General features: G+C 37.6%; 97 protein-coding genes (1 of these 97 running past the window's edge). 54 read left to right on the forward strand and 43 right to left on the reverse strand.

Features of this window, described 5'->3' with window-relative positions; translation table 11 throughout:
* The 4 genes from FJA49_RS18370 to FJA49_RS01740 form a co-directional block, all read left to right on the forward strand.
* Positions 1-867: hypothetical protein (locus FJA49_RS18370; RefSeq protein ID WP_158629430.1), on the forward strand; the 867-nt coding region annotated here is incomplete at its 5' end.
* 74 nt (positions 868-941) lie between these two features.
* Positions 942-2,036, forward strand: coding sequence for a phosphotransferase family protein (locus FJA49_RS01730; protein ID WP_139998196.1), 1,095 nt, complete (start codon positions 942-944; stop codon positions 2,034-2,036).
* The gene (locus tag FJA49_RS01735; RefSeq protein ID WP_139998198.1) at positions 2,029-2,973 is read left to right on the forward strand and encodes a T3SS effector HopA1 family protein; all 945 of its coding nucleotides are present in this window, start codon (positions 2,029-2,031) and stop codon (positions 2,971-2,973) included. Before FJA49_RS01730 ends, FJA49_RS01735 begins: the two co-directional genes overlap by 8 nt.
* Positions 2,974-2,984: 11 nt before the next feature.
* The gene (locus tag FJA49_RS01740) at positions 2,985-4,211 is read left to right on the forward strand and encodes a lanthionine synthetase LanC family protein (protein WP_139998200.1); all 1,227 of its coding nucleotides are present in this window, start codon (positions 2,985-2,987) and stop codon (positions 4,209-4,211) included.
* A gap of 64 nt (positions 4,212-4,275) precedes the next feature.
* Here the strand turns inward: FJA49_RS01740 and FJA49_RS01745 are convergent, their stop codons facing one another.
* On the reverse strand, positions 4,276-5,739 hold the full coding sequence (locus tag FJA49_RS01745) for an AAA family ATPase (protein WP_139998202.1): 1,464 nt from the start codon (positions 5,737-5,739) through the stop codon (positions 4,276-4,278).
* A gap of 44 nt (positions 5,740-5,783) precedes the next feature.
* A complete protein-coding gene (locus tag FJA49_RS01750) occupies positions 5,784-6,902 on the reverse strand; it encodes a vWA domain-containing protein (RefSeq protein ID WP_139998204.1) in 1,119 nt (372 codons plus the stop codon).
* A gap of 160 nt (positions 6,903-7,062) precedes the next feature.
* On the opposite strand from FJA49_RS01750, the gene FJA49_RS01755 reads away from it, so the two are divergent.
* On the forward strand, positions 7,063-7,635 hold the full coding sequence (locus tag FJA49_RS01755; protein WP_139998206.1) for a pentapeptide repeat-containing protein: 573 nt from the start codon (positions 7,063-7,065) through the stop codon (positions 7,633-7,635).
* Here FJA49_RS01755 and miaE read toward each other — a convergent pair whose 3' ends face one another.
* The 5 genes from miaE to glyA all read right to left on the reverse strand — a co-directional run bounded on the left by miaE (position 7,636) and on the right by glyA (position 13,902).
* Complete coding sequence (gene miaE, locus FJA49_RS01760) at positions 7,636-8,223, reverse strand: tRNA-(ms[2]io[6]A)-hydroxylase (protein ID WP_199758347.1); 588 nt, start codon at positions 8,221-8,223, stop codon at positions 7,636-7,638. It abuts the gene before it with no gap.
* Positions 8,224-8,513: 290 nt separating this feature from the next.
* A complete protein-coding gene (locus FJA49_RS01765; RefSeq protein WP_139998210.1) occupies positions 8,514-10,676 on the reverse strand; it encodes a M56 family metallopeptidase in 2,163 nt (720 codons plus the stop codon).
* Positions 10,677-10,695: 19 nt separating this feature from the next.
* Positions 10,696-11,073: a BlaI/MecI/CopY family transcriptional regulator gene (locus FJA49_RS01770; protein WP_139998212.1), complete on the reverse strand. Its 378-nt coding sequence runs from the start codon at positions 11,071-11,073 to the stop codon at positions 10,696-10,698.
* A 7-nt stretch (positions 11,074-11,080) separates the two neighbouring features.
* Positions 11,081-12,457 (reverse strand): serine hydrolase domain-containing protein, encoded by a 1,377-nt coding sequence (locus tag FJA49_RS01775; protein ID WP_139998214.1) that lies wholly within the window; start codon positions 12,455-12,457, stop codon positions 11,081-11,083.
* Between the two features lie 170 nt (positions 12,458-12,627).
* The gene (gene glyA / locus FJA49_RS01780; RefSeq protein WP_139998216.1) at positions 12,628-13,902 is read right to left on the reverse strand and encodes a serine hydroxymethyltransferase; all 1,275 of its coding nucleotides are present in this window, start codon (positions 13,900-13,902) and stop codon (positions 12,628-12,630) included.
* A 110-nt stretch (positions 13,903-14,012) separates the two neighbouring features.
* Between glyA and fahA the strand changes: the two genes are divergently transcribed.
* From fahA to argH, 12 genes are all read left to right on the forward strand, one after another.
* Complete coding sequence (fahA, locus tag FJA49_RS01785) at positions 14,013-15,296, forward strand: fumarylacetoacetase (protein ID WP_139998218.1); 1,284 nt, start codon at positions 14,013-14,015, stop codon at positions 15,294-15,296.
* A 113-nt stretch (positions 15,297-15,409) separates the two neighbouring features.
* Positions 15,410-16,591, forward strand: coding sequence for a hypothetical protein (locus FJA49_RS01790; protein WP_139998220.1), 1,182 nt, complete (start codon positions 15,410-15,412; stop codon positions 16,589-16,591).
* 130 nt (positions 16,592-16,721) lie between these two features.
* A complete protein-coding gene (locus FJA49_RS01795; RefSeq protein ID WP_139998223.1) occupies positions 16,722-17,579 on the forward strand; it encodes a TolB family protein in 858 nt (285 codons plus the stop codon).
* A 1-nt stretch (position 17,580) separates the two neighbouring features.
* On the forward strand, positions 17,581-19,050 hold the full coding sequence (locus FJA49_RS01800; RefSeq protein WP_139998225.1) for an N-acetylmuramoyl-L-alanine amidase: 1,470 nt from the start codon (positions 17,581-17,583) through the stop codon (positions 19,048-19,050).
* A gap of 456 nt (positions 19,051-19,506) precedes the next feature.
* Complete coding sequence (locus FJA49_RS01805) at positions 19,507-20,115, forward strand: GNAT family N-acetyltransferase (RefSeq protein WP_139998227.1); 609 nt, start codon at positions 19,507-19,509, stop codon at positions 20,113-20,115.
* Positions 20,116-20,119: 4 nt separating this feature from the next.
* Positions 20,120-21,313: an argininosuccinate synthase gene (locus tag FJA49_RS01810; RefSeq protein ID WP_139998229.1), complete on the forward strand. Its 1,194-nt coding sequence runs from the start codon at positions 20,120-20,122 to the stop codon at positions 21,311-21,313.
* Positions 21,306-22,283, forward strand: a complete 978-nt coding sequence (gene argC, locus FJA49_RS01815; protein WP_139998231.1) for an N-acetyl-gamma-glutamyl-phosphate reductase — start codon at positions 21,306-21,308, stop codon at positions 22,281-22,283. Before FJA49_RS01810 ends, argC begins: the two co-directional genes overlap by 8 nt.
* Before the next feature lie 21 nt (positions 22,284-22,304).
* Entirely contained in the window at positions 22,305-23,441 is a 1,137-nt protein-coding gene (locus FJA49_RS01820) for an aspartate aminotransferase family protein (protein ID WP_139998233.1), read from the forward strand.
* A 5-nt stretch (positions 23,442-23,446) separates the two neighbouring features.
* Positions 23,447-24,397 (forward strand): N-acetylornithine carbamoyltransferase, encoded by a 951-nt coding sequence (locus FJA49_RS01825; RefSeq protein ID WP_139998235.1) that lies wholly within the window; start codon positions 23,447-23,449, stop codon positions 24,395-24,397.
* A complete protein-coding gene (gene argB, locus FJA49_RS01830; protein WP_139998237.1) occupies positions 24,387-25,169 on the forward strand; it encodes an acetylglutamate kinase in 783 nt (260 codons plus the stop codon). Before FJA49_RS01825 ends, argB begins: the two co-directional genes overlap by 11 nt.
* 11 nt (positions 25,170-25,180) lie before the next feature.
* Positions 25,181-26,272 (forward strand): M20 family metallo-hydrolase, encoded by a 1,092-nt coding sequence (locus tag FJA49_RS01835; protein WP_139998239.1) that lies wholly within the window; start codon positions 25,181-25,183, stop codon positions 26,270-26,272.
* A 12-nt stretch (positions 26,273-26,284) separates the two neighbouring features.
* Positions 26,285-27,574 carry an argininosuccinate lyase gene (argH, locus tag FJA49_RS01840; protein WP_139998241.1) on the forward strand — a complete coding sequence of 430 codons (1,290 nt, stop codon included), beginning with the start codon at positions 26,285-26,287 and terminating at the stop codon, positions 27,572-27,574.
* A gap of 323 nt (positions 27,575-27,897) precedes the next feature.
* Here argH and ytxJ read toward each other — a convergent pair whose 3' ends face one another.
* The gene (gene ytxJ, locus FJA49_RS01845; protein ID WP_139998243.1) at positions 27,898-28,299 is read right to left on the reverse strand and encodes a bacillithiol system redox-active protein YtxJ; all 402 of its coding nucleotides are present in this window, start codon (positions 28,297-28,299) and stop codon (positions 27,898-27,900) included.
* Positions 28,300-28,426: 127 nt separating this feature from the next.
* Here ytxJ and clpB point away from each other — a divergent pair, with 127 nt between their 5' ends.
* Positions 28,427-31,027: an ATP-dependent chaperone ClpB gene (gene clpB, locus FJA49_RS01850; protein WP_139998245.1), complete on the forward strand. Its 2,601-nt coding sequence runs from the start codon at positions 28,427-28,429 to the stop codon at positions 31,025-31,027.
* 75 nt (positions 31,028-31,102) lie between these two features.
* Here the strand turns inward: clpB and FJA49_RS01855 are convergent, their stop codons facing one another.
* Positions 31,103-31,363 carry a hypothetical protein gene (locus FJA49_RS01855; protein ID WP_139998247.1) on the reverse strand — a complete coding sequence of 87 codons (261 nt, stop codon included), beginning with the start codon at positions 31,361-31,363 and terminating at the stop codon, positions 31,103-31,105.
* A 31-nt stretch (positions 31,364-31,394) separates the two neighbouring features.
* Positions 31,395-31,676 (reverse strand): hypothetical protein, encoded by a 282-nt coding sequence (locus tag FJA49_RS01860; RefSeq protein ID WP_056065909.1) that lies wholly within the window; start codon positions 31,674-31,676, stop codon positions 31,395-31,397.
* A 434-nt stretch (positions 31,677-32,110) separates the two neighbouring features.
* Here FJA49_RS01860 and FJA49_RS01865 point away from each other — a divergent pair, with 434 nt between their 5' ends.
* The 5 genes from FJA49_RS01865 (at position 32,111) to FJA49_RS01885 (ending at position 36,876) form a co-directional block, all read left to right on the forward strand.
* Positions 32,111-32,518 carry a hypothetical protein gene (locus FJA49_RS01865; protein WP_139998250.1) on the forward strand — a complete coding sequence of 136 codons (408 nt, stop codon included), beginning with the start codon at positions 32,111-32,113 and terminating at the stop codon, positions 32,516-32,518.
* Positions 32,519-32,611: 93 nt separating this feature from the next.
* Positions 32,612-33,460, forward strand: a complete 849-nt coding sequence (locus FJA49_RS01870) for an aldose 1-epimerase family protein (protein ID WP_139998252.1) — start codon at positions 32,612-32,614, stop codon at positions 33,458-33,460.
* Between the two features lie 82 nt (positions 33,461-33,542).
* Complete coding sequence (locus FJA49_RS01875) at positions 33,543-34,097, forward strand: DUF3575 domain-containing protein (protein WP_139998254.1); 555 nt, start codon at positions 33,543-33,545, stop codon at positions 34,095-34,097.
* A gap of 52 nt (positions 34,098-34,149) precedes the next feature.
* The gene (locus FJA49_RS01880) at positions 34,150-35,313 is read left to right on the forward strand and encodes an ABC transporter ATP-binding protein (RefSeq protein ID WP_139998256.1); all 1,164 of its coding nucleotides are present in this window, start codon (positions 34,150-34,152) and stop codon (positions 35,311-35,313) included.
* A gap of 12 nt (positions 35,314-35,325) precedes the next feature.
* On the forward strand, positions 35,326-36,876 hold the full coding sequence (locus FJA49_RS01885; RefSeq protein ID WP_139998258.1) for a GyrI-like domain-containing protein: 1,551 nt from the start codon (positions 35,326-35,328) through the stop codon (positions 36,874-36,876).
* 35 nt (positions 36,877-36,911) lie between these two features.
* On the opposite strand, the gene FJA49_RS01890 is transcribed toward FJA49_RS01885, so the two are convergent.
* Entirely contained in the window at positions 36,912-37,142 is a 231-nt protein-coding gene (locus FJA49_RS01890; RefSeq protein WP_139998260.1) for a VF530 family protein, read from the reverse strand.
* Between the two features lie 55 nt (positions 37,143-37,197).
* On the opposite strand from FJA49_RS01890, the gene FJA49_RS01895 reads away from it, so the two are divergent.
* Positions 37,198-37,683, forward strand: coding sequence for a SixA phosphatase family protein (locus tag FJA49_RS01895; protein WP_139998262.1), 486 nt, complete (start codon positions 37,198-37,200; stop codon positions 37,681-37,683).
* A gap of 57 nt (positions 37,684-37,740) precedes the next feature.
* Here the strand turns inward: FJA49_RS01895 and FJA49_RS01900 are convergent, their stop codons facing one another.
* Complete coding sequence (locus FJA49_RS01900) at positions 37,741-38,418, reverse strand: OmpW/AlkL family protein (protein WP_139998264.1); 678 nt, start codon at positions 38,416-38,418, stop codon at positions 37,741-37,743.
* 143 nt (positions 38,419-38,561) lie between these two features.
* Between FJA49_RS01900 and smpB the strand changes: the two genes are divergently transcribed.
* Both smpB and FJA49_RS01910 read left to right on the forward strand, forming a co-directional pair.
* A complete protein-coding gene (gene smpB, locus FJA49_RS01905) occupies positions 38,562-39,017 on the forward strand; it encodes an SsrA-binding protein SmpB (protein ID WP_139998266.1) in 456 nt (151 codons plus the stop codon).
* A gap of 60 nt (positions 39,018-39,077) precedes the next feature.
* Positions 39,078-40,124: a Fic family protein gene (locus FJA49_RS01910; protein ID WP_139998268.1), complete on the forward strand. Its 1,047-nt coding sequence runs from the start codon at positions 39,078-39,080 to the stop codon at positions 40,122-40,124.
* A 24-nt stretch (positions 40,125-40,148) separates the two neighbouring features.
* Here FJA49_RS01910 and FJA49_RS01915 read toward each other — a convergent pair whose 3' ends face one another.
* Entirely contained in the window at positions 40,149-40,790 is a 642-nt protein-coding gene (locus FJA49_RS01915) for a protein-L-isoaspartate(D-aspartate) O-methyltransferase (protein ID WP_139998270.1), read from the reverse strand.
* Between the two features lie 204 nt (positions 40,791-40,994).
* Between FJA49_RS01915 and FJA49_RS01920 the strand changes: the two genes are divergently transcribed.
* The 11 genes from FJA49_RS01920 (at position 40,995) to FJA49_RS01970 (ending at position 53,193) form a co-directional block, all read left to right on the forward strand.
* Entirely contained in the window at positions 40,995-43,178 is a 2,184-nt protein-coding gene (locus FJA49_RS01920) for a prolyl oligopeptidase family serine peptidase (RefSeq protein WP_139998273.1), read from the forward strand.
* Between the two features lie 119 nt (positions 43,179-43,297).
* Complete coding sequence (locus FJA49_RS01925; RefSeq protein ID WP_139998275.1) at positions 43,298-44,383, forward strand: sensor histidine kinase; 1,086 nt, start codon at positions 43,298-43,300, stop codon at positions 44,381-44,383.
* Positions 44,380-45,102, forward strand: a complete 723-nt coding sequence (locus FJA49_RS01930) for a LytR/AlgR family response regulator transcription factor (RefSeq protein WP_139998277.1) — start codon at positions 44,380-44,382, stop codon at positions 45,100-45,102. The genes FJA49_RS01925 and FJA49_RS01930 overlap by 4 nt, the downstream gene beginning before the upstream one ends.
* Positions 45,103-45,190: 88 nt before the next feature.
* Complete coding sequence (locus FJA49_RS01935) at positions 45,191-46,156, forward strand: Gfo/Idh/MocA family protein (protein WP_139998279.1); 966 nt, start codon at positions 45,191-45,193, stop codon at positions 46,154-46,156.
* Between the two features lie 34 nt (positions 46,157-46,190).
* Entirely contained in the window at positions 46,191-47,078 is an 888-nt protein-coding gene (locus FJA49_RS01940; RefSeq protein ID WP_139998281.1) for a 3-hydroxybutyryl-CoA dehydrogenase, read from the forward strand.
* A gap of 274 nt (positions 47,079-47,352) precedes the next feature.
* The gene (locus FJA49_RS01945; protein WP_139998283.1) at positions 47,353-48,570 is read left to right on the forward strand and encodes a DUF1015 domain-containing protein; all 1,218 of its coding nucleotides are present in this window, start codon (positions 47,353-47,355) and stop codon (positions 48,568-48,570) included.
* Positions 48,571-48,581: 11 nt separating this feature from the next.
* Positions 48,582-49,244, forward strand: coding sequence for a YggS family pyridoxal phosphate-dependent enzyme (locus FJA49_RS01950; protein ID WP_139998285.1), 663 nt, complete (start codon positions 48,582-48,584; stop codon positions 49,242-49,244).
* Positions 49,245-49,265: 21 nt separating this feature from the next.
* Positions 49,266-50,657 carry an exonuclease domain-containing protein gene (locus FJA49_RS01955; RefSeq protein WP_139998287.1) on the forward strand — a complete coding sequence of 464 codons (1,392 nt, stop codon included), beginning with the start codon at positions 49,266-49,268 and terminating at the stop codon, positions 50,655-50,657.
* 39 nt (positions 50,658-50,696) lie between these two features.
* Positions 50,697-51,515 (forward strand): ion transporter, encoded by an 819-nt coding sequence (locus tag FJA49_RS01960; protein WP_139998289.1) that lies wholly within the window; start codon positions 50,697-50,699, stop codon positions 51,513-51,515.
* On the forward strand, positions 51,512-52,438 hold the full coding sequence (gene miaA / locus FJA49_RS01965; RefSeq protein WP_139998291.1) for a tRNA (adenosine(37)-N6)-dimethylallyltransferase MiaA: 927 nt from the start codon (positions 51,512-51,514) through the stop codon (positions 52,436-52,438). The genes FJA49_RS01960 and miaA overlap by 4 nt, the downstream gene beginning before the upstream one ends.
* Before the next feature lie 14 nt (positions 52,439-52,452).
* Positions 52,453-53,193: an acyl-[acyl-carrier-protein] thioesterase gene (locus FJA49_RS01970; RefSeq protein WP_139998293.1), complete on the forward strand. Its 741-nt coding sequence runs from the start codon at positions 52,453-52,455 to the stop codon at positions 53,191-53,193.
* 40 nt (positions 53,194-53,233) lie between these two features.
* On the opposite strand, the gene FJA49_RS01975 is transcribed toward FJA49_RS01970, so the two are convergent.
* The 17 genes from FJA49_RS01975 to FJA49_RS02050 form a co-directional block, all read right to left on the reverse strand.
* Positions 53,234-53,950: a response regulator transcription factor gene (locus FJA49_RS01975; protein ID WP_139998295.1), complete on the reverse strand. Its 717-nt coding sequence runs from the start codon at positions 53,948-53,950 to the stop codon at positions 53,234-53,236.
* Positions 53,951-53,953: 3 nt separating this feature from the next.
* The gene (locus FJA49_RS01980) at positions 53,954-55,537 is read right to left on the reverse strand and encodes a sensor histidine kinase (RefSeq protein WP_139998297.1); all 1,584 of its coding nucleotides are present in this window, start codon (positions 55,535-55,537) and stop codon (positions 53,954-53,956) included.
* A gap of 72 nt (positions 55,538-55,609) precedes the next feature.
* A complete protein-coding gene (gene coaE, locus FJA49_RS01985) occupies positions 55,610-56,194 on the reverse strand; it encodes a dephospho-CoA kinase (protein WP_139998299.1) in 585 nt (194 codons plus the stop codon).
* 11 nt (positions 56,195-56,205) lie between these two features.
* Positions 56,206-57,204: a glycosyltransferase gene (locus FJA49_RS01990; RefSeq protein ID WP_139998301.1), complete on the reverse strand. Its 999-nt coding sequence runs from the start codon at positions 57,202-57,204 to the stop codon at positions 56,206-56,208.
* Between the two features lie 89 nt (positions 57,205-57,293).
* The gene (locus FJA49_RS01995; RefSeq protein WP_139998303.1) at positions 57,294-61,058 is read right to left on the reverse strand and encodes a T9SS type A sorting domain-containing protein; all 3,765 of its coding nucleotides are present in this window, start codon (positions 61,056-61,058) and stop codon (positions 57,294-57,296) included.
* A gap of 88 nt (positions 61,059-61,146) precedes the next feature.
* The gene (locus FJA49_RS02000) at positions 61,147-62,004 is read right to left on the reverse strand and encodes a T9SS type A sorting domain-containing protein (RefSeq protein WP_158629431.1); all 858 of its coding nucleotides are present in this window, start codon (positions 62,002-62,004) and stop codon (positions 61,147-61,149) included.
* A gap of 101 nt (positions 62,005-62,105) precedes the next feature.
* A complete protein-coding gene (locus FJA49_RS18375; protein WP_158629432.1) occupies positions 62,106-64,145 on the reverse strand; it encodes a phage tail protein in 2,040 nt (679 codons plus the stop codon).
* A gap of 267 nt (positions 64,146-64,412) precedes the next feature.
* On the reverse strand, positions 64,413-68,444 hold the full coding sequence (locus tag FJA49_RS02005; RefSeq protein ID WP_139998320.1) for a T9SS type A sorting domain-containing protein: 4,032 nt from the start codon (positions 68,442-68,444) through the stop codon (positions 64,413-64,415).
* Positions 68,445-68,653: 209 nt separating this feature from the next.
* Positions 68,654-69,847: an enoyl-ACP reductase FabV gene (gene fabV / locus FJA49_RS02010; RefSeq protein ID WP_139998322.1), complete on the reverse strand. Its 1,194-nt coding sequence runs from the start codon at positions 69,845-69,847 to the stop codon at positions 68,654-68,656.
* Positions 69,848-69,912: 65 nt separating this feature from the next.
* Positions 69,913-71,565, reverse strand: coding sequence for a DNA repair protein RecN (recN, locus tag FJA49_RS02015; RefSeq protein ID WP_139998324.1), 1,653 nt, complete (start codon positions 71,563-71,565; stop codon positions 69,913-69,915).
* A gap of 81 nt (positions 71,566-71,646) precedes the next feature.
* Complete coding sequence (gene porD, locus FJA49_RS02020; protein WP_139998326.1) at positions 71,647-72,531, reverse strand: type IX secretion system protein PorD; 885 nt, start codon at positions 72,529-72,531, stop codon at positions 71,647-71,649.
* Positions 72,524-73,732, reverse strand: coding sequence for a bifunctional phosphopantothenoylcysteine decarboxylase/phosphopantothenate--cysteine ligase CoaBC (coaBC, locus tag FJA49_RS02025; RefSeq protein ID WP_139998328.1), 1,209 nt, complete (start codon positions 73,730-73,732; stop codon positions 72,524-72,526). Before coaBC ends, porD begins: the two co-directional genes overlap by 8 nt.
* Before the next feature lie 6 nt (positions 73,733-73,738).
* Positions 73,739-74,056, reverse strand: coding sequence for a DNA-directed RNA polymerase subunit omega (locus tag FJA49_RS02030; protein WP_139998330.1), 318 nt, complete (start codon positions 74,054-74,056; stop codon positions 73,739-73,741).
* Between the two features lie 9 nt (positions 74,057-74,065).
* A complete protein-coding gene (locus tag FJA49_RS02035; RefSeq protein ID WP_139998332.1) occupies positions 74,066-74,872 on the reverse strand; it encodes an outer membrane protein assembly factor BamD in 807 nt (268 codons plus the stop codon).
* Positions 74,873-75,045: 173 nt separating this feature from the next.
* Complete coding sequence (locus tag FJA49_RS02040; RefSeq protein WP_139998334.1) at positions 75,046-75,555, reverse strand: ferritin; 510 nt, start codon at positions 75,553-75,555, stop codon at positions 75,046-75,048.
* Between the two features lie 20 nt (positions 75,556-75,575).
* Positions 75,576-76,457, reverse strand: a complete 882-nt coding sequence (gene dapA / locus FJA49_RS02045; protein WP_139998336.1) for a 4-hydroxy-tetrahydrodipicolinate synthase — start codon at positions 76,455-76,457, stop codon at positions 75,576-75,578.
* Between the two features lies 1 nt (position 76,458).
* On the reverse strand, positions 76,459-76,977 hold the full coding sequence (locus FJA49_RS02050; protein ID WP_139998338.1) for a DUF6913 domain-containing protein: 519 nt from the start codon (positions 76,975-76,977) through the stop codon (positions 76,459-76,461).
* 49 nt (positions 76,978-77,026) lie between these two features.
* On the opposite strand from FJA49_RS02050, the gene FJA49_RS02055 reads away from it, so the two are divergent.
* Positions 77,027-77,806 carry a 5'-nucleotidase C-terminal domain-containing protein gene (locus FJA49_RS02055; RefSeq protein ID WP_139998340.1) on the forward strand — a complete coding sequence of 260 codons (780 nt, stop codon included), beginning with the start codon at positions 77,027-77,029 and terminating at the stop codon, positions 77,804-77,806.
* Between the two features lie 23 nt (positions 77,807-77,829).
* Positions 77,830-78,744, forward strand: coding sequence for a bifunctional metallophosphatase/5'-nucleotidase (locus FJA49_RS02060; protein WP_139998342.1), 915 nt, complete (start codon positions 77,830-77,832; stop codon positions 78,742-78,744).
* A 136-nt stretch (positions 78,745-78,880) separates the two neighbouring features.
* Here FJA49_RS02060 and ligA read toward each other — a convergent pair whose 3' ends face one another.
* The 5 genes from ligA to rpsF form a co-directional block, all read right to left on the reverse strand.
* Entirely contained in the window at positions 78,881-80,878 is a 1,998-nt protein-coding gene (gene ligA, locus FJA49_RS02065) for an NAD-dependent DNA ligase LigA (protein WP_139998344.1), read from the reverse strand.
* A 71-nt stretch (positions 80,879-80,949) separates the two neighbouring features.
* The gene (locus tag FJA49_RS02070; RefSeq protein WP_139998346.1) at positions 80,950-81,426 is read right to left on the reverse strand and encodes a DUF6495 family protein; all 477 of its coding nucleotides are present in this window, start codon (positions 81,424-81,426) and stop codon (positions 80,950-80,952) included.
* Positions 81,427-81,523: 97 nt separating this feature from the next.
* Complete coding sequence (gene rplI / locus FJA49_RS02075) at positions 81,524-81,964, reverse strand: 50S ribosomal protein L9 (RefSeq protein ID WP_139998348.1); 441 nt, start codon at positions 81,962-81,964, stop codon at positions 81,524-81,526.
* 60 nt (positions 81,965-82,024) lie between these two features.
* The gene (gene rpsR / locus FJA49_RS02080) at positions 82,025-82,321 is read right to left on the reverse strand and encodes a 30S ribosomal protein S18 (RefSeq protein WP_128390470.1); all 297 of its coding nucleotides are present in this window, start codon (positions 82,319-82,321) and stop codon (positions 82,025-82,027) included.
* Between the two features lie 5 nt (positions 82,322-82,326).
* On the reverse strand, positions 82,327-82,668 hold the full coding sequence (rpsF, locus tag FJA49_RS02085) for a 30S ribosomal protein S6 (RefSeq protein WP_056065785.1): 342 nt from the start codon (positions 82,666-82,668) through the stop codon (positions 82,327-82,329).
* A 174-nt stretch (positions 82,669-82,842) separates the two neighbouring features.
* On the opposite strand from rpsF, the gene FJA49_RS02090 reads away from it, so the two are divergent.
* The gene (locus FJA49_RS02090) at positions 82,843-83,538 is read left to right on the forward strand and encodes a LytR/AlgR family response regulator transcription factor (protein ID WP_056065783.1); all 696 of its coding nucleotides are present in this window, start codon (positions 82,843-82,845) and stop codon (positions 83,536-83,538) included.
* Here FJA49_RS02090 and priA read toward each other — a convergent pair.
* The 3 genes from priA to nadC all read right to left on the reverse strand — a co-directional run bounded on the left by priA (position 83,535) and on the right by nadC (position 88,015).
* A complete protein-coding gene (gene priA, locus FJA49_RS02095; RefSeq protein WP_139998350.1) occupies positions 83,535-85,988 on the reverse strand; it encodes a replication restart helicase PriA in 2,454 nt (817 codons plus the stop codon). The two genes, FJA49_RS02090 and priA, sit on opposite strands and share 4 nt — an antisense overlap.
* Positions 85,989-86,223: 235 nt before the next feature.
* The gene (locus tag FJA49_RS02100) at positions 86,224-87,147 is read right to left on the reverse strand and encodes a YihY/virulence factor BrkB family protein (protein ID WP_139998353.1); all 924 of its coding nucleotides are present in this window, start codon (positions 87,145-87,147) and stop codon (positions 86,224-86,226) included.
* Positions 87,148-87,157: 10 nt separating this feature from the next.
* Positions 87,158-88,015, reverse strand: a complete 858-nt coding sequence (gene nadC / locus FJA49_RS02105) for a carboxylating nicotinate-nucleotide diphosphorylase (RefSeq protein ID WP_139998355.1) — start codon at positions 88,013-88,015, stop codon at positions 87,158-87,160.
* Between the two features lie 169 nt (positions 88,016-88,184).
* Between nadC and rlmH the strand changes: the two genes are divergently transcribed.
* Positions 88,185-88,658, forward strand: a complete 474-nt coding sequence (gene rlmH / locus FJA49_RS02110; RefSeq protein WP_139998358.1) for a 23S rRNA (pseudouridine(1915)-N(3))-methyltransferase RlmH — start codon at positions 88,185-88,187, stop codon at positions 88,656-88,658.
* Positions 88,659-88,837: 179 nt separating this feature from the next.
* Here rlmH and folP read toward each other — a convergent pair whose 3' ends face one another.
* A complete protein-coding gene (gene folP / locus FJA49_RS02115) occupies positions 88,838-89,656 on the reverse strand; it encodes a dihydropteroate synthase (protein WP_139998360.1) in 819 nt (272 codons plus the stop codon).
* Positions 89,657-89,783: 127 nt separating this feature from the next.
* On the opposite strand from folP, the gene FJA49_RS02120 reads away from it, so the two are divergent.
* From FJA49_RS02120 to FJA49_RS02150, 6 genes are all read left to right on the forward strand, one after another.
* A complete protein-coding gene (locus FJA49_RS02120) occupies positions 89,784-90,326 on the forward strand; it encodes a DUF1599 domain-containing protein (protein ID WP_139998362.1) in 543 nt (180 codons plus the stop codon).
* Between the two features lie 57 nt (positions 90,327-90,383).
* The gene (locus FJA49_RS02125; protein ID WP_139998364.1) at positions 90,384-91,478 is read left to right on the forward strand and encodes a MauE/DoxX family redox-associated membrane protein; all 1,095 of its coding nucleotides are present in this window, start codon (positions 90,384-90,386) and stop codon (positions 91,476-91,478) included.
* 6 nt (positions 91,479-91,484) lie between these two features.
* Positions 91,485-92,561: an ABC transporter permease gene (locus tag FJA49_RS02130; protein ID WP_139998366.1), complete on the forward strand. Its 1,077-nt coding sequence runs from the start codon at positions 91,485-91,487 to the stop codon at positions 92,559-92,561.
* A 201-nt stretch (positions 92,562-92,762) separates the two neighbouring features.
* A complete protein-coding gene (locus FJA49_RS02135; protein WP_139998368.1) occupies positions 92,763-93,260 on the forward strand; it encodes a TlpA family protein disulfide reductase in 498 nt (165 codons plus the stop codon).
* Positions 93,260-94,012 carry a triose-phosphate isomerase gene (gene tpiA / locus FJA49_RS02140; protein ID WP_139998370.1) on the forward strand — a complete coding sequence of 251 codons (753 nt, stop codon included), beginning with the start codon at positions 93,260-93,262 and terminating at the stop codon, positions 94,010-94,012. Before FJA49_RS02135 ends, tpiA begins: the two co-directional genes overlap by 1 nt.
* 196 nt (positions 94,013-94,208) lie before the next feature.
* Complete coding sequence (locus tag FJA49_RS02150; protein ID WP_233590052.1) at positions 94,209-98,156, forward strand: choice-of-anchor I family protein; 3,948 nt, start codon at positions 94,209-94,211, stop codon at positions 98,154-98,156.
* Positions 98,157-98,347: 191 nt separating this feature from the next.
* On the opposite strand, the gene FJA49_RS02155 is transcribed toward FJA49_RS02150, so the two are convergent.
* The 3 genes from FJA49_RS02155 to FJA49_RS02165 form a co-directional block, all read right to left on the reverse strand.
* Positions 98,348-100,696: a hypothetical protein gene (locus tag FJA49_RS02155; RefSeq protein WP_233590053.1), complete on the reverse strand. Its 2,349-nt coding sequence runs from the start codon at positions 100,694-100,696 to the stop codon at positions 98,348-98,350.
* On the reverse strand, positions 100,650-101,774 hold the full coding sequence (locus FJA49_RS02160) for a hypothetical protein (RefSeq protein WP_139998372.1): 1,125 nt from the start codon (positions 101,772-101,774) through the stop codon (positions 100,650-100,652). Before FJA49_RS02160 ends, FJA49_RS02155 begins: the two co-directional genes overlap by 47 nt.
* A gap of 140 nt (positions 101,775-101,914) precedes the next feature.
* Positions 101,915-103,132: a porin gene (locus FJA49_RS02165; RefSeq protein ID WP_139998374.1), complete on the reverse strand. Its 1,218-nt coding sequence runs from the start codon at positions 103,130-103,132 to the stop codon at positions 101,915-101,917.
* Between the two features lie 178 nt (positions 103,133-103,310).
* On the opposite strand from FJA49_RS02165, the gene prmA reads away from it, so the two are divergent.
* Together prmA and FJA49_RS02175 are read left to right on the forward strand one after the other, a co-directional pair.
* Positions 103,311-104,144, forward strand: a complete 834-nt coding sequence (gene prmA, locus FJA49_RS02170; protein WP_139998376.1) for a 50S ribosomal protein L11 methyltransferase — start codon at positions 103,311-103,313, stop codon at positions 104,142-104,144.
* Positions 104,145-104,158: 14 nt separating this feature from the next.
* The gene (locus FJA49_RS02175; protein ID WP_056065742.1) at positions 104,159-104,434 is read left to right on the forward strand and encodes an ATP-dependent Clp protease adaptor ClpS; all 276 of its coding nucleotides are present in this window, start codon (positions 104,159-104,161) and stop codon (positions 104,432-104,434) included.
* Positions 104,435-104,479: 45 nt separating this feature from the next.
* On the opposite strand, the gene FJA49_RS02180 is transcribed toward FJA49_RS02175, so the two are convergent.
* Positions 104,480-104,911, reverse strand: coding sequence for a lipocalin family protein (locus FJA49_RS02180; protein WP_139998378.1), 432 nt, complete (start codon positions 104,909-104,911; stop codon positions 104,480-104,482).
* A gap of 137 nt (positions 104,912-105,048) precedes the next feature.
* On the opposite strand from FJA49_RS02180, the gene FJA49_RS02185 reads away from it, so the two are divergent.
* The 5 genes from FJA49_RS02185 to FJA49_RS02205 form a co-directional block, all read left to right on the forward strand.
* Entirely contained in the window at positions 105,049-107,850 is a 2,802-nt protein-coding gene (locus tag FJA49_RS02185) for a triple tyrosine motif-containing protein (RefSeq protein WP_317131695.1), read from the forward strand.
* A gap of 253 nt (positions 107,851-108,103) precedes the next feature.
* Entirely contained in the window at positions 108,104-111,169 is a 3,066-nt protein-coding gene (locus FJA49_RS02190) for a SusC/RagA family TonB-linked outer membrane protein (RefSeq protein ID WP_139998380.1), read from the forward strand.
* 12 nt (positions 111,170-111,181) lie between these two features.
* On the forward strand, positions 111,182-112,657 hold the full coding sequence (locus FJA49_RS02195) for a RagB/SusD family nutrient uptake outer membrane protein (protein WP_139998382.1): 1,476 nt from the start codon (positions 111,182-111,184) through the stop codon (positions 112,655-112,657).
* Between the two features lie 12 nt (positions 112,658-112,669).
* Positions 112,670-114,226: a PKD domain-containing protein gene (locus FJA49_RS02200; RefSeq protein ID WP_139998384.1), complete on the forward strand. Its 1,557-nt coding sequence runs from the start codon at positions 112,670-112,672 to the stop codon at positions 114,224-114,226.
* A 5-nt stretch (positions 114,227-114,231) separates the two neighbouring features.
* A protein-coding gene (locus FJA49_RS02205; RefSeq protein WP_139998386.1) for a glycoside hydrolase family 16 protein crosses the window boundary here: on the forward strand, positions 114,232-115,343 show its 5' portion. Its footprint extends 538 nt past the window's final position; only the first 1,112 of its 1,650 coding nucleotides appear in the window; its start codon is at positions 114,232-114,234; the stop codon falls past the right edge of the window.

Genomic DNA, 115,343 nt, shown 5'->3' on the forward strand with positions numbered 1-115,343 from the left:
CCAATATGTGCTGCACAACAAGAGGCTAAACTTGGTGCTGGATTCCCAACGATTCCGGTAACTCAGTGTTTTCCAATCCCAACAGTAAAGTGTATTCCAACCGTAACTTCATGTGTTACAGGAATATCTCCAATCTGTGCTGCACAACAGGAAGCAAACGTTGGAGCTGGATTCCCAACGATTCCAGTAACGCAATGCTTACCAATTCCTACTGTTCAATGTATTCCTACTGTAACTTCATGTATCACTGGTATATCACCAATATGTGCTGCACAACAGGAGGCTAAACTTGGAGCTGGTTTCCCAACGATTCCAGTAACTCAGTGTCTTCCAATCCCAACAGTAAAGTGTATTCCAACCGTAACTTCATGTGTTACAGGAATATCTCCAATCTGTGCTGCACAGCAGGAAGCTAACCAAGGAGCTGGATTCCCAACGATTCCGGTAACTCAGTGTCTTCCAATCCCAACAGTACAGTGTATTCCAACTGTAACTTCATGTGTTACAGGAATATCTCCAATCTGTAGAGCTCAGGAAGGACTTGTTGGCGCACCGGCTGCTGGAGCTCCTCCTACTATCGTTGTTTCACAGTGTTTGCCTACAATACCGCAATCCTGTTTGCCAACACTGCCAATTTCATGTTTTCCACAACCTACCATACCTATTTTATGTCCTCCGACACATGTAGGTCCTTGTAACACAAGTCCAATGGTATGTCATTTTGCCAACCAAGGTGGTAATGATGGACTAAAAGCAGCGGCAGTTCCTACATTGCCAGTAGACCAGTGTGTACCTAGCGTTGGTTGTATTCCAACAATATCTTGTATCCCTACAATTTCTTGTACCGGAATACCATTTATCTGCTAAGAATATTGCTTTTCTTCATAAGCCGCAAGAATAAATCTTGCGGCTTATTCTACTAAATTCTTAAAAAAACTCCTATGCAGCTAATTCCAGAAAACGTATACCACTACCTGCACAAAAGGCAGCTTATAGACGAAAAAACCGTAGTCAACGGCCATTTTATGGTACATCCTGTAAAAACCCGAAATACGATACTAAAAATAGTCATGGAACCACATAATTCCCTTTTTGTAAAGCAAACAGCGAATGATGCCGTGTCTAAAAGCCTTTTTTTACGTGAAATAAGTGCTTATGATTTATTCAACAATAGCCAGACATTTTCTGCTATTGCCCCTATTACCTCACGCTTATTAGACTATGATGATGAAAATAATGTGATGGTTTTTGAACTGTTACACAATGCAAAAAACCTGACCGAGTATTATATGCTCACTAAAAATTTCGACTTACATCTTGCCCGGGAGCAAGCTTCTATATTGGCTTTATGCCATATCCGACCTAAAACTGAAACAGATACCTCTCTGTTTCCAAAATTACTGCCATGGGTGTTGCAACTAGACCGCCATAATGCCGATGCTTTTTTTGCAAATAACGAGGCCAGTGCTTCTGCCATTCAACTGATTAAGGATAATCCGCTATTGCTAAATGCTTTGGCACAATTGGGTGCTACTTGGCAGTATACTCATCTTATCCACGGCGATATCAAATGGATTAATTTTTTGGCAATTGAAGATAAAAATGGAATCAGCCAAAGACTTATTGATTGGGAATTGGCTGATATCGGAGACCCGATGTGGGATGTTGCCGGACTCCTGCAGTCTTATGTGGCGACATGGCTTCTGGGATTTGACAACAACGATCCTTTTAGTAACCAACTGCCGGAACATATGAGATTTTATGATCTTAAAAATATGCAACCATCGGCACAAGCCTTTATCTATCAATATCTAAAAGAAAAGGCAATTTTGGAGTCAGACCACTCTGCTTTTTTTACACGATTGATGCAATTTACCGCTGCCAGAATCATTCAAACCAGCGTTGAAGGCATTACTTTCAATACCAAAATAGAAGCCAATAATATGCGTTGCATACAGCTTGCCTTCAATATCATGAAAGATCCTCTTGCTGCTTTAGAAGAATTGTTCGACATTAAACTCTATCAGTATGTTTAAAGATTCCGCCATTATAAAAGAGCTTACCCGGCTCATCAATCAACTACAGATTACCTCATCACATATTGTGTTCAGAGGCAGGCAATATGCTGTCACACCAGATACTTTACAGGAATCGCTCACCCGTATTTTGTATTCTGAATGTTATGCACTCAAAGAATCCTACCAATCTGGCTCTTACAACAAACCGGATTATTCAGTCGAAAACGACACTAATTTCATGAGATTGCTTTCTCAAAATAACCATAGCAAAGACAGGATTGAACAGGGCTGGCAGGTCAAGACCAATTATCCTGGCGGTTATGTTGAAGTCGTTAGGCAGTTAGAAAGCCACATCGTTCCGTTGAGTGCATTAAAAGAAACCAGCGGACAAAATGTTTCCGTATTTTTCCCGAAAGAGGACCAACATCGGCAACCAACCTTTTATTATGTTTTTGGAAACCAAAACCTCGATACTTCAAAAAATCTGTTGCGGGTGTATTGGAATATTACAAGCGAGGGTGCTCCCGTACTGATTGACAGTATTACTAAAAAGCTCAACCGTTACAACATTCCATTCCTTTTCAAATGTCTTAACCATCCTCAGCTTTATTTTAGGCGTGATGCTGCTGTCTTGTATATTGAAGACTCATTGCAGCACCTACTCGACCAATTGCTTCCGGAACTGTATGAAGATTTAAAAGAATACCTGGAAGAAGATGTGCCTCTTTTTAGCTACCGTTACCAAAAAGGTATGGGCTTGGCAGAAAATCCATCTTCGCAGGAAAGTTTTGGAATGAACCGGATGGCTACCGTTGCCGCCGCTCTTACAAATTCGGCGGCTAAAAAATGGGATACTGACCTATTGCTTCAGGAAATAGCAACGGCTTTTCAGCAAAAAGGAATCCATCCTGAAACTACTTTTTTAAATAAAGGAACAAAAAAAGCATTCAATTAAAAAGAACAATCATGGAAGCTATATCTAAAAACACCTTCTTGGAAACAGCATGGGAAATTGGTTGCCAACTGATGAAAAACAGCATTTGGCATGGCAATTCCTGCAATTGGCAAGGTTATTCTGTTGAATTCGTTGATGGTGCCTACCAACCTATTATGAGGACTTTTGGAGCCGACCTGTATTCCGGAACTTCAGGAATTGCGCTTTTTCTGACGGCGTTATATGCTGAAAGAAAAGACCCGATCCTGCTCAAAACGATAGAAGGAAGCATCGCCCAAATACAAAACAATATCGATTCGATACCTGATCTTGGCTTTTATGCGGGAAAACCCGGCATTGCCACTGCCCTAATCCACATTGGGAAAGAACTGGATCGGGAAGATTGGATTGAGTATGGAATCAGCCTGCTCGACAGTATTGTTCCTTCATCGTTGCAGTCTCATGAAGTTGATGTCATAAGCGGTGCAGCTGGAACAATTCCGGTGTTAATCGACGCTTATAAGGCTTTTCAAAGACAAGATTTGCTGGACAAAGCCGTCGTACTTGGACATTTGTTATGTGATATGGCTGTAAAAAATGAAACTGTATGGTCCTGGGCAACGGTTCCCTCTTCTAAAAACTTAACGGGATTTTCTCATGGATCATCCGGTGTTGCCCTGGCCTTACTACAATTGCATGAAATTACCGGAGAAGAAATTTTTCTAAAAGGTGCCGAAGGTGGTTTTAATTATGAAAGACAATCTTTTGATATTTCACAGCAAAACTGGCCTGATTTCAGGGATGGGGTTTCCACTACCACTGCAAAAGTCTGCGGACTGGCATGGTGCCACGGAGCTCCGGGTATTGCCTTATCTCGCCTAAAAGCAAATCAGGCAAAAGCCGATACTGCTTTTGTACAGGAAATGAATGTCGCTTTAAAAACGACAACTTCAAGCATTTATCACGCTCTTACAGATAATCTAAATACCACAAATTATTCTTTATGCCATGGAATCGCAGGCAATGCGGAAATATTGCTGGATTGCGGCGGAGTTGAATATCATCAATTAGCAGAAGCTGTAGGAACTGCCGGCATCCAGAAATATCAGGAAAACCGAATTTCATGGCCTACCGGCATCAACACCGGACAGTATACGCCAGGATTGATGATGGGAATTGCCGGAACGGGTTATTTCTATCTCAGGCTGTTTAATAAAAATAAACACAAGACTTTTCTGGTTCCTGGATTGCAAGATTAACAGCGGCAGCTCTTTTTTCCCCTAAGCTTTATGCAAAAAAGCCTCTCAAATGAGAGGCTTTTTTTTATAGTTTTCGGATATAGCTTCCGTAAAGGTCATTAAACTGATAGCCTTTGACAATTCTGTCTTTACTCAGCTTATTGTATTCGACTAATCCCCAAAGTACAAATTCTTTCATAAAATACATATCTTCAGGTGCTACATCAGGCTGATATTTGGCTATCAACGCTCTAAGCGGAATAATAGAATCCAGCTGCTGTTTGTATTCGGAATCTGTTGCTTCATCTAAAAGCTCAAACCCACTTTCGTTGAAAAACCAATCGATTGTGTCTTTATAAGGACTTTTTTCTTCTTGTTTTTCGAGCTTTTCTATTTTTGGAAAATACATCGAAAAGAACGTCTTTATGGCATCGCCAATCAGATGCTGGGCTACGACTCCTGCTCCTTCCTGTTCGCCTTCATAAACCAATTCTACTTTTCCGGTAATGGCAGGAATAATTCCCATAAAATCGGAAAGTCTTAAAACCGTTTTTTCAGCTCCTGTTTTTAAAGCTCTGCGTTCTGCCGTGCTCAAAAGGTTTTCAAATGCTGTAATACTCAATCGGGCACTCACACCACTCTTGGCATCAACATATTCACTTTCACGGGCTTCAAAACTAATCTGTTCCAACAAATCTTTTGCCAGTGAAGGAACATGAACCAAATTGCTTTGGCGGCTGTCAAGATTCGATTCCTGTTCTGTAATCGTTCTTGCAATTTCGATACTTTCCGGGTAATGCGTTAATATCTGAGAACCAATCCTATCTTTTAACGGCGTCACAATGCTTCCTCTGTTGGTATAATCTTCAGGATTAGCTGTAAATATAAATTGCATATCCAAAGCCAGGCGTACTTTAAATCCACGTATCTGTATGTCTCCTTCCTGCAATATGTTGAAAAGAGCCACCTGGATTCTTGCCTGAAGATCCGGCAATTCGTTGATGACAAAAATACAACGATTGGCTCTCGGTATCATCCCAAAATGGATAACCCTGTCATCAGCATACGATAGTTTTAGGTTGGCGGCTTTAATCGGGTCTACATCTCCTATCAGATCGGCAACCGTAACATCTGGTGTCGCCAGTTTTTCAAAAAAGCGTTCGTTTCTGTGTATCCATTCTATTGGCGTATTGTCCCCTTGTTCTTCAATGAGATTTTTGGCATATCTTGAAATAGGCTGTAACGGATCGTCATTGATTTCGGACCCAGCCACAATCGGCATCCATTCATCCAGTAAGTTGACCATCAAACGTGCCAGTCGGGTTTTGGCCTGGCCGCGAAGTCCTAGTAAGTTAATATTGTGACGAGAAAGTATGGCTCTTTCCAATTCGGGAATAACAGTGTCTTCATAGCCGTGTACGCCTTGAAAAACGGTTTCTCCTTTGCTAATCTTCTCCCGAAGGTTGTTACGTAATTCGTCTTTTATACTTTGGGATTGGTATCCTGATTTTTTTAGTTCCCCTAGGGTTTTTATAGTTTCTGCTTTCATTTTTATTCTTGCTCTTTTTATTAGGGATTCTTTTACTTCGTCTATTATTTTATTCTTTTTTTCCTGTTGGTTTCATAATCTTCAAAAATCATTTCACCTAAGCCTTTTAGTCCGGTATAAAACGCTTTTCCTTGATTGGCTTCCGTAAAATAATTTACAAATTGCTGCAGATATGGGTCGTTGGCAATCATAAAAGTTGTGATGGGAATATGCAATTTTCTGGCCTGTTGTGCCATAGCATAACATTTATCAACGATATAGTCGTCCAGGCCGTTACTGTTCATATAATACGATCCGTCTCGTTCACGTATGCAGCTTGGCTTTCCGTCTGTTATCATAAAAATCTGCTTGTTGGTATTTCGTTTCCTACGCAGTAAATCCATTGCCAGCTCTAATCCTGCCACGGTATTCGTATGGTATGGCCCCACTTTGAGATAAGGCAAATCTTTTATGGCAATTGGCCAGGCATCATTACCAAATACCAATATATCGAGCGTATCTTTCGGATATCGTGTTGTAATTAATTCAGCCAAAGCCATGGCTACTTTTTTAGCCGGCGTAATGCGGTCTTCTCCATACAAAATCATACTATGGCTGATGTCAATCATCAATACGGTACTCATCTGGGCCTTGAATTGGGCATCTTCTACCACAAGGTCATCTTCGGTCAGTTTAAAACTGTCGATACCATTATTGACCTGAGCGTTTTTCAAGCTTTCCGTTAAAGAAATTCGTTCCAGACTGTCACCAAAATGGAATTCCCTGAATTCTCCCGTATGTTCGTCTCCGTTTCCTGAATGTTTTGTTTTGTGGTTTCCTGAGCCGCTGCGTTTCAGATTTCCAAAAATCTGGTCAAGCGCTTGTTGGCGAATGGCTCTTTCTGTTTTTGATGTAATGGCTAGTCCTCCAGAACCGTCATCTTTTATTTCTTCCCGTATGTATCCTTTTTTCTTAAGATCTTCGATAAAATCATCAATAGTATAGCTTGAATCTGTCAGTTTGTATTCCTTATCCAATTCCCGAAGCCAATCAATAGCTTCGTCAAAATCGCCTGAAGTGTGCGTTATTAGTTCTTTGAAAATTTCGAAGAGTTTATCAAAAGGAGACAAATTAGGAGCTTCGTATTTTTTGAATAAGAAGCCTTTTCTTTTATTGGTTTCCATAGATGATAAAATTAATATTTAATCAGATGTGATGGTTTGGGCACGGTATTAATTTTTAGTTAAAATGAAGGCCCACTTCTATCGAATTGTTGACAAGTATTAATTATAATTTTTTGTCGCATTTGAAATTGAAATAGCTTTGCAATTCATCCAACGATTTATGACCGATTATATCCACGACAAGAATTACTCTAATGAAGTTTATACAGAAGATGCTTTCAATCTGAAAGAATTTGAGGTATGCCATTTTTCTGGCTGCGATTTTACACGTTGTAATTTTATCGGGGTCACTTTTACGGATTGTACTTTTACCAACTGTGATTTCAGTGGCGCCCGAATCAACCATGTCGCTTTTAGGGGAGTGAATTTTATCGATTGCCAGGTACTCGATGTCAATTTTTCGATGTGTGACAAGCTCATTTTTGAAATCCATTTCAAAGACTGTATTTTGGATTTTTGCAAATTCTATGACCTCATAATGAAAGGCACAACATTTAGTAATTGTAGTATGATTGCGCTCGATTTTATGAACACAGACCTGACCAATGTTTTGTTTGACCATTGCAATCTGCACAAAACCGTTTTTTCAAACACAACGGTCATTAAGGCTGATTTCACAACAAGCTATAATTTCTCTATCGATCCGGAAAAGAACAAAATCAAAAAAGCCAGCTTTTCATTAGCCGGCCTTAAAGGTTTATTACAAAAACACGAGTTGATAATCAAAGAATGATTAGCCGTGTATGGTTTCTTTTTTGCCATATTTTGCGATGACAGTGGCTTCAAATTCAAGCCATTCTTTCCAACGTTTTTCCACATCAATTCCCTGTCCATATTTTCGGGCATAAGAGATAAATGTAGTATAATGTGCAGCTTCGCTTTCCATCAGGTCACGATAAAATTTTGAAAGTTCTTCGTCATTAATATTTTCTGAAAGTACTTTAAAACGTTCACAGCTTCGGGCCTCGATCATGGCTGAAAAAAGCATTCTCTCTACAAATCCAGACACACGGCTTCCGGTATTGCTACGTTTCATATATTGCGCCAGCTCACCAACATATTCGTCTTTACGCTCACGCCCAAGCTTTAATCCACGCTTCTTGATGATTTCGTGCACCATTTCAAAATGCTCGACTTCTTCCTTTGCCAATGCCAACATATCCGTTACCAAATCCGGATATTCCGAATTGATCGTGATGATAGTAATAGCATTCGACGCTGCCTTTTGTTCACACCAGGCATGGTCCGTAAGTATTTCTTCAATATTGGTTTCTACAATGTTTACCCATCTTGGGTCGGTTGGCAATTTTAAGCGCAGCATTGACATAGCGAATAATTTAGGTTGCAAATTTAGGGATTTGTTTTGAACTGAGCGGCTAAGATGGTAAGTTACTGAGATGCTAAGGTACTAAGGTGCTGAGGCACTAAGGCAATTAGCAACCTAGAAACTCTTAAAAAAACCAAAAGGAATCCGAATAATCGGATTCCTTCGGGTTACTAAACTCAATAACAAATTTAATTTTTGACTTTGCCCGGTTTGTTTTCCGGGTAAGTCGTTTTGAAGATTTTGATTGATTTGATGATGATTGAAACTCTGCTGATGAGACAGTTTTACGATTTTCTGGGTTTAGTGCTATCGATAAGATCTTGATTTGCTATGTCATAATTGTAATAAATAGCGCTAGTATTTGGGTTTAAATACTTTGTGAGTTTATAATGTACATTTCCTGTGATTGTTTTTCCATTAAGGATGATATTTTCACGAGAAAGTTTATACGATAAGTTATCCCCACAGACAATGGCTTTTTCTTTTTTTAAAACCTGTATGATTTGGTTGTTTATGTCATTTGGAATATCAATACTACCCGTTTCTTTATCCCTTTTTATTTTATAAATTTTATAAAGACTGTCTTTATTAAACTTCATTTTCTGTAGTTCTTCCTGTTTTATCTTCTTGATTTCGAACATTTCTCCTCTTTTCAACACAAACTTAGCTTTCTGATCTGCCAACCACAATTCTCTTTTCCCTTTTAAAGCATCCATTTGGGCCCTTTTTTCCTGAATCATTTTGCCTTGCTCTGCTTTTTTATACACAATTAGATCTTTATTTTCCTTTACTTGTTTAAGTAGGGCTTCTTTTTGTGCTATCATATCAGCCTTTGTCTGATCGGTTATTACACAAATTCCTGATTTTTGTGCTTCTTCAAATGTCATAGGCCTTATGATTTCGTAGGTAGCACCAGTGGATTGCCTGTTTTTATCGGCTTCAACTCTGGCCTTATAAAATTCAATCTTGGCTTTTTCATGCTCTTTTTTAGCCTTCTCATGTTCTTTCCAAGCTTTTTTGTCTTCTTTCTTTGCTATTTCATACTCCTTTCTGGCTTTATCATGTTCTTTTATAGCTATTTCGTGTTCTTTTTGGGCCTTTTCATGCTCCTTCATCGCAATCTCATGTTCTTTTTGAGCCTTTTCAAATTCAACTTGGGCCTGTGAAGCTTCCGCTTCATATTGTTTGGCTTCATCCGGAGAAATCGTACCTTCCTGCTGGGCTTTCTGAGCTACAACTTTTGCAGCTTCAGCTTTTACCTTCGCCGTTTCGGCCTCAGCTTTTTCTATAGCAGCTGTTTTGTATGCATCATGCGCAGCGATTTCTGCTTGGATTTCGTCTTCCCTTAACAACTTATCTCTCGTTAAGTCTTTCAGATATACTATTTCAGCCTTACTTTCCTTTTCAGCAGTTTTTGCTGTTGTTGCCTTCGTATTGGAACAAGCCAAAGAAAAGGTAAGCATAACAATGATACAAAGTGACAGAAAAGTCTTTTCTACAGTATTCAGTGATTTATTATTGTCTTGTATGATGCGCTTTGCTCTTGTTAAAAGCTGATTTTTATTTTTTCCAAAACCAAGTGCCAGTTCATTCTGTTTCATATTGTATTCCTGAAAAGAAACCAAAGCGTGAACAAATTTGGATTTGCTTTGCGTAATAGTAACAGCAATATCATCGCAGCAGTTTTCTCTTTCATCTTTGATTAATGAAGATATCCAAAGGAAACCGGGATTAAAGAAGAACAGGATTTCAGCAAAACTTTGCACTAAATTGATGAAATAATCCCTGCGTTTGATATGTGCCAGTTCGTGTAATAATATTGCTTCAATTTGGTCTTGTGGAAGATTAGAAAGCAATCCAACCGGAATCAGTATAATTGGTTTGAAAAAACCTGTAACGGAAGGAACTTTGACCAATTGGGATTCTAACAGTACGATGTGCTTTTTGATGTTCAGTTTTTTGCTAAGATCTACTACTCTATTATTCCAGTATTCAGAAGCATTGTGAACTTTATAGTTTCGGATTCTGTAAACATTTGTCATGTTTCTAAATACTCCAAAACATTTTATAGCAAAAATCAGGAACCAAATTGCTGCAATTGTCGTTGCGTGCTCATTAAGATAAACTCTGATTTCTTGTAAATAATCAGGAGTGATTTCTGATGGACTTGCAATTACATCTTTTAATTCTAAAACCGTTGTGCCAGCTATTGTTCTGTCTGAAACTAGTGCTGTTTCCTGTTGGTATTCATAATTAAACGTAAATCCTACTGCTACCATAAACATCAAGAACAATCCGGAAAGTATATTATAACGAACTATCGCTTTGGATTTTCTTGTAAACACTATAACCAATCCGGCAAAAATTGCCAGAATCAATCCTTGCCACACTGAATGAATCAGTGTCCAGGAGATTGCCTTCAATATGTTTTCATTGGGCATAATCATGGTCTAAATTTTTTAAGTTCTACTTTTTGTTGTCTAACTGATCCAGAAGGTTTCGAATTTCTTCGATTTCTTCTTTGGTTGTGTTTTTATTTCCTAACAGCTGCATCACCAAGCTGCTGCTGGATCCATTGTATAGTGCATCGACAAATTTTTCCAAAAGAAATCCTTTTGTTTTCTTTTCTTCTATTGCCGGGCTGTACACGTGCTTCATCTGGGTCTTATCGCTAACAAGCATTCCTTTTTCGGTCATAATCTGCATCAATTTTAAGGTTGATGTATATTGAACGGCTCTTTTTTGCTCATTAAGCTGGTCGTTTACAAATCGTACTGTCGAAGGACCAAACTGCCATAGGACTTGTAAAATTTCTAGTTCTGATTTTGTGGGTTCTGACTGCATATCCTATCTATTTAATTTTTACGGCCTCAGATCGTATTGAGAGCTCTGGTTGTGTTACAATATATTTGGAAATCGTATTATTTTCTGCTACAAATTCGTAGTAAACCTCAGGCTGGAAACCGGCAACCAGAAACTTATTTTCTGAAATCGGAATCAATTCCAATTTGTTTTCAGGATCAAGCCTAGTGTACAGTTTTCCTTTTTCAAAAACCAATTCCCGTTCATTTCCTTTCTCGCTTTTATACGTTCCTGCCATTTCTTCCATCTTCTTCTTATCTGCTTTATAAAGAGTACCGAAAAGTATGTTTTTGACCTCCATTTGAGGAATTGTTGTTTTTTCGGAAGATTCGTTCTGTAGCATTATTATAGTGTAGCCTTTATCCAGATAACGGGCTATATAAGTCACATAACCCGACCAGCCTCCGCTATGCGATACTACTTTTCCGTACACATCACTTGACGATATTCCCCATCCAAAACCATAACGAGTTGCTTTGCCGCTTTGGGTTGGATAAGAACTAAAAATCAATTCTTTGTCCTGCTTATTAACCAATTTATCAGTGTATAATGCCTGATCCCATAATAAAAGATCGGTTGTAGTCGAATTTACCATACCATCACCAACGATTCCATCAAGATAGATTGAATAATAATCCTTGCTGATTTCATCTGGCGTGACAAACCCTTTAACAAGGTCAGAATAAATATATCCTTTGGTGGCATCCTTAATTTTCTCAGGCTTGAACCATCTTCGGTAGATTCTGGTATCATTCATTTTTAAAGGCTTGAAGATATTTTCCTGTAAATAATCCCCATAGCTTTTCCCGGAAGCCTTTTCAATAATGCTGGCTAGTATGGCATAACCGGTATTGCTGTATTCATGCTTTTCGCCCGGTTTAAACAAAACTGGCGGTTTCTTTTTTACAAACAGATCAATAATCGTCTGGTTTGTTGCAAAACCTTCGTGATTTTCTTCCTGCCCCATAAGTTCCATATAATCTGGAAGTCCTCCTGTATGTACCAGAAGGTTTTTAATTGTAATGTCATTATACATCGACAATTCCGGCAAAAATTTGGTGATTGGGTCATCATACGAAAGTTTCCCTTGTTTTTGCAGCAGTACGATTCCCATTGCAGTAAATTGTTTGGAAACAGAAGCCAGTTCAAAAACCGATTTACTCGTCAGTTTTTCCTTTGCCTTGATATCGGAATAACCGAACGATTTCTGATAAATGACTTTGCCCTTCTCTGCAATTAGGACATTACCATTAAAAGTGCCATCCTTTGCAGCAGACTGGAACAGGCTATCCAACTTTTCAGTTTTGGTCTGTGCTACAGCAGCCTGCAAAAAAAAGATAGCTGAGATTGTGATTAGTTTTACCATTTGATTGATGATGATAGTTATTAAATAAACAATAATTTATTTTGATTAAACCAAAGGTAGGAAATTTTTCGTACGAAATAATTATTAGCTCATTTTTTTTCAAAAAAAATTTTGATCAATAAAAAAGCCCATACAAAATGTATGGGCTTAACTCTATTTTCAACAGATGATTAATAGACAAAAATTGGTCTTTCGCTCATCATTTCGTTTACTTCATCAGCTATTTGCTCTAGAAGCTCTTCGTTTGTATGGTCTTGGATAACTCTGTCCATCAAATCAACAATAGTTTCCATATCTGCCTCTACCAAACCTCTGGTTGTGATTGCTGCAGTTCCAACACGGATACCTGAAGTTACAAATGGAGACTTGTCATCAAACGGAACCATGTTTTTGTTTACAGTGATTTCAGCTTTTACCAATGCGTTTTCTGCTTCTTTACCTGAAATATTTTTATTTCTAAGGTCAATTAGCATCATGTGGTTGTCTGTACCTCCAGAAATTATGTTATAACCTCTTTTTACAAAAGCTGCTGCCATTGCTTTGGCATTCTTCTGTAGTTGTCTTGCATAAGCAAAAAACTCGTCAGATAAAGCTTCTCCAAAAGCTACTGCTTTAGCCGCAATGATATGCTCCAACGGTCCACCTTGGTTTCCAGGGAAAACAGCAGCATCCAATAAAGATGACATCATTCTGATTTCGCCTTTTGGTGTTTTGATACCGAATGGGTTTTCAAAATCTTTCCCCATCATGATCATACCACCACGTGGTCCTCTTAATGTTTTATGTGTAGTTGTGGTTACAATATGGCAATGCGGAATTGGGTCGTTCATCAATCCTTTGGCAATCAGACCCGCAGGGTGTGAAATATCAGCCAACAATATAGCACCAACACTATCAGCGATTTCTCTAAAACGAGCAAAATCCATATCACGGGAATAAGCCGAAGCACCTGCAATAATCAATTTTGGTTGTTCTTTAGTAGCAACTTCCTGAATTTTATCGTAGTTCAGCAATCCTGTTTCCTGGTCTACTCCGTAAAATACAGGATTGTATAATCTTCCTGAGAAATTTACGGGAGAACCGTGTGTTAAGTGTCCACCATGAGAAAGGTCAAAACCAAGAATCTTATCTCCAGGCTTTAAGCAAGCATGGTAAACTGATGCATTAGCCTGTGACCCGGAATGCGGCTGTACGTTGGCATATTCTGCACCAAACAAAGCTTTTGCTCTGTCAATAGCAATTTGCTCAATTACGTCTACTACTTCACAGCCACCATAGTATCTTTTACCAGGATAGCCTTCTGCATATTTATTAGTTAGTATTGAACCTGCTGCTTCAAGCACTTGGTCACTCACAAAGTTCTCTGAAGCAATCAGTTCCAATCCGTGGATTTGTCTGTCTTGTTCTTCTAATATTAAGTCAAAAATTTGTTCGTCGCGTAGCATTTGATAATTTTTTGTTAATTTGAGGACAAAAATACAAAAAGCGTTTGTTAAAATGCCATATAACGATATATTTGATACTTCATTTATAAACAAATAAACTAACAATAATAATGCCTATAACAGCAAACGACCCTAATAGGAAATCATGGCTAGATGTACCAAACGACAGCGATTTTCCTATACAGAATATACCTTTTGGAGTTTTCCTTACCAAAGATGATGTAGTCACAATCGGAACAAGGATTGGAGACTATGCCATTGACCTTGGTGCTTTGCAACAACTGAACTATTTTGAAGGAATTGACCTGACTGATGATATGTTCATGCAAGACACCCTGAACGACTTTATCTCAGATGGTAAAAAAACCTGGAGATTAGTCCGAAACAGGATTGCCGATATTTTTGACGCTACTAATTCTGAACTAAGAGATAACGAAAAACACAGAGAAACTGTCATTTTTAAGATTGAAGATGTTGAAATGCAACTGCCTGTATTAATTGGTGATTATACTGATTTCTACTCCAGCAAAGAGCATGCAACTAACGTTGGAACCATGTTCCGCGATCCTGCAAATGCCTTGTTCCCTAACTGGCTTCACATTCCTATAGGCTACCATGGACGAAGCTCAACTATTGTTCCCTCCGGAATTCCTGTACACAGGCCAATGGGACAGACTTTGCCTAATGGCGAAACGACTCCAGTATTTGGACCATCAAGATTGGTTGATTTTGAATTAGAAACCGCTTTCATTACGACTGATGCTAATATCATGGGAGAAAACATTCCGGTACATGAAGCAGAAGATTATATTTTTGGAATGGTTCTTTTGAATGACTGGAGCGCCAGAGACATTCAGAAATGGGAATATGTGCCACTAGGGCCATTTTTAGCAAAGAACTTTGCTTCTTCTATTTCACCTTGGATCGTAACTATGGATGCTTTAGAACCATTCAGAACAAAAGGCCCAATTCAAGAACCAATGCCATTGCCTTATCTTCAGGAAAAAGGCAAAAAAACTTTTGATATCAACCTGGAAGTTTCCATACAACCGGAAAATGCCGAAGCAACAGTTATTTCAAAATCCAACTTCAAGTACATGTATTGGAGCATGAGCCAGCAATTGGCACACCATACTTCTAACGGTTGCCGTGTTAATTCAGGTGACATGATGGGTTCAGGAACTATTTCCGGTCCTACTCCTGACAGCTACGGATCGATGTTGGAATTGACTTGGGGTGGTAAAAATCCAATAACAATGAGTGACGGCACAGAGCGTAAGTTCATTAACGACGGTGATACCGTAATCATGAAAGGCTATTGTGAAAAAGACAGCACACGAATTGGATTTGGAGAAGTTTCCAGCAAATTGCTACCTCCTTTTTTCAGAAAATAATAGATCTCCATATTTTACAAAAGCTCCGGTATTCCGGGGCTTTTTTGTTTTGATAACCAAAGCAGAAAACACTTTAAAAAAAGATATATCTTTGCCTAAAATTTTTAACATTTATGAAGAAGATTACTATCCTGTTTCTAGTTTTTGCTTTAGCATCTTGTGGCGTAAAACAAACTACCAATATGCTAACCAGCGGTGATTATGACGGAGCTATTGATAATGCCGTAAACAGCCTTCGTTCTAACAAAGACAAAAAAGGAAAACAGGATTATATCTACTTGCTTGAAGAAGCCTTTGCAAAAGCAAAAGAACGTGACTTGCGTGATGTTCAGTTTTTAGCAAAAGACGCCAATCCAAGAAACCTGGAGCGTATCTACACTACCTATGTCCAGTTAAACAATCGTCAGGAAAAAATACGCCCGCTTTTGCCTTTACGTTTGATGAAGGAAAACAGAAACGCTATCTTTCCGTTTGACGATTACACAGACCAAATCGTCAGTAGCAAAAATGCGCTTTCAAAATACCTTTACGATAACGCCAAAGCCTTACTATTGACAAAAGACAAGATGACAAGCCGTCGTGCCTATGATGATCTTCTTTATCTTGACCAAATCAATCCTGGTTTTAAAGATGTTCGAAAACTTATGGACGAAGCTCAGCTTAAGGGAACTGATTTCGTAAATGTCTACATGAGAAATGAAACCAATATGGTCATCCCGATACGCCTTCAAAATGACCTTTTAGATTTCAGCACCAACGGATTGAACGATAAATGGACAGTGTATCATAGCAACAAGCAAAAGAGTGTCAATTATGATTTTGAGATTGTCGTGAACTTCCGTCAAATCAACATCTCTCCAGAACAGGTAAAAGAAAAACAATTCATTAAAGAAAAGCAGATAAAAGACGGTGTGAAAAACCTAACGGATTCACGCGGTAATGTAGTCAAAGACAGTTTGGGTAATGTGATTAAGGTTGATAAATTCAAAACAATTAAAGTTGATATTTATGAATTTACGCAATTCAAAGCTGCTCAAGTAACTGCCAAAGTTGACTATATTGATTATAAGTCTGGGCAATTATTACAGACTTTCCCACTGACTAGTGAATTTATTTTTGAAAACATTTACTCTACTTACCGAGGTGACAGAAGAGCTGCAGATGATTCGTATTATACTTATTTCAACCAAAAAGCAGTTCCTTTTCCATCCAACGAACAGATGATTTATGACACTGGTGAAGACTTGAAAGTAAAACTGAAGAATATTATTTCCCGAAACAGCATCAGGAGATAATTCTTAAAAAACAACTGTAAACACAAGGTTTCGCACCTCACAACAAATTAAATTACAATAAATTAACATAATTAGTATTTATTTATAAGATTTTATAGGTTAAATTTATCACAACCTAAATTTATCAATTATGAATAAAACTACTATGCTATGCTCATTCCTTATGGGCTTATCGGTGTATGCGCAAAAAGTCGAAGATTTTGAACGCATTGAGGTAGACGGTTTTTACACCAATCCTCTTTTCTCTCCAACAGGAGAATTTGTCCTTTTAACCGGAGAACATCTTAAAGGTGTTTATCTTCTGGAAATGAAAACCAATACTGTAAAGCCTATTTCAGACAAACCGGGTAGCGGTTATGCTTATGTTTGGGACAAGTCGGGTGATTCTTTCTATTTTAAAGAAAAATCCGATAAGGAATATTTCTCAAATGCTAAGGTCATTAACTTTAATGTCCGTGACAACTATTCCAAAAAGGTAGAAAACATTGATCCTAATTATCTGCCATCTTACAGAGGTGTTTCAAAAAAAGGAGACAAACAAGTTGTCGTGTATACTAACCTGGCTAATTTAAAAATAGAAGCCAAAGACCTGTCTACTTCAAGACAGTGGGTTGTAACCAATGATGAAGGCCAATTCTACAATGCCATGCTTTCTAATGATGGCAAAAAAGTAGCCGTACATAACGGAGCCGATATCTATATTTATGATATTGACGGAAAAACCAAAGGCAGAAAAATCGGAACAGGAATTGCCACCGCCTGGTCTGATGACGACTCCTATCTTATCGGGTTTTTAGACGAAAGCGAAAACGGGCATACCGTTAGCAATTCAGAATTGTATCTTTTTGATGTCGAGAAAGGCAAAACCAAAAAGATTACAAATACTGAAGTGATTTTTGAAATGTTTCCGACCATTCACAAGGACAAAGTCATTTTCTCAGATGACAAGACCGGAAGACTCTTTATCGCAACTCTAAAAATGAATTAAGATGAAAAAAATAGCCTTTATATTTGGTTTATTACTATGCTCTTTAGGAATAAACGCACAGATAGTTGTACTGGATGCGGGTCATGGTTATGGAACCAGCACAAGTGACAATCCTGACGGAAGAACGGCCACAGAAATAGAAACAGCTCTTGCTGTTGCCCAAAAAACAAAAGCCCTGATCGATAACAGCTGTACATGGACCGTACATCTTACAAGAACAACTAACGTAAACGGATGGATTTCTGTCAATCAGAGAGCTACAATGTCTAATAACTGGAATGCTGACCGTCTTTTGAGTATTCACTGTAATGCAGGCGGAGGAACCGGAACAGAGACTTTCTATTGTACAGCCGATGATACCAATACGGCACCTGATATTGCTTTTGCACAGAAAATTCAGGCCGATATGGTCACACACGGTTCCTGGACTAACAGACGTTGTGTGGAAGACAACAGCTTTTTAGCTTACCATTTGGGAGTTCTAAGATATTCTTCTGCGACTGCCTGTTTGAATGAAATCGGTTTTGTCGATACTACTTCAGATGCTGCAAAACTAAACAGCAATACCTGGAGAGACAGTTTCGCTCTTGCCTATTTTAACGCTTTCAAATCCAACCTAAACCTTACTTGTACTGCTGTAGCCGCTCCGGGAACTTTCTCGCTAACACTTACGCCAGAATGTAGCGGAACTGCTACTCAAAACCGTTTAAACTGGACAGCTTCAAGCAATGCGACTGGATATGATATTTACAGAAACGGTGCATTATATGCCAGCAATATTACTGGAACACAGTACATCAACACGCTTGTAACCGGCGGAACTACTTATACCTATTATGTTATTGCTAAAAATGCTTCTGGAACAAGAACCAACTCTAACGGAACACTTTCAGCTGCTACTCTGGTATGTAATGCAACACCGGGAAGTTTCACTATGTCTGCAACAGCAACTTGCAGTGGATCACAAAGCGCTATCAACGTTACCTGGACGACTTCTAGCAACGCTACTTCTTATGATATTTACAGAAACGGAAATCTATATGCTCCAGATGTTACAGGAAATGCATTCCTAAATACGTATCTGATTACTGCCGGAACTAGCTATTCTTACTATATCAAGGCAAAAAATGCCAACGGTTCTATCAACAATTCTAACGGAACATTGAGCCGAACTGCTATAAGTTGTTCAGCCAGAGCTGCAAGTCCTATAGAAAAATCTGCTGTATTAGACGTGAAAATCTATCCAAATCCAAACAACGGACAGTTTACAATTACCGTTGATAAAGCTTCTGCGAGCGATGTTCATTATTCGATATATGATATTACAGGCAAAGTAATAGAATCGAAAAACATTGAAAGTGATGGTCGTTTGGAAACTGCTGTCGATATTTCAAGACTTCCATCCGGAACTTACATTATCAACGTAACGACAGACAATCAAGAATTTACTAAAAAGATTATCAAAAACTAATAATTCTTTTTAATCCAAAATAGAAATCTGGAGTCCAAAAGACTCCAGATTTTTTTGTTACATTTATACAACATTTTGTTAAAAACTATCAATACTAAAAATTATTATATTTTTTGTGTACATTTGCACCGATGAATAATTACAAGTTACATACAACTTCTATCCTACGGACATTTCCTGCACAAACTTTGCGGGTTGTGCGGTCATAATCTGTACCGCCAAAGTTTAACGAGTCCGAAACTTTTATTCATTTTTTCACTTTTCAGTTTTGAAATTTCCAATCTTTTTACAGGGATATTACTATCCTGACTTTACTACAATATCGTTATTTTTTTCAGCTTCGGCCAGTTTCCGGCCCTAGGTCTGCTATATTTCTATGAAATAGGTCCGTCCTGTTTCTTTCCTCCGCATTCTTTATAATCATCTTATTTTTTAACCCAATCTTACATTTAAAAAATGAATGTAACCATCTGTATTGCTCAAAAAGAGCACTATAAGTTCGCACAGGAAATTTGCGATACCATGGAAGCTTCGGCACTTTTGAGAGGCACTGGAATTGCCAAAAGATCGCCAGAATACATCCAGAAAAAGATGCAAAACAACGATGCCATAATCGCCTTGGAAAATGGAAAATTCGCAGGTTTCTGCTACATTGAAAGCTGGGAACACGGGCAGTTTGTAGCAAATTCCGGACTCATCGTGCATCCTGATTTTCGCCATCTCGGACTTGCAAAAAAAATCAAGACAAAAGTCTTCGAGTACTCTCAGGAAAAATATCCCGGAGCAAAAATTTTCGGGATTACAACAGGTTTGGCGGTAATGAAAATCAATTCCGATTTGGGATACAAACCCGTTCCTTTTTCTGAACTCACTGCCGATCCTACCTTTTGGGCCGGATGCAAAGGCTGTACCAATTATGACATCCTGGAACGAAAAGAATTCAAAATGTGCCTTTGCACAGGGATGCTTTATGACCCGGAAAACAAAAAGCCGGAAGAAGTGAAATTCAATAAAAAAGTGCTGACAAGATTGAAACAAATCAAGCAGACATTTCTAAAAAAATAATCTAATGAAAAAAGTAGTTTTAGCCTATAGCGGCGGTTTGGATACCTCATTCTGCCTAAAATATCTGAAAAATGAAAAGCAACTGGAAGTCCATACCATACTGATAAATACAGGAGGTTTTGATACCGAAGAATTAAATGCTATCGAAAAAAGAGCTTATGAATTGGGGAGCGCCCAACATATCAATCTGGATATCATTGACCATTACTATGAAAAAGCTATCAAGTTTTTAGTCTTTGGAAATGTACTAAAAAACAACACCTATCCCCTATCTGTAAGTGCAGAAAGAGTTTTTCAGGCTATAGAAACCGTAAAATATGCAAAAAAAATAGGTGCTTCGGCTATTGCTCATGGCAGTACCGGTGCCGGAAACGACCAGATTCGTTTTGACCTGATTTTCCAGACAATTGCACCCGAACTGGAAATCATTACGCCAATCAGGGATTTGAAATTGTCTCGTCAGGAAGAAGTCGACTATCTTCAGAAAAATGGGGTGGATTATTCCTGGGAAAAAGCACAATATTCAATCAATAAAGGCATCTGGGGAACAAGTGTTGGTGGTAAAGAAACACTGACATCTAACTTGTCATTGCCTGAAAGTGCTTATCCGTCACAGCTTCAAAAAACGGAATCGGAAAAAATCACACTCCATTTCAAAAAGGGCGAAATCATTGGTATTAACGATGAATTTGACAAACCAACGGCCATTATTACCCAATTGGAAAAATTAGCCAGCGCCTTTGCTATTGGAAGAGACATTCATGTTGGCGATACGATTATCGGCATCAAAGGAAGAGTCGGTTTTGAAGCAGCAGCCCCATTGATTATCCTAAAAGCACACCACCTGTTGGAAAAACACACCCTTGGAAAATGGCAGCAATATTGGAAAGAACAGCTGGGCAATTGGTATGGCATGCTTTTTCATGAAGGGCAATTTTTAGATCCTGTGATGAGAAACATCGAAACCTTTTTAGAAGACACGCAAAAAAATGTAACAGGAACTGTGACTGTAACTCTAAAGCCGTATCATTTTTCGTTAGACGGAATCGAATCAGAACACGACCTAATGAACAGCAAATTTGGCCAATATGGTGAAATAAACAATGCCTGGACGGCTGACGATGCCAAAGGTTTTATCAAAATTCTTGGCAATGCCCAGTCTATTTATTCACAAGTAAATTCCATCGATTATGATTAAAGCAGGAATTATAGGTGGTGCCGGTTATACTTCGGGCGAATTGCTTCGAATTCTGGTAAACCATCCCAAAGTAGAAATTGATTTTGTTTTCAGTACCTCACAGGCTAGAAAACCTTTGACGGCTGCACATCCAGATTTGATAGGTGAAACCGATTTGGTGTTTACAGACAAAATAAACACTGATGTAAATGTCGTATTCCTATGTCTGGGACACGGAAAATCAAAAGCTTTTTTAGAAAATAACGAATTTGCTTTGCATACCAGAATCATCGATCTGAGCAATGATTTTCGTCTTGACAATGATGCAAATTTTAATTCTAAAGTTTTTGTGTATGGCCTGCCAGAGCTGAATAAAAATAAAATAGTTGCCACAAAATACATTGCCAATCCGGGATGTTTTGCAACGGCTATCCAACTTGCGCTTTTGCCGTTAGCTTCAGGCGGTTTGTTAGAAAATGATATCCATATCAATGCCGTTACCGGAAGTACCGGAGCCGGAGTGCAGCTTTCGGAAACTACACATCATAGTTGGAGAAATTCGAATATTTCTCATTATAAAGCTTTTGAGCACCAACATCTGGCAGAAATAAAACAAAGCCTGAACAGTTTGCAGAAAGACTTTGGAAAAGAAATACTATTCATCCCGAATCGTGGCGAATTTACCCGAGGCATTTTTGCAACGCTCTATACTAAAACAAGTAAGAGCAAAGAGGAATTGGTTGATCTGTACCAGACATTTTACAAAGAACATCCTTTTGTATGGGTTACAGCTGAAGACATCAGCCTAAAAATGGCAGTGCAGACCAACAAATGCATCCTTAGTCTGGAGAAAAAAGGAGATTATCTTTTGGTCACTTCAATTATCGATAACCTGTTAAAAGGAGCATCTGGCCAAGCCGTACAGAACATGAACCTAATGTTTGGACTTGAAGAAACAACAGGATTAAAATTAAAATCCAGCGGTTTTTAAATAATAAAAAGTAAAAGAAAAATGAGCTTATTTAACGTATATCCAATATATAACATTACACCAATCAAAGCCTTTGGAGCTAAAGTATGGGACGACAAAAACCAGGAGTATCTTGATTTTTATGGCGGTCATGGCGTAATTTCGGTAGGACATTCGCATCCAAACTATGTAAAAGCCATCCAGTCACAGGTTGAAAAAATTGGGTTTTATTCCAATTCCATCCAAAATCCGTTACAGGAAGCCTTTGCAAAGAAATTAACCGAAGTATCTGCCTACCCAGATTACAGTGTGTTTTTATGCAATTCAGGTGCAGAAGCTAATGAAAACGCCTTAAAGCTGGCTTCTTTCCATAATAAAAAATCAAAAGTGATTGCTTTTCATAAAAGCTTTCACGGGAGAACTTCTGCTGCTGTTGCCGTAACCGACAATCCATCCATCATAGCACCAATTAACGCCAATCACGAGGTTTTGTTTTTACCACTAAATGATATGGAATTAGTCAAAAAAGCAGTTTCAGAAAATGAAATCTCGGCAATCATCATTGAAGGAATTCAAGGTGTTGGCGGGCTTGACGAAGGAACTACTGAGTTTTTTCAAGGATTAGAAGAAATCTGCAATACCAATGACATTATTCTGATTTTAGATGAAATCCAAAGCGGCTACGGCCGTTCCGGAAAATTCTTTGCACACCAACATCACAACATCAAGCCTGATATTATTACGATGGCAAAAGGTATGGGCAATGGATTTCCTATTGGCGGGCTGCTCATAAGTCCGAAGTTCACAGCTTCGTTTGGTTTGCTTGGAACCACTTTTGGTGGCAACCATCTTTCCTGCGCATCTGCATTAGCAGTTTTGGAAATAATGGAAGAGGAAGCTGTTTTGGAAAATGTAAAAAAACAATCCGATTATTTTATCGAAGCGGTTTCAAAAATTCCTCAAATAAAAAAGATAAAAGGAAAAGGCCTGATGCTTGGCCTAGAGTTTGATTTTGATGTGGCAGAACTGCGCAAAAAATTAGTCTATGAGCAGTTTATTTTCACAGGAAATGCTTCCCAAAAGAATCTGCTAAGGATACTTCCGCCACTTCTTATTACTGAAACTGAAATTGACCGATTTGTTATCGGGCTAAAAAATGCACTGCAATCTTTAAATTAAAACAAATGAAAAAGTTCACTACTGTAGACGATATAAATGATTTGGACGAACTGATTTTAACTGCCAAAAAAATTAAGTCAGATCCTTTTGGAAATTCCGATTTGGGTAAAAATAAAACACTTGGTCTATTGTTTTTCAACCCGAGCCTTAGAACAAGATTAAGTACACAAAAAGCTGCGTTGAATCTCGGCATGGATTGTATCGTGATGAACCTCAATACGGAAGGTTGGTCGCTCGAATTTGAAGATGGTACAATTATGGACGGCAATACCGCAGAACACATCAAAGAAGCAGCACAAGTTATATCCCAATACTGTGATATTGTTGGCGTGAGAAGCTTCCCTACCCTAACCGATAAAGAAAAAGACGAAGAAGAACAGGTTATCAGTGCTTTTACGAAATATGCTTCTGTTCCGGTAATCAGCCTTGAAGGTGCTACTGAACACCCACTCCAAGCCGTTGCAGATGCGTTGACTATACAGGAATACAAGACCAAAAGAAAGCCAAAAGTTGTGCTGACATGGGCTCCGCATCCTAAGGCTTTGCCTCATGCCGTGCCGAATTCTTTTGTCAAGATTATGAAACTTTCCGGTTATGAGCTTGTAATCGCACATCCCAAGGGATATGAACTGAATCCTGAAATCACAAAAGGAGCAACAATCACAAACAATCAGGATGAAGCTTTTAAAAATGCCGATTTTATCTATGCTAAAAATTGGAGCTCCTATAACGATTATGGAAAAATCCTTTCTAAAGACATGGATTGGACGGTTACGCAAGAAAAGATGGAATTAACAGCTAATGCCAAGTTCCTGCATTGCCTTCCGGTTAGAAGAAATATGATTGTTTCTGATACAGTTTTAGATGGCGATAGCTCTATTGTTATTCCACAGGCCAATAACAGGACCTTTGCTGCACAGGCAGTATTGACAAAAATTCTGGAAGATGGAAAATAAACCAAGCCTCAGTATTGTAAAAATCGGTGGTAACGTTATTGACAACGAACAGCTTTTGTCAGAATTCCTTACCGATTTTTCTGAATTGGAAGGATATAAAATCCTGGTGCATGGCGGTGGCAAAAAAGCCAGCGAAATAGCCGAGAAACTAGGATTAAAACCTTCCTTTTCAAACGGAAGAAGAATTACAGACAAAGCTATGCTTGATATTACTGTTATGACTTATTCCGGCTTATTAAACAAGCAGATTGTAGCCAAACTGCAACAACTAGGTACGAACAGTATTGGATTTTCCGGTGCGGATGGCAACCTTATCCAATCGGAAAAAAGAAAAAATACTGAAATCGATTTTGGGTATGTTGGTGATGTAATCAGTGTAAACAATAAGCTGATTTCTGCATTGTTATTGCAAGATTGCATCCCTGTTTTTTCTGCGATCACACATGATGGAAAAGGCCAGTTGTTAAATACAAATGCCGATACGATTGCTACAGAAATCGCAATTTCCTTATCCAAAGAATATGATGTGGAGCTAATCTATTGTTTTGAGAAAAAAGGCGTTTTGCTTGATTCGGAAAATGAAGACTCAGTTATTGAAGTCCTTGATTTTGAAAAATACCAAATCTTGAAAAGTGACCAGACCATCCATTCGGGAATGTTGCCCAAACTCGAAAATTGCTTCAAATCACTGAACAATGGCGTTGATACGATTGTGATTGGAAACCAAAAAGTACTGAAAAACAAAGCAACTGCTACCCAAATAAAATTATAAAGAGAGAAAACATGACGCATAAAAGCATCGAAATATTGACCAATGAAGCCATCAGTTTATTAAAACAGCTTATAGAGACACCGTCTTTTTCTTCCGAAGAAGCCCAAACAGCGTTTTTGCTGCAAAACTGGTTTTATGATAATTCCATTCCGTTTCAGAGAGAAAACAACAATGTCTGGGCTGTAAATTTTCATTATGACGCTTCAAAACCAACACTACTTCTAAATTCTCATCATGATACGGTAAAACCAAATGAAGGTTATACTTTAAATCCGTTTGAGGCTATTGAAAAAGATGGGAAATTATTTGGTCTTGGAAGCAATGATGCTGGTGGTTGCCTGGTATCTTTACTGGCTACATTCACTTATTTTTATGCTCATGACAATCTTCCTTATAACATTTTATTTGCCGGAACTGCCGAAGAAGAAAGCAGTGGTCCAAACGGGCTGAATGGCTTATTAAAGCATCTTCCTGAAATTGAATGTGCCATTGTGGGCGAACCAACACAAATGCAGCTGGCAATTGCCGAAAAGGGACTTCTTGTCCTGGATATCATCATCCCAGGAACAGCAAGCCATGCGGCACACCAAAATACAGACAACCCTATTTACAATGCACTTTCTGCTATTGAATGGTTCAGGACATATGAATTTGAAAAAATATCTGAAGTATTAGGTCCTGTAAAAATGACCGTTACTCAGATAAATGCCGGAAAACAGCACAATGTTGTACCTTCAGAATGCAGCCTCGTTGTGGATATTCGTGTAAACGATTGCTATAGCAATGAAGAAATCCTGAAAGTTCTGCAGCAACATATCAAAGGAAAAATAAATCCAAGGTCTATGCATTTGAATGCGTCTTCGATTGACAAAAATCATCCTTTGGTACAAGCAGGAATTTCTTTAGGAAGAAAAACATACGGCTCACCTACGCTCTCCGATCAATCGGTTTTGAGTTGTCAATCCATGAAACTAGGACCTGGCGACTCGCTACGATCGCATACTGCTAATGAATTTATTTATCTGGAAGAAATAAGGGAAGGTATTCACTTATATACCAAAATTTTATCAGATTTTTTTAATCTAAACAACACAATTACCTAAACACACAACACTATGAAACTTTGGGAAAAAGGAATACCTACCGACCAGAAAATAGATCTTTTTACGGTTGGAAACGACAGGGAACTGGATTTGGTCCTGGCAAAATATGATGCCTTGGGCTCTATTGCACATGCTAAAATGTTAGGAAAAATAAACATCCTGACTGAAAAAGAAACCACCGATTTGGTATTGGCTTTAGAGGATATTCTGGCACAGATAAGACAGGGTAACTTTACGATTGAAGATACCTTTGAAGATGTACATTCTAAAATAGAATATCTTTTAACCGAAAAACTAGGCGAAGCCGGGAAAAAAATCCACACGGCTCGTTCCAGAAACGATCAGGTTTTGGTGGATATCCATCTGTATCTGAAAGAAGAAATCACATCCGTCAAAAAGCTAACAAAGGAACTTTTCGATTTGCTGATTTTATTAAGCAAAAAACATGAAAATGTCATTCTTCCGGGTTACACACACCTGCAGATTGCTATGCCTTCTTCTTTTGGAATGTGGTTTTCTGCCTATGCTGAGTTACTTATTGACGATATGGTTCTACTAAATGCCGCACAAAAAATAGTAGACCAGAATCCGCTGGGTTCTGCTGCCGGATATGGAAGCTCTTTTCCAATCGACAGGACATTTACCACTCAGGAATTAGGTTTTTCGGTATTGAAATACAATTCAGTAGCTGCACAAATGAGCCGTGGAAAAGCGGAGAAAACCGTTTCATTTGCATTCTCCGGACTAGCAGCAACTTTATCCAAACTCGCCATGGATGTATGCCTGTATATGAGCCAAAATTTTAACTTTATAAGCCTTCCAAATCATTTAACAACGGGTTCCAGTATTATGCCCCACAAGAAAAATCCAGATGTTTTTGAACTCATCAGAGCCAAATGCAATAAAATACAGGCGTTGCCGTATGAAATCACTTTACTGACCAACAACCTTCCAAGTGGCTATCACAGAGATTTCCAATTATTAAAAGAAGGTCTTTTTCCTGCTATTCAGAATTTAAAATCATGCCTGGAGATTGCCTGTTTTTCTTTAAAAGACATTCAGGTCAATACGACTATACTTGATGACAAAAAATACGATTATCTGTTTACCGTTGATAATCTGAATGAATTAGTCCAGCAAGGAATTCCGTTCAGAGATGCCTACAAAATCATTGCTACACAAATTGAAGACGGCAACTACGAACCTTCAAAAAAAACGTTGCATACACATGAAGGTAGCATCAATAATTTATGTTTAGAGGAGATTGTTTTGAAGATGGAGAGTTTTTTTTTGAGGCACTAAGGTTCTAAGTATCTAAGGTACTGAGGTTCTAAGCTGCTAAGTATAAAGTTTATTTTTCCATTGTAAAATCAGATAACTACACCCATAAAACTCGAGAAATAAGCCGCTTAGAACCTTAGCCCCTCTTTTAGCTAGCTAACAAATAAAAAACTATTTCAATAATTTTCTCTTTTACTCATAAAATACAAAACCTTAGTCCCTTAGCACCTCAGCAACTTAGTCCCCCTTTTATCTAACTAGCAAATGAAAAACCTATTTCAATAACTTTCCCATTTACGAATAAAACACAAAACCTTAGCACCTCAGTACCTTAGCACTTCTTTTTACAGCTTATTCTCCAAAGCCTCTGCATCAATAGCGCTATGCGAAACATCATAAACCGATTTTCCATTCTTAATCAGCAATAATTGAGGCGATTGGTGGATCACATGGAAACGCTGTGCTATTTCATTTGAAATATCACGATAGTTTAAAAGGTCTAAAAAGTAAAGAGATGCATCGTTAGTGTCTGCTTTATATTCTCTTTCAAAATTCTTCAGTGCCATCCTGCTAATGCTGCAACGGGTACTGTGTTTAAAGATAACTACCGGTTTTTCTTCCGACTCTTCTATGATGGAATCCAATTGTTTTAATTCTGTTAAATCATTCCAATTGAAGCCGTTTTGATTCGTATCTTTATTATCCGATTTGTCTGTATTGCCAAAAATTTTATCAAAAAAACTCATATCGTCAGAATTTAAGACTTTTTGTCTTGTTAAATTAGTAAAAACACTCTTTTTTAAGCCATTTTGTCAGATTTACCCTATTGGAATATAAATTGAGATGACTTTATCAAATTTAAAAATTTAATCTATGAACTTTAATAATTTTACCATAAAATCACAAGAAGCCATCCAAAGGGCTCAGCAAATAGCTCAAAGTTTTGGAAACCAACAGATTGAAAACGAACATATCGTCAAGGCTATCTTTGAGGTTGATGAGAACGTTACTCCGTTCCTGCTTAAAAAACTCAATGTAAATCTAGGGCTTTTACAGCAGATTCTGGATAGTACGCTACAATCCTTCCCGAAAGTTTCAGGGGGCGATATCATGCTTTCCAGAGAAGCATCAAGCACGTTGAACAATGCGGCTACTATTGCCAAAAAGATGAACGATGAATTTGTATCCATCGAACATCTTCTATTGGCTATTTTCAATTCAAAAAGTAAAATTGCCCAAATTTTAAAAGACCAGGGAGTTACTGAAAAAGGGCTAAAAGCTGCTATTGACGAGCTTCGCAAAGGCGATAGAGTTACTTCAGCTTCAGCCGAAGAAACCTATAATTCTTTAAATAAATATGCCAAAAATCTAAACGAACTGGCAAGCAGCGGAAAACTCGATCCTGTTATTGGTCGAGATGAAGAAATCCGCAGGGTTTTGCAAATTCTAACGAGAAGAACAAAAAACAACCCAATGCTTGTAGGTGAGCCTGGTGTTGGTAAAACAGCAATTGCCGAAGGACTCGCACACAGAATCGTTGATGGTGATGTCCCTGAAAACCTAAAAGACAAGATTGTTTTCTCATTGGATATGGGAGCCTTGATTGCCGGTGCAAAATACAAAGGAGAATTTGAAGAAAGATTGAAATCGGTTGTAAAAGAAGTAACCTCTGCAGATGGCGATATTGTCCTTTTTATTGACGAGATCCATACGCTTGTAGGTGCCGGAGGTGGTGAAGGTGCAATGGATGCAGCTAACATATTAAAACCAGCTTTGGCTCGTGGTGAACTAAGAGCTATTGGTGCGACCACCTTAGACGAATATCAAAAATATTTTGAAAAAGATAAGGCTTTGGAAAGGCGTTTCCAAAAAGTCATGGTTGATGAACCAGATACAGAAAGTGCTATTTCTATCTTGCGTGGTATTAAGGAAAAGTACGAAACGCACCATCAGGTTCGTATCAAAGACGAAGCTATTATCGCAGCAGTAGAATTATCACAGCGATACATCACAAACCGTTTCCTTCCGGACAAAGCTATCGACTTAATGGACGAAGCAGCTTCTAAACTCCGAATGGAAATCAATTCAAAGCCTGAAGAACTTGACGTTCTGGATAGAAAAATAATGCAGCTTGAAATCGAAATGGAAGCGATTAAACGTGAAAATGACGAAAATAAGCTGAAAAGCCTAGGTTTGGAATTGGCAAACCTGAAAGAAGAACGCAACGAGATTTTTGCTAAATGGAAAAGCGAAAAAGACATTGTGGACAATGTTCAGGCTACCAAAACAGAAATCGAGAATTTCAAATTGGAAGCTGAAAGAGCCGAACGTGAAGGCGATTACGGAAAAGTAGCCGAATTGCGTTACGGGAAAATCAAAGAAGCCCAAGAACGATTGGATGCTTTTCAAAAGCAATTACAAGAAAACGAAGGTCATTCCTTAATCAAGGAAGAAGTGACCCGTGAAGACATTGCTGAGGTTGTTGCCAAATGGACCGGTATTCCGGTAATGAAAATGCTACAGGGAGAAAGAGAAAAACTGCTCCATCTTGAAGAAGAACTGCATAAGAGAGTTGTAGGCCAGGAAGAAGCAATCGAAGCCGTAAGTGATGCCGTAAGAAGAAGTCGTGCCGGATTACAAGATGTTAAAAAGCCTATTGGTTCCTTCCTATTCCTGGGAACAACCGGTGTTGGTAAAACAGAATTGGCAAAAGCATTGGCATCCTACTTGTTTGATGATGAAAATGCTATGACAAGAATCGACATGAGCGAATATCAGGAAAGACACAGTGTTAGCCGTTTGGTTGGTGCACCTCCAGGATATGTAGGTTATGATGAAGGCGGACAATTGACAGAAGCTGTTCGAAGAAAGCCCTATTCTGTTGTCCTACTGGATGAAATTGAGAAAGCACACCCTGATACTTTCAATATACTGTTGCAAGTATTAGATGAAGGACGTCTGACTGATAATAAAGGCCGTTTAGCCGATTTCAAGAACACAATTATTATCATGACTTCCAATATGGGAAGCTCTATTATACAAGAGAAATTCGAGAACCTGAAAGGGAATGTCGAAAGTGCTATAGAAGCGGCCAAAGTAGAAGTGCTGGCTTTATTGAAGCAAACCGTACGTCCTGAATTTATCAACAGGATTGATGATATTGTAATGTTTACACCACTGAATGAGAACAACATTAAAGAAATTGTAGGACTTCAATTGAAATCCATTACTAAGATGTTAGCATTACAAAACATTACTCTCGATGCTACTCCGGAAGCCATTGACTACCTTTCTAAAAAAGGATACGATCCGCAATTTGGCGCACGACCGGTGAAAAGAGTGGTTCAGAAAGAAGTCCTGAATGAACTTTCGAAAGAAATACTTTCCGGAAAAGTCACAACAGACAGTATCATCCTTTTGGATAGCTTTGACGGAAAACTGGTATTTAGAAATCAGACTGAACTGGCAAACTAATAATAAAGTTGCCCTAATAAAAAAAGCCTAACCAACTATTTGGTTAGGCTTTTTTGCTGAGAAGGATTTTCGTTATTAACGTGTACTTCTCTGCGGATAATATTGTCTTACAGTACGGATTCCATAATGCTTCCTTCTTCCGAAACTTCGTTTTTTTCTGAAAAAGTTTATAATGCAATACCCATTTACAATAAAAGAGCAAATAAACAGCAATATGAAACCTCCCTTAAGCAATAGGCTGGCCATTTCAGAGGAATTATCTGCAAATCTTCCAGGAAGTGCATAACCCGAAATTAACAGGCCAACTGTGGAAATGGCAAAGGTTAAACGGTTCATATTAAGTCAAGTTTAGATTGGTGGCAAATTATCAAACAGCAGCCCTCAAGTATTCGTATTCAAATTCCTCATGGTGGTCATAAGCAATTTCCAGAATATCAATCTCGTTATAAGCTACTTCACCGTCAGTGTCCTCTATGACACATATACCCAAAACCTCGAAAGGTCTTTCAATTTGCATGTTATTGCTAACAATGTATTCCATCGCCAGCTCATCAAAATTTTTAGGATGTAGTACAAGCATTACACTATCCGTTAATTCGTTTTCAATGATAAATTCTTTGATGCCTAATAATGTGATTAGATTTTTCATAATGCTCTGATTTGGTTAGGTTAGTAATCATTTTAGGTTGGTGTGTTTACAAATTTGGCTTTTTAAATTTACAAATACCATTATGAAGTATTAAATTTTACGCAAAAAACCATTAAAAAAATGTTAAAAACGTAGCAAAAACCTTAAGTTTTATACTATAAAAATTAAGTTTATATAATTCCCATTTTTAACAATTCTGAAATAGGCAATCGCCTATAAAAAAATGACCTAAAATACTTCCTTAGCGAACTGGAATCTTTAAACATCGTCTCTTTGCAAATAATTTCAAAATGATATTTTTTTTACCCTTCTAAAACCTTGATTTTTAATAGGGAAGAAAAATAATACAAAAAAAGATGTTAAAATCCAGACCCAAAAAGCAACCTTTTCATTTTAATACATCTTCAAATAAAAACAATTTAAAATTTTTAACTATGAAAAAGTTTGCATTAAAAACAATGGCGTTAGTTTTGTTCGTTTCAACGGCTCTTACTTCTTGCAGTAACGATGACGATTCTAAAAACAACTCACAAACTACACAAAAAGAATTTACAACAGCAGTGACTGGCCCTACTACAGGTGCTAAGAATCAGGAAATCACTTTGACTGTGACCCACGTTGTTGATAATAATTGTGGTGTGTTCAACAGATTTGTACAGTCTACAAGCGGAAACACTAAAACTGTTGAAGTGGAAGTAAAATACGCTGGAACAAACTGTGGGACAACGCCATCAACCAAAACTCAACCGTACAAGTTTACTGTTAGCCAAAACGGTACTTATGTGTTTAAGTTCAAAAAAAGCGCAACAGAATTTGTTACACACAGTGTTGTAATTCAATAATTCTGACAAAAAAAAAATTGTAAAACACCAGCCTGCACGCTGGTGTTTTTTTTGTTCTTATTTTTGCCTAACACGATCTAAAATCAAACCTACATGAATATTGTTCTTCAAAATAAAGAACTAACGGCTACTATCAATACAAAAGGAGCCGAATTGATTTCTTTAAAGAAAAATACCATAGAATATATTTGGGAAGGAAACCCTAAATTCTGGGATAAGCACTCTCCTATTCTGTTTCCTATAGTTGGAACACTAAAAAACGGAGAATACAATTACGCAGATAAGCAATATGGATTATCAAGACACGGATTTGCCAGAGATAATGATTTTCATGTTGATGAAACTTTTCAGAATAAGGCTGTATTTTCTTTTTCTTCTTCTGAGGCAACTGCAAAACAATATCCTTTTGATTTTGAATTAAAAGTAATCTACTTGCTTGAGGAAGATAATCTCACTATACACTATGAAGTAACCAATAACGGTGCTTCAGATATGCCTTTCTCAATTGGCGGGCATCCTGCATTTGCACTTACCGGAAATTTTGAGAACTATTCGTTGTTTTTTGAAAATGATGAGTCCCTTATCAGCTATTCACTAGAAAATAATTTGCTTTCAAATCGCACTACAGTACTGAAACTATCTGATGGAAAGCTACCTTTGAATTATTCTCTATTTGAAAATGATGCCCTGATAATTAAAAAACTGGAATCAAAAAAAATTCAAATCCTCGAAAGCAATAAGCCGTTACTGGAAGTTGTATTACATGATTTCCCAAATCTTGGAATCTGGACAAAAAATGATGCTCCTTTTATCTGCCTTGAACCTTGGTTTGGCTATTCTGATACGTTACAAAGCAATGGCAATTTATTTGAAAAAGAAGGAATTATCATTCTCTTGCCCCAAAAAACATTCCAAGCGTCTTTCAATATAAAAATCTACTAATTACTTAACCTAAAAAAAGCAATTACGGCGAACATCCGAAACATTATCTCGTTACATTTGCAAAAAATTGATTCTCATAAGAATGAAAAAATATTTATCGCTCTTGTTTCTTGCAAGCACATTCCTTTCCTACAGCCAGACCTATGTAAAATTTAATGGAGCTTCTGCTTTGGCACTTATCTCTAATATAGGAATCGAAACCAGTATCGGAAAAAAAATGACATTCCAGCTTGATGCAACGGCCTCATTTTGGGAATCTGTAAACGGTGCTCCATTCAAAGCGTTAATCGTAACACCTGAAGTACGTTATCACTTTAATGAAAAAAATAACGGGTTTTATGTTGGAGCTAACGTCAGCGGAGGCACATTTGAACTTCAGAAGTACGGCTATAAGGATACCGACTTTTACCAGAAAGGTTATAACTATATGCTAGGATTGACACTTGGCTACCAATGGAAACTAAGTGATAAATGGGCATTGGATCTTTTTGTTGGCGGCGGACATCAGGAAGCTTTTTATAAAGGGTATTTATTATCAACCGGAGAACGATATGACACCTGGATACATGATTATAATAAAAGTGGTGAATGGATCTTATATAGAGGCGGTTTGATGATTGCCTACAAAATAAAATAAGAAGTACTATTTGGAAGATTTTTCTGTTATATTTGGTATATAGATTTATATCATGACAGAATTTGAGAAACAGTTTCAGGAAATCAAAAGTTTCTTGGATTTTGAAGATTATTCGCTGCTTACCAAAAGAATAATCGATCTTACGCTCGACACGGAAGACATTTCTTTTTATCAAAAAACTAACGAGTTATTGGACTGGCTTGACCAGAATGAAAATAACATTGATTTAAAAAAGCAACGTTTCGCATTACTGCTCGAGGAACTTTACCAACAGTTAAAAAACAAACCCGTTCCTGAAAAACAAATTCTTGTCACTGCAGAAAACCTCAAAAAAACATACGGAAATGCGAGTTTTTCACTTGGATCTATAGATTTGGAACTCAACCAAGGAGAAATCCTAGGTCTTGTAGGTGAAAACGGTAACGGGAAAACTACCCTACTCCGACTTCTTTGTGGAGAGTTATTTGCGACTTCAGGAAAACTAGGCTATAATTTCGATTTTAACGATGCCTATGATTTAAGGACGCAGTTGGTTTATATACCGCAAAGAACGGCAACCTGGCATGGCTCCATGTTTGAAAACCTTCAGTTTACGGCCTCTAGTTATGGCTATAAACCGGAAGAGAATAAATTAATCGTAGAATTAATCATTGCCAGACTCAACTTAAGAAAATACCGAAATCATAGCTGGAAGAATTTATCCTCTGGATATAAGATGCGTTTTGAGCTGGCAAGGATGCTTTTAAGAAAACCAAAAATATTGCTGATTGACGAACCTCTTGCCAATCTGGATATACTTGCACAACAAACCGTACTGGAAGATTTCCGGGCAATTGCAAAATCACCTTTCCGTCCGATTGGAATCGTATTGAGTTCACAACAGTTGTATGAAGTCGAAAAAACTTCGGATCAGGTGATTTTTCTAAAAAATGGGGAACAGAAAAATCTCCACTCAAAAGCTAATCCGCAAGAAACAGAAAAAACAGAAGAAGAGTTTCTTATTATTGAATTTGAAAGCGAATGGTCACAAAACCAGCTTAACGAGGCTTTATCAGGTAACTTAATCTCTCTTAAATTTAATGGAGGTACTTACATTGCAACGTTTTCTGCAAGTATGGATACTTATGATTTCTTAAGAATCATTACAGAAAAGCAGATTCCGCTTCAATATTTCAGAAATATTTCAAAATCTACCCGAAGATTCTTCGTTTCCTAAAAACTCAACGTTATGTTTGTCAATATTCAAAAAAAACTCCTGCTTACACATCCGCTACTTTGGAACAGTAAAATTGCCTTGTTTTCAATACTAACGCTGATTTTCCATCTTATCTTTTTCCTTTTAGGATATTCAAAAGGATCTATCGATTTTACGGATTCGAATGACTTTTATGACTACGGATTTGACGATACGATTATCGTATTTGTCAGCGTGCTGATAAGTATTTTTATGTTTATTATCTGGCTGGTTTACTATTCCCGAAACAACGCTTTTAAGTCTTTTTATCCCAAAGGAAAATTTTCATTATACAAAGAATGGCTGTTGATTTTGTTATTCTGCATTTTGAACTCCACCTTTTCAGCTTCCTTTTTCTATGCACAGGATCTCAAAGCAAGAAATTATTTTTCGGAAAAGGAACTTAGTAAACGACTTGAAATCATCAGTCTTTCTTCTTTATTTGTGGAAGGCCCGTATCGTGAAAGCAATTTTATCACAGAGCAGAGGAATGGCGAATTTGTCCAGGTGGAAAGAGATTCATTCCAATACGGTTCCAGAAATTACTCGCTTAAATCATTAGTAAATAAACAGCTCAAAGGTTTTACTTATTTTAATGATAAAAAAGATTCTTTATTGGAACTTAAAGGCAAACGATGGCTAATTGAAAACAAAAAAGATTCCATACAGTTACTGTTTAAAGAGTTTTTCAAAATATCCAAAGAGCACAAACTGTCTTCAAACATCACTCCTGAAAAATGGTTCGAACTCATTTATGATTATCCTGAGTTCACAAAATATATTGATGTTGGAAAAACCAGCAAAGAAACCAGTCAAAATTATAATTATTATGAGGGTGTAAATACTGACTATATTGACGCTGATATAGTTACAGACGAAGCTGCCGCTCTTGACACACTATCAAAGACTATCAAGGTTGTTGACGGACAAAAATATGTTTATTCAAAATATTATGTCCCGTTTAATGCATTGACAAAATCGTATGGGAAAATTTCCAGAGCCTATGAAAATCCGGTAGTCAATTTGGAGTTTATCATGAGTCTATTTTATTTTTCAATAGGTCTGTCACTTTGTGTTTTTTCATTTAAGATTACATCGGGCAGAAACTGGCTGATAGCTTTCGTAACACTTGGACTTTTTGGAATTATTAGCGGAATTATTTCTGTAATAATAAGCCATAGTATGACTTTCCCTATCATTTATATACTGTTGTTTTTAGGGTTACTATTCTATTTTGCTATTATCCTTAAAGCTAAAGAAAGTAAAGGAATTACAGGAATCACTATCAATCAGACTTTATGGCTTATGCCCGCTATCATCCCGATAAGTTATGCTGTCTTGATAGATATTCTCAAACGTACCTCAGGTTACTATGATTCCTACACCTATGGAGCAAATGGGATGGAAAGAAAACAATTTCCACAAATAGAATGGTTAGACGAACATTATATGCATATGTTTGGTTTGAATATAGTATTTGTCTTTTTATTCCTGCTTCTGTTTTCAATGTATATTAAGAAATGGAAAGGTATTGCTGAAGCCTAAAAAAGTGCGAGCCGGAAAACCGGCTCGCACTTTTTTTATTTGGCAAATTTAGGAAGCGTCTTGATATAGAGCTGTTCGACCTTAGCTCTGGCCCAATCAGTCTTTCTTAAAAAAGTAAGGCTTGATTTGATGCTCGGATCAACAGTAAAGCATTTGATTTTTATCAATTCGCCTAAAGTATCGAATCCATAAAAATCGACCAGCTGTTCCAACATCTTTTGTAACGTGATTCCGTGAAGCGGATTATTGGGTTGTTTGTTTTCCATCTGGCAAAAATACGTATTTCAAAAATTAGTTTAATTTTATAGAAAGCAAAACACAATGAAAAATTTTTGTCTTATCCTATTCTTCCTAATTATGCAAACTGTTTCAGCCCAAAACCCAGCAACAACCACTATTTATCTGATTCGTCATGCGGAAAAAGCTGATCTTTCAAGCAATCCGGAACTTTCAGACGCAGGAATAAAAAGAGCCAAAAACTGGGCTGCTTATTTTGAGAAAACACCAATTGACTTATTTTATACAACTATGTATAACAGAACCCAACAAACCTGTTCCGCTATTGCAGCAACCAAACAAAAAGACATTCTTTTTTACAAACCTGATGCAATGGACTTAAAAAAGATAATTGCCGAAAACCAGGGAAAGACACTACTTATAGTTGGCCATAGCAATACGATTCCCAACTACATTAACAAACTTCTGGGTGCTTCAAAATATGAAGATATACCAGAATCTGAATTTGGTAATTTATACCGTATAACCGTTACTGACGAAAAGATTTCTGACGAATTGATCCATCCATAAAAGAAAAGACTGCTTTTTCAAGCAGTCTTATCCCTCTAAAAACTAAAAAAGAGGTCTCTAAAATTTCATTCCTACCCCAAAACCAAGCAATAACGGATTGATTTCAACATCAGCAGGAATGCTTAACCCAGCGGCAAGGTTTGATGCGTCGACCGTGACATCTGTTTTCAAAAATATTTTCTTTATATCCATATTGATAAAAAACTTATCATCTAACATCAAGTCAAAGCCTACCTGAAAAGCATAACCGAAAGAATTTTCATATTCTATGCCTCTTACAGTATTGCCCGCTTTTTCATTATAAAAAATCGTATAATTCACACCGGCACCTACATAAGGATTAAAAATATGATCCGGAAGGAAATGATATTGTACTGTCAATGTTGGAGGCAAAAGATATACGCTTCCTAAATTCACATCAGCTGATGTTGGTCCGCCTACTGCTGAAATATCAGAAGCTACCGTATTTACATCATGTTTGGATGTTCCTAAAATCAGCTCAGCCGAAATGTTTTTTGTAAAGAAATAAGTGAAGTCTAGCTCCGGAATAAATGTATTGGAAATCTTTGCATCTCCGCCAATGATTCCAATTTTAGCGCTTTCATCAGGAACAACGCCAACACCTCTGACACGTACCTGCCACTTTTTGAAATCTACCTTATTTTCTTCTTGAGCGTTTGCCAAATTTGTTCCGAATACCGTTAGCGCTATTACAGCTAAAATTATTTTTTTCATTGTTATCAGTTTTAAATTATAGTCCAAAAGTAGTCGGGAAATAAAACGTAAAGACTGACAAAAATCATAGTCTGAAAAATATTATCTAACAATTTCTTAACCCTAATTGGGATTTACTTAAATGTTCCTACATTTGCACTCCTATGTTGAAAACAATTAATATATTAAACAAAAGAGCTCGTTTCGATTATGAAATAATCGAAAAGTATACAGCTGGAATAGTATTAACCGGAACGGAAATCAAATCTATCCGATTAGGAAAAGCCAATATCACCGAAAGTTTTTGCGAATTCAACAATAATGAGCTCTTTGCTATCAATATGTATATTGAAGAATATGCATTTGGAAATCAATTCAATCATAAAGCCCGAAGCGAAAGAAAACTTCTCTTAAATAAACGGGAACTCAAAACGCTATGGAGAAATGTACAGACAAAAGGACTGACCATAGTTCCCATACGACTCTTTACTAATGAAAAAGGATTGGCTAAATTGGATATTGCATTGGCAAGAGGTAAAAAAACCTATGACAAACGAGAATCTCTCAAGGAACAGGACACCAAAAGAGATTTGGACAGAATAAAAAAGTCGTTTCGTTAGGAAACGGTTTTTTTTCTCGAAAAAAATGACTAACTTTGTCAAGACTAAATTAGACATGAAATGAAAACACTTCTTAAAACAGCTCGGGAACTAAAAAACATGAAAGTGAGAGAAGTGTCTCAACAAACAGGCATTGATCAGGCACTTATTAGCAAATTTGAAACAGGAACCCGAAAGCCAACACGAGATCAACTGCCAAAACTAGCAACTGTTCTGGAAATTGATTTGGAAACCTTAATGGTAGCCTGGCTAAAAGAAAAAATCCTGTATGAAATTGGAGATGAAGAATTTGCTTTAAAAGCAATGAAAGTTGCGGAAGAAGAAATTCGTTATCAGGCCAAATCTGTCAAAAAAATTCCAAGCTCGCTTCAAAAAATCCTTACGGAAATTGATGCTCTCAAAACAAAGTTAGACACCTTTAGAGAATTTGACAGCTATAGAATTACACAGGCACTCGAGCTAGAATATACCTTTGAAAGCAACAGAATTGAAGGAAACACACTCACATTACGAGAAACTGACCTCGTAATCAACGAAGGTCTTACTGTTTCAGGAAAAAGCATGCGTGAACATCTTGAGGCCATTAACCATCAGGAAGCCATTGGCTACATCAAACATTTGATGGAAAAAAATTCACTTTTAAATGAAAGAGAAGTCCTCAGTATACATAATTTAATTTTAAGAGGAATACATCCGGAAGATGCTGGGCGTTATAGAAAAGTACAAGTCATGATAAAAGGCAGTACGTATATGCCTCCACAACCTTTTATGGTGTCCAAGCAAATGGAAGACTATTTTATTTGGTATGAAACCAATAAAAACTCTCTTCATCCTGTTTTATTAGCGGCAGAAATGCATGAACGATTAGTAACCATACATCCCTTTATTGATGGAAATGGCAGAACATCACGTCTGGTAATGAATCTTGTCCTACTTTCGCATGGTTATATTATTGCCAATATCAAAGGAGATTATGACAATAGAATGCAGTATTATCAAACCCTCGAGAAAGCACAGACAACTTCTGACAAAGAAGACTTTCTTCTTTTTATAGCCCAAATAGAGAAAGAAAGCCTCGAAAGATATTTAGATATCATCAGCCAATAAAAAGAGCCCATAATGGGCTCTTTTTTAGTTTTTATTTTCCAATAAAGGCACAAAGCGAAATTCTCCAAATTCATGCTTTTCAAATTGAGTTTCATTTTTACGTATCAGCATTGTCATAATCTGATGTTCTTCTCCCAAAGGAATAACGAGCCTTCCCCCTACTTTTAATTGAGCCATTAGCGGTTTAGGAATAATTGGAGCTCCGGCCGTGACGATTATGCTGTCAAACGGAGCATAATTTGGCAAGCCTTTATAACCGTCTCCAAACGACAAATGTTTTGGTCGGATACCCAGTTTTGGCAATAACAAAGAAGTTGTCTTAAACAACTCATTCTGTCTTTCTATGCTATACACTTTCGCTCCCATTGTACACAGAACAGCCGTCTGATAACCAGAACCAGTTCCGATTTCTAAAATTTTGTGGTCTTTCTCAACTTCCAGTAACTGGCTCTGAAAAGCAACTGTATACGGTTGGGAAATAGTCTGCCCGGCACCTATAGGAAAGGCCTTGTCCTGATACGCATAGTCTTCAAAACTTGAATTCAAAAAAAGGTGTCTTGGAATTTTCTTAATTGCTTCCAGAACATTTTTATCTGTTATGCCTTTTTGTTGTAAGACAGTTACTAATTGATTTCGAAGTCCTTGATGTTTGGCTGTATCTTTCAAAATTTGGAGGTTTATTTGAGGGGTAAAAATAAGAAAAGAAAACTCGATTTTAAAACGTTTCAGCGAATGTTTTATCAGTAGCCTACCATTCAAATGCTTAATTGACCGTTCGTCATTTTTTTGGATTTTTTATCTGAATGTACTCCTACTTTTGACTCATCAATCAAAAAACGTTCGCATAATCACAACCAAAAAACACGAATTATGGAAATGACCACATTAAGAAAAATTGCAATGCTAACAATCGGCATTACTTTCACTGCCAATTCTTTTGGGCAGACCAAACCTTCAAAAGCTCCTTCTGTTCCTGCAACAGATGATTATTATGGAATCAAGATCGAAGACAAGTACAGAAATCTTGAAGATTTAAAAAATGAGCAAACGCTTAACTGGATGAAAGGCCAGGCAGATTACACCAATTCAATATTGGGTTCTATTCCGGGAAGACAGCATATTATTGATGAGTTGACTTCAATAAATAATCGAACTACAGAGGGGATTGGAGGTTTATCAATCCTGGATGACGGTACTTATATTTATCTTAAGACCACACCAAATGATCAAGTCTCCAAATTATACAAGAGAAATGGTCTAAAAGGAAAAGAAGCTCTCATTTTTGATCCTGAAAACTATCAAAAGAATAGTAAAGATGTTTTTAGTATCAGCTCTTTTTCAGCTAACAAAAGCGGAAAACTTATAGCTATCAACATTTCAAAAAACGGTGGTGAAATGAGTGAAATGTTTCTCATGGATTTGACTAACAATAAGATTCTTCCTGAAAAAATTGACAGGTTACGTTTTGGAGGTGCTAACTGGCTGAAAGATGGCAATTCATTTATTTACATCCAATCACCAACAGAAGATGTTCATGACATGAACGCCCAAATGGATATGGTAACAAAAATTCACATTGTAGGGAGTGATGTTTCGCAAGACAAGACTTTGTTTACAAAGGCAATGTATCCAGAATTAAGCATAACCAATGAAGAAATTCCTTTTGTTAGTTATGATATTGATAGTAACCTTTTGTTTTTTATGCCTTATACTGTAGACCAGAATCAAAAAGTATATATAGCACCAGGTTCAGATCTCAATAAGAAAAAAATAAACTGGAAATTACTTACTGACAGGAAGGATGAAGTAAAAAATTTCATTCTAAGTGAGAAAGACATTTATATGTATACCACTTTAAATGCTCCAAAATTTAAAGTAATAAAAACCAGTATTGCCAATCCTAATGTGGCTACAGCTACCTTGGTCATCCCTGAAAGTAGTGATTCCAATCTCAATTCACCTATAGTAACAAAAGACGGTATTTTTTATACCAGAACAAAAAATGGTGTGGAAAGTAAGCTTTATTTTACTGACTTCGAAGGAAAAAAACACAAGGAAATTGCGACTCCTAAAAAAGCAGCTACCATATCCGTAACTGCCAGAGCTCCTAAATTCTCTGATGTATGGATAAGTACAACAGGTTGGACAACCAAAGGAGAAAGATATCGATATGATCTAAAAAAGAATACTTTCACAAGAGAGCAACTTTCAACAATTATCGAATATCCTGAATTTAAAGACTTTGAAGTTGAAGAACTAATGGCTAAATCCTATGATGGCGTTGAAGTTCCTTTATCGATTATTTATAAAAAAGGAATGAAAAAAGACAAAAACAATCCAGTATTGTTCTATGGTTATGGCGCTTATGGAGCCTCAATAACACCTTCTTTTAATACACAATTGCTTTTGTGGGTAGAACGAGGAGGAATACTTGCGGTAGCCCATGTTAGAGGCGGGGGCGAATTAGGTGAAAAATGGCATCAGGATGGCCAAAAGACAACAAAACAGAATACATGGAAAGATGTGATTGCCTGTACGGAATACATGATTAATGAAGGTTACACTAATCCAACCAAAACAGCAATCTATAGCCGTAGTGCCGGAGGAATTTTTGTAGGAAGAGCAATTACTGAAAGACCTGATTTATATGCAGTTGCAATTCCGGGTGTTGGAATGATGAATACCGTTCGAAGTGAAAACTCACCTAACGGACCTGCAAATGTAGCTGAATTTGGTACTATGAAAGTTGAATCTGAGGCAAAAGCCTTAATTGAAATGGATTCTTATCTTCACTTAAAAGACGGAGTAAAATACCCTGCTACGTTGACAACAGCAGGATTCAACGACCCAAGAATTATTGCGTGGATGCCTGCCAAATTTGCGGCCCGTTTGCTAGAAGCCAACGCTTCCAACAAGCCTACCTTGTTAAAAGTAGATTATGAAGCCGGGCATTTTGGAGGGGCTTCCAAATCAAAATCATACGAAGAAATTGCCGATGTATTGAGCTTTGCCTTCTGGCAGGTAGGCCATCCGGATTTTCAACCTAAAAACTAATTTAATCCATTACCTTTGGCAGAGATAGTCTGCCAAAGGTATAAAAACACCTAAGAAAAGATGATATCATTACTTTTACAAATAGCAAGTGCGGCACTTGAATGCCTAATATAATAACAATGAAACTTTTAAAGAGCGGTAAATATCACTTATTAAATTTTCTGGGCTGGCAGATATATACTTTCAGTACTTTGACTTTTAGCAAGATTTCTTATGCTAAATTTTCGGAAGGTTTGACATCCAGACAACTTAACGCCTTATATTATACACTATGGGAAGGATTTCTCTGTGCCTTATTAGGGTTTGTTTTGTCGTATATAATACTGTTATTCCTTGAAACGAGGTTTAATCTTTCCAACCTAAGAAAAAAAGACTGGTGGAATCTGTTTTTTGTATTTTCATTTGCACAAGTTATTTACCACTTTGCTTTATGGCCTTTACTTGACATTCCGGTCATGTATTATTTTGGCGTCAGCAATACTGAACATTTGACACTGTTGATGAAAATAACAAATGTGCCAGGGTTTGTAGCGGAGTTTCTTGTTTGGCTTTTTATTATACTGGCAATAAAAATCTATGAATATATCAATGAAGTAAAATTCAACAGGCTTGAACTGGAATCTTCTCTAAAAGAATCGCAACTCAATTCGTTAAAAGGACAAATAAACCCACACTTCATGTTCAACAGCTTGAATAACATTCGTGGACTGATACTTGAAAATCCTTTGAAATCAAGAGAAATGATTACCCGTTTGTCTGAAATGCTTCGGTACTCGCTAACCAAAAACGACATTAATACGATTGCCCTGGAAGAAGAAATTGAAATGGTAGAAAACTTTATCGAAATTTCAAGAATACAGTTGGAAGACCGACTAAAGTATACGCCAAGAATAAACACCAGTCTTCTAAAAGTAGAAATCCCTCCAATGATTATCCAAATGCTGGTTGAAAATGCGGTAAAACATGGCATATCAAAACTCAAGGATGGCGGTGAAATTACGCTGGACATTCAAAACAATAATGAAACCCTGACAATTGTAGTATCTAATACCGGAGCATTAAGTATTGAAAAAGATTCTACCCAACTGGGCATCAAAAATATAGAAAAAAGACTGCAACTCATTTATGGAGAAAATGCTACTTTTAAACTACAGGAAATAGAAAATCAAGTCGTTGCAGAAATAACCATCCTAGTTAAATCATGAAAAAGATAAAAGCTGTAATAGTTGAAGATTCACGCTTGGCCAGAAATGAGTTAAAAGAGCTCATCAAGAATCATCCCGAAATCGAGATTATAGGGGAAGCAGAAAATGTAGATTCCGGCTTCCAGCTTATCAATTCTACCAATCCTGATTTGCTTTTTCTGGATATCAATATGCCGGAAAAAGACGGTTTTCAACTGCTTGAAATGCTTGACAAGGTTCCTATTACCATATTCACCACAGCCTTTGATGAATATGCTATTAAATCGTTTGAATATAATGCTTTGGATTACCTCTTAAAACCTATCAATCCGAAGAGATTTGCAAAAGCCATCGAAAAAGTGGGCCAAAACCTACTTGAAAAGGAAGAACGAAACAGTAAAAAACTTACCCTTAACAATCAGATTTTCTTACGAGACGGAGAAAAATGCTGGCTGGTCAAGATTTCAGACATTTATTTGTTTGAGGTTGACGGAAACTATACTAAAATATTTTTCCAGGATGAAAAAGCCACAATCAGCAAATCGTTAAACCAGATTGAAGAAAAATTGCCTGAAGATTATTTTTTCCGTGCCAATCGGAACCAGATTATAAATGTGGAATATATAGGCAAGATTGACCCGTGGTTTAGCGGCAACCTGCTTGTACACCTTCCCAAAGACACAAAAGTGGAAATCTCCAGAAGGCAAACCAACAATTTTAAAGAAAAATTGAGTCTTTAATTTTTACAAAAAAACTTCGAATATTTTTGTGTTTGCAAGCACTTAAACTTTAAACAATTAATGTTATTTTTGTGGAAAATACATTTATATGCTAAAAGTTGGAGTATTAGGTGCCGGGCATCTAGGAAAAATTCATTTGCGTTTATTACAACAATCTGAAAAATATGAATTAGTAGGCTTTTATGATCCTAATCAGGAAAATGCTGAAAAAGTAGCCAAGGAATTTGGATATAAAAGGTTCGACACTATCGCAAAACTCATCCACGCTGTAGATGTTGTCGATATTGTAACTCCTACCCTTTCTCATTATAAATGCGCCAAGGTAGCTATCAAATCTGGCAAGCACGTTTTCCTTGAAAAACCCATCTCAAACACTGTTGAAGAAGCTGAAGAAATCATTGCTTTGGCTAAAGAATACAACATCAAAGGACAGGTTGGCCATGTGGAGCGATTTAATCCTGCTTTCAAGGCTACGAAAGCAATGATTGAAAATCCGATGTTTATCGAAACACACCGTTTGGCTGAATTCAATCCTCGTGGTACTGATGTCCCAGTTGTTTTAGACCTGATGATACATGATATCGATGCTATATTGAGTGTCGTAAAATCAAAAGTGAAAACCATAAATGCCAGCGGCGTTTCTGTAATTTCTGATACACCGGATATTGCCAATGCCCGTATCGAGTTTGAAAACGGATGCGTGGCAAACCTTACCTCAAGCCGAATTTCTTTAAAAAACATGCGTAAGTCCCGTTTCTTTCAGAAAGACGCCTACATTTCTGTTGATTTCCTGGAGAAAAAATGTGAGGTTGTAAAAATGAAAGACGCTCCTGAAGTACCGGGAGATTTTGACATGATTCTGCAAAATGCCGAAGGTGTCAAAAAGCAAATCTATTTTGATAACCCAGATGTAGAAGCCAATAACGCTATCCTTGATGAGCTGGAAACGTTTGCTGATGCCATCAATAACAACACCACGCCAATCGTAACATTGGAAGATGGTACTGAAGCCTTGAGAGTAGCTTACCAAATCATTGATTGCTTCAAGAAATAATTTCAACCACTAAAAATTTCAAATCTTTAAATAAATGAAAAACATAGCCGTAATCGGAGCCGGAACCATGGGTAACGGAATCGCTCACACTTTTGCACAAAGCGGATTTACAGTAAAACTAATCGATGTTTCAGAAAAGTCATTGGACAAAGGAATGGCAACAATTGCTGCAAACCTTGACCGTATGGTAGCAAAAGGAACAATTACTGAAGATGACAAATTAAAAACCATTAGCAATATCATTACTTATACTGATATCAAAGATGGTGTTGTTGGAGTTGATTTAGTAGTTGAAGCAGCAACCGAAAACGTAGAATTAAAATTGAATATCTTCAAGCAGCTGAATGATGCTTGTTCTCATAATACCATTTTAGCAACCAATACTTCTTCTATTTCTATTACGCAAATAGGTGCTGTAGTGGCACATCCGGAAAGAGTAATTGGTATGCACTTTATGAATCCGGTGCCGATTATGAAATTGGTTGAAATCATCAGAGGTTACAATACATCTGATGAAGTCACTAAAATCATCATGGATTTATCTGTAAAATTAGGAAAAGTTCCTGTTGAGGTAAATGATTATCCTGGATTTGTTGCCAACAGAATCCTGATGCCGATGATTAACGAATCTATCGAAACGCTATACAACGGAGTATCAGGCGTTTATGAAATCGATACGGTAATGAAGCTGGGAATGGCACACCCAATGGGACCTTTACAATTAGCCGATTTTATTGGTCTTGATGTTTGCCTTGCCATTCTGAATGTAATGTATGAAGGTTTTAAAAATCCAAAATATGCACCTTGTCCGCTTTTAGTGAATATGGTTAGAGCTGGAAAACTAGGCGTGAAATCAGGAGAAGGTTTCTATGACTATTCAGAATCCAAAAAAGCTGAAAAAGTAGCAAAGCAATTTATATAATGTTTTAAAGCTGAAAGTTGAAAAGTCTAAAAGTTGGAAAGTTGAAAGTCTAAAGTGAGAGGTTTCTTATTTTAGACTTTTGGTTTTTGAATTTGGGATTTGGGATTTATGATTTTAGATTTTGGATTTATGATTTTAGATTTTTGAATATCTTTTTTCGCCAATAACTCCCAACTATCCACCATACACTATCAATTATCAACTTCCATCTATCCCCTATCAACTATCCACTACTATAAACTATCCACTTTCCACTATCAACTGATTACAATTTATGTCAAAAATTATTCCTTTTAAAGCAGTTCGTCCTACACGTGATAAAGTAAGTCTGGTGACTTCTCGTTCCTATGACGAGTATTCGCCTGCCGAACTGGCTTCGCAATTGGATTTTAATCCGTTTTCATTTTTGCATGTCTTAAATCCTGCGTATGTAAACCAGCAGAAAATAGGACTTGAAAAAAGGTTTAAGTTGGTTGCACAAAAATATCACGACTTTAAAGAGGAAGATGTACTGATCAAGGAAGAAAAACCCGTTTTCTTTCTGTATGAGATACAGACCAAAACGCAGACTTTTACCGGAATAATTGCAGGCACAAGTATTGAAGATTACCAAAACAATGTCATCAAAAAACATGAAGACACGCTACAATATCGTGTAGAGCTATTCAAAGATTATCTTCATAGCACAGGATTTAATACGGAACCCGTTCTGATTACGTATCCTGACGATGCTGAATTGACCAATTGGATACTTGAAAAAAAACAGGCCGATTCGCTTTATGAGTTCTCCACTACCAAGAGGGAAAAACATATCCTTTGGAAGATTGAAACTCCCGAAGAAATTTCCTGGCTACAACATAAATTTGAAGCAATAGGAAGCGTTTATATTGCTGATGGCCACCACAGATCGGCTTCCGCTGAATTGTTGTATGAAGAAGACAAAGCTTCAGGAAACGAAAATCTCAACTATTTTATGAGCTTTCTGATTGCTGAAAGCAATGTCAAGATATACGAATACAATAGAATTATCCGTGATTTGAACGGACATTCTAAAGAGGATTTCCTTGCCCTATTATCCAATGAATTCTGGATTAAAAATAAGGAGCAGGAATTATGGAAACCAACCAAAAAATTTGAGTTCGGAATGTATCTTGACAATGAGTTTTATTCTCTGGTTTTAAAAGATGGTCATAGTTTCTCTTCTGTTTTAGAAAGTCTAGATGCACAGATATTGTATACAAAAGTGCTACATCCTATTCTTGGGATTACCGATTTGAGAAATGATGAACGCATAGATTATATTCCTGGAAAACAATCTATCGTAACGATAAAAGAAGTGATTGATGAAGGCGAGTTTGAGTTAGGTTTTATGCTTTTCCCAACCGATATTTCAGAGATTAAAGAACTGGCAGACAACAACCTGATCATGCCTCCAAAAAGTACGTATATCGATCCGAAATTTAGAAGTGGATTGGTAGTTTATGAATTATAATCATTTCAATAATGTCAATAAAAAATAACCTTCTTGAAATAAAATCTGCATTACCAGACCATGTAACGCTTGTAGCCGTTTCCAAAACAAAGCCGGTTGCTGACCTAATGGAAGCCTATGAAGCAGGACAGCGTATTTTTGGCGAAAACAAGATTCAGGAAATGGCCGAAAAGTTTGAGCAGATGCCAAAGGATATCGAATGGCATATGATTGGCCATGTACAAACGAATAAGGTCAAATTTATGGCATCATTTGTGAGTTTGGTTCATGGTGTTGACAGTTCTCGATTATTAGAGGAAATCAACAAACAAGCTCTAAAAAACAATCGGGTTATCGACTGTCTTTTACAGGTTCATATTGCGGAAGAAGAGACAAAATTTGGGTTAAGTGAATCAGAACTTAACGAATTATTGCAATCGGATACTTTTGCCCAATTAAAAAATATAAAAATCAAAGGCCTGATGGGAATGGCAACATTTACTGACGACCAAAACCAAATCAGAAAAGAATTCAACCACTTGAAATCTATTTTTGACCGCCTGGCACAATCTCTAAAAGCCGATAATTGCGAGATAAAAATACTTTCTATGGGAATGTCTGGCGATTATCAGCTGGCAATTGATTGCGGAAGCACAATGGTTCGGATTGGAAGTAGTATCTTTGGGACTAGATAATTAAATAAACCTGCAATACAGTTGCAGACTAACAGAAACGTAAAAAAGAATTTGTACGCAATATTAGACATAGAAACAACCGGCGGCCAATATAATGAAGAAGGAATTACCGAAATTGCTATCTATAAATTTGACGGACACGAAATTGTTGACCAATTCATAAGTCTTGTCAATCCCGAAAAGACAATACAGCCTTTTGTAGTTAAATTAACCGGCATTAATAATGCCATGTTAAACAGCGCACCCAAGTTTTATGAAATTGCGAAACGCATTATTGAAATCACGGAAGATTGTATTATCGTGGCTCATAATGCGCAATTCGATTACAGGATTCTGCGTACGGAATTTTCACGCCTTGGTTATGACTTTCAGCGTAAAAACCTATGTACAGTAGAATTATCTAAAAAATTAATTCCTGACCAGCCTTCTTACAGTTTAGGAAAGTTAGTCCGTGCACTGGGCATTCCTATGGCTGACAGGCATCGAGCTACGGGTGATGCTATGGCTACCGTAAAGCTTTTCAAAATGTTATTGGCCAAAGACCTTGAAAAAGAAATCGTCAAGAGTTTTGTCAAAACCGAAATCGAAAAGGGACTTGCTCCAAAACTTCTCGATATAGTATCAAAACTGCCTTCTACAACTGGGATTTATTATATCCATAAAGAAAATGGTGACCTGATTTATATTGGGAAAAGCCGAAATATTAAAAAACGTGTCAACCAGCATTTTACCGGCACTACTTCCAAATCAAAAAAAATACAGCTGGAAGTTTTTGATGTGACTTATGAAGAAACTGGAAGCGAACTGATTGCGCTTTTAAAAGAAGCTGAGGAAATCAAAATCAACAAGCCAAAATACAACCGCTCCCTAAAAAAGAGCATTTTTCCATGGTCACTTTATTCTGAGAAAGACCGCAACGGCTATATCGCATTAAGAATCCAAAAAACAGATGCCCGAAAAAAAGAACTGGCATCGTTTTCCAGCCCTATAGAAGCCCAAAGCGCCTTGTTCAAGATAACGGACAGGTATGAGCTTTGCCAGAAAATAAACGGCCTTGAAATTGTAAAAAACCATTGTTTCCCATTTGAACTCAACCAATGCAAGGGTGCCTGTATCCAAAAAGAATCTCCAGAGGAATACAATATCCGTGTAGAAAGTTTTTTTGAGAATAACGAGTACCAGAAGCAGAATATGATTGTTATTGATCGGGGAAGAAACATTCAGGAAAGAAGCGCAATACTGATTGAAGACGGAGTTTTTAAAGGCTATGCCTTTTTTGATCTCAATTATCAGGTAAACAATATCGAGATTCTGAAAAACATCATCATTCCGATGAAGAACAACCGGGATTCAAAAAATATAATTTTGAACTATCTCAGAAAAAAGAAAGTCTTTAAAATCTTATCGTTTTAAGACTTTTAGTAAATTTGATATAATCCGATAACAACTGATTTGGAAATCACAAAAACAGAAAAGCTAAGAAAGAAGCTTCATGAAATTATTTATGAAGCTGATACGCCATTTGGTAAACTTTTTGACCTTATTCTGCTATTGCTGATCATTATAAGTATTGTTGCCGTAATGCTTGAAAGCGTTGCCTCAATACGATTGGTATATGGTAAAGAGCTTGCCATTATTGAATGGATTATCACTGTTTTCTTTACGCTTGAATACATTGGACGAGTAATTGCCGTCAAAAAGCCTTTAAAATATATTTTTAGCTTTTACGGAATTATCGACTTGCTGGCTACCTTACCTACTTATGTTGATTTACTTTTTCCAGGATTACATTTTCTTGTTTCCTTACGTGCAGTCAGGTTACTCCGTATTTTCAGGATATTAAAGCTCGTGCATTTTGTTGGAGCGTCCAATCAGCTGGTTTATGCCTTAAAAAAAAGCCGGTTGAAAATTGCCGTTTTTCTTTTTAGTGTAATTGTACTCTGTATTATTCTGGGAACAATCATGTATATGATTGAAGGACCTGAAAGTGGTTTTACAAGCATTCCTATGAGTATTTATTGGACAATTGTTACCTTAACTACTGTAGGTTTTGGCGATATTACGCCAGTTACTCCATTCGGTCAATTCGTTTCTATGATTATTATGATTTTAGGATATGGAATCATTGCAGTTCCTACCGGATTGGTTACCGCTGAGTTTATGTCAAAAGGCAGGACGGTTCATGAAAACACTCAGGTCTGTCCTAATTGCAGTGCCGATCATCACAGAGACGATGCGAAATATTGTTATCATTGCGGACATACCTTATGAAATATCTGATTATTGTTATCGGGCCGACAGCTATCGGCAAAACTGCCTTGAGCATCCAACTTGCCAAAAGCTTTGGCTGTGAGATTATTTCATGTGATTCAAGACAGTTTTTTAAAGAAATGACAATAGGGACGGCAGTTCCATCAAAAGAAGAACTTGATGCTGCTGTGCATCATTTCATCCAGAATAAATCCATTTTTGAGAATTATACTGTAGGTGATTTTGAGCGTGAAGCAATCAGCATGCTCGACAAATTATACAAAACAAATGATTGTGCCGTATTAGTAGGTGGTTCCGGATTGTATGTCGATGCAATACTAAAAGGATTTGATAGTTTTCCGAAGATTGATCCATCCATACGGGAAGAAATTATCGCCAACTACGAAAAATTAGGTATTGGCTATTTACAGCAAGAATTAGAGAAGCTGGATAAACCTTATTTTGATACGATTTCAAAAGAAAATCCGCAAACATTACTGAATCCTCAAAGACTGATGCGTTTTGTAGAAGTATGCATTGGAAGCGGAAAACCCTATTCTTCTTTCTTAAATCAGAAAAAAAATACCCGGAATTTTATTCCAATTCTAATAGGCTTAGAAGCTGAACGGGTTGACATGTATGAACGGATTAATCTTCGTGTCGACCTGATGATGCAGGCTGGGCTATTAAAAGAAGCGAAACGCCTTTATCCAAACAAAGATTTGAATGCCTTGCAAACCGTTGGCTATCGCGAATTATTTAGCTATTTTGATGGTGATGGTACTTTGGATTTTGCCGTTGAGGAAATCAAGAAAAATACACGACGTTTTGCCAAACGCCAGATGACATGGTTTAAAAGAACAGAAAACGTTAAATGGTTTGACTACAAAACCGATTTTGATGTAATTTTAGAGTATATCGAAAAAACCATTGAAACAACCTAAAAATCCATCTATTTATGCCAATAGCCTCAAATTTCACATCCATCTATAGTCGGGATTGGGAACTGAATTTTACCCACTGTACACCTAACGGTTATCTTAAATACACAGATCTCTGCAATTTGCTTCAACTTACTGCCGGCGATCATGCCGATATTGGTGGCATTAGCTTTACTGATATGCAGCAGCACAATCAGGCCTGGGTATTAAGCCGGATGAAACTTGAAATCGAGTCACTCCCAAAATGGAGAGACATTGTTACTGTAAAAACCTGGATTGTTTCTTTAGAGAACTCACGTTCTGTTAGAGCTTTAGAAATGCATGTTAACGGCAAAAAGGTGATTGGTTGTGAAACCTATTGGGCGGTTTTTAATACCAAATTACGCCGACCGGAGACTTTAGCACTTCCGCATGAGCATTTTGAAAAATACCCTGAACGGTTTGCTACTGTAGAACGAGTGAAGAAAATAGAGCTTCTGGATACGCTGAAAAAAATAGGCTCCCGAAAAGTCGTGCTTTCTGACCTTGATATTGTCAACCATGTAAATAATGTGAAATATCTGGAATGGTGTCTTGACCTTGTCAACCCTAAATCAATCCTGAAACAACAACTAAAAAGCTTTGACATGAATTTCATGAAGGAACTCGTGCTTGGTGATGAAGTAGCCATTGACGAAACAGCTGATACTAGCAAATCTATCTTTTCCATTACTAAAAACGGAAAACCTTGTTTTGCCTTAGAGCTAGACTGGAAATAAGCCAAAAAAAAAGCTCCAATTTCTTGAAGCTTTTCTCGTATTATTCTGAAACTTTGTTTTTGACTACAAGTCTAAAACCTTCACCGTGGATGTTTAGTATTTCTACATCCTCGTCTGCTTTCAAGTATTTTCTTAGTTTTGCGATGTAAACATCCATACTTCTTGAAGTGAAGTAGTTGTCATCACGCCAGATTTTTGTCAACGCTAATTCTCTAGGCATTAAGTCGTTTTCGTGAACCGCAAGCATTTTAAGTAACTCGTTTTCTTTTGGGGAAAGTTTAATTGGTTCATCTTCTTTAAATGTCAAGAAACGCAATTTTGAATTCAGGTGGAAATTTCCAATTTGGAATTCAAATTTAGTGTTGTCTGCTTTGCTATCTGAAGCCTTTCTCTGAATAATAGCTTTGATTTTCATCAATAATACTTCAGAGTCAAATGGCTTGTTCAAATAATCGTCAGCCCCTACCTTATAGCCTTTTAGCACATCTTCTTTCATAGATTTTGCCGTTAAAAAGATCAGAGGAATGTCCTTGTTTTTTTCTCTGATTTCTTTAGCTAAAGTATATCCGTCTTTGTAAGGCATCATTACGTCAAGTATGCACAAATCGAAGGTGTCTTTTTTAAATTTTTCGAAACCTTCCATTCCGTTTTTAGCCAAGGTAACCTCGAAATCGTTGAGACTCAAATAATCTTTCAAAATTGAACCAAAGTTAGGATCGTCTTCGACTAGGAGGATTTTCTTGTTTACATTTTCCATAGCTTAATTAATTAGTGGTAATTTTATAATGAAGGTACTGCCCTTCCCTTTTTCGCTTTCTACAAATATTTGACCGTTGTGGTCGTCTACTATTCTTTTTACGTAAGCCAAGCCTAAACCGTGACCTTTTACGTTATGCAAATCTCCGGTATGTTCTCTATAGAACTTTTCGAAAATTCTTTTTTGTGCCACCTTGCTCATTCCTTGTCCCTGGTCTTTTACTTTGATCAGGATAAAGTCTTTGACATTTTCAGTATAAATATCAATTATAGGAGCTTCTGGCGAATATTTAATCGCATTGTCTAAAATGTTTACCATTACGTTGGTAAAGTGAACATCATTGACAAGCGTTGTTGTTCTTGTTGCATTAAAATGCGTTCTTATTGTTCCTTGCCTGTCTTCGATAATCAGATTCACGTGCTCAACTGCATCTTCAACAATTGTCTGCACATCAATTGGATCTTTATTGATTTCAAGTTCTTTTTTCTCCAACTTGGAAATCCTAAGAACATTCTCCACCTGGGCATGCATACGTTTGTTTTCGTCTCGTATCATTTGGAGATAACGATGTACTTTTTCCTTATCTTCAATAATCTTTGGATTCTTAATCGCATCCAAAGCCAGGTTTATCGTTGCAATTGGTGTTTTGAACTCGTGTGTCATATTATTGATAAAATCCGTCTTGATTTCTGAAATCTGTCGCTGTTTTATCAATTGGTTCAAAGCACTAGCATAGGCAATAATAATAATCAGGGTAAATGTGATTGACAAAATTGTAATTCCAATCAAATCTGTAAAAAGGAATTTCTTTTTTTCTGGGAAGCTTACCAACAATTGGTATTTGCTTTTTCCGTCACTATCTGTCAGGATAGGCGTCTGAAAAGTAGAATTCTTATCAAACTTAAAATTGTCTGATCTGATTTTTGTTGCTAGGCCATCACTGTAAATACCAAATTCGAAAGGTGTCTTTACTTCATACTGCTTCAATTCCTGCTGCAACATTTTTTGCAACTTTTCTTTTGAAACCCTATCCTTCAAAGGTTTTGTATCTGCAATATCTTTATAGAACATATCGAATTGTGCCCTTTCGAGCATTTCGATGTTTCCAGATTTTTCAATTGTTATATCTGGAGTGGTATTTTTCTGGATGCCAGAATTGTCAATCGGTTTGCCTGAATATATTTCAGTCCGGCGTTTAGAAATAAAATTTTGCGCCTTAACCGAATCTTTTTTCTTATCAAAGAACGTCAGATTGATATTATAATCCTCTGCAATAATGTTGTTTGAATAAATAATAGTTTCGTTCGTAACTTTGTTCTTCTGCACAAGAACAAAGTCCAGCAATTGGCTTGGATTTGGGTCTTTTCCAATGCTGTCACGCAAAATGTTATACTGATTTACAATTGTATAAGTTTCCTGCTGCTTTAATTTTTCTGAAACATTCCCTATAACTTGCTGTACATGATATTTAAATTGCTCTTCATTATTATTAAATGATGTATTAATCAAATATAACTGAACCAAAATAATTCCTATCAAAGATAGGCTCATCAACACAACCAGTAAGCGAAACAATGTCTTATTCATCAAAAACAAAATTAACATTTTAACATTTAATCAATGAATACATTAACCAAACATTAACATCTAATTGATAAATTATTGATTTCTTAATAGGGTAATTATGTTTTCTGCAGATTGCTTTGCTTTTTCCAAATCGATGTTTTCAATGACATAATCACTAAGGGCTTTTTTCCTCTCATCATCCCATTGGTGCAGCATACGCTGCTCTACAGCTTCTCTTGTAACGGCATCTCTCTTCATGACTCTTTCTATGCGATATTCTTTTGGAGCAGTGACCAAAATAATTTTATCACAATCCTTATAGCTTCCGCTTTCGAAGAGAATTGCGGCTTCTTTAACTACTAAAGGATAATTGTCATGCTGTTTTACCCAATTTTTAAAATGTAGGTACACTTCAGGGTGGATAATACTATTGTATTTTTTGAGTTTTTCAGAGTCTTGAAAAACCAATGCAGCTATTTTCTTCCTGTCAATTCTTCCATTTTCTAATATATCATTTCCAAAAAGGGCCACTACCTGAGCAATTACCGAATCCGTATCCAGTATTTTTTTTGCTTCTGTATCAGCAATATAAACCGGGATTCCAAGCGATTCGATATGTTTGGCAATAGAACTTTTCCCACTTCCGATTCCTCCCGTAAGCCCAATGATTTTTGTCATGATGATAACATTTAATTTTTAAAAAACAGTTCCGGAAATACTTCCTGAGGTTTCTTTTTTAGCAATTTGATATTCCAGAATGACTTCAGGAAACCTGTGCCATAGCCATAGAATTGCGTCATTACAGCAACAAGGGAAAAAAATCCTATTTTCAGGCTTTTGTTTTGTATAGTTGAAACAATGAAAATGGCTAAAAAATAAAGACCATATAAAGCCAAAAAGAGGCTTATTCCTAATACCCAAAATAAGATGGATGCAATGAAACCTATAAGAAACAGTGTTGGAAAGAAAAAAGTAAGTTTGCTGTATTCCGGATACCAGCTATCTAATATGGGTCTGGCTTTTCCAAACTTATTGACTTGTTTGTAGAATTTTGACCAGTCAATCCTTCTTTTATGATAAACATATGCGTTTGGAAATAATCTAGTCTCAAAATTCATTTTCCAAAGCCTTATAGAAAGATCCGGGTCTTCACCGGGATGGATATTCCCATATCCCTGACTTGCTTCAAATGCTTTTTTAGATAATCCCATATTGAAACTTCTGGGCTGGAATTTATCTATTTTTTCAGAGCCTCCCCTAATTCCTCCTGTTGTTAGAAAAGAAGTCATTGAAAAATTTATAGCTTTCTGTATGTCTGAAAAACTATCCAATGCTTTGTCAGGACCTCCGAAACAATCCACATAATTTAATTTCAACGCTTTTTCTACTTCTGAAAGATAGTCTGGCGGAAGGATACAGTCTGAGTCCAAAATCAAAAAGTAATCGCCTTGGGCTTTTCTCATTCCAAAATTTCTGGAATCGCCAGGGCCTGAATTTTCTTTAAAATAATACGAAATAGTCAGTTTCTCCTGATATGCATCTGTAATATGCCGACATGGAACAGTCGAACCGTCCTCAACTACAACAACTTCATAAGCTTGATCGTATTTTTGTAAAACCAGGCTTTGTAAAAGCTCATCTATTTCGTCCGGCCTGTTATAAACCGGTATTATAAAAGAAAATTTCATACGGAATTTTAAACTTTAACAAAGATAACTTTTATAAATAAAAAAACCATCCTGTTCAAGGATGGCTTTTATTGCTATTTAAAAATGCATTAGTTTTTGACAATTTTTACATTTTTCATCAGACTACCTATCGTAGCTTTCAAAATATAGGTTCCTTTTGGCAGTTGTGAAAAATCAAGTTGTTCTTGCATTGTACCTACCTTTTTAGAAAAAACTCTTTGTCCTAAAAGATTATAAATTTCTACTGAATTTATGGTTTCTGAAGCAACCAGATTCAGCGTATTTGATACCGGATTCGGATAGTATTTGAAGTCAATTGTATCAAAATCATCGATACCCAAAAGAATTCCTGCTGTTACGGAAAGCCTCGTACTACTTTCACAACCATTTATGGTCTGTGAAGCATAATAGGTCACTCCACTCACTAATAATGTTGACAGTGATAAGATATTCCCTCCGGTTTCAGCATCATACCAAATGATATCGCTTCCATTGACAATAAAATTGGCTACCGTTTGTCCTGTTAAGAAATCCTGAACCGGAGTACCTGTTGGAGCTGCTACGGTTCCGGTACAGATTATTTGTCCGTGAGAGAAATAGCCTGTATAATCAGAAGCCATGATTGGATAATAAGTAGTCAGAGTGCCTGCCGAAACTATTGAAACTGGAGAAAATACGGCATACTCACCATTTGCTGTTGCTGATTTCAGCATTTTACTATTTGCTGCTATGCTTGCATCAGTAATCCTAACGTTTGCGTTGACTAAATTTGCATTTCCAGCAATAAGGACTGCTTCCCAACGGTTATTTGATAGTGATGATACATTGGATGGAAAAGTTCCTGAATTTACAGTAAACGCTTCTCCTTTTATCTGCAAAGCACCACCCGAAGTTGACGGATCAACATACAACGGCAGGTAGCTTCCGTCTTTTCCAACCGGATAGATTGTCACATTAGAATATGTACCCGCTGCTGTTCTGCCAGAACCAAATGTTCTTGCCAGAGGCCCATTGATATAAGCTGTGGCAGAACCGCCTGCAATATCACCTGCTGCTGTTGCCGTTCCTACGGTTAGCAAATTGGTATTCGATGTATTAATTTTGCCTTCAGTAAGCGTTAAGGTTCCGCTTAGTGATATAGGCGCATTCACGGTTACTCCAGCCGAACTTCCGTTATTGAACACCATGTTTGTAAAATTAGCAGTAGGTGAAACGGCTAGGTTTCTTATAATTCCATTATTGTTGAGTTGTTGTAAGTTCAAACTTGGGCCAAAAGCCACTGTTGATTCATTTACAAATCTTGCATTTGCAAAGAAAAATCCTGTTGTTGATGTGAGTATTCCTCCCGAATTGACTGTTACATTGCCATTTAAATAAACTGTGGATATACGGCATTCCGCACCATTGTTGATTGTCAGGTTTCCATTAACAGGCACCGGATAAGTGCTCGTCAAATAGCGGTTTGTTCCTTCCGGACCTTCAACGATGACATTTCCAAAAGGCAAACCGGTTATCGTTGCCCAGCAATTTACTCTAAAACCATTTGTAGCATTTCCGCCAGACTGTGTCGATACACCATCACCAAATCGGATTGTATGGTCAGAAGTTACATTTACTGAACCATCAAAAGTCCCATCTATTCTTAAAACATCATTTGCTATTGTTGAAGCATGCGGATCAACTATGGTTAACATTCCTCCTGTCCAATTCAGGCTTTCAGGTTCTTCTGGGATTATATTGATAATTCGTGTTCCATTAGGTACGCTGGTTGCTGTATTTCCGGAGTTTCCGTCCACATTGATATTTCCTCCACTTTGGGAAAATACCGAACCAAACGATGTAGCAATATTACCATTAACATTCAAAGTTCCAGCAGTGACTTCTAAAACCCCTAAAACATTTAGCGAGTTATTATTGTCTGTGCATCCTACTATCAAATCACCTCCTGAGACTGAAAGTTTTCCGCCAAGAGAAATGGTAAGGCCTTTGCATACGTTTCCAGCAGCGTTTACGCTTATTGTATGGTTAGGCGCAATACTAACTATTTCTGTGCAATTTGGCACATTTCCTTTACTCCAAATAGCAGCATTGTTCCAGTTACCGCTCGCTATTGAAGAATTAGGCGTATCGGCAAAAGCAATTCCCATATAAAGAGGTGCTTGTGTTAGCTGCACTAATGTCAGTCCGGTTCTCTGTGCCAATGGAAGATTAGTCCCGTTAAGGTGTGTGCCTTCAATTGGTGCTGTTTCTCTAACAATCCTGTTATTTCCGTTGGAAGTCAAATAAGCATTTTGTCCAATAAGTGCAACGTTATAAGTTGCTGAAGTAGGAACTGTGCCCGGTGTCGAGAATGCCCAGTTGCCATCATATCTTGAATCAAGCACATAACCGGCATCGGAAATTGTCGATACTGAGGTTGTCGAAGCATCTACATATTTACATGCTATTTGTCCTCCAACTGTAGGCGTAACACGCTGTACATAGGCAGCTCTGTTTATTCCGGCACTGTTGATAAAAGGATATCTTCCTAAAGCGGCTGTTGGCAAGTTTCCAGATGTTAATGCAGTTCCTGTAGCTGTGTTGGCCCACCATCTTGAGAAAGTTCCGGATATAAATCCTCCTGAAGTGTAAATAAGCGCCCCTATTGCATTATTTCCGGTTCCGGCAGCTACTCCTGTACCCAAAGTCAATGTATTGTTTCCTAGGGCTACTTTTCCTTTTGTAAAAGTAAGATTACCTCCTACTCTAAGGTCATTAAAATTCCATGTTATTATCCCTGAAGAAGAGTTATTAATGGTAAGGTTCCTGATAAGATTATTTGTAAACGTACCAGTTCCTCCAACGGTTTGAGGAATACTACCATCAAATGTCAAAATATTATTAACTGCCGTTCCTTTAGAAAGGTCGACATTTCCATTATTTGTAAAGTTTCTGGAAACTACCAGGCTTTTTCCTGTCGTACCGGCAAAAGCGTCCAAATTACCTCCTGTATTTACCAACAGATTGCCTTTTACAGCAAACGTAGCAGCTGCAGTAGCATAATTCAGCGTTCCGTTTACTGTCAGGTCATTGATTGCTAAATTATTTGTGTTTAGCGTTACTGTTGTTCCTGTTGAAATTATCGCATTGTCAGCGTTAGTAGGAACTGCATTTATATCCCAGGTAGCTGCTAAATTCCAATTTCCTGACGCTACAGACGTAAAGTTTCTAGGCGGGTTGGATATCATTGAAACCTGATCGATTGCCGCTGGCGGATTCACAACATCCAAGATATCGGATTTCCAACTGAAAACCAACCTATAAGACATTCCAGGGACAACAGCCATAGAAATATTGGCAGTGCTCCAATTTGTAGAGCTTAATTTATATAACGTACCGATTTGATAGTTTGGCGGTATTGGAACTCCAGAAACAGGATTGTAGGATGAAGGCACTAAAAAGGCTTTCATATTATCCCAGTCATTAGCTGCTGTTCCTTCACCTCCAACTTTCCATCTAAAGGAGATGGCAATTTTGGGCTCATTAGCAGGAACTGCTATTTCCTTATACAAATGGATAACCGAACTTGTCTGTGAATATTGCCAGGTTGTACCTCCTGTAGAAGAAACAAAAGCACAACGTGTTCCTGCTCCTACGCCTGGAACATTTCCTACATTCCAGCTATCAACAGAAGCATTTACTGCAGTCCATCCGTTAGAAGCCAATGTATTTCCATTTTCAAATCCTCCGTCAGCAGTCGGACTTATCAAAGTGGTTTGGGAAAAGGTGCTTGTGGAGATTAAAAGCAATAGAAACTTTAAAAATAGCTTTGTTTTTACTCTTTGAGTGATGGAGCCAAAGTAGTTTTTTTCCATAGGTTAATTATTTGGGGTAAAATACTTTACGAAAGTATAAAAAAAGCCACCAATAAAGGTGGCTTTTCATAATATTTTGAAGAATTGATTATTCCTTAACGATTTTCAATGTCTTCACTTGGTTACCTACATTTACTTTAACCAAATATGTTCCGCCAGCTAAAGCCGACATATCTACCTGGCTTTCTGTCGCATTGATTTTCTTTGAAAGAACCTGCTGTCCTAATAAATTAAATACGGCAACATCAGACATGTTTTCAACATACGATAAATAAAGTGTGTTTTTTACAGGGTTTGGATATACCTTGAAACTTGCATTGTCGAAAGACGTAGTCTTTAGAGAAGAATCATAGGCAGATATACCAAAAGCTCCCGTATTGTCATTTGAATATTCATAAACTCTCAAATATAATGTCGAACCTGGTGTTTGTCCAGTCAACGAAACCCTAGAATAAGCATCTGTATCTGCTCCGTCATCATCACAACCCACCTGAACTAAAGAACCACAAGCTCCAGAATATACTGTAACTACAGTATCCAATCCGCTTGCTCCCGTGCTTGAATTCCCTGTTTCAATAGTCAGATTGCCACTTGGCGGTACAACTGTTGAGAACCATACATCACCACCAGCATATCCGTTACAGTTAACCGGTACAGTTTCATTAGAGCTTGCTGTTGCTCCAGCATTGGTTCCATCAGTAACACTAAAAGTAGCAGTTGGAGTTATAGCTACTGCATTGGCACAATTATCATTCACAGGAGGACAAAATAGCTGGTTTTGAGCAGGGCTTACCACAACACAATTTGCATCCTGATTGCTTGCTACCGTAAGAACTACTGATGTATTGTTTGGATAAGGACCAAATTGAACATTACCTGTTGCTGTTACTTGTTGTGCCGGACTTGATTGGTTGTCTGTAACCGTCAACGAAGTTGCCGTACCCAAGCTTGTTATATTTGCATTAACAAAAAATCCTGCTGAAACAGCGCAGTTTGATGTTCTGTTAAATGTTACTGCTGGAGCTGTACAAGTATTCTCCGTAATATTTAATGTATACGCAAAGCTTTGTGGTGATGGCCAAGTTGAAAGAACAATATAGTATGTTGTTCCGGCAGTAACAGCAAGTTGATTAATTTCTCTGTTTCCGCTGCTGCTACCAGAAGCACATGCAATAGCTGCAGTTCCAATGTCATTACAATTTGTATAAACCAAAATCCCGACCAAGCCGGTGCTCCAGGAATTCTTATGTTAATTGATTTGTTTACGTTAGGCGTATAAGCATATACTACGTCATCACCGTTCAAATAATAGTTTGGAGTATCTTCACCACATCCTGAGCTTCCACCATTAGGAAAATCATAATCATCACCATACAGATTTGTATTGTCTGTTGTAGTATATGGCAGACCTGTAACAATAATTGGATTCCCACATACAGATCCTGGTGGTGGCACGCCAACACAAACATCAAAAGTTGATGTAGCTCCAGTAGCTGAAGAATTACTAAATACTCTTACATAATAAGTAGTACCAACCGTTAATCCTGAAGCAGTACTCATATCAGGATCACTTACATATCTGCTAACTAAAGTACCACAAACTCCTTCAAAAACTTCATGAACAAGATCTGTTGGCGATCCGCCTACGTTTATAAGTGAAATTTTATGTACCGATTGTGTGGCCACAAATTTGTACCAAACATCATCATTAGGAGTTCCAGCTCCATTATCTGGCACACCAGAATCAGTAGCCGAAGCAAGAGTTCCTGATGTTACCGAAGCACAACTTGCGTTTGTATTGACTGTAAGCGTTACAGCTCCGGGACAGTTGTCATTTGCTGGCGGAGGTGGGAATGTTGCGATACAAAGATCAAAAGTAGTATTAGGGTTATTAGCCGAACCATAACTAAATACTCTCACATAATAAGTGTTTCCAACAGTAAGACCGTTTACAGCACTTGTATCCGGATCACTTATGCTTAGGCTGATAAGACCACCTCCACAAGTTCCTTCCAAAACTTCATGTACCATATCTGTTTGATTTCCTGTTACATTTGAAAGCTGTACTCTATGTGAAGTTGCTGTTGCCACGAATTTGTACCAAACATCATCATCAGGAGTACCAACTCCACCGTTTGGCTCACCTGAATCTGTTGCCGATTTAAGTGTGCCTGATGTTTTTACAGTACAGGTCAGATTCGGGTTTACCGTCAATGTTATTGCTTCTGAGCAATTATCATTGGCCGGACTGGTTGTAAATGTGATTGTTCTCCATGGACTTTGGCTAGTAGCACAGATTGTTCTTATATGGAAATAATGTGCTGTGCTTGCCGGTAATCCTGAAGGCGAATAAGTATTTGCCGTTGTTGAAGTACCAGCACCTGTTGGATCCGTGCTTGTTGTATTCAAAACATATTCGAAACCTGTAATCCCTGCGGTAGGTTCCCAATTGATTGTTGCACCTCCTGAGCCTACTGCAGTAACAGCCAACCCTGTTGGCGCACCACAAGCAATGGAACGAATTGTTGGCGAGCTAAAACAAAAACCATAATTCCAGTCAGTTCCAGCAATATCATCATCATAAAAAATACGGTATCTGAACCCTGTTAGCTGTGCAGATGTGAATGTGGAAATGTTAAGACCTTCTGTAACATAGGTCGTTTTGGGAATAGTACAAAAGTTGTCCGTTATGGTAGTATTATTCCCCGGTATTGAGTTTGCCCCCCAAGGAATCCATGTAGCAGCTGCAGCATCCCAGTATTCAAATCTCAAGACATCATTAGCCAAATAATAGTAACCATATTGTACTGTCACTTCTAATGTAGTCTCTCCAGCTGTAAAAGCCGGCGTCAGGTTAATTACAGGCGATTCAGCTGCAATGTTATCTTCATGTGCGCTGTTTCCTGCATCATCGTCGTCATAGGCAAAAAAGGCGGTTGTTCTCGGATCGGATTCGAAAGCTAAAGGATCCGAATTGTAGGTGCCCGTTATTGTCCATGCGGGATTTGGCCAGGCCGCCGATTGATTCAGCGTCTGGGCATTGACTTGCCAGCAGAGCACGACAAGCAATAGGTAAATTTTCTTCATATTGTTTAAAAGTTTAGTTAATACACTGCAATATAACTAATTATTTTAATATAATTTTAAGATTATCTAGAATAAATCTAAGTCCTTTTAAAGGCTTATTTTTTCTAGATATTACCCACAAAACGATATAAAAAAACGGGGTTAATTCAATTTACTTCTGTTTTAAAAACACAAAAAGCGGCTATAAAACCGCTTTACAAAATATTTTAAAAACAAAAAATCCCGGCTGTTTTACAGCCGGGATTCTTATTAAAAAGTTATATCAAATTATTGTTTGATTACTTTAATTGTCTTAACCTGATTGTCTACAGTAACTTTTACTAAATAAGTTCCTCCAGCCAAGCTTGACATATCAACTGAAGCATCAGTAGCTCCGATTGTTTTTGAAATTACTTGCTGTCCAAGTAAATTAAAGACAGACACATTAGAGATTTCTTGCGTGTATGACAAGTTCAATACGTCTACAACTGGGTTTGGATATGCTCTGAAATTAGCATCATCAAATGTAGGAGTACTTAATGACGCATCATAAGCTGCAATTCTAAATTCACCAGTATTTGCAACAGCAGTACCATATCTCCAAACACCAATATACAATGTTGCACCAGGAGTTTGGTTTGTTACAGTCAACATAGAGAAGTTACCATCTCCAGTATCGTCATCACATGCAATTTCAGTTAATGAACCACAAGTTCCAGAGAACACACTTAAAACGCTATCTGTCATTGTAGATGTTGTTTGAGCTTTTGTTTCTATAGTCAAACGTCCAGAAGCCGGAACAACTACAGAATACCATACATCTTCAGCACGGTTGGTCTGACAAGCATATGTTAGCCCTGTTACAGTTGATGCACCAGCTACGGTTCCCACAATAGCTCCAGTAGCAAAAGTACCTGATGGAGTTAATGCGATAGCATTTGCACAGTTGTCATTAACTGGCGCTGGTGGAGGTGTTGAAACGCATAAAGTAAATGCTGTTGATACAGTAGGAAGTGCTGAGTTTGTAAAAACTCTTACATAATATAACGTTCCAGATGTCAAGTTTACAAAATTCAATGTATTTCCTTCAAGACAACCTCCCGTTACTTCTACAAGAGATCCTGGTGTACCTGTATATAATACTCCAACCATTGTAATACCTGTTCCTACTCCAGTAAATGTAAGTCTGGCAAGAGCAGATGTTGGCGTAAATGTATACCATACATCATCATTAAATCCAGCTGCACTACATGTCGGAGCAGGCACAGCAGATTGAGTTGCTCCAATAGTTGTACCAGCAGTTGTAGCTGTACAAGTTAAAGCCGGGTTAACGGTTAAGTTAACAGCACCGCTTGGTTCATTATTAGCTGGTACTGCAGGAGCTGCCGAACTACCGATACAAACATCAAAAGTAGTAGAAGCATCTGTAGCAGTTCCAAAACTGAAAATTCTAACATAATAAGTCGTTCCAGGAGTCAAACCTGTATAACTAGAAGTATTAGGGTCACTAACATTCAAACTAACAAGTCCACTGCAAGTTCCAACCAAAAGTTCGTGTACCATATCGGTCGGAGTTCCTGCAACATTTGAAAGAGTAATCGTATGTGATCCTGTAGTAGCTACGAAAGTATACCATACGTCATCGTTTGGAGTCCCTGCTCCATTATCTGGCACGCCAGAATCTGTAGCAGACTGCAAAGTTCCAGAAGTTTTTACACCACAAGCCGAGTCAGCATTTACTGTCAAAGCAATAGCTCCGCTACAGTTATCGTTAGCAGGTGGGCCAGGCAAAGTACCTATACAAATATCAAATGTTGTAGTATTTGTAATCGCTGCAGCAGCAAGGCTGAATACTCTAACATAATAAGTAGTTCCAGGAATCAAACCTGTTACAGTACTTGTATCAGGATCGCTTACAATCAAAGAGATAAGACCACCACCACAAGTTCCATCTAGTACTTCATGTACTACACTTGTTGGAGTTCCTGCAATATTAGAAATAGTGATTCTATGAGCAGGCGCTGTTGCTACGAATTTATACCAAACATCGTCATCTGGAATACCAGCTCCGTTATCGCCTTCACCAGAATCTGTAGCTGACTGTAAAGTACCAGAAGTTTTTACAGTGCAAACTAAATTAGGGTTTACTGTTAAAGTCACAGCTTCAGGACAATTGTCATTTGCTGGAGGTGGAGGGAAAGTACCTACACAAACATCAAATGATGTTGTAGCACCTGCTGCAGTTCCATAGCTAAAAATTCTTACATAATATGTATTTCCTGGTATCAGGTTAGACAAATTACTTATATCCGGATCGCTAATATTCAAACTGATTAGACCTCCGCCACAATTTCCTTCCAATACTTCGTGTACTAAATCTGTTGGAGTTCCAGTAACGTTTGTAAGTGAAATTCTATGAGATGTAGATGTTGCAACGAATTTAAACCAAACATCATCGTTTGGAGTACCTGCTCCGTTGTCTGGCTCACCAGAATCTGTAGCACCTAACAAAGTACCTGTTGTTTTCGCAGTACACGTTAAGTTTGGATTTACCGTCAAAGTAACGGCATTGATACAGTCATCATTAGCCGGAGGATTAGGAAGTGTTTTAAAACTTTTTGTTGTCCATGCACTGAATTCTGTACCACAATTATTTCTAACATGGAAATAATAAGTTGTATTTCCTGCTAAACCTGAAGCAGTATAAGGTGCAGCAGTAATTTGAGTTCCTGCCCCTGTCGGGTTTGTAGCTACCTGATCCAAAACATATTCATATCCTGCAGAACCAGTAACAGCATCCCAAGCAATGCTTGCACCAGCAGGTGTTATGCCTGAAACTGTAATATTCAAAGGAGCTTCACAGCTTGGAATTGCCTCAACTAGGAAATTATCAACATAAAAATTATAGTCAGGTGCATCATCAATTGGACCATCCGTTGCATAGAATGCAAATTTGGTATTTACTCCTACATAAGAAGGAATATTTACAGAATATAAAGTTCTTACATTGGTTGGAGAGTTCGTAGAATCCCAAGTATGTATTATTGTCCAAGTAACACCATTATCCTGTGATGCTAAGAAAACAACCTTATCATCAGAAACAATCTGTGCCGGGTCAGTACCCGAAAAAGTTGTTACTCCAACATCAAATCTAACTCTGTAACCACCAGCACTCATATCGATTGGAGGAGAAATCAACCAACCTTTTCTGTTAAGACTGTATAGGTTAACTCGAGCAGCACCTGTAGTTCCGTCATTCAAGAAACCATCTGCTGCCCAGATACCTGCTGCAGTACCAGTTGGTCCTGTTATTTCGTCTCCTGCTCCAGCTGTTGTCCAACATTGTGGAGGGAAACTACCATTAAAATCCTGAAGGAAAGTAGGAACGTTTGTACCACAAGCTGTTGTAAATGTAACTCGTACCCAAGTACTCTTATCACCAGGACCACAATTTGATCTTACCCAAACATACTGCTGAGTTGCTGAAGGCAATCCTGCAAAACTTTTTGTTGTTACACCTGCAGCTACAGAACCTGTTGGAGTTGCTGAAGGTAGTGGTGTAGTAGAAGAAGTACTCATGTAGTATTCATAACCTTCTGAAGGAGCAATTAACGGAGCTGTCCAGTTAATTGTTGCACTGTTTGAAGTAACAGCTGTTGAAGTTAAGCCTGTTGGCACGTTACATGAAACAAGAAAATCAAATCCTATCATTGGTCTTCTGTAATTCGTAGACGTCAAAGATGTAGGTAAATTACCAGTAGTACCGTTTAAATACTTAGTTGTATTTAAATTTGAGGTATTGATACAAGGAGTATCAAATTCATAACTCCACCCTATTGAAGTACTTGCTGTTGCATTGGAATACTCTGTGAAAACCGCTAAGTTTTGTGCTCCAGAGTAGGTAAAAGTATTTGTAAATGCAAAACTTTTCCATCCTGCTGTAGAACCAACCGCAGCTGCCGGATTAGAGTCATAAACCAATACAGCACCCGCAATAGCTGTTGCCCAATCCAAGCCTCCGGTTCCCCAATCTGTATTTGAAACTTCTTTCAAGTAGATTTTAAAATTCGGAGTTCCCGCCATTGTACCTGCAGCAGTATCTCTATCATAATAGGCTGCATTAAGAACCTGACCTGCTATTCCACTCAACTGTGAGGATGGATAGATTACGGCCATGCGACTCGCAGCATTAGCTGTCGCCACACTATGCATGGGTGCATATTCCGTAGTTCCAAGGTCTAAACATGTTGTTATTGTCCAGGCTTGCCCATAGGACAAGACACTGAAAAATAACATCAATAATAATGTAATTTTTTTCATAAAAAAGTATAAATTGATTAACAGACTGCTAAAATAGCAATTTTAAAAGACTAAAAAGTTAAAATTGAAGGTGGTGACAAAAAAATCAGAGGCTAAATACGGTAAGATTAACCTTATAATACGCAAAAAGCCTGCGTTAACGCAGGCTTTAAATTTTTATTTTATGACTATAATATTTTTTTTCTATTATAGTTAAAGTTTCGATATGATTATTCTTTTATGCTCTCAACAGCTACCATTTCATTAGCATCAGCATTATAATCTACTCCTTTGATGTCAAATCCGAAGAGATTATAGAAGTCTTTTCTGTAACCTTCTAAGTCTCCAATTTCTGAAAGATTTTCAGTAGTAGCTTTTTCCCATAATTCAGCTACTTTTTGCTGAATATCATCACGCATTTCCCAATCGTCGATTCTGATTCTTCCCTTCTCATCGGTTGGAACTTCACCTCCAGCATACAAACGCTGTTGGTATAGTCTTTGGATTTGCTCAATGGTTCCTTCGTGAACACCTTCTTCTTTCATTACTTTGTACAACAATGAAATATATAGTGGAATAACCGGAATCGCAGAACTTGCCTGAGTTACCAATGCTTTATTTACAGAAACATAAGCTTTTCCGTCAATATCTTTCAGACTATCTGTAATTGAAAATGCCGTAGCTTCCAGATGGTCTTTTGCACGACCAATGGTTCCTTTACGATATACCGGTTCTGTTAATGATGGGCCAATATACGAATAGGCAACTGTTACAGCTCCTGGAGCCAAAACACCTGCTTTTTTCATGGCTTCCATCCACATAGCCCAATCTTCACCTCCCATTACGGCAACAGTATTTTCAATATCGTCTTCTTTGCTTGGCTCAATTGAGATTTCTGAAACTTTTCCTGTATGGAAATCTACCGTTTTATTAGAGAACGTACTTCCTATTGGTTTTAAGACAGAACGATGCGTAATTCCTGTAACCGGATTAGTCCTTACCGGAGATGCCAAGCTGTAGATAATCAAATCAACCTGTCCTAAATCCTTTTTGATAAGTTCTATTGTCTGGTCTTTGACCTCATTAGAGAAAGCGTCTCCATTTATACTTTTAGCATACAGTCCTGCTTTGTGCGCTTCTGCTTCAAAAGCAGCTGAATTGTACCATCCTGGTGAAGCTGTTTTTCCTTCCATTGGCGGTTTTTCGAAAAACACTCCAATAGTAGCAGCATCAGAACCAAAAGCACTTGTGATTCTCGAAGCCAAACCAAATCCTGTAGAAGCACCGATTACCAATACTTTTTTAGCTCCGTCGATTTTACCTTTCGATTTTACATATTCAATTTGATTTTTAACGCTTTGCTCCGCTCCTTTCGGGTGTGCTGTCAAGCAAATAAATCCTCTCATTCTTGGTTCTATAATCATAAAACAGTATTTATATTGTATAAATTATGTGTTAGTGTTCAGCTTAGCAAATATACCTTGTTTTTTTAGTTCAGCAAGGCCTTGGCGTGATTTATGGCAGAGTCAGAAATATCTTTTCCGGATAACATCTGTGCAATTTCAATGACTCTTTCGTCGGCAGAAAGCAGTTTAAGTTCTGATTGTGTCTGGTCGCCCACAACCGATTTAAATACTTTAAAATGCGTATTTCCTTTGGCAGCAATCTGTGGCAAATGCGTAATCGCAAACACCTGCATTGTCTTGCTCATTTCTTTCATGATTTCTCCCATTTTATGGGCTATCTCACCAGAAACACCAGTATCAATTTCATCAAAAATAATGGTCGGCAGTTTTTGGTACTGCGCCAGGATTGATTTTACAGCAAGCATAATTCTCGACATTTCTCCTCCTGAGGCTGTTTTTTTCAACAATCCAAAGTCAGAGCCTTTATTAGCCGCAAACAGAAACTGTAAATCGTCTTTTCCGTTGGCAAGGTAGTTTTCTGATAGGCTGACTTCTATTTTGAATCGGACATTTGGCATTCCTAATAATTCCAAAATGGCAATTAATTTTTCCGTCAATACTGGAATTGCTTTTTGTCTTTTCTCACTGATTGCCTTAGCAATTACATCCAGTTTGGATGCACTTTCAGTGATTTCTTTTTCTGCTGTTTCTATTTCCTCTTGCAGGCTATCAACCGAAATAACCTTTTTATCAAGGTCATTCTGTATCAGCAATAGTTCATCAACAGTTTTTACCTGATGTTTTTGCTGCAAATTATAAATTGCCTGTAATTTTTGGTTGACCAATTCCAATTGTTCCGGATCACTCATTAAAGATTCCGCTTTTTGGTTCAGCTCTGAAACTACATCGTCAAGTTCTATGGAAACACTTGTTATCCTTTCAAATAAGGAATTATAATCAGGCGAAAAAGATGCTATTTTTTGAAGTGATGCCTTAATTTCCTTAAGATTGTGCTGCACTCCAAATTGCTCTTCTTCTGCAATTGAAACAGCACGATCTAAATTTTCCTTGATTAATTCAACATTATTCAGTTGCTCAAAAACACTTTCTAATTCTTCTTGTTCGCCTGTTTTTAGTTTGGCTGCAAGCAATTCTTCTAAAAGGAATGAATTATAATCTTGTTCTTTTGAGGCTTCCTGAAGTTTGGATTGCAATACCGTGAGATTACTCTTTAGATTGCGGTATTTTTTTAGCAGGGATTTGTATTCTGAAATTTCCTCCAAGTTTGCAGCCATCGAATCTATAATATCAAACTGGAATGTTTCTTCAGAAAGTTCCTGAGTTTGGTGCTGTGAATGGATGTCAATCAAAAACTCTCCCAATTCCTGAAGCTCCTGAAGATTGACAGGACTGTCATTGACAAAGGCTCTTGATTTTCCGGATGGAAGAATTTCCCTCCTAATGATGGTTTCTTTTTCAAAGTCTAAGTCATTAGCTTCAAAAAAGGGTTCCAGCTTGTAGCGTGCTATATTGAATTGTGCTTCTATGACACATTTTTCTTCTTTATTTTTTAGTGAACTTAAGTCGGCTCTTTTACCTAAAACCAATCCTAAGGCTCCTAGAAGTATTGATTTCCCTGCTCCTGTTTCTCCTGTTATTATTGAGAAATTCTCTGAAAAATCAATATCGAGTTTTTCAATCAGTGCGAAATTCTTTATGGATAGTGACGTCAGCAATGCCTTTACGTTTAAAGATAGTGATAAATTATGAACCGCTTGGATGCAAAAGCTGTTGGATAAACTAGTTCGATTTTAGAGTTAAAATCTGATTTTCCCCCATTTACTGGAATTCAGCGGAGAAATTCTGTTCAGGTTTTCAACTAAATCTGCAATTGCAATAGATGGGCCGCCTGTGTAAATCGAAACGATTTCATCTGACTTGGCATCAAAAAACACACGTGTCAGCAATGCATTTGGACGGATATCATATATTTGAGCCAGGGTTTTTACAGAATTTTTAATATTTTCCTTACCTCTTTTCAAATCTTCGCTCATCAAATCAATTCCTGTTGAGTGGTATTGGTACAAGGCATCTCTGTATGGAGCAAAAGTATTCGACATCAGGTCTGTAATCAAGAAATATCTCGAAACATTCCCATCTGCCTGGTTCCATCCTTTTGAGCCTCCTTGTTGGGCTAAAATAGCCACGTTTTGAGCCAGCTCATAATATTGTGTTCCTCCTTTTGGTGAAAAAGTATCTGCATCCATTCCCATAATGATATAGCTGTAGAATGCGATTACTGACACCAGATTGGAGTCGTAGCTGTTTGGGTTAAAGATCAGGTTTTCAAATTCAATATATCTGAAATTAAAGTCTTTATCATTAAAGTTGAATACCGGCGAAGAATACATTGAGTTATAACCAGGACGAGACGATTGTACCTGAATTGTTGCCGAAAACTGATCAGAACTGTATCCTGAAACGTTTATAAACATGGTCGATTCAATTCTTTCATTCTCCGCAAACGCCTGATTTGTCCAACGGGTCTTATTCACAAATTCATTTAGTGAACGTTCCAGCGTTTTAAAAATCTGCGTATTGGCATTTGTGATTCGGTCATAGTTTATTTTTACGGTACATCTCAACTCCTGAGCCTGGACAGATCCGACGGCGAACAACAAAAACAATAATATCTTACGCATAAAAATGTTGTATTACTTTATTTAAAATATCTTCGGCCACAGCTTCTTTTGTTTTCAAAGGCATAGGCTCAATTTCAAAATTCTTGTCGATAAAGGTAATTTTATTTGTCGATTTTCCAAAACCGGCTCCTTCATCCTGCAACGAATTGAGAACAATCAAATCTAGGTTTTTTTTCTGGATTTTCAATTTTGCGTTTTCAATTTCATTCTCCGTTTCTAATGCAAACCCAATCAAGAATTGTTTTTGTTTTACTTTTCCTAAAGAAGCCAGAATATCCTGTGTTTTTTCCAATTCGATGGTAAAAGCGTCTTCTGTCTTTTTTATTTTTTGTGTGGCCGGAAACTTTGGCCTGTAATCTGCAACCGCAGCTGCAGCTATTGCTGCATCAACATCTCCAAAATAACGGTGTGCTGCTTCATACATTTCTTGTGCTGAAGTCACGTTGACCAGATTAATACCTGATTTTTTAGGCTTCAGATGTGTTGGTCCTGAAATCAGAATCACATCAGCTCCTAATCCAGCGGCATGTTCTGCAATATCAAATCCCATTTTGCCAGAAGAATGATTTCCTATAAAACGCACAGGATCTATTGCTTCGTATGTTGGCCCGGCTGTAACCAGTATTTTTTTTCCTTTTAACGGCAGTTTGCTTGCTATATCAGCTTCGAGAAAGGCAATAATATTTTCAGGTTCGGCCATCCTTCCTTCTCCGGAAAGTCCGCTTGCCAATTCTCCAGATTCCGCAGGAATCATGATATTGCCAAATTGCTGTAATAATTTAAAGCTCGCTAAAGTTGATGGATGCTTGTACATGTCCAAATCCATTGCAGGAGCAAAATAAACCGGACATTTAGCAGAAAGATAGGTTGCGATTAAAAGATTATCGCAGGTGCCATTTGCCATTTTAGACAATGTGTTTGCTGTAGCCGGAGCAACTAACATCAAATCGGCCCAAAGACCTAATTCGACATGGTTATTCCAGACGGCATCTTCATCGTCGTTATAAAAAGTGGAATGTACAGGATTTTTAGAAAGTGTGGAAAGTGTGAGCGGTGTCACAAAATCCTTAGAAGCAGGTGTCATGACCACTTGGACATTGGCACCTGCTTTTATGAATAATCTTACTAGCGAGGCTGTTTTATATGCGGCAATCCCACCGGAAACTCCCAGCACTATTTTTTTACCACTTAAAACAGACATCGTAAATTATTTAGTAGTATCTCTGTGATAGATTTTACCTTCAAGCCATTCCTGTACAGCTAGTGCATGTGGTTTTGGCAATTTTTCGTAGAATTTTGAAACTTCGATTTGTTCTTTGTTTTCAAAAATTTCTTCTAAGCTGTCATTATAGGTAGCAAACTCTTCCAATTTTTCAGTCAATTCTTTTTTGATTTCAGAATTGATCTGGTTTGCTCTTTTAGCCATAATCGTAATCGCTTCGTACACATTACCTGTCGGTTCCTCAATCATCGTCTTATTGTAAGTAACTGTGTTTACAGGAGCATTAGTCTTTTTTAAATCCATGACTTTTATTTAATTAGAAAATTGTTGTAATTCTTTGTCGATTCTTGCCAATTTTTCATCGGCATCTTTTTTATACTGTGTCGATGCATTGAATTTCATAAGCAAGGCATACGATGCTTTTGCCAAATTCAATCTTTCTTTCTTTTTGTATTCCACACTATTGATTGCCAAAATATAGGCTGAATCAAATCGGTAATATAAAGCTTCTTCTTTGAACGGCGTTCCCGGATAGTCAGCAATAAAATTATCCAATGCTTTTATTGCAGCAGAATAATCTCTTGTATAACCTCCTACCGTATGATATTGTTTTGCATTTTCGAATGCTTTTTTCTCCAGCTTTTCACGTAACGATTTTACAAGCTCGTTTGCTTTTGGCAGAAGTTCTGAATTCGGATAATTATTGATAAATGCTTGCAGTTTATCGATTGCCTTGTCTGTATCTCCTTGATCTAAAGAATATCTTGGTGACAGCCTAGAGTAGCTTTCAGCACTCAAATAAGCTGCTTCTTCTGCCTTTTCACTCTTAGGATAACTGGAAGCAAAGCTTTCAAACTGATACGCTGCAAGATAATGCTGCTTTGTTTTATAATACGATTGCCCAAACATATAGAACATCTTTTCTGCAGCCGGCTTTCCTCTATAAGATGGTGCTATTTGCTCAAAAAGACGTATTGCTTTTGTATATTTTCCAGCCTCATACATTTTTGAAGCGATGTCATATTTTACAGCGATATCCTCTGATTTCAAAGCTTTTTGGTAAGGACTGCATGAAGCAAAAGCAACCGCAATTATAAGTAAGCAAAATATTCTATTCATTTTCAAGATTGTATTTACTGATTTCAAGCTGTTTGAGGTCTCTTAAAAATCAACCGCAAATTTAGTTATTAATTATAGATTAAAAAAACATTTTTTCAAGCCCTCTAAAAGACTCAAAAATAAAAAAGATGTCAAATAAATTATGACACCTTTTTAACGATTAAATTCTGTATTTATTTTGCAGTCGTGACCGGACTTGTAAAGTTCTTCATTTCATTGTCGAACAAATACAAACCTCCTTTATCATCACCAATCAGATTGATTTTATCCAGGATGTAACGTGCATTTGCTTCTTCTTCGATCTGCTCTGCTACATACCATTGCAAAAAGTTGTGCGTAGCATAATCTCTTTCATCCAAAGCAATACCTACAAGGTCGTTGATGCTTTCCGAAACTTTGATTTCGTGCTCCAACAATTGTTTGAAAAGGACTTTATAGCTTGACAAATCAAGCACAGGCTCCACTATTGAAGATATTTTAGCCTGTCCTCCTCTTTGGTTGATGTATTTTACCAATTTCAGCATGTGCATTCTTTCCTCTTCGGATTGTGCAAACATAAAAGTTGATATTCCTTCAAATCCCTGGACTTCTGCCCAAGATGCCATAGCCAGATAAACTTGCGACGAATCACCTTCTATCTTAATCTGACGGTTTAATGCTTCTTCTATTGATTTTGATAACATAATCTTAGGTTTTAAAGTAACTAAAGTACTGTTTTCTTAACAAATCGCTCAATTCTGCTTGCTAAATCTTCGTTAACATTCACTAATGGCAAACGTACTGTATTTTCTGACAATCCCAAAGTTTTAAAGATTTCTTTAACACCTGCCGGATTTCCTTGCTCAAAAATCATGTCGATTGAGTCGGCGATTTGGTAGTGTAGTTCATAAGCCTCATCTACTTTTCGTTCCAATCCTAAACGCACCATTTTAGAGAATTGTTTTGGGAATCCTTCAGCAATTACTGAGATTACTCCCGCTCCACCAGCCAAAACCATTGGAAGCGTTACCATATCATCTCCAGAAATTACTAAGAAACCTTTTGGTGCGCCTTGAATTAGCTTCATAGCCTGTACAATATCTCCAGCTGCTTCTTTTATTGCTACAACATTTTTAAAATCATTTGCCAAACGAATTACTGTCGACGGCAATACATTACTTGCTGTTCTTCCCGGAACATTATACAAAATTACAGGAAGCGGCGAAGCTTCTGCAATTGCCTTGAAATGCTGATAAATACCTTCTTGCGTTGGTTTGTTATAATATGGAGAAACCGAAAGCACAGCTGTAAAACCTGTAAAATCTCTGGTTTTTAACTCTTCAACAACTTCTGCAGTATTATTACCTCCAACACCCAAAACCAACGGCAATCTGCCATTATTAGTCTCTATTATGGTTTTGATGACTAATTCTTTTTCTTCTTTCTTTAATGTTGCCGGCTCTCCGGTTGTTCCTAAAACCACCATATAATCAATTCCATTATCGATTTGGTAGTTTACGATTCTTTTTAAAGCCTCGACATCAACAGAAAAATCTTTTTTGAAAGGTGTGACAAGCGCTACGCCTGTCCCTATAAGTGACTGCATATTATATTTTGTTTAGTATTTTTAAATATTTAAATAGTTCGAAAACAAAAACCTTATAGTTTTCAGCATTTGTATGGATCATAAAATGATTCAGCCTTTTATCGATTGTAGAAAATCCTACCTTGAAATTAGCTTTTGATTTAAAAGTCGTAATCATCAAAGGCGCTTTTTCAGTATCGTAATAGCTAATCAGCATGTCAAACTTCTTATCGGTAAACTCTTTTACATTTTTGTTTTCCAGTGTTCCTTTCCAGCTCAAATCTTTATGACTAAAACTTGGATAATTTACGGTTTCTTTTTTCTTGAAACGGTCTTTATATAACAATATCTGGATGTTCTCTCTTTTGATTCCGTTTGCTAAAAGTTCTTCTATCAGATTTACCTTGTCTTCAAAATAGGTCTTATCAATTAACAATCCGACAGTTGTTATCGTTTCGTCTGATGGGTTTCCCTTTACGTGCAGGGAACTATTTTTTAATGTTCTTTTTGCAGAAAAGTTCTTGAAAAAATTTAAAAACATAGTACTTTTACTTGTGATTACAAATTTAATTAAATAAGCCGTATTTCAGATGCTAAAACTAAAAAACTATAACGCTGCACTGGCACAATTTGTTTCAATCCTAACATTATTTCTGGCAATTTCCTGCTCGACCCAAAAGCCTTATGTTTCAAAGATTGAAGGAAAACAGATTGGCATTACGAACACCAATCCACAAACTCCTGCTATCGAGGAATTTATAAAACCTTACCGAGAAAATATCGACAAGGATATGAATCAGATTTTAGCCTATGCTCCAGAAACAATGGACAAAAGCAAAGGCGAATGGCAGACTACTATTGGCAGCCTACAGGCAGATATAACGCTTGCAACTGCCAACAAATTATTCCTGAAACGAGAAAACAAATCGGTGGATATCTGCCTATTGAATCACGGCGGTATCCGAAGCATGATTTCTAAAGGAAATGTGACAACCCGCACCGCTTTTGAATTAATGCCTTTTGAAAACGAATTGGTTGTTGTTGCTTTAAAAGGCCAACAGATTTTGGAAATGGTTAATTATCTGATTTCTGAGAAAAAGCCTCATCCGCTTGCAGGCATGGAAATCGTATTAAACAAAGATGCTGCTTCTTATAAAAGCATTACTATACAAGGAAAACCGTTGGATCTCAACAAAACCTATTATGTAGCTACCAACGATTATCTTTATAATGGCGGTGACAGCATGAATTTCTTCAAAAAAGGAACCATGACTTCCTTAGATTATAAACTCCGCAATGTTTGGATTGATTATTTCAAAGAAACAGACACGATTCCGGTACCAAGAAACAAAAGAATTATTGTTGAGTAATCAGAAAGCCTAAAAGACACAAAATGAAAAGAAGAGATTTTATACAAAAGACAGTAGCTAGTTCGGCTTTACTAACCGTTGGCGGATTATCATTAAGCAGTTTTAAGCCACTCGATAAAAAGCATATTACCATATTGCACACAAATGATGTTCATAGCCATATTGATCCGTTTCCACTAACCGATGCCAAAAACCCTAATATGGGCGGCGTTTCCAGACGAGCCAGCCTGATTGAAAGCATCCGTAAGGAAAATCCAAATGTTTTGCTTTTGGATGCCGGCGATATATTCCAGGGCACACCCTATTTTAATTACTATGGCGGCGAATTGGAATTCAAGTTGATGAGCATGATGAAATATGATCTTGCCACTATGGGAAATCATGATTTTGACAACGGAATTGACGGTTTCTATTCGCAATTGCACAATGCAAAGTTTGATTTTGTAAGCGCTAATTATGATTTCAAGAATACTATTCTGGAAGGCGTTGTTAAACCTTATAAGGTTTTTGTCAAGGACGGCATTAAGATTGGTGTTTTTGGGTTGGGCGTTGAATTGGATGGTTTGGTAGACAAAAAGAATTACAAAGAGACAGTTTATAATGACCCGGTTTCTGTATCGCAGGAAATGACGCGGATTTTAAAGACACAAGAGAGATGTGATCTTATTATCTGTCTTTCTCATATTGGATATGCTTATAAAAACGACCCGGATAAGATTTCCGATTTAAAATTAGCTGCTGCCACAAGAGATATCGATTTGATTATTGGCGGACATACACATACTTTTCTTGATAAGCCAACGATTGTAAAAAATCTCGATGGGATTGACACCTTGGTGAATCAGGTAGGTTGTTATGGTATTAATTTGGGAAGAATTGATTTTTATTTTGATACGGATAAAAACAAGATACATAGCGGAAGAACAATCGTAGTTTAATCTTTGATCTTGATATTTAGATACGTTTTTGAACGCAGATAGACGCTGATTTCACGGATTATGCGAATTAAAAAAGCCATTAAATCTTTCATTTTAATGGCTTTTTTGTTTTGTATGGATTTGTCAAACCGACACTTTATCCTAGCATTAGGATAAAATCATCTTCAGAGATAATTGGGATGTTCAGTTTGTTGGCTTTTTCCAGTTTGGCAGGCCCCATATTATCACCAGCTACCACATAATCTGTCTTGGCAGAGATAGAGCTTCCTACTTTTCCGCCATTATCTTCAATGGATTTCTTTAGGTCATCACGTGAGAATTTTTCAAATACTCCCGAAACCACAAAGGTTTTTCCTGCCAGTTTATCTGTCGCATCCGGGTTAAACACGGTTTTGGCTTCAAGTTGTACGCCATAATCACGTAATCTTTGGATAATGATTCTGTTTTCCGGATTCTCAAAAAATTCGATTACGCTTTGCGCTATACGCTCTCCAATTTCATCCACTAAAATCAGATCCATCAGGCTGGCGTTGCTCAGATTATCTATATTTTGATAGTGTTTTGCTAATTTTTTTGCAACGGTTTCGCCCACATAGCGGATTCCAAGAGCAAACAAGACTCTTTCAAAAGGAACTTCTTTCGATTTTTCAATTCCGTTGACCAGATTTTCTGCTGATTTTTGCGCCATCCTTTCCAGAGGAATTACTTGCTCAACTGTAAGATCATACAAGTCGGCGTAATTGTGCACCAGATTATTATTAAAAAGCAATGCCACAGTTTCTCCGCCAAGCCCTTCAATATCCATGGCTTTTCTGGAAATATAATGCTGAATTCTTCCTATAATTTGCGGCGGACATCCGTAAAAATTCGGGCAATAATGCTGAGCCTCTCCTTCTTTTCTGATTAATTCAGTTTCGCATTCCGGGCAATTTGTAATATAGACTGTCGGCTGTAAATCCAGAGAACGTTTTGTAAAGTCCACACCAATAATTTTTGGAATGATTTCTCCTCCTTTTTCTACAAAAACTTCATCACCAACACGGATGTCGAGTTTTTCAATCTGGTCAGCATTGTGCAATGAGGCACGTTTTACGATGGTTCCTGCCAATTGTACCGGTTCAAGATTGGCTACAGGAGTAATTGCTCCAGTACGCCCTACTTGGTACGAAATTGAGTTCAAGTGCGTAGAAACTTGCTCTGCCTTAAATTTATAAGCAATTGCCCAACGTGGTGATTTGGAAGTATAACCCAATTCATCCTGATAATGCAGGTTGTTTACCTTTACAACTACGCCATCGGTTTCATAAGGCAATTCATGGCGGTGGATGTTCCAATAATCAATAAAGTCAAAAACTTCATCAATACTTTTTACCAGCCTGGCTTCTTTAGGTACTTTAAAACCGAAGCTTCTGGCTTTTTCCAAACTTTCAAAATGGGTCGAAAATTTGACATCGTTGCCAATAAAAGTATATAAAAGGCAATCCAAAGGTCGTTTTGACACTTCGGTACTGTCTTGTAATTTTAAGCTGCCTGAGGCTGTATTTCTTGGATTTGAATAAGGTGTTTCGCCAATTTCTATCAATTCCTGATTCATTTTAGCAAAACCTTCTAGCGGCAGTATAATTTCACCTCGAATTTCAAAGCTATCAGGATAATCGCCTTTCAACTGCAACGGAACAGATCGGATTGTCTTGATGTTATTAGTCACATCATCTCCCTGGAATCCGTCACCTCGCGTTACAGCCCGTTTTAGCTTTCCGTGTTCGTAAGTTATGGAAATAGAAGCACCATCATATTTCAGTTCACAGGTGTATTCTAACGGAACATCACCTAATATTTTTTGGATTCTTTTTTCCCAATCCAAGACATCTTCTTTTGAATAGGAATTATCCAAAGAATACATCCGATTCTTATGGGCAATGGTTTCAAAGTTTTTGGTAATCATTCCTCCTACACGTTGCGTTGGGGAATTTTCATCAAAAAGCTCCGGATGTTTGCTTTCAAGCTCCTGGAGTTCTTTTAGTTTTGTATCAAAATCATAATCTGATATTGTGGGATTGTCCAAAACATAATAATTGTAATTATGCTGATTTAATTCGTCCCGCAACGATTGAATGGTACTCTGAATATCCATAAAAAAAATTGGCTAGTTTAGTTCTGTAAACAGAGCACTAAAATAACCAATTTTCAATAAATATTACGATTTTATGACGACTGAATTATACCGTTGATTTGCAAATATAACTGCCCATCACTCAGTATAGCTCCTTGTTGGATCAGATTAAAAATCGCATCGTTTCTTTCTTCTTCATACTCCTTCTGTCCTATCTTAATTTCTACCGTTTCGGTAAACATATTTTCACTCAGCCATTGCAATCCTTCTCGGGTCATAAAATCGACATCAGTAACTAACGCTTTAAGCACAATCGATTTGATTACTTTTTCCTGGCAATGAAAAAGGAAAATATAATTTTTAGAAAAGTGCTCCAAATAGTGAGCACCGGTCAAAACACCTTCCCAAATCAGGTCAGAAAACACATCTAATTCCTGTTCTGCAACTTCTGGTTTTTCAGCCTTGATTGTGTCCCATTCTTTTTTATCGATTGATTGCGTAGCCAGGAAATTAGCAAATTCCTGATGAAGCGCTTCAAACTGTTCTTTTGTTAATCTTTTGTATTTCATCTTTTATGCTTTATGCTATAAGCTAAACGCCATAGGCATTTTATAAAAAAAAAATCCCGACTTTCATCGGGACTTTTATATTTCAGTATTGAAAATACTATTTCTCAGCTACGATTTCGTAAGGCAAATCTACGATAACTTCTCTGTGTAATCTAACAGTAGCATTGTATTTACCAGTACGCTTAACAATTCCAGAAGTAATGAATTTTCTGTCGATTGTTTGACCTTGCTTCTCCAAAGCTTCAACGATATCGATGTTAGTGATAGAACCAAAAAGTTTTTCACCACCAGCTTTAGCTGAAATTTTGATTTCAAGAGCTTTTAATGTTTCAGCCAATTTCTTAGCGTCATCAACAATTTTAGCTTCTTTGTGCGCTTTTTGTTTTAGGTTTTCAGCCAATACTTTTTTCGCAGAAGGAGTTGCCATGTGAGCAAATCCTTGTGGGATTAAGTAGTTACGTCCGTATCCGTTTTTCACAGTTACGATATCATCTTTAAAACCTAAGTTTTGAACGTCTTTTTTTAAGATAAGTTCCATGTTGTTGTCCTTAATTTGTAGAAGTTAGGTTTCATTGTGAAACCAACAACTGTGTTTTTACTATTTTAATAAATCGGCCACGTATGGCATTAAAGCTAAATGTCTTGCTCTCTTAACAGCTACAGACACTTTTCTTTGGTATTTCAATGAAGTTCCAGTTAAACGACGTGGAAGGATTTTCCCTTGCTCGTTTACGAATTTCAATAAGAAATCTGGATCTTTATAATCGATATATTTGATACCTGATTTTTTGAAACGGCAATACTTTTTAGTTTTGTTTGTTTCAATATTCAAAGGCGTAAGATATCTGATATCTCCGTCTTTTTTTCCTTTTGCTGATTGTTCAATCGTAGACATAATAATTACGCTTTAGATGCTTTAAGTTTTTCTCTTCTTCTTTCTGCCCAAGAAATTGCATGTTTGTCAAGACTTACAGTCAAGAAACGCATTACTCTTTCGTCACGTCTGAATTCAGTTTCGAAAGCAATTAATACTTCAGGAGCTACTTTGAATTCAAATAGGTGGTAAAAGCCACTTTTTTTGTGTTGGATTTCGTAAGCCATCTTTTTTAGGCCCCAATCCTCTTTTGATACCATCTCTGCACCTCTGGAAGTAAGAAAATCTTCGAATTTGCTTACTGTTTCCTTTACCTGTACTTCAGATAAAACGGGATTCAAGATGAAAACAGTTTCATAGTGATTCATAATACAATGATTTTATTTGTTATAAAATTGGGTGCAAAAGTAACTATTTATTTTTAATCCGCAAGTGAAAATCCATTATATTCGATGAATTACAAAAAAATGCGGAAAATATTGTTTTTTAATAAAAAAATTGTTCTACATTTATCGTACCCAATCTATAAATTCTGATTTATTATGAAATTGAATTGTGTTGTAGTAGATGACAGTGCCATACAGAGAATGACGGTAACCAAATTGGTTGCGAATCATCCGAACCTGAATTTGGTGGGCGATTTTTCCAATGCCATTGAAACTAAAAATTGCCTTACCAATAAAGAAGTAGACCTTATTTTTTTAGATATAGAAATGCCCGTGATTAATGGATTTGATTTGCTTGACGGATTGAAAGTAAAACCGCAGATTATTTTTATTACATCGAAGGCTGAATATGCTGTCAAAGCATTTGATTATGATGCAACAGATTATCTTCAGAAACCTATTTCACCGCAACGATTCAATGCTGCTGTAAAAAGAGCAATGGATCTTTATTTGCTACGCAAAGAAAATATCGACGAGGATAGTGAGCATATTTTTATCAAGAGCAATCTAAAAAAACTAAAAATATTTACTTCTAAAATCAAATGGATCGAGGCTTATGGCGATTACGTAAAAGTAGTTACCGAAGACGAGAACCATCTGGTATTGTCGACCATGAAGTCTTTTGAAAACGATTTGTCAAAAGAACGCTTTATCCGTGTGCATAAATCGTTTATTATCAATATTGACAAGGTAGATAAATTCAACAGCAAGTTTGCTGAAATTGGCGTAACTAAAATTCCTTTGAGTAGGAATAAAAAAGAGGACCTAGTAAAAGCCTTGGCTTCCGCTTAATAAAAATCAACATTTGCAGCCACCTTAATTGGCCTGTATTGCGATATCGCTTCAAAACTATTCAGTATTTTCTGGATAGTTTTTTTTGTGCTTCCTAGCGGCTGATTTTGAGGAATCTTAATTAGTATCGTGCGGATATATTCATTCCTGATTCTGCTTATTGCCGGTTCTTCCGGGCCCAATACCGGCATATTAAGATTTTGGCTCATAACCTGATACAGCCACATCGAACCATCTTTTAGCTTTTCAAAATCACGGTGTTTTAACGTAATCTTGATAAGTCGGTAATAAGGCGGGTATTTAAAAATATGTCGGTCGTATAACTGCTCTTTATACATGCCGATATAATCGTTGTTTGTAACCTGCTGTATTGTATTATGGTTCGGGTTATAAGTTTGGATAATGACCTTACCTCTTTTCCCAGAACGCCCTGCCCTGCCCGACACCTGCGTCATCATCTGATAGCTTCTTTCAAAAGCACGAAAATCCGGGTGGTACAGCATATTATCGGCATTCATGATTCCCACCAATGAAACATTATCAAAGTCCAAACCTTTGGCAAGCATTTGGGTTCCTACCAAAATATCTATTTCCCGATTTTTAAAACTGTCCAATATCTTTTCATAGCCATATTTGCCACGAGTGGTATCCTGATCCATTCGGGCTGCTTTTTTGTTAGGAAACAAACCGGCTAATTCCATTTCAATTTGTTCAGTGCCAAATCCTTTTGTGGTAAGGTCAACACTTGAACAGTTATGGCAACGGGTTGGTTTTGCCATAGCATAGCCACAATAATGGCATCGCAATTGGTTTTTGTGCTTATGATAGGTCAGACTTACATCGCATTGCGGACATTCAGGAACGTGACCGCAAGTCATACATTCCAATACAGGCGAATAGCCGCGACGGTTTTGAAATAGTATTACCTGTTCGCCTAATGCCAATGCTTCTGCCATATTCTCCAGCAATGTATCGCTAAAATGGCCTTTCATTCTTTTTCGGAAGTATTTGTCTTTAAGGTCGACCAATTCGATTTCCGGCAGCATTACATTCCCAAAGCGTTCCGTAATTTCCACTAAACCGTATTTGCCTCTGGATGCGTTAAAATACGTTTCCAGGCTTGGCGTGGCAGAACCTAAAAGTACTTTGGCTTTGTAATAGTTGGCCAAAACGATTGCCGCATCACGAGCGTGGTATCTTGGAGCCGGATCGTATTGCTTGAACGTCTGCTCGTGCTCTTCATCAATAATGACAAGTCCCAAATCACTGAACGGCAGAAACAGTGCTGATCTTGCTCCTATTACAATCTTGGCTTTTGGCGAATTTTCTAATACCTGTTTCCATACTTCTACACGTTCGTTATTGGTGTATTTGGAATGGAATACGGCGACCTGGTTTCCAAAATGAGCCGTCAATCTGCCGACTAATTGGGTTGTAAGTGCAATTTCCGGCAATAAATACAACACCTGTCTGCCAGTGGCGATATGGCTTTCGATTAGTCGGATATAAATTTCAGTCTTGCCACTTGAAGTTACGCCATGCAATAGGCATACTTCTTTTTCTTCAAAAGCGTTTGAAATTTCATCGAAAGCTTTTTGTTGGGCAGTACTTAGCTGAAGGTTGTTTTCTTTTTGGTTTTTATCAAAAGAAACACGGTCTTCCTGTATGTAGTATTCTTCAAAAATGGCTTTGTCTACCAATGCCTTTACCACAGCAGATGTCGCTTGAGAATGTTCTAAAAGCTGTTTTACGGAAATTGGCTTTTGCTGTGACGCATTGAGTTGAAAATAACTCAGTAGGATTTCTTTTTGCTTTTGCGCCTTTTTATTCAGATTATCTATCAATGCTATCAGATTCTGTTCGTCAACGTAATCTGTATGCAGACGGATATATTTTGTAAGCTTTGGCTTGTATAATTCTACTACTTCTTCCTGAACGGCCAGTATTTTTTTATCGATGAGTTTTTGGATTGTAGGAAAAACATTTTTCTTACCCAATAAGGCCACAATATCCAATACTTTAAGCGAGCTTTGGTGTTGCAAGGCTTCATAAATAAGAAACTCATCATCCGAAAGCTGCGTCTCGTCTACTTCGGTTTCTTTTTTTTGTGATATAATAGTTTCACTTTCCAATAGCAAAGCCGAAGGCATGGCACCACGATATACATCACCTATGGCACACATATAATAAGAGGCAATCCATTGCCAATGGGCAATCTGGATTTCGGTTACTACCGGAATTTCGTCTAAAATCTGATGAATTTCTTTGGCTTCGTATAGAGCGGGTTCGTTTTGATGAAGCTCTATCGCCAATGCCGTATATACTTTGCTTTTGCCAAATGGCACTGCAATACGCATTCCTTTTTTAATGTAATTGTATTCTGCTTCTGAAACCCTATAGGTAAAAGTTTTAGATAAAGACAGAGGAAGAATGACTTCTACAAAATACATTTAAAGGCTGTTTGGTTTTTACAAAGATAAGGGTTTGCCGGAATACTTTTATATTCAAAAATTAAAAGGTTTTTTTAGACTAACAAGAACACTCACCACACTTTAGAGCCTTAAAATTAAACGTTGATTCCACGGATTTCGCTGATTTTCGTTGATTTTTAGCTGATCTTCAAATATTAGAATGAACAAAACTTAGAACCTCAGCAGCTTAGCTACTTAGAACCTTAGCAAAAAATCAATTAAACAAATTCTTCCTTTTCAATCGATTAATCGCTCCATTTAACTCAAAGCCTAACAAAAGAATCATACAATTCAACCAGATATAAATCATCAGAATCAAGAGTGTTCCGATAGAACCATATAGTTCGTTGTATTTTGCAAAACGCACTACATAAATACCAAACACAAAGGAAGTCAGGATAATCAAAATGGTTGTAAAAACAGAGCCTATGCTAAAAAAGGAATGGCGTCGTGTTTGTTTGGTTCCGAATTTAAAGAGTATAGAAGTAGCCGTCAGGATCATTAATCCTACGAATACAAAACGTCCGATGCTAACAAAATTGATGTTTTCAAACAGACCTTCGCTTTTCATTCGTTGTATGATGTATTCGAAAACGACAATAGCAGAAACGGTTACAATTAATAAGACAGACAATATAATGGCTATACCTAAAGCTACGGCATACTGTCTAAAAAAACCACGCGTAACGGTGATATGTCTTGAAATTTCAAAACCACCTAAAATGGCATTGACACCATTTGCCATCAAAAAGATAGATAGCAGGAAACCTGAGGAAAGCAATCCTTTATAACTATTGTTTAAAATATCATTGATGATTTGGTAGATAGCGTCATAGGTATTTGGCGGTACACTTTCTTCTACGAACTTCAGGAAATCGGCTTGAAATCCTTCAATAGGAATGTACGGGATTAGGTTTAGAATAAATAAGGCAAATGGAAAAAGCGCCATGAAAAAGCTAAAAGCAATGGCACTCGCTCTATAGGAAAAGGCTCCTTTGGCAATTCCGATAAAATAGAGTTCTAGCAGGTCGTAAAACGATAATCCTTCGAGCCACGGCAACTTGATACGCTGCGTGAGATGCATTAGCGAACGAATTACGGGAATTTTTTCGAGCTTGTCTTCTATTATCTTTGTCACCCTGTTTGTTTTAGATGGCTTTTAGGCTAAGATCCATATTATAGACTGAATGGGTCAACGCTCCGGATGAGATATAATCTACTCCGCATTCTGCATAATATCGGATGGTTTTCTCATTGATATTTCCTGAAGATTCCGTTTGGCATTGGTCACCGATTAATGCTACGGCAGTACGTGTCATATCGTAATCGAAATTGTCTAGCAATATTCTGTAAACGTTGTCTGATTGCAGGATTTCACGTACTTCATCCAAATTTCTTGCTTCGACTATTATTTTCAGGTCTAAATTATTTTGTTTTAGGTAGTCGTTCGTTTTCTGGATGGCTTTGGTGATTCCTCCGGCAAAATCGATGTGATTGTCTTTCAACATGACCATATCATATAATGCAAAACGGTGGTTTTCTCCTCCTCCTATTTTCACAGCCCATTTTTCAATAGCACGGATACCAGGTGTTGTTTTTCTGGTGTCAAGGACTTTGGTTTTTGTTCCTTCCAAAAGACGGGCAAAAGATTGGGTTTTGGTTGCTATAGCAGACATACGTTGCATGGCGTTTAATACCAAACGTTCTGATTTTAATATGGATTGCGAACTTCCGCTAACATGAAAGACAACGTCTCCGTATTTTACAGGCGTTCCATCTTGAATAAATGTTTCTACTTTTAGGTCTTTATCTACATATTGGAAAATCATTTTGGCAAATTCTACTCCAGCAATAATGCCTTCGTCTTTTACCAAAAGTTTGGCTTTTCCTTGTGCTGTTGCAGGAATACAGGCTAATGAACTATGGTCGCCATCGCCTACGTCTTCACGTATTCCGTTTTCTATGATTAGTCTTAATTCGTTTTGAAACTGTGCTTCTGAAATCATCTTGCAATTTTAAGTGAAGCTAAAATAATAAAATCTTTAGACTTCAATGCTGTTTGCTTTATTTAATTGCCCACAATTTACTGGGATTTCTATTTTTTGAATTCCTGATGAGATAGGCTTATCTTTGCCGTGCTTACTTAGAAACTTAGCATCTAAAATCTTAGAAAAAATGAACATCAAGCTTATCGCCATTGGCAAGACCGACAATAAATCTTTACAGACGCTGATTGATGATTATCAAAAGCGATTGTCTTTCTATATTAAGTTTGAGTTGGATATTATTCCGGATATCAAAAATGTAAAGAACCTTTCCGAAGCGCAACAAAAGGAAAAGGAAGGCGAATTAATTTTATCAAAATTGGCTGCTACTGACCAGCTTGTATTGCTTGACGAGAATGGCAAAAATTTTTCGAGTGTAGGATTTTCTGAAGAATTGCAGAAGAAGATGAACTCGGGCATCAAGACTTTGGTTTTTGTTATCGGTGGCCCTTATGGTTTTTCGGAAGCGGTGTATGCCAAGGCTCAGGGAAAGATTTCGCTATCGGCTATGACGTTTTCACACCAGATGGTGCGTTTGTTTTTTATTGAGCAGTTGTATAGAGGTTTTACTATTTTGAGAAACGAGCCATATCATCACCAATAGTGGATAGTTGATAGTGGAAAGTTTTTAGTTGGGGTTTGGGGTGGAAAATGATTTTTGATTTATGATTTTTGATTTATGATTTTAGAGCAGGTTAGTTTTATAAATAAATTTGTTTATAACGAAAGCCCTAACTAACAATTATCCACTATCAACTAAAAACTACTATAGCCTATCCCTTATCAACTATAAACTGCATTACAGAGTTTGATTGCTTCAACGGCTTCTTTCACATCGTGGACTCTTAGAATCTTTGCGCCTTTGAGTAGGGAAATTGTGTTGAGGACCGTGGTTCCGTTTAGAGATTCTTGGGGTGTTGTTCCCAGTGTTTTGTAAATCATGGATTTTCTGGAAATGCCTGATAGGATTGGCAGTTCGAGCATTTGGAATAGTTCGAGCTTGTTCATTACTTCAAAATTCTGTTCAGTTGTTTTTGCAAAGCCAAAACCGGGGTCAATAATGATATCGTTAATGCCGAGACTTCGGGCGCAGTTTACTTTTTCTGAAAAATAGTAGAGCATGTCTTTAATGATGTCGTCGTATTGCGTCAGGCTTTGCATGGTTTTTGGATTGCCACGCATGTGCATCATGATGTAAGGCACGTTGTATTTGGCAACGGTTTCCATCATTTTATTGTCTAAACCGCCAGCTGCAATGTCATTGATGATTGCCGCTCCATGTTCGATTGCTGCTTTGGCGACTTCGCTTCGGAACGTATCGACAGAGATAATGATTTCAGGAAAAACTTTTATCAATAGGTCGATTACAGGAATAATCCTGCCTATTTCTTCTGCTTCGGAAACAAATTCGGCATTGGGTTTTGATGAATAGGCTCCAATATCGATAAAGGTTGCGCCTTCATCAAGCATCTGTTTTACTTTATCGATGATGGCTTGTTCGCTGTCGTTTCTTCCGCCATCATAAAAAGAATCGGGAGTAATATTCAATATTCCCATTACTTTGGGAGTTGTGAGGTCGATAAGCGTTCCTTTGCAGTTCATTTGCCTGGTTCTCGTCTTTATAATTTTTGTAGGATTGGAAAATTGTCCATTGCAAGGCTTTTTGCTTTTCGCCTTAAGCCTTTTTTCACTATTTTTGGACAAATTTCATACAAAGATACACCAAATAATGAATACTACTTCTCAAGAATTTGACCGCGTAATAGGCATTTGCCGTACTTTATATACTAATAAAATGCAGGATTATGGTAGTGCATGGCGCATCTTGCGACTGCCTTCATTAACTGACCAGATTTTTATCAAGGCACAGCGAATCCGAAGCCTTCAGGAAAACGAAGTCCGTAAGGTAGATGAAGATGAAACGGGAGAATTTATCGGGATTATCAACTATTCTATTATGGCACTCATCCAGCTTGATTTGGGCGTAGTTGACCAACCGGATTTGGATACCGCAAAAGCTACGCAACTTTATGATGAAAAGGTGGCATTGACTAAAGCGCTTATGGAAGCCAAAAACCATGATTATGGTGAAGCCTGGCGTGATATGAGAGTGAGTTCCCTTACTGATTTGATTTTGCAGAAATTACTGCGTGTAAAACAAATTGAAGACAACAAAGGAAAGACAATTGTTTCCGAAGGTATTGATGCCAACTATCAGGATATGATTAACTATTCTGTTTTTGCCTTGATTCTGATGGGTTTTGCCAAATAACAACTCATTAACAAATTAGATATATCATTAGCTTTATTTTTGAGAAAACTTAAACTCATGGAAAACTTAAAAAAATACCTGCCTTGGGCCATCCGAATTCTGATTTCTTTCTTATTTCTAATTTCGGCCGTCGCTAAATTATACCCGTCACCTTATTTTGCTATTTCTACATTTGAAGTGAAACAGCTGTATCCGATGGGATTCTCAGAAGATTTTTCAGTTTTCTTTTCTAGAATATTAATCGGAATTGAGTTGGCATTGGGGCTTTTATTGCTTCAACCCCATTATTTAAAGAAATGGGTTATTCCGGCTACTATATTGATGCTTGCCGTGTTTACAACGCACCTGACTATTGATACCATTCAAAATGGTGGAAATACCGGAAACTGTGGCTGTTTTGGTAGCCTGCTTCCTATGACACCTATTGAAGCTATTATCAAAAATGTTATTGCAATTGTGCTCTTGGTATATTTACTTTATTTATTACCAAAAGGAGCTACTGATAAAAAGAATTTCTGGGTACTTACAACCGTTACCCTTGCATCTATATTAGCTATTTTTATGATGGCTCCTATACAGCCAAAAGTTGTAGAAGACAATGCTGATGATGCTTCTATCCTACCTATAGAAACATTAGATACATTCCCGACAAAATCTGCTGATTCTTTGGCAACTCCAGCTGCTGAAGCTAAAACGACTGAAACTCCAGTTGTTGAAGCTGAAACCAAAGCAGCAGACGAACCTGCTCCCCAAAAATCAGGTTATGCACAATATTTCAGTAAAGCTGATCAAGGCAAGAAAATCATCTGCCTTTTTGTTCCAGGCTGCGACCATTGCCGTGACGTAGCAAAAGAACTTGCTGAAATGAGGGCAAAAAACAAAAATTTTCCTGAAGTATCTGTATTGTTCATGAATGAAGAACCTGAAAAGATTCCTGAATTCTTCAAATTTGCCGGAGCGGAATATCCATATAAAGTTTTGGAAGTGATTCCTTTCTGGAAACTTCTAGGTACCAGCAAGGATACTCCAGGCGTGATTTATCTTTGGAATGGAAACAAAATCAAGGAATGGGACGGTATCAACGAAAAGAAATTCGTAGGCTCTGAACTGCAAAATGTCTTGAAAAAGAACTATTCTGAGCTCAAAAAATAAGCTTCATTGATCAAATACTTAGCACATAAAATAGGATATGCACTGCTAACACTTTTCGGAGTTGTTACAGTCATATTCTTTTTGTTTAATGTATTGCCTGGTGATCCGGCGCGAATGATGTTAGACCAAAATGAAAATTCGGAACAATTGGCAATTGTCAAGAAAAAATATGGTTTTGACAAGCCCATTTCTACACAATATTTATACTACCTGAACGATCTTTCGCCTGTTTCTTTTCATAGTAAAAATCAGGACGATTATACTTTTCTTACGGAAGGAAAATACAATGCGCTGCCTTTGTTTTCTATCGGAAATAATGAAGTCGTATTGAAAGCACCTTACTTGCGTGAAAGTTTCCAGAAAAGCGGAAAGAAAGTATCGGATGTTATTGGGAATACCTTACCAAATACCTTTCTGTTGGCTTTATTTGCCATTGTTATTGCTATTGTTATCGGAATCCTGCTTGGAATTGTTTCTGCTCTTTATAAAGATACCTGGATTGACCGAGTTATTGCTTTGCTGAGCACGCTTGGAATGAGTATTCCGTCCTTTTTCAGCGCTATTTTATTTGCATGGTTTTTTGGATTCCTATTACACGAATACACCGGACTAAACATGACTGGGAGTTTGTATGAGGTAGATGATTTTGGCGAAGGACACTACATCCAATGGAAAAATATTTTGCTTCCTGCTATTGTTCTTGGAATTCGTCCGTTGGGCGTTGTGATACAGCTAATGCGTAATTCGCTATTGGAAACATTTGGACAGGATTATATCCGAACCGCCCGTGCCAAAGGATTGTCAGAATTCCAGATTATTAGAAAACATGCTGTCAAAAACTCCCTGAATCCTGTAGTAACCGCTATTTCCGGCTGGTTTGCTTCTATGCTAGCAGGAGCTGTTTTTGTAGAATTTATATTTGGCTGGAACGGCTTAGGAAAAGAAATCGTAGAGGCTTTGAACAATTTAGACCTTCCCGTGATTATGGGATCAGTATTGGTGATTGCTACAACTTTTGTGGTGATCAATATATTGGTAGATATGGTATATGCTTATTTGGATCCGAAGATTCGATTGCAATAAACTTTATTTGGAGAACTTTCTCCCCAACCCTGCCAGGGTTTGGAACCCTGGCAGAGTAACGGTTTGAAACCCTGTCGGGGTTAAGGATGGTGAAGAAATCAACGAAAACCTTTGCGTAAAAAACCCTACAAACAGCCAATATTTAATAAATCTTTCTGAAAACTTAATAGTATATTTGCTTATCACATTAAGAAAAAAACAATGAAAAAAATATTCTTATCACTTCTTGTTGTTTTGGGAACTATTTCCTGTTCTAAAGCACAAAAAAGCGAATTTTCTCCTGAAGCCTTGACGGAAAAATTACAGACCTTAGACGGAAAAGAAATCTCTTTCAAGGAAATACTAAACAAACACAAAGGAAAAAACCTTGTAATTGATATTTGGGCTTCCTGGTGTGGCGACTGTGTGAAGGCAATGCCGAAAGTCAAAGAAATGCAGGAGAAAAGTCCAACGACAGACTATGTGTTTATTTCGATGGACAAAACTGCTGACAAATGGAAAGCCGGAATCGAAAAGCATGAGCTTAAAGGCGAACATTACCTTGCTCCTGACGGCATGAAAGGTAAATTTGGAAAAGCGATTGACCTGGATTGGATTCCGAGATATATTGTCATTGATAAAAAAGGAAAAATTGCCATCTATAGAGCTATTGAAACCGATTTTGATAAAATAAACGCTACTTTAAAAAAACTAAAATAATGAGACAAAAGATTGTTGCAGGTAACTGGAAAATGCACAAAAACGCCGAAGAAACAGAAGATTTACTAAACGACCTGATTGATAAACTTCCAAACGATGTAGAAGCCCATATTATTGTAGCTCCTACTTTCGTTAATCTGGCTTCTGCTGTTGACCATCTTGAGTTTACTAATATTGGCGTTGCTGCACAAAATATGCACCAGGCTGAAAGTGGTGCCTTTACAGGCGAAATTTCTGCCGATATGCTTAAAAGTATTGGTGTAGGTATTGTTATTTTAGGACATTCCGAAAGAAGAGCTTACTTCCATGAAACTGATGCGCTTCTTGCTGAAAAAGTAAATACTGCGCTAAAACACGATATGCAAGTTATTTTCTGTTTTGGAGAAGAATTAAAAGACAGACAGTCTGAAAATCATTTTACTATAGTAGAAAACCAATTAAGAGACGGATTATTCCACCTGGAAGCCAAAGATTGGGAAAGCATTGTTCTTGCTTACGAACCAGTTTGGGCTATTGGTACAGGCGAAACTGCTACACCGGAACAAGCACAGGAAATGCACAAATTTATCAGAGAAACGATTACTGCTAAATATAGCGCTACACTTGCTGAAGAAGTTTCAATCCTTTACGGAGGTAGTGTAAAACCAGACAACGCAAAGGAAATTTTCTCTAAGCCTGATGTGGATGGCGGACTGATTGGCGGTGCCGCTTTAAAGGCATCCGATTTTGCTGCTATTGTCGCTTCTATATAAGCATCAAGCATAGTTATCATAATAATTAGCCCGGATACGAATCCGGGCTTTTTTATTAAGGCAATATTAAGCCAGCATTACGCCTTAACATTTATAAAACATCTGGTAAGCTTCTCTTAAACATTCTTTTATGAGACAGTAATAGCTGATTAACACCGCATAGTGACTTTTGTCGGAATTAATCAACTACATACTTATGTCACACAACTACACCTCAAAAATCGGAAAAGCACTCCAGATGCTTCTTCTCCTTTTTACAGCCCAATTTACGTATGGGCAAACCCTTCTCCATTATTGGAATTTTAACAACAATGCTTCCGAAGCAGCCATCACAACTCCAACACAAACATTTGTTACTGGTGCTTCGTTAACTGCTATCGCAGGAGGAATCAGCGTTATTGACTTTGCCGGAGGAACCGGACAAGCATTTGATGTGCAAAACCTGAATGCCAGAAACAGTGATGCTCCTGGTACACATTTACGTTTTAACGACCCGATAGGTGGTGCTTTGCAATTTGCATTGCCTACAACCGGATATGAAAACATCATCGTAAAATTTGCTACACGCCGTTCAGGTTCCGGAGCCGGAAACCAAAGATGGTCGTATACTGTTGACGGAACTACTTTTGTTCCATTTGCAACTATCGCTCCTAACAACGGAAATCCTATGTTAGAAACATTAGATTTCAGCGCTATTGCAGCAGCAGATAACAATGCTAACTTTAAACTAAAAGTAGAATTCGAAGTTGGAGCTGGCGGAACTGTTGGCAACAACCGTTTTGACAACTTTACTGCTGAAGGTAGTAGTGTTGGCGGTGGCGATACTGTAGCTCCTACCGTAACTTATGTTCCTGCTAATTCAAGCACTAACATTGCAGTAGCTGCTAATATTACGATAAGCTTCAATGAAGCCATCCGATTAGTTAACGATGCAGCAATCGACAATACGAATGTTGATGCTTTGGTTGAATTACGTCTGAATAATGCATCTGGAACTTTGGTTCCGTTTGACGCTACTATTTCAGGAAACACGATTACTATCAACCCTACTTCAAACCTGGCTAATAACCAGACCTATTATGTTGCCTTGCTTCCAAATACAGTAGAAGATCTTAGCGGTAATGCAGTAACAGCTGTTACTTCAAGTTCTTTCACTACAATTGCGGTACAAACTCAATTCCAAGCCGGAGATTTGGCCTTTGTAGGTTATAGAATGAATGCTTCCGGAACAGAAGACGAAGTAGCTTTCGTTACTTTCGTAGATATCCTTCCGGGTACTTTCCTGACTTTTACCGATTCAAAATATACCTCTAACACACAGCCACAATGTCCAAACGGAATTGTATGGACTGTAGGTGCTAACGAATGTATTCCTGCTGGTTCAGTAGTGAAAATACAAACCTCAGCTTTAGTTGCCAGCAAAGGAACTGTTACAGGTTCTGGTTTTGGATTAAGCTCTGGTGGTGATCAGGTTATTGTGTATTCTGGAACAGCTGCTGCTCCAAATTATATCACAGCCTTAAGTTCAAACGGTTGGGTTGCTACAAATACTTCTTGCAGCGGAAGCTTATCGATGCTACCAGCCGGATTGGTTGACGGAACAAACGCATTGAACACTTCAACTGCTCCAGGAAACGATGCCGGAAATGCAGTAAACGCTTATTATAACGGTGTACAAACCGGAACTACAGCTGCTTTAAAAACAGCAATTCTTAATCCTGCCAATTGGCTTGCTATTGCCGGAGGTACACCAGCTCAAACTTGGCCGGTTTGGAACTTTCCGAGTTCATTGCAAGTACAGGATGCTGTTGTAATCAACAACACTACACTTCAGATCACATTTAATGCTAACCTGAATACCGCATCGGCTTCAAACGTTGCTAATTATACCGGAGTTGCTAACCTTAGCTCGATTAACGTAGTAAACAACATTGCTACTTTAACTTTCTCAGCTCCTTTTGCTTCTGCTACAAATTATGCTTTAGTGATCAGCAATATCCAGGATGCTTCTGGTACTACCATGGCTTGTCCTTACACTTACAACTTCAGCTTTAATGCTACATTATCATTGGCTTCTAATTTTATTACAGTTAATGAAGATGCTGGAGTTTTGAATTTTGTTGTCAATCTTGCTGCAGCTGCAACTGGCTCAGTAGACTTAGTTGTAAAATCGGCTCCATTCAGCACAGCTGATTCTAATGATTTTACGTTCACTACAAGAACATTAAACTTTACTTCTGCCAGCTCTTTGGCACAGACCATTCAGATTCCAATTATTGACGATACAACTCCTGAACAACAGGCAGAATATTTCGTATTAAGCCTTGAAAACCCTGTTGGATATACTATTACTGGAAATCCAATGGCTACTATCTACATCAAGGATAACGACAGAACTGCAAAAGTTCCAAATAATGATATCCAATTGAACTATATCGGAAGTTTTGATCCATCAGGAAGCAATAACAGTACTTGTGAAATTGTAGTACACGATCCTGTTTCTCAACGATTGTTCACTACAAGTGCTGTTGCAGGTTATCTTGACATTATTGATTTCGCAGATCCAACTGCTTTGACGATAGTGACCTCTATCAACATGAATCCTTATGGAGGCGTGACAAGCGTTGCTGTTAAAAATGGAATTGTTGCTGTAGCATCGCCAAATACAAACGAAGCTCTCGACGGTTCTGTAGTGTTTTTCAATACAAATGGTGTTTTCCAAAAACAAGTTACGGTTGGTGCACTTCCTGACATGATTACTTTCACACCAGACGGTACAAAAGTATTGACAGCTAACGAAGGGCAGCCTAATGCAGATTACACTGTTGACCCAGAAGGTTCTGTTAGCGTAATTGACATTTCAGGCGGTATTGCTTCACTTTCACAATCTAACGTAACTACGATGCTGTTTACGCAATTCAACAGCCAGGAATCAGCTCTTATCGCTAGCGGTGTTAGAAAATTAAAAGCATCAAGCACATTGTCAAGAGATCTTGAACCAGAATATATTACTATCAGTGCTGATTCTCAAAAAGCATGGGTTGCTTTGCAGGAAAACAACGCTATAGCTGAAATCAACCTGACAAACAATACGTACACTTCTATTTGGGCATTAGGCACAAAAGACATGAGCGTAGTTGGAAACGGAGCTGATATTTCTGATAACAACGGACAAATCCTGATTGCCAACTGGCCAATAAAATCATTCTACCAGCCTGATGGAATCGCTACCTACTCTGCTGGAGGTTCTAATTATATCGTAACAGCAAATGAAGGTGACGAAAAAGAATACACCGGATTCGTTGAGCGTATCACTGTCGGAGCTTCAGGTTACGGATTGGATGCTGTAAACTATCCACAAGCTGCTATGCTAAAAGAAAGCTATAATGCAGGTCGATTCAGAGTGTCTGCCTTTTCAGGTAATTCTGATGCTGATGCTGATTTTGAACAAATCTATGCTTTGGGTGGACGTTCTTTCTCCATCTTTAATACGGACACTAAACAACTAGTTTTTGATAGCGGTGACGATTTCGAAATGTATACTGCTTTTACACCATCTATCAGCGCATTATTTAATGCTGACCACGAAGATAACGTAGCTAAAGGAAGAAGCCGTGCCAAAGGTCCGGAACCGGAAGGTGTTACTCTTGCTGAAATTGCAGGAAAAACGTTTGCTTTTATTGGCCTGGAAAGAATCGGAGGCGTTATGGTATATGACGTAACCAATCCAAATGATGTGAAATTTGTAGATTACAAAAACAACCGTAGCGTTTCTGCTTATGCGGGCGACCATGGTCCGGAAGGTATTACATACATCAAAGCCGAAAACAGCCCTACCAACAAAGGTTATATCATAGTAGCTAATGAAATCAGCGGTACGTTGACTTTGTTTGAAATAAACGCTGAAAACCTTTCTGTCCCAGGATTCGAAAACGAGCCTAAAACATTCGTTTTGTTCCCGAACCCAGCAGTTGACGGAATCGTATACTTTAACAGAATAGCCGATATCGAAGTTTTCGACTATACAGGAAAATCAATTCATAAGGCGAAACAAGCCTTGACAATAGATACTTCATCATTCGCATCAGGTATTTATCTGGTAAAAACTTCAGAAGGAATTACAAAGAAACTTGTTGTGAAGTAGTAATCCTTCCTTTACCTTCCTCTTTCAAAAGCCGGTTTCGTCCTGAAACCGGCTTTTTATTTGCTATCTCACATAAGATTCTATGATAAAAAAAGCCCGATCGGATATGAACGGGCTTTTATGCTTTGCGACTCTGCGCCTCTGCGTGAAAATAGCTCGCAAAGGCGCTAAAACGCTAAGTTTTTAATTATTTACTTTATATAACTCTCCATAAGCGGGCAGCTATAACGCTTAAATATCTTCGTATCGCTATACTCTGAATAAAAATCGTAAAGCTCCTTCCCTGCCTTGTAGGTTTCTTTTGAATCGTAATCTTGATTAAAAGAAAAAGCATTCTCGTTACAGATATGAATCATCAGCAAAGCCATTGCTTTTTGTTCTTTGTTGGATTTTGCATTTTCAAGTACTTTTTTATAAAAGTCTTTCGCCATTGTGCAACTATAATAATTACCGTTTTGGAAAAGCTTACGACGCTCCGTAGTATCGGTCATAAAATAATAATCTGAATTTGCATCTGTATCATGATAATTATTATTTGCATAGCTCGACATCATCCATGAATTCCCAAAGTAACTGACATTATAATAGGCATGTCCCAATTTTAACAAGCTCTCAGGCGTATTGGATTGTTTGAGACGAATAAGCTCCTGTATAAACTTTGTTTTATTGAACTCATAATTAAAATTTTTCTTGTCTTTATACGCCAAAGCTTTCGGAACAAAAGGATTTTCATTCAGATAATTAGCATACTGATAAGCGTTCTTCCAGAAATTCTGATCCATGCTTTCAAATGTTTTTTCAGCAAGTTCAAGGTTATTGTTCCTAAAAGCAATAGTTCCTTTCACATCTCTGTAAAAATCAATTGGAGCCGTACCGCTGCATAAATAAGTTTCAAAAACAGTCTTATTCTTTTTCCCAAGAAGTACTATCACTTCTTCCATATCTTTTTCAGAAGCATATCGGTCAAAATAACCTATAGGATCATAATTCAATTCTGGATAATTACTAAAATAATCCGACTCATCATAGCCATAAGTAAAGGTCTTATATCGCTGTGACTTGGCAAATAAGAATCCAGCCGTAGCAATATCTTTCTTTTTTTCATATTCATAACCTATAAGTCTGGTGAGCGAATAAAGGCCTTTAAAAAGTGAATGGTCTTTTTCAGCCAAATCAGAAAGTCCGTTTATGGAATTGAGTATGATTGTTTTTGTCTTTTCAGAATTGATATCGCCCAACTTTACTTCAACCAATGCCAGCTGTATGTTCTTTTGAGCCACAATTGAAGGATTTGCGTTAGGAGAAATTAACGAAGCATATTGCTTGCCCAACTGTATTTCATCATCCATAAAACAAAGCTGCGCAATGGCACTGCTCATATAATCTCGCTGTTCTCCTGATAAGTTTGGAAAAACACTAATCAGATAATCCCTGAATTCTCTAAGATATTTGATGTCTTTTTCATAGTTCTGCTGCCTGGCGACTTCATAATCTTTATACCATTGCTCTTCAGAAAGTTTTACAGATGGGCCATTCCTGGTAAACTTTGGTGTAAAAATCCAGTCTTCAAGCTTATTGATTTCCCTTCCTACCAAAAAACTGAAATACTCGCTCTGCGGAATATATCCATATACTTTTTTAATGTCTTCAAAAGCAGGTGCCGGATTTCTTAAAGCACGCATTGCTATAATGTTTCCCTTTTCGGTATCGTTCTTAGCTAGAGAAAGTGCCTGATCTGTCTGTTCCCTACTAAATCTTTGCATCGTTACAAACGATTTATCATCACAGGAAGCCAAAACCTGACTCAGATAATAGTTCGCTTCTGCTGTATTTTCTGTACTGATTGCCTTAAAGAAAAGTGCCCAAGGCTGCAGTATGGTCTTATTTGTTGAATTTGCAAAATAGGTGTCATACAGACGAACCATTTCTTTTGGTGAAACAGTATAAGAACGCATCAAAAGATAAGCATAACGTTGTTTTAAAAATTCGGTTTTAGCCGATTCTAATTTTTTCTGAAACTCTGGAAATCCTTTTTCTTCTGTATCATAATTTCGGTCCAGATTACCCCAGCTTTCCCATTTTCCAACTCCGGAATAGTAATACTCTGTATGTTTGGCATCGGAGAAATAATCTAGAAGCTCCTTATTTTTAGGCAAAGTCAGGTTTTCTATAAATGTATTTCCTTTGAAGGTTTCTTTTAAGGTATTGCTTTTATAGGCCGTCTGGAATTTTTCAGAATCGGTTTCATATTGCAACTTATACACATCTTCCCATTTCACATTGCCTCCCAGTTCCTTCTGCCATTCTTTGCAGTTTTCTATTTGGTCACGCTTAGAACTTACATAAGTCTGGAAATAATTATCTGAAGAATAATAAAAACTCCTCAATCGTTCCGAGCCAGCTCGTTCTGAACGAAACAGGGCAAGCCGGATTGTTTCGGCTGTTTCATACCAGCCGCAAGCCAAAGAAGAAACCGTGAAAAGCAAAAAGAGGCTAACGCTCAAATTGCGCATAATACGAGTTGATTTTATCGGTGCCATAATTTTGTATGAATTTAGTATCCCAAGAAAAGAATGTGATTTTTGCGTTGTCCTCCAGCTTGATTTTCTTTTTTATATGCCGGATCATCTTTTCCATTTCATCGTCTGAAATTTGCTCAATCCGGATTTCGTCTCCATTCCTAAAATAGCTTTCGCCTATAACCATATCACTTTTAAAGACATATTTATTATCTGCCGTTTTCTTGAAATTCAGGGTGTCTTTCTTGAAATCGGCAATACTATTATCAGAAATAATTCCTTTAAATTGGTCGCCTCTAAATACTACCGACCAACTAAATATTGGTAATGCAATATCCAACGGAAGCTTGTAGTCGCTATGTGTTATGTATTCTTGTATTTCACGGCTTGTACCTATGGAGTTTTCTGTTTTCCGTTCACTCGGACTGCTGAGGTTATAACACATCAGCAAACCTTTATCTACCGGCGGAATTCCTGCCTTTTCAAAATATTTATACTGCCATAAACGAATCGTGGCACTTAACTTATAGTCGGGCTGTTTTAATTTTTCCAAAAGGTAAAAATAATTGTCTTTTGATTTGACCGTCCAGTCACAGTCAATAAGAACTTCTTTAGGCATCTTGGTACCTTTCTTTTTTTCGTCCTCCATGATATGATCGATAAGCTTAGATTCATAAGGCCTATTAACCTTGGCAGCATAATCATAGGCATGTTTTCTGCTCTCTTCCTCCTGAATTTTATCAAGAACCAGACGCATTCTTTTCTGGATGTTTTTTGCCAGCGTATCCAGTTGCTCTTTGCTTGAATTCAAAAGCACATTATTCGTGATAAAAATACTTGGAGTAATTTCAGTAGTTGCATACGATTGGTAAGAGACCTGTAAGGTTGCCACCGGACGCGGTTCTTTGTCATAAGGATTCCAGTCTACATCAAAAAAACGGACATAAAAGTGCTTTACTCCCATTTGGCTTTGCAGTGTTGAATCTTCATCATTAGTGTACCATTCCGTTTTCCAAAAACAGAAAGAATGTGTTATCTTTTTCTTCTCGCAAGAAAAAAAAGCTACACACAAAAACAAAATCAGTCCAAGCTTTTTCATAACAGAAATTTAATCAAATCTGTAACGAAAATAGTATTAAATAAATTATGTTTTACGAGGCTTAAAAATTTATTTTTTTGGAACAAAAAAGCCGACTTCAGAATAGAGAGCCAGCTTATTAAATTATATATTTTTGGTAATTAAATTCCTATTTCAACCTGGAATCTCAAATACCAATTCTGTTTAGTACTTCCGTCAAAATAATTCAAGTCGTCTAATGTCAACTCACCTTGAAGTTTAAAAGCGTGTTCCCAGATGTATTTTGTAAGTCCAATGCTGTATTGTTTGGTGTTTGGTGCATATTGCCTGATATCATCATTTACTTTTTGTGTAGAGAATCTTCCAATAATTTCATAATTGGTAGGAAAAAGATAACTCAACTGATAATCCATTCCGCTCCCGGTAAATACATACTTTATATCTTGTGCATCTTCGGGATTAACTGTAACCGGATTATTCGCTGTTCTTGACATATAGCTTGACATGGCCGCCCAACCATTGTATTTTACAATTGCATCCAACATAACCGATTTCATGGTTCTCTGCTCAAACAAATCATCACCCAACTGTCCTTGTGTTCTTCTGGCATGGTTGTTTTGTTGGAAAGCTGCCGAAAGCATCAATTTTGGCTTTTTCTCACGGGCAATATCTCCTTCAAAATAAACTCCGTCTTTTGTAAAAGCACCAAATGGCAAGATTTCAACTTTTCCGGTAAGCGCTACTCCATTATCGTTACTTTTTGTCCAGTTTCTTCCTTCTCCGGTACTCACGGCTGTCTTGACGTTATAGGAGAACTTTTCAGCATAATCATTTAAGTAATGTGCCTGGAAACCAAAATCTCTATCAATCGTAAACTTTGCATTGTTGATAGATCGGTCTGTCAGCTGCAAACCACCCGAAGAATTAACTCTTTGTCTGTTACCCGGAAGTTTGGTTTGTCCAAAGTTAAAACTCCAGCTTTTATTAGGTCTGTAGTAAACTACCGCATCACGAATAATATTGATATTTTCTCCTTCTTCTATTTCCCCAACATCACCCGGAGCAAAAGAAAGCTGCAATGCGTATAGAAATTTCGGATTACCTACATAACCATCAAAACGCAATCTCAATCGTCTCACCTGTCCGTCATAAGCCGCTTCTTCGCCCTCATTTTGGATATAAGTTACCCTATTCTGCATCCTGAAACGGATATTCAACTGGAAAAGGCTATCTGGAGATGTCAGTCCCAAACCGCGTCCAAAATTATAATAAGGCAAGGTTGGAAGTTTCAGGTCATTGTCTTTTGTACTAACCTTAATGTCTTGTGCTTGTGCGGCCAATCCCAGAAACAACAGAAATAGCGGTAATATTTTTTTCATTTTAAATTTTGATTAGTGTAATTTTCGACAAAAGTTAATTCACATTTTGGAAACACTCAGGAAACAAATGTTATTTTTCTTTGTATAAAAATAAGCATACGTTATCATAGCGCAAACTTAATATTAATTTTAACTGCCGAATGTTATGATAATATTACCTTTGCAAAAAATTAATGTTATGGCAAATACCTATCTGGGATATCACTTCAAAGTAGAACCAAAAGAACTGGGTTCGGAAATTCTTGTAGCCGAATTGGGCGAAAAACCATTTGAAAGTTTCGTTGAAACTGAATTTGGAGTTACAGCTTATATCCAGAAAGCACTTTGGACTGAAGATGTACTTGAAGATATTTTCATATTGACCTCACCTGAATTTACCGTGAGCTATACGATAGAAGAAATTGAGCAGGTAAACTGGAATGAAGAATGGGAAAAGAATTTCGAAGCAATTGATGTTGACGGAATCTGCCATGTACGTGCTCCTTTTCATGAAAAGACGGATGCTAAATATGATATTGTTATCGAGCCTAAGATGTCTTTTGGTACCGGACACCATGAAACGACACACATGATGATACAACACCTGCTTGAAACGGATGTAGTAGGAAAGAAAACGCTTGACATGGGTTGCGGAACAGCGATTTTAGCCATATTGGCCGAAATGAAAGGCGCTCAACCTATTGATGCCATAGATATTGACAACTGGTGTTACTTAAACTCCATTGAAAATGCAGAACGTAACGACTGTCATCATATTTCGGTTTACGAAGGTGATGCGGCTTTACTTGCCGGACGCAATTATGATGTAATTATCGCCAATATCAACCGAAATATACTATTGGAAGATATGCAGCAATATGTAGATTGCCTGAATCCTGGAGGTACACTTTTCTTGAGTGGTTTCTATGAAGAAGACATTCCCGTGATTGATGCTTCATGCACTGAGAAAGGACTAACCTATGTTAAAAAACATCAAAAAAACAACTGGGTAGCCCTGAAATACGTAAATTAGACAAAATTTTGAATATGAGTACTAAAGAAAAAATTTTAGAAGAAGTACTGGTTGAAGAACTGACTTCCTTAAACAATGAAATTATTCTTTATAATGACGATGTGAATACCTTTGACCATGTAATCGATACCTTGATACGGGTCTGCAATCATACTTCCGAGCAAGCTGAACAATGTTCTATCATTGTGCATTATAAAGGAAAATGTACTGTAAAAACCGGTTCGTTAGACGAATTGAAACCCCAGTGTACCCAGCTGTTAGAAGCCGGGCTAAGTGCTGAGATAGTTTAAATTAAAAAGGCTCCTAATGTAGGAGCCTTTTTTATTAATCCGGAATCAGTTTTTCGTAAAAACCTTGACGACTTTTACGGGAACGCCGCTCACATCTACCGTATTTTCATACCGCAATTCTGAGCCGTTTAATTTTGTAACCTGATACGTATCTGTCCCAATCGTTAACGTATTTCCGTTTTTCGCCCAGGTAGACTGGCTGGCATCTTCAACACAAGCATTATTCTGGTCTTTGTTCATCAAAACATTTCGGAAAATGCCTCCTTCATTAAACTCGACATGGTCTTTCTCACAGCCGTTTTCGTGACCTACATAACTTTGGTCAACCGGAGTGCCATTTCCTGTTGTAACTATCGTTTTGTTGTAATTCCATTTTCCAGCAATGCTTCTCTCAAAACTGTCATTATCTGAATTGCAGGATGTGAATAGCAAACCTATTCCGGCAGCCGTGCAAATCAAAATCTTATTCTTTCTCATAGGTTGTGTTTTGAAAATATAACTAAAAAACTGGCTAAAAATTGTGATATAACGGCAATACATCAAAATTACGCTTGCAAAGTTTTCATTTCAAATCGTATATTCGTAATGCTTAAAGAACCTAATCCCTATACATTTTGTCGAAAAAACTACTCATATTAGTCCTATTTAGCTATTTATCAAGTTTTTCCCAAGAGCTTCCTCCTATCCTAAAATATGCCTCCAATATGTATGGTGCCGGAAATCAAAACTGGATGATAACCCAGGACGATAACCAATTTATCTACTTTGCCAACAATGAAGGACTTTTAGAGTTCAATGGAGCCAATTGGACGCTTTATCCATCGCCAAACGAAACCATTATCCGGTCAGCCAAATCCATCAACAATAGGATTTATACAGGATGTTATATGGAGTTTGGTTATTGGGAAAGGCAAAAAAACGGCTTATTAAAATATACTTCACTCAGCAAGCCAATTATAAACAAAATGTTGGATGATGAACAAATCTGGAATATCATCGATTATGACCAATGGGTTATCTTTCAATCGCTCAACCAAATATTTTTATACGATACCAAAACATCTAAATTTAAGATTATTTCTCCAAAAGGAGCTATTTCAAGAGCCTTTAAAGTTAATGATGCTATCTATTATCAAACCTATACCGAAGGGCTTTTTGAAATTGAAAACGGGCAAGGCAAGCTAATTTCCAATGATCCTATCCTATTAAAAAATAAGATTGTCAACATTTTTTCCAGAAATGGCGGACTGCTCTTACAGACGCAATTCAACGGGTTCTACACCTATTCCAATGCTAAATTTGACAAATGGCATACAGAAGCTGACGCTGATTTTTCCGCCAGCAGCATTTACAGCAGCCAGATACTTTCTGACGGAAGCTTTGCTTTAGGCAGTGTTTCAAACGGTATATTCATCATTTCAAAAGAAGGAAAGATGCTGTATCATATTACCCAAAACAAAGGATTGAGTAATAATACGGCACTTTCGATTTTTGAAGATCATGATCGGAACATCTGGATTGGGCTTGATAACGGAATCAACTGTATCAATATTAACTCTCCGGTACGTTCTTTTGCTGACGATACCGGAATACTGGGAACCGTCTATACTTCCATCCTCCATGATGGAAAACTATATGTAGGAACAAATCAGGGATTGTTTTATAAAAATTATGGCTCGGCAGAAGATTTTAAATTCATCGACGGTACTAAAGGACAAGTCTGGGCACTCTATTCCTATAAAGGCACTTTATTTTGCGGCCATGATTCTGGTACATTTATCATCAATGGAAATAAGGCAACCTCTATTTTTATTACTTCCGGAACCTGGAAATTTGAAAACGTACCGGGCCGAGAAGATTTACTAATCCAAGGCAATTATTACGGAGTCTCTGTCATAGAAAACAAAAACGGGCAATGGTCGTTTAGAAATAAAATAGATGGATTTGACTACTCCTCTAAATATTTCGAGATCACAAAAAACCTGGAAATATATGTCAGTCATGAATACAAGGGCGTTTTCCGTTTTCAAGTGGATCGTGACCTGCGCAAAACAAATGAAGTCATAACCTACTCCTATCCAACCAAAGGAAAAAATGCCGGTCTGACAGAATTTAACGGAAGTCTTTATTATTCTTATAAAAGTGGCATCTTCAGACTGGATCCAAAGACCAAAAAATTTGAGAAAGACACCATTCTGAGCCGTGTTTTTGAAAAAGACGGTTACACATCGGGCAAATTGATGGTCGATAATTCCAACAGGCTTTGGTTCTTTACCAAAAACTACATCAATTATTTTTCATATGGAAAATTGAGCACCCAACTCAAGCACAATATTATCCCTATTCCGTCTTCACTTAGCAATTCGATGCTCGGTTATGAGAATATTACCCAAATATCCGATTCTGTTTACTTAATCGGAACAACAGACGGCTATTATACCATTAATATAGACGATCTCAAATTCAACAAATACAAGGTTTTTATGTCGGGTATTCTGGTCAATAAGTCCAACGAAAGTCCAAGGCATGCCTTAATGGATGAACATTCCGATTTTAAATTTGCAAACAATAATATCACTTTCTCCTATACTGTTCCCGAATTCAATAAATATATTAATGCCGAATACCAGTTTCTTCTTGAAAACTATCAGGAAGAATGGAGCGAATGGAGCAATAAGCCAACTATAAATTTTAAAAACCTTCCGCCGGGCGATTATACGTTTAAGGTACGTGCCAAAATAGGCAGCGAATTGTCTGAAAATACCATCTCTTACACCTTTACTATCTTAAAACCTTGGTATAGGACTACATTAGCGGTTATTATCTACATCATCATTTTCATAGTGATGGCCTACTTCATCAACCGTGCCTATAAAAATTACTATCACGAGCAAAAAGAAAAGCTAATCGAAGAAAACAACCGACTGCTCGAAATTAAAGAATTGGAAAGCCAACAGCAACTGATGAAAATCAAAAACCAGCAGCTCGAACAGGACTTTGAAAGCAAAAACCGTGAACTGGCAGCTTCAACGATGAGCCTCATCAAAAAGAACGAATTGTTAAGCCTGATTAAAGATGACCTGAAAAGAAATTCCGAAGAAGGCAACAAGAATATCAAATCGGTTATTACAACCATCAATAAAAACATCAGCGAAGAAGATACCTGGAATATTTTCAAGGATGCATTTAACAATGCCGATAAAGATTTTCTGAAAAAGGTAAAAAACTTGCATCCTTCGTTAACGCCAAACGACCTGCGACTTTGTGCTTACCTCCGATTGAATCTTTCTTCAAAAGAAATAGCTCCATTACTTAACATTTCTGTACGAAGTGTTGAGATAAAAAGATATCGTTTGCGTAAAAAAATGGATTTATCCCATGAAGATGGGCTTGTAGAGTATATACTTTCAATATAACAAACCACAACAAACACAAAATTTACCTATACATTACCACAACAACAACGTTGTAATTGGTTTTTTCGGCTTAGGATTAAGCATGTTAGCAAAAGTTTAAAAATCTCTTAAATTACTGTTAATACTCGCTTTCTTTTGCTGATAATGCAATTTTTAAAATATTTTTTTGAATTGTATATTTTTTGTTGTGGTTCTATTTATCATATTCTCATACAAGACTTCCTAATTTTAGATATCACAAAAAACAAATTATATGAAGTCAAACTTTTTCCTCATTGCTTTCATCTTACTTTCATCTTTCTGTTATTCGCAGGAATATGAAATAAGTGGTAAGGTAACTGAAGCTCAAACAGGACTCCCACTACCTGGAGCAACTGTCGTCGTAAAAAACGGGACACTACAAACAATAGCGGATTTAGATGGAAACTTTCAAATATCCGGCGTTCCATCGGGTGCTACTTTAGTATTTAGCTACGTTGGCTTCTCCAAAAGTGAATTCAAAGTAACTAAAAACGAAACAATCACAGTAACACTAAAACCGGATGCAGAATCGCTAGAGGAAGTCGTAGTGATTGGTTACGGAACCCAATCAAAAAGAGAAGTAACCGGATCTGTTGGAATCGTAAGCAGCAAAAATCTTGAAGATTTACGCCCAATAAAGCTCGAACAGGCTCTACAAGGAACTGTTTCCGGAGTCAATGTAACCACACAATCCGGAAGACCGGGTGGTAATCTTGATGTACGAATCAGAGGTATTGGTACCAATGGTGAAAACAGGCCTACTTTTATAGTAGATGGTAACGTTATTCAAGATATCGGATTGCTGAATCCAAACGATATCGAAAGCCTTACGGTACTAAAAGATGCACAAGCAGCCATTTATGGAACTATTGGTGCGAACGGTGTTATCTTAATCACTACCAAATCAGGAAAGAAAAACTCAAAAACAAGAATTTCCTATAACACTTATATGGGTTCTCAGGAAACCAGCAGAAAACTTCCGTTATTAAATGCTACGGAATATGGTTTGCTATTGAACGAAAGTTATGCCAATGCAGGCAGCCCATTACCGTTTCCGAATGTTTCAGCATTAGGAAAAGGAACGGATTGGCAGAACGAGGTTTTTGATACCGGAGTGCCAATCATTAGCCATGACCTATCAGCAAGTGGCGGAACAGATAAGGTTACTTACAACATCAGCGGATCACATTTGGACCAGGGTGGTATTGTAGGCGGCTATAAGTCTAATTTCCTGCGAAACACGGCACGTTTGGCTCTAAATGCTGACTTGACTGACAAATTAAGAGCAAAGGCTAACGTGATGTATTTGTATACGAGCTCCCGAACTTTCAGTGAAAATGCTTTGGGATCAGTTTTATTTAATGCACTCAACACGCCTTCCATCTATAAACCTTACGATCAAAACGGGAACCCTACATTATTGCCTAGTGGTGATGTAAATGTTCCGGGTAGTAATATCGGTTTTGAAATCATCAATCCGATAGCACAAATTGACAACACTTTTAATTCCTATAATCTTAAAAGAATAAACGGTTCCTTTGCCCTAGAATATGATGTAATTAAAGATTTAACAGTAACTGGCCGTATTGGTTTTGAAACTTCAAACAGCGAAGGAAAAACTTTCAATAAGATGGTTAATTACGGTCCTGGAAAAGTCTTTAATAACCCACGAAGCAGCGTAGATCAAAGTGCTATCAACGATAACAGATATACTTTTGACTTGTATGCAGCTTATAAAAAGACAGTGGCAGAAAATCATAACTTTGGTTTAACCTTAGGTACTACCGTATATAAAGAATATGGAAACGGTCTGAATGCAACAGGATTCGACGTACCGAACAACTCATGGGAATTTGCCGATATTTCACTAACAACAGGTTATGTTGACAGAAAAGCAGCCGGTTCCTACACTTATGACGAAAGAAGGCTATCTTATTTTGGAAGATTCCAATACGACTTTAAAGGCAAATATTTATTATCGGCAATGCTTCGCAGGGATATGTCTACCAGATTCGGGCCTTCTAATCGTGTAGCCTACTTCCCTTCTGTAACAGCAGGCTGGGTAATTTCTGACGAAAGCTTTTTCAAAGAATCCAAATTCATCAATTTCATGAAATTAAGAGGAAGCTATGGTAGTCTTGGAAATGACCAAATTACGACAAACGCTTATATCTCATCACTGGGTGGTGAAGGAACATACATCTTTAACGGACAACTTGTCAATGGAAATGCTATAGGGCTATTGGCTAACCCTGCCGTTAAATGGGAAGACGCTAAAAAATTTGACGTAGGTTTGGATTTTCGCCTACTCAACAACAAAGTTGAAATTGCTACAGATTATTTTATCGATACCCGAAAAGATCTACTACTTGGTGCTGTTCCAGTTTCTGCAATTACTGGAATTGGAGGGCCGGGAGGACTGTTACCTGTAATAAATGCAGGAGATGTCCGTAACTCAGGTTTTGAATTTGCAATAAATTATAAAGAGCAAATATCTGATAATTTTTCTGTCAATGTCAACTATAATATTACCACGCTAAAAAACGAAGTAACCGGAGTAAGAAACGGTACAGGATTTATAGATGGAGGCCTATTTGGGACTAGCACGACTACTTCCAGAATGGAAGTTGGACATGAAATGGGATACTTCTTTGGCTATAAAACTAACGGAATTTTCCAAAACCAGGCCGAAGTTGATGCGCATCCATCACAATTGGCTTTGGGAGCAGAAGCAAAACCGGGCGATTTGCGTTTTGTAGATGTTAATGGTGATAACGTAATCGATGCTAAGGATAGAACAGACCTGGGAAGTCCTATACCAGATGTGACCATGGGACTAAACATTAACCTGAACTACAAAGGATTTGATTTCACTGCCTATGCTTTTGCATCCATCGGAAACGATATGGTGAGAGCTTATGAAAGAACACAAAACGATGTCAACAGAATGAACTATACATTAGGCAGATGGACAGGTGAAGGTTCTACCAATAGCGTTCCTAGAGTTACTACGGCAGCTACAGCCAACAATGTATTCTCAGATTATTTTGTTGAAGACGCTTCTTATTTGAGAATTCAAAACGTACAATTAGGTTATACGATAAATTCTGCATTCACAGAAAAAGCAGGAATCTCAAGATTAAGAATTTATACTGGCGTAAACAATCTTTACACTTTTACAAAATACATGGGTTACGATCCGGGAGCTTCTAACGGAAATCCTATTGGTGGTGGCGTTGACAGAGGATTTTATCCAATCCCAAGAACGTATCTGTTTGGCGTAAATGTTAATTTTTAATTGATGACAAAAATGAAAAAGAATATAATCACAGCCTTTATGGCGCTAACGCTCCTCTCAACCGTTTCCTGCGGCGACGATTTTATAGATAGGGAAATTCCTTATTCCATTGGAGCAGACAATTACTTCAATAACGAACAAGAATACTATAATGCTTTGGTTGCAACTTACGATATATTGCAATCTACTTATGTCAATGTATTATTAGGCGAAATTGCTTCTGACAATACCTTATCAGGTGGAGAAAGTGCGAATGATGTTATCGGATTCCAACAGGTAGACGAAATGATCCACACGCCCATCAATGCGAACGTAAAAAATGTATGGGATTGGATGTTTGCCGGGGTCAACAGAGCCAGCTATATCATGGAATTCAAAGACAAAACTGATTTTGCAAACAAACCTCAAATTATTGCAGAAGCACGTTTCCTTAGAGCCTACTTCCAATTTGAATTGGTAAAATGGTTTGGAGGTATTCCTTTGAAACATGATGCAAGATTTAAACTGGGTGATGAAAAAACTATTCCAAGATCGTCTAAGGCAGAAGTATATGCTTCCATCGAAAACGACCTGATTTTGGCTATTGCCGATTTAAACCCAACAGCTCCACAAGTAGGGCGTGTTACAAAAGGCGCAGCGCAAGCTTTGTTAGGAAAAGTATACCTATACCAAGATAAATTTGATTTGGCGGCGCAAACGCTGGAAAATTTAATTACGGTAACCGGAGGTTATTCCTTAATCACAAACTACGACACTATTTTTGAAGAAGCACAGGAAAACGGTGCCGAATCAGTTTTTGAAGTGCAGTATACTGATGTTGAAGGTGCAGGGTTCGAGTGTCTTCAATGTAGTGAAGGAAACGTAGCTGTTGGATTCAACGGGCCAAGAAACTATTCCGGACCTAGATTTTCATCGGGATACAGCTTTAATGTACCTACACAGGCAACTGTTGATATTTACGAAGCAGGCGACCTAAGAAAAGATGTTGCCATTTTAGACATCGCTGCCTGGGCTGCTGCAACAGGTGCCACTTATGGTGTAGGTTACAAGCATACAGGATATTTCAACAAAAAATACATCCCAAGAACCCGAAGTAGCGGTGCTGCAGGGGATTTGAACCTGACCAACCCGAACAATTACAGAGCTATTCGTTATGCCGATGTGTTATTGATGGCAGCCGAAGCTTTTAACAGAGGCGGAATTGATGATACAAAAGCAAGATTCTACCTTAATCAGGTAAGAAGACGCGCTTTTGGAGATACCAATCATGACATCAACGGAACCGGAACAACGCTTACTTCTTTAATCTGGCAAGAAAGAAGAAGAGAACTTATGGGAGAAGGACACCGCTTTTTTGACTTGGTAAGAACCGGAAGAGCAGCTATCGAAATCGACGGTTTTACCGCTGATAGAAACGAACTGTTCCCTATTCCTCTCGAAGAAATTCAATTTTCAGCCGGAAACTGGCAGCAAAATCCTGGATATTAAAATTTAAGATATATGAAAAAATTCAAATCAATAATAAGCTTAGTGTTGCTGACAATCCTCATAGGATGTTCTGGCGACGATACGAGCCTTGATTCTGTTACAAATGCACCTGCCCCTACTAATCTTTCCGCTTTGTTTACCATTACGCAGGACAACTCCGGATTGGTTACCATCGCCCCAAGAGGAGAAGGACTGGTCAAATATGATGTCTATTTTGGCGATACTACCACAGAACCAGCAGAAGTAAGCGTTGGAGCAACAGTAGACCATACCTATGCAGAAGGCCAATACAGCGTAAAAATCGTTGCAACAGCCATCAACGGACTAACAAGCGAAGTTGAACTTCCTTTGACGGTTGCCTTCAGAGCTCCGGAAAATCTGGATGTATCAATCACTCCGGTTGTTGGAGATTCTTTTTCAATAGGTGTCACGGCTGCTGCTGATTATGAAACTTTCTTTGAAGTCACTTTCGGGGAAGATCCGCAACAAGAACCTATACAGTTCATGCAGGGTGATCCGGCTGTAACACATACTTACAGCAATACAGGTACATATACCGTAAAAGTCGTAGCCTATAGCGGTGGAGTTGCAACAACAACACATACAGAAAATGTGGTGATATCTAACCCTATCCTATTGCCGCTAACTTTTGAAAATGCTGCGCTAAACTATTCTTTTAGCGATTTCGGAAACGTTACAACCAGCAAAGTGAACAACCCTGATATTTCAGGAATCAACCTGAGCTCAAAAGTAGGAAGAACAGTAAAGAACAACGGAGCAGACACTTGGGGAGGAACCACTATGGTACTGGACAGTCCAATTAACTTTTCAACTTTAAACAAATTCAGAATCAAAGTATGGTCGCCACAAGTAGGTGCTGTCGTAAAATTAAAGATTGAAAACCTTACAGATGCAGGAATCTTCCATGAAGTAGATCAGATAACCACTGTCGCTAACGCATGGCAATATCTAACTTATGATTTTTCAGGAGTCAACACTTCACAATCCTATTCAAAAGTCATTCTTTTCTTTGATTTTGGAAATCCAGGAAACGGAGCCAGTTATTATTTTGACGACATCTACCTGACAAATGGCGATGAACCTAAAATCTTCCCATTGACATTCGAATCTCCGACAATCAATTATGGTTTTGGCGATTTTGGAGGTGCTTTTGCAACAAAAGTCGCTAATCCTAACGTATCAGGAATAAACACTACGGCAAATGTGGCCCGTGTTGTCAAAAATGCAGGTTCAGAAGTTTGGGCTGGAACAGCATTGACACTTACAGAGCCAATCGACTTTTCAGTCTATCATAAGATAAAAATCAAAGTATGGTCACCACAAGCCGGAATTCCAGTTTTGTTGAAACTCGAAAATTCAGCAAACACAAGTATCAACATTGAACGTCCTGTCACCACAACGGTGGCTAACGGTTGGGAAGAACTGACTTATGATTTCTCAGGAATCAATAACAACAATGCCTATCAGAATGTAGTGCTCTTCTTTGATTTCGGAACTAATGGTACCGGAGCAACCTACTACTTTGACGATGTCAAACTTTCAAATTAAAAGGGATGAAAAACATACTAAAAAATATCGGAAAATTAGCCCTATTGCTATTTATAGTCAACGGTTGCCAGGATGACGACAAAACTTTTGGCAGTCTTGATGCTCCAAAAAACATAGAACTGACCTATGAAATCGTAGGCAAGGATGCAGCTCATCCTGATGGCGACGGTTCCGGAAAAGTCATATTAAAAGCTACTGCAGATAATGCCGTTAGTTTTAAATACCTTTTCAGTGACGGAACTAACCAAAATGCACCGGGAGGCGTATACACAAAAACCTTTACCCGAAATGGAGTGAACACCTATACGGTTACCGTAGTTGCCCTCGGAAAAGGAGGAACAGCAAGTAATACTTCGTTTGAAGTTACCGTATTCAGCAATTTCTCTGATCCGGAAGCTATCACGCTTCTGACAAGCGGAAGCTCCAAAAAATGGTATTGGGCTGCAGCCGTACCTGGCCATTTGGGTGTTGGGCAAAATGACGGAGATGTTACTAAAAACTTCTATCCTAACTATTATTCTGCGGCTCCTTTTGAAAAAGCAGGATCTCCGGATAGTAGCTGCCTGTATGATAACGAACTTCGTTTCTTCGTTGAAAACGGTGTTTTGAAATATGAATTAAATAATGGAGGAAAAACATTCTTTAATTCTTCATTCTTAGGCGTAGGAGGCGGTTCCGGAAGTTCTGACCTTTGTCTGAATTACAATACCAGCGGTGTCAAAACAGTTGCCTTAAGTCCTAGTGAATCATTAGTACCAGCCGATAAAAAACGTGGTACGGCTATGACTTTCTCTGATAACGGATTTATGGGGTATTACATTGGACAAAGCACTTATGAAATCATGGAACTTACTGAAAGCAAACTGGTAGTAAGAGCCGTTATGGGCGGTAATCCTGCCTTGGCATGGTATCATACTTTCAGCAACCAACCACCGGTTCAAGGTGGCGGAAACGACCCTGATTATACCAATATGGTATGGAATGACGAATTTGAAGTTGATGGTGCTCCTGACCCTACTAAATGGTCGTACAATCTTGGTGCCGGCGGTTGGGGCAATAGCGAATTGCAACACTATACCGACAGACTAGACAATGCAGTTGTACAAAATGGTGTATT

This window comes from Flavobacterium microcysteis (assembly GCF_006385255.1).
Taxonomy (GTDB): Bacteria; Bacteroidota; Bacteroidia; order Flavobacteriales; family Flavobacteriaceae; genus Flavobacterium; species Flavobacterium microcysteis.

Excerpts from the sequence above, each read along its gene's own strand:
- FJA49_RS01730 (WP_139998196.1), top strand. The coding sequence starts at position 942 with ATGCAGCTAATTCCAGAAAACGTATACCACTACCTGCACAAAAGGCAG.
- FJA49_RS01735 (WP_139998198.1), top strand. The coding sequence starts at position 2,029 with ATGTTTAAAGATTCCGCCATTATAAAAGAGCTTACCCGGCTCATCAAT.
- FJA49_RS01740 (WP_139998200.1), top strand. The coding sequence starts at position 2,985 with ATGGAAGCTATATCTAAAAACACCTTCTTGGAAACAGCATGGGAAATT.
- FJA49_RS01745 (WP_139998202.1), bottom strand. The coding sequence starts at position 5,739 with ATGAAAGCAGAAACTATAAAAACCCTAGGGGAACTAAAAAAATCAGGA.
- FJA49_RS01750 (WP_139998204.1), bottom strand. The coding sequence starts at position 6,902 with ATGGAAACCAATAAAAGAAAAGGCTTCTTATTCAAAAAATACGAAGCT.
- FJA49_RS01755 (WP_139998206.1), top strand. The coding sequence starts at position 7,063 with ATGACCGATTATATCCACGACAAGAATTACTCTAATGAAGTTTATACA.
- miaE (WP_199758347.1), bottom strand. The coding sequence starts at position 8,223 with ATGCTGCGCTTAAAATTGCCAACCGACCCAAGATGGGTAAACATTGTA.
- FJA49_RS01765 (WP_139998210.1), bottom strand. The coding sequence starts at position 10,676 with ATGATTATGCCCAATGAAAACATATTGAAGGCAATCTCCTGGACACTG.
- FJA49_RS01770 (WP_139998212.1), bottom strand. The coding sequence starts at position 11,073 with ATGCAGTCAGAACCCACAAAATCAGAACTAGAAATTTTACAAGTCCTA.
- FJA49_RS01775 (WP_139998214.1), bottom strand. The coding sequence starts at position 12,457 with ATGGTAAAACTAATCACAATCTCAGCTATCTTTTTTTTGCAGGCTGCT.
- glyA (WP_139998216.1), bottom strand. The coding sequence starts at position 13,902 with ATGCTACGCGACGAACAAATTTTTGACTTAATATTAGAAGAACAAGAC.
- fahA (WP_139998218.1), top strand. The coding sequence starts at position 14,013 with ATGCCTATAACAGCAAACGACCCTAATAGGAAATCATGGCTAGATGTA.
- FJA49_RS01790 (WP_139998220.1), top strand. The coding sequence starts at position 15,410 with ATGAAGAAGATTACTATCCTGTTTCTAGTTTTTGCTTTAGCATCTTGT.
- FJA49_RS01795 (WP_139998223.1), top strand. The coding sequence starts at position 16,722 with ATGAATAAAACTACTATGCTATGCTCATTCCTTATGGGCTTATCGGTG.
- FJA49_RS01800 (WP_139998225.1), top strand. The coding sequence starts at position 17,581 with ATGAAAAAAATAGCCTTTATATTTGGTTTATTACTATGCTCTTTAGGA.
- FJA49_RS01805 (WP_139998227.1), top strand. The coding sequence starts at position 19,507 with ATGAATGTAACCATCTGTATTGCTCAAAAAGAGCACTATAAGTTCGCA.
- FJA49_RS01810 (WP_139998229.1), top strand. The coding sequence starts at position 20,120 with ATGAAAAAAGTAGTTTTAGCCTATAGCGGCGGTTTGGATACCTCATTC.
- argC (WP_139998231.1), top strand. The coding sequence starts at position 21,306 with ATGATTAAAGCAGGAATTATAGGTGGTGCCGGTTATACTTCGGGCGAA.
- FJA49_RS01820 (WP_139998233.1), top strand. The coding sequence starts at position 22,305 with ATGAGCTTATTTAACGTATATCCAATATATAACATTACACCAATCAAA.
- FJA49_RS01825 (WP_139998235.1), top strand. The coding sequence starts at position 23,447 with ATGAAAAAGTTCACTACTGTAGACGATATAAATGATTTGGACGAACTG.
- argB (WP_139998237.1), top strand. The coding sequence starts at position 24,387 with ATGGAAAATAAACCAAGCCTCAGTATTGTAAAAATCGGTGGTAACGTT.
- FJA49_RS01835 (WP_139998239.1), top strand. The coding sequence starts at position 25,181 with ATGACGCATAAAAGCATCGAAATATTGACCAATGAAGCCATCAGTTTA.
- argH (WP_139998241.1), top strand. The coding sequence starts at position 26,285 with ATGAAACTTTGGGAAAAAGGAATACCTACCGACCAGAAAATAGATCTT.
- ytxJ (WP_139998243.1), bottom strand. The coding sequence starts at position 28,299 with ATGAGTTTTTTTGATAAAATTTTTGGCAATACAGACAAATCGGATAAT.
- clpB (WP_139998245.1), top strand. The coding sequence starts at position 28,427 with ATGAACTTTAATAATTTTACCATAAAATCACAAGAAGCCATCCAAAGG.
- FJA49_RS01855 (WP_139998247.1), bottom strand. The coding sequence starts at position 31,363 with ATGAACCGTTTAACCTTTGCCATTTCCACAGTTGGCCTGTTAATTTCG.
- FJA49_RS01860 (WP_056065909.1), bottom strand. The coding sequence starts at position 31,676 with ATGAAAAATCTAATCACATTATTAGGCATCAAAGAATTTATCATTGAA.
- FJA49_RS01865 (WP_139998250.1), top strand. The coding sequence starts at position 32,111 with ATGAAAAAGTTTGCATTAAAAACAATGGCGTTAGTTTTGTTCGTTTCA.
- FJA49_RS01870 (WP_139998252.1), top strand. The coding sequence starts at position 32,612 with ATGAATATTGTTCTTCAAAATAAAGAACTAACGGCTACTATCAATACA.
- FJA49_RS01875 (WP_139998254.1), top strand. The coding sequence starts at position 33,543 with ATGAAAAAATATTTATCGCTCTTGTTTCTTGCAAGCACATTCCTTTCC.
- FJA49_RS01880 (WP_139998256.1), top strand. The coding sequence starts at position 34,150 with ATGACAGAATTTGAGAAACAGTTTCAGGAAATCAAAAGTTTCTTGGAT.
- FJA49_RS01885 (WP_139998258.1), top strand. The coding sequence starts at position 35,326 with ATGTTTGTCAATATTCAAAAAAAACTCCTGCTTACACATCCGCTACTT.
- FJA49_RS01890 (WP_139998260.1), bottom strand. The coding sequence starts at position 37,142 with ATGGAAAACAAACAACCCAATAATCCGCTTCACGGAATCACGTTACAA.
- FJA49_RS01895 (WP_139998262.1), top strand. The coding sequence starts at position 37,198 with ATGAAAAATTTTTGTCTTATCCTATTCTTCCTAATTATGCAAACTGTT.
- FJA49_RS01900 (WP_139998264.1), bottom strand. The coding sequence starts at position 38,418 with ATGAAAAAAATAATTTTAGCTGTAATAGCGCTAACGGTATTCGGAACA.
- smpB (WP_139998266.1), top strand. The coding sequence starts at position 38,562 with ATGTTGAAAACAATTAATATATTAAACAAAAGAGCTCGTTTCGATTAT.
- FJA49_RS01910 (WP_139998268.1), top strand. The coding sequence starts at position 39,078 with ATGAAAACACTTCTTAAAACAGCTCGGGAACTAAAAAACATGAAAGTG.
- FJA49_RS01920 (WP_139998273.1), top strand. The coding sequence starts at position 40,995 with ATGGAAATGACCACATTAAGAAAAATTGCAATGCTAACAATCGGCATT.
- FJA49_RS01925 (WP_139998275.1), top strand. The coding sequence starts at position 43,298 with ATGAAACTTTTAAAGAGCGGTAAATATCACTTATTAAATTTTCTGGGC.
- FJA49_RS01930 (WP_139998277.1), top strand. The coding sequence starts at position 44,380 with ATGAAAAAGATAAAAGCTGTAATAGTTGAAGATTCACGCTTGGCCAGA.
- FJA49_RS01935 (WP_139998279.1), top strand. The coding sequence starts at position 45,191 with ATGCTAAAAGTTGGAGTATTAGGTGCCGGGCATCTAGGAAAAATTCAT.
- FJA49_RS01940 (WP_139998281.1), top strand. The coding sequence starts at position 46,191 with ATGAAAAACATAGCCGTAATCGGAGCCGGAACCATGGGTAACGGAATC.
- FJA49_RS01945 (WP_139998283.1), top strand. The coding sequence starts at position 47,353 with ATGTCAAAAATTATTCCTTTTAAAGCAGTTCGTCCTACACGTGATAAA.
- FJA49_RS01950 (WP_139998285.1), top strand. The coding sequence starts at position 48,582 with ATGTCAATAAAAAATAACCTTCTTGAAATAAAATCTGCATTACCAGAC.
- miaA (WP_139998291.1), top strand. The coding sequence starts at position 51,512 with ATGAAATATCTGATTATTGTTATCGGGCCGACAGCTATCGGCAAAACT.
- FJA49_RS01970 (WP_139998293.1), top strand. The coding sequence starts at position 52,453 with ATGCCAATAGCCTCAAATTTCACATCCATCTATAGTCGGGATTGGGAA.
- FJA49_RS01975 (WP_139998295.1), bottom strand. The coding sequence starts at position 53,950 with ATGGAAAATGTAAACAAGAAAATCCTCCTAGTCGAAGACGATCCTAAC.
- FJA49_RS01980 (WP_139998297.1), bottom strand. The coding sequence starts at position 55,537 with ATGAATAAGACATTGTTTCGCTTACTGGTTGTGTTGATGAGCCTATCT.
- coaE (WP_139998299.1), bottom strand. The coding sequence starts at position 56,194 with ATGACAAAAATCATTGGGCTTACGGGAGGAATCGGAAGTGGGAAAAGT.
- FJA49_RS01990 (WP_139998301.1), bottom strand. The coding sequence starts at position 57,204 with ATGAAATTTTCTTTTATAATACCGGTTTATAACAGGCCGGACGAAATA.
- FJA49_RS01995 (WP_139998303.1), bottom strand. The coding sequence starts at position 61,058 with ATGGAAAAAAACTACTTTGGCTCCATCACTCAAAGAGTAAAAACAAAG.
- FJA49_RS18375 (WP_158629432.1), bottom strand. The coding sequence starts at position 64,145 with ATGAAGAAAATTTACCTATTGCTTGTCGTGCTCTGCTGGCAAGTCAAT.
- FJA49_RS02005 (WP_139998320.1), bottom strand. The coding sequence starts at position 68,444 with ATGAAAAAAATTACATTATTATTGATGTTATTTTTCAGTGTCTTGTCC.
- fabV (WP_139998322.1), bottom strand. The coding sequence starts at position 69,847 with ATGATTATAGAACCAAGAATGAGAGGATTTATTTGCTTGACAGCACAC.
- porD (WP_139998326.1), bottom strand. The coding sequence starts at position 72,531 with ATGCGTAAGATATTATTGTTTTTGTTGTTCGCCGTCGGATCTGTCCAG.
- coaBC (WP_139998328.1), bottom strand. The coding sequence starts at position 73,732 with ATGTCTGTTTTAAGTGGTAAAAAAATAGTGCTGGGAGTTTCCGGTGGG.
- FJA49_RS02030 (WP_139998330.1), bottom strand. The coding sequence starts at position 74,056 with ATGGATTTAAAAAAGACTAATGCTCCTGTAAACACAGTTACTTACAAT.
- FJA49_RS02035 (WP_139998332.1), bottom strand. The coding sequence starts at position 74,872 with ATGAATAGAATATTTTGCTTACTTATAATTGCGGTTGCTTTTGCTTCA.
- FJA49_RS02040 (WP_139998334.1), bottom strand. The coding sequence starts at position 75,555 with ATGTTATCAAAATCAATAGAAGAAGCATTAAACCGTCAGATTAAGATA.
- dapA (WP_139998336.1), bottom strand. The coding sequence starts at position 76,457 with ATGCAGTCACTTATAGGGACAGGCGTAGCGCTTGTCACACCTTTCAAA.
- FJA49_RS02050 (WP_139998338.1), bottom strand. The coding sequence starts at position 76,977 with ATGTTTTTAAATTTTTTCAAGAACTTTTCTGCAAAAAGAACATTAAAA.
- FJA49_RS02055 (WP_139998340.1), top strand. The coding sequence starts at position 77,027 with ATGCTAAAACTAAAAAACTATAACGCTGCACTGGCACAATTTGTTTCA.
- FJA49_RS02060 (WP_139998342.1), top strand. The coding sequence starts at position 77,830 with ATGAAAAGAAGAGATTTTATACAAAAGACAGTAGCTAGTTCGGCTTTA.
- ligA (WP_139998344.1), bottom strand. The coding sequence starts at position 80,878 with ATGGATATTCAGAGTACCATTCAATCGTTGCGGGACGAATTAAATCAG.
- FJA49_RS02070 (WP_139998346.1), bottom strand. The coding sequence starts at position 81,426 with ATGAAATACAAAAGATTAACAAAAGAACAGTTTGAAGCGCTTCATCAG.
- rplI (WP_139998348.1), bottom strand. The coding sequence starts at position 81,964 with ATGGAACTTATCTTAAAAAAAGACGTTCAAAACTTAGGTTTTAAAGAT.
- rpsR (WP_128390470.1), bottom strand. The coding sequence starts at position 82,321 with ATGTCTACGATTGAACAATCAGCAAAAGGAAAAAAAGACGGAGATATC.
- rpsF (WP_056065785.1), bottom strand. The coding sequence starts at position 82,668 with ATGAATCACTATGAAACTGTTTTCATCTTGAATCCCGTTTTATCTGAA.
- FJA49_RS02090 (WP_056065783.1), top strand. The coding sequence starts at position 82,843 with ATGAAATTGAATTGTGTTGTAGTAGATGACAGTGCCATACAGAGAATG.
- priA (WP_139998350.1), bottom strand. The coding sequence starts at position 85,988 with ATGTATTTTGTAGAAGTCATTCTTCCTCTGTCTTTATCTAAAACTTTT.
- nadC (WP_139998355.1), bottom strand. The coding sequence starts at position 88,015 with ATGATTTCAGAAGCACAGTTTCAAAACGAATTAAGACTAATCATAGAA.
- rlmH (WP_139998358.1), top strand. The coding sequence starts at position 88,185 with ATGAACATCAAGCTTATCGCCATTGGCAAGACCGACAATAAATCTTTA.
- folP (WP_139998360.1), bottom strand. The coding sequence starts at position 89,656 with ATGAACTGCAAAGGAACGCTTATCGACCTCACAACTCCCAAAGTAATG.
- FJA49_RS02120 (WP_139998362.1), top strand. The coding sequence starts at position 89,784 with ATGAATACTACTTCTCAAGAATTTGACCGCGTAATAGGCATTTGCCGT.
- FJA49_RS02125 (WP_139998364.1), top strand. The coding sequence starts at position 90,384 with ATGGAAAACTTAAAAAAATACCTGCCTTGGGCCATCCGAATTCTGATT.
- FJA49_RS02135 (WP_139998368.1), top strand. The coding sequence starts at position 92,763 with ATGAAAAAAATATTCTTATCACTTCTTGTTGTTTTGGGAACTATTTCC.
- tpiA (WP_139998370.1), top strand. The coding sequence starts at position 93,260 with ATGAGACAAAAGATTGTTGCAGGTAACTGGAAAATGCACAAAAACGCC.
- FJA49_RS02150 (WP_233590052.1), top strand. The coding sequence starts at position 94,209 with ATGTCACACAACTACACCTCAAAAATCGGAAAAGCACTCCAGATGCTT.
- FJA49_RS02155 (WP_233590053.1), bottom strand. The coding sequence starts at position 100,696 with ATGGCACCGATAAAATCAACTCGTATTATGCGCAATTTGAGCGTTAGC.
- FJA49_RS02160 (WP_139998372.1), bottom strand. The coding sequence starts at position 101,774 with ATGAAAAAGCTTGGACTGATTTTGTTTTTGTGTGTAGCTTTTTTTTCT.
- FJA49_RS02165 (WP_139998374.1), bottom strand. The coding sequence starts at position 103,132 with ATGAAAAAAATATTACCGCTATTTCTGTTGTTTCTGGGATTGGCCGCA.
- prmA (WP_139998376.1), top strand. The coding sequence starts at position 103,311 with ATGGCAAATACCTATCTGGGATATCACTTCAAAGTAGAACCAAAAGAA.
- FJA49_RS02175 (WP_056065742.1), top strand. The coding sequence starts at position 104,159 with ATGAGTACTAAAGAAAAAATTTTAGAAGAAGTACTGGTTGAAGAACTG.
- FJA49_RS02180 (WP_139998378.1), bottom strand. The coding sequence starts at position 104,911 with ATGAGAAAGAATAAGATTTTGATTTGCACGGCTGCCGGAATAGGTTTG.
- FJA49_RS02190 (WP_139998380.1), top strand. The coding sequence starts at position 108,104 with ATGAAGTCAAACTTTTTCCTCATTGCTTTCATCTTACTTTCATCTTTC.
- FJA49_RS02195 (WP_139998382.1), top strand. The coding sequence starts at position 111,182 with ATGAAAAAGAATATAATCACAGCCTTTATGGCGCTAACGCTCCTCTCA.
- FJA49_RS02200 (WP_139998384.1), top strand. The coding sequence starts at position 112,670 with ATGAAAAAATTCAAATCAATAATAAGCTTAGTGTTGCTGACAATCCTC.